Annotated in this window: 77 protein-coding genes, 1 tRNA gene and 1 pseudogene; 32 read left to right on the top strand and 47 right to left on the bottom strand. The window is 56.8% G+C overall.

All coding sequences use genetic code 11. From position 1 onward, the window contains the following. The 3 genes and pseudogenes from URZ40_RS15485 to mtnK form a co-directional block, all read right to left on the bottom strand. Positions 1-304, bottom strand: a pseudogene (locus URZ40_RS15485) (hypothetical protein); the annotation flags it as partial. 24 nt (positions 305-328) lie between these two features. Continuing rightward, positions 329-1,315 carry an integrase family protein gene (locus tag URZ40_RS15480; protein WP_320720779.1) on the bottom strand — a complete coding sequence of 329 codons (987 nt, stop codon included), beginning with the start codon at positions 1,313-1,315 and terminating at the stop codon, positions 329-331. A gap of 209 nt (positions 1,316-1,524) precedes the next feature. Then, the gene (mtnK, locus tag URZ40_RS15475) at positions 1,525-2,724 is read right to left on the bottom strand and encodes an S-methyl-5-thioribose kinase (protein ID WP_320720778.1); all 1,200 of its coding nucleotides are present in this window, start codon (positions 2,722-2,724) and stop codon (positions 1,525-1,527) included. 104 nt (positions 2,725-2,828) lie between these two features. Between mtnK and mtnA the strand changes: the two genes are divergently transcribed. Both mtnA and URZ40_RS15465 read left to right on the top strand, forming a co-directional pair. Next, a complete protein-coding gene (gene mtnA / locus URZ40_RS15470; RefSeq protein ID WP_320720777.1) occupies positions 2,829-3,845 on the top strand; it encodes an S-methyl-5-thioribose-1-phosphate isomerase in 1,017 nt (338 codons plus the stop codon). Between the two features lie 42 nt (positions 3,846-3,887). After that, entirely contained in the window at positions 3,888-4,358 is a 471-nt protein-coding gene (locus URZ40_RS15465) for an SRPBCC family protein (RefSeq protein ID WP_316380937.1), read from the top strand. Positions 4,359-4,446: 88 nt separating this feature from the next. Here the strand turns inward: URZ40_RS15465 and uxuA are convergent, their stop codons facing one another. Then, positions 4,447-5,637 (bottom strand): mannonate dehydratase, encoded by a 1,191-nt coding sequence (gene uxuA, locus URZ40_RS15460; protein ID WP_320720776.1) that lies wholly within the window; start codon positions 5,635-5,637, stop codon positions 4,447-4,449. Between the two features lie 205 nt (positions 5,638-5,842). Between uxuA and URZ40_RS15455 the strand changes: the two genes are divergently transcribed. From URZ40_RS15455 to yejF, 9 genes are all read left to right on the top strand, one after another. Then, entirely contained in the window at positions 5,843-7,309 is a 1,467-nt protein-coding gene (locus URZ40_RS15455; protein WP_316379366.1) for a fructuronate reductase, read from the top strand. Between the two features lie 123 nt (positions 7,310-7,432). Continuing rightward, on the top strand, positions 7,433-8,419 hold the full coding sequence (locus URZ40_RS15450; protein ID WP_163330247.1) for a GTP-binding protein: 987 nt from the start codon (positions 7,433-7,435) through the stop codon (positions 8,417-8,419). A 33-nt stretch (positions 8,420-8,452) separates the two neighbouring features. Further along, a complete protein-coding gene (locus URZ40_RS15445) occupies positions 8,453-9,166 on the top strand; it encodes a phosphatase PAP2 family protein (RefSeq protein ID WP_316379365.1) in 714 nt (237 codons plus the stop codon). 414 nt (positions 9,167-9,580) lie between these two features. Continuing rightward, positions 9,581-10,150 (top strand): bifunctional murein DD-endopeptidase/murein LD-carboxypeptidase, encoded by a 570-nt coding sequence (mepS, locus tag URZ40_RS15440; protein WP_116338663.1) that lies wholly within the window; start codon positions 9,581-9,583, stop codon positions 10,148-10,150. Between the two features lie 127 nt (positions 10,151-10,277). Further along, positions 10,278-11,834: a cyclic di-GMP phosphodiesterase gene (locus URZ40_RS15435; protein WP_316379364.1), complete on the top strand. Its 1,557-nt coding sequence runs from the start codon at positions 10,278-10,280 to the stop codon at positions 11,832-11,834. A gap of 74 nt (positions 11,835-11,908) precedes the next feature. Then, the gene (locus URZ40_RS15430) at positions 11,909-13,714 is read left to right on the top strand and encodes an extracellular solute-binding protein (protein ID WP_116338659.1); all 1,806 of its coding nucleotides are present in this window, start codon (positions 11,909-11,911) and stop codon (positions 13,712-13,714) included. A gap of 9 nt (positions 13,715-13,723) precedes the next feature. Beyond that, on the top strand, positions 13,724-14,818 hold the full coding sequence (locus URZ40_RS15425; protein WP_116338657.1) for a microcin C ABC transporter permease YejB: 1,095 nt from the start codon (positions 13,724-13,726) through the stop codon (positions 14,816-14,818). Beyond that, complete coding sequence (locus URZ40_RS15420; RefSeq protein WP_116338655.1) at positions 14,818-15,843, top strand: ABC transporter permease; 1,026 nt, start codon at positions 14,818-14,820, stop codon at positions 15,841-15,843. Before URZ40_RS15425 ends, URZ40_RS15420 begins: the two co-directional genes overlap by 1 nt. A gap of 1 nt (position 15,844) precedes the next feature. Then, complete coding sequence (gene yejF / locus URZ40_RS15415; RefSeq protein WP_320720775.1) at positions 15,845-17,434, top strand: microcin C ABC transporter ATP-binding protein YejF; 1,590 nt, start codon at positions 15,845-15,847, stop codon at positions 17,432-17,434. Between the two features lie 3 nt (positions 17,435-17,437). Here yejF and URZ40_RS15410 read toward each other — a convergent pair whose 3' ends face one another. The 3 genes from URZ40_RS15410 to rsuA all read right to left on the bottom strand — a co-directional run bounded on the left by URZ40_RS15410 (position 17,438) and on the right by rsuA (position 19,980). Continuing rightward, entirely contained in the window at positions 17,438-17,782 is a 345-nt protein-coding gene (locus URZ40_RS15410) for a YejG family protein (protein ID WP_320720774.1), read from the bottom strand. A 278-nt stretch (positions 17,783-18,060) separates the two neighbouring features. Beyond that, complete coding sequence (locus tag URZ40_RS15405; RefSeq protein WP_166711837.1) at positions 18,061-19,257, bottom strand: Bcr/CflA family multidrug efflux MFS transporter; 1,197 nt, start codon at positions 19,255-19,257, stop codon at positions 18,061-18,063. Positions 19,258-19,272: 15 nt separating this feature from the next. After that, complete coding sequence (gene rsuA, locus URZ40_RS15400; RefSeq protein WP_233002572.1) at positions 19,273-19,980, bottom strand: 16S rRNA pseudouridine(516) synthase RsuA; 708 nt, start codon at positions 19,978-19,980, stop codon at positions 19,273-19,275. A 151-nt stretch (positions 19,981-20,131) separates the two neighbouring features. Here rsuA and URZ40_RS15395 point away from each other — a divergent pair, with 151 nt between their 5' ends. Next, positions 20,132-21,892: a DEAD/DEAH box helicase gene (locus URZ40_RS15395; protein WP_320720773.1), complete on the top strand. Its 1,761-nt coding sequence runs from the start codon at positions 20,132-20,134 to the stop codon at positions 21,890-21,892. A gap of 124 nt (positions 21,893-22,016) precedes the next feature. Next, positions 22,017-22,301, top strand: coding sequence for a 50S ribosomal protein L25 (gene rplY, locus URZ40_RS15390; RefSeq protein WP_061097582.1), 285 nt, complete (start codon positions 22,017-22,019; stop codon positions 22,299-22,301). A 52-nt stretch (positions 22,302-22,353) separates the two neighbouring features. Here rplY and yejK read toward each other — a convergent pair whose 3' ends face one another. Then, positions 22,354-23,361 carry a nucleoid-associated protein YejK gene (gene yejK / locus URZ40_RS15385; RefSeq protein WP_116338645.1) on the bottom strand — a complete coding sequence of 336 codons (1,008 nt, stop codon included), beginning with the start codon at positions 23,359-23,361 and terminating at the stop codon, positions 22,354-22,356. Positions 23,362-23,495: 134 nt separating this feature from the next. On the opposite strand from yejK, the gene URZ40_RS15380 reads away from it, so the two are divergent. From URZ40_RS15380 to URZ40_RS15370, 3 genes are all read left to right on the top strand, one after another. After that, a complete protein-coding gene (locus URZ40_RS15380; protein WP_163330254.1) occupies positions 23,496-23,723 on the top strand; it encodes a YejL family protein in 228 nt (75 codons plus the stop codon). Positions 23,724-23,742: 19 nt separating this feature from the next. Further along, on the top strand, positions 23,743-25,503 hold the full coding sequence (yejM, locus tag URZ40_RS15375; protein ID WP_316379360.1) for an LPS biosynthesis-modulating metalloenzyme YejM: 1,761 nt from the start codon (positions 23,743-23,745) through the stop codon (positions 25,501-25,503). A gap of 71 nt (positions 25,504-25,574) precedes the next feature. Beyond that, positions 25,575-25,651 (top strand) — tRNA-Pro (locus URZ40_RS15370). Positions 25,652-25,688: 37 nt separating this feature from the next. Here URZ40_RS15370 and URZ40_RS15365 read toward each other — a convergent pair. Together URZ40_RS15365 and URZ40_RS15360 are read right to left on the bottom strand one after the other, a co-directional pair. Then, positions 25,689-26,876, bottom strand: coding sequence for an MFS transporter (locus tag URZ40_RS15365; RefSeq protein WP_320720772.1), 1,188 nt, complete (start codon positions 26,874-26,876; stop codon positions 25,689-25,691). A gap of 124 nt (positions 26,877-27,000) precedes the next feature. Next, positions 27,001-27,261 (bottom strand): DUF2534 family protein, encoded by a 261-nt coding sequence (locus URZ40_RS15360; RefSeq protein ID WP_010433451.1) that lies wholly within the window; start codon positions 27,259-27,261, stop codon positions 27,001-27,003. Between the two features lie 209 nt (positions 27,262-27,470). Here URZ40_RS15360 and eco point away from each other — a divergent pair, with 209 nt between their 5' ends. Beyond that, positions 27,471-27,974, top strand: coding sequence for a serine protease inhibitor ecotin (eco, locus tag URZ40_RS15355; RefSeq protein ID WP_116338638.1), 504 nt, complete (start codon positions 27,471-27,473; stop codon positions 27,972-27,974). A 101-nt stretch (positions 27,975-28,075) separates the two neighbouring features. On the opposite strand, the gene mqo is transcribed toward eco, so the two are convergent. Continuing rightward, the gene (gene mqo / locus URZ40_RS15350; protein WP_116338636.1) at positions 28,076-29,725 is read right to left on the bottom strand and encodes a malate dehydrogenase (quinone); all 1,650 of its coding nucleotides are present in this window, start codon (positions 29,723-29,725) and stop codon (positions 28,076-28,078) included. A gap of 188 nt (positions 29,726-29,913) precedes the next feature. Here mqo and URZ40_RS15345 point away from each other — a divergent pair, with 188 nt between their 5' ends. Further along, positions 29,914-31,203 carry a SulP family inorganic anion transporter gene (locus tag URZ40_RS15345; protein ID WP_192983204.1) on the top strand — a complete coding sequence of 430 codons (1,290 nt, stop codon included), beginning with the start codon at positions 29,914-29,916 and terminating at the stop codon, positions 31,201-31,203. Here the strand turns inward: URZ40_RS15345 and mgtE are convergent. From mgtE to URZ40_RS15315, 6 genes are all read right to left on the bottom strand, one after another. Next, entirely contained in the window at positions 31,166-32,602 is a 1,437-nt protein-coding gene (gene mgtE, locus URZ40_RS15340) for a magnesium transporter (protein WP_116338632.1), read from the bottom strand. The genes URZ40_RS15345 and mgtE overlap by 38 nt on opposite strands. Positions 32,603-32,750: 148 nt before the next feature. Next, positions 32,751-34,394, bottom strand: coding sequence for a multidrug ABC transporter permease/ATP-binding protein (locus URZ40_RS15335; protein WP_320720771.1), 1,644 nt, complete (start codon positions 34,392-34,394; stop codon positions 32,751-32,753). Positions 34,395-34,463: 69 nt separating this feature from the next. Beyond that, positions 34,464-35,120, bottom strand: a complete 657-nt coding sequence (alkB, locus tag URZ40_RS15330) for a DNA oxidative demethylase AlkB (protein ID WP_163330256.1) — start codon at positions 35,118-35,120, stop codon at positions 34,464-34,466. Beyond that, on the bottom strand, positions 35,120-36,178 hold the full coding sequence (gene ada / locus URZ40_RS15325) for a bifunctional DNA-binding transcriptional regulator/O6-methylguanine-DNA methyltransferase Ada (RefSeq protein WP_320720780.1): 1,059 nt from the start codon (positions 36,176-36,178) through the stop codon (positions 35,120-35,122). The genes alkB and ada overlap by 1 nt, the downstream gene beginning before the upstream one ends. Before the next feature lie 72 nt (positions 36,179-36,250). Beyond that, the gene (gene apbE, locus URZ40_RS15320) at positions 36,251-37,306 is read right to left on the bottom strand and encodes an FAD:protein FMN transferase ApbE (RefSeq protein ID WP_116338626.1); all 1,056 of its coding nucleotides are present in this window, start codon (positions 37,304-37,306) and stop codon (positions 36,251-36,253) included. 115 nt (positions 37,307-37,421) lie between these two features. Then, positions 37,422-38,534 carry a porin OmpC gene (locus URZ40_RS15315; RefSeq protein WP_080328581.1) on the bottom strand — a complete coding sequence of 371 codons (1,113 nt, stop codon included), beginning with the start codon at positions 38,532-38,534 and terminating at the stop codon, positions 37,422-37,424. 743 nt (positions 38,535-39,277) lie between these two features. Here URZ40_RS15315 and rcsD point away from each other — a divergent pair. Together rcsD and rcsB are read left to right on the top strand one after the other, a co-directional pair. Further along, the gene (gene rcsD, locus URZ40_RS15310) at positions 39,278-41,950 is read left to right on the top strand and encodes a phosphotransferase RcsD (protein ID WP_116338622.1); all 2,673 of its coding nucleotides are present in this window, start codon (positions 39,278-39,280) and stop codon (positions 41,948-41,950) included. A gap of 16 nt (positions 41,951-41,966) precedes the next feature. Next, a complete protein-coding gene (gene rcsB, locus URZ40_RS15305) occupies positions 41,967-42,617 on the top strand; it encodes a response regulator transcription factor RcsB (protein WP_006176468.1) in 651 nt (216 codons plus the stop codon). 90 nt (positions 42,618-42,707) lie between these two features. Here rcsB and rcsC read toward each other — a convergent pair whose 3' ends face one another. Both rcsC and gyrA read right to left on the bottom strand, forming a co-directional pair. After that, positions 42,708-45,554 carry a two-component system sensor histidine kinase RcsC gene (gene rcsC, locus URZ40_RS15300; RefSeq protein ID WP_320720770.1) on the bottom strand — a complete coding sequence of 949 codons (2,847 nt, stop codon included), beginning with the start codon at positions 45,552-45,554 and terminating at the stop codon, positions 42,708-42,710. A 134-nt stretch (positions 45,555-45,688) separates the two neighbouring features. Beyond that, on the bottom strand, positions 45,689-48,325 hold the full coding sequence (gyrA, locus tag URZ40_RS15295) for a DNA topoisomerase (ATP-hydrolyzing) subunit A (RefSeq protein ID WP_116338618.1): 2,637 nt from the start codon (positions 48,323-48,325) through the stop codon (positions 45,689-45,691). A 146-nt stretch (positions 48,326-48,471) separates the two neighbouring features. Between gyrA and ubiG the strand changes: the two genes are divergently transcribed. From ubiG to yfaE, 4 genes are all read left to right on the top strand, one after another. Then, positions 48,472-49,200: a bifunctional 2-polyprenyl-6-hydroxyphenol methylase/3-demethylubiquinol 3-O-methyltransferase UbiG gene (ubiG, locus tag URZ40_RS15290; protein WP_116338616.1), complete on the top strand. Its 729-nt coding sequence runs from the start codon at positions 48,472-48,474 to the stop codon at positions 49,198-49,200. A 347-nt stretch (positions 49,201-49,547) separates the two neighbouring features. Continuing rightward, entirely contained in the window at positions 49,548-51,833 is a 2,286-nt protein-coding gene (nrdA, locus tag URZ40_RS15285) for a class 1a ribonucleoside-diphosphate reductase subunit alpha (protein WP_116338614.1), read from the top strand. Between the two features lie 49 nt (positions 51,834-51,882). Beyond that, positions 51,883-53,013, top strand: a complete 1,131-nt coding sequence (gene nrdB, locus URZ40_RS15280) for a class Ia ribonucleoside-diphosphate reductase subunit beta (protein ID WP_045327964.1) — start codon at positions 51,883-51,885, stop codon at positions 53,011-53,013. After that, positions 53,013-53,267 carry a class I ribonucleotide reductase maintenance protein YfaE gene (gene yfaE / locus URZ40_RS15275; protein ID WP_003859419.1) on the top strand — a complete coding sequence of 85 codons (255 nt, stop codon included), beginning with the start codon at positions 53,013-53,015 and terminating at the stop codon, positions 53,265-53,267. The genes nrdB and yfaE overlap by 1 nt, the downstream gene beginning before the upstream one ends. 23 nt (positions 53,268-53,290) lie before the next feature. Here the strand turns inward: yfaE and glpQ are convergent, their stop codons facing one another. Together glpQ and glpT are read right to left on the bottom strand one after the other, a co-directional pair. After that, complete coding sequence (gene glpQ, locus URZ40_RS15270; RefSeq protein ID WP_320720769.1) at positions 53,291-54,343, bottom strand: glycerophosphodiester phosphodiesterase; 1,053 nt, start codon at positions 54,341-54,343, stop codon at positions 53,291-53,293. Between the two features lie 11 nt (positions 54,344-54,354). Next, positions 54,355-55,707, bottom strand: a complete 1,353-nt coding sequence (glpT, locus tag URZ40_RS15265; protein WP_320720768.1) for a glycerol-3-phosphate transporter — start codon at positions 55,705-55,707, stop codon at positions 54,355-54,357. A gap of 250 nt (positions 55,708-55,957) precedes the next feature. Between glpT and glpA the strand changes: the two genes are divergently transcribed. Genes glpA through glpC form a run of 3 tightly spaced genes read left to right on the top strand, consistent with a single transcriptional unit; the run spans position 55,958 to position 59,980 of the window. Then, positions 55,958-57,586: an anaerobic glycerol-3-phosphate dehydrogenase subunit A gene (glpA, locus tag URZ40_RS15260; RefSeq protein WP_320720767.1), complete on the top strand. Its 1,629-nt coding sequence runs from the start codon at positions 55,958-55,960 to the stop codon at positions 57,584-57,586. Continuing rightward, the gene (glpB, locus tag URZ40_RS15255) at positions 57,576-58,793 is read left to right on the top strand and encodes a glycerol-3-phosphate dehydrogenase subunit GlpB (protein ID WP_320720766.1); all 1,218 of its coding nucleotides are present in this window, start codon (positions 57,576-57,578) and stop codon (positions 58,791-58,793) included. Before glpA ends, glpB begins: the two co-directional genes overlap by 11 nt. Then, complete coding sequence (gene glpC / locus URZ40_RS15250) at positions 58,790-59,980, top strand: anaerobic glycerol-3-phosphate dehydrogenase subunit GlpC (protein ID WP_192983167.1); 1,191 nt, start codon at positions 58,790-58,792, stop codon at positions 59,978-59,980. The genes glpB and glpC overlap by 4 nt, the downstream gene beginning before the upstream one ends. Positions 59,981-60,013: 33 nt before the next feature. On the opposite strand, the gene URZ40_RS15245 is transcribed toward glpC, so the two are convergent. The 4 genes from URZ40_RS15245 to tctD form a co-directional block, all read right to left on the bottom strand. Further along, positions 60,014-61,213: a nicotinamide mononucleotide deamidase-related protein YfaY gene (locus URZ40_RS15245; RefSeq protein WP_320720765.1), complete on the bottom strand. Its 1,200-nt coding sequence runs from the start codon at positions 61,211-61,213 to the stop codon at positions 60,014-60,016. Positions 61,214-61,306: 93 nt separating this feature from the next. Continuing rightward, entirely contained in the window at positions 61,307-61,846 is a 540-nt protein-coding gene (locus URZ40_RS15240) for a YfaZ family outer membrane protein (protein ID WP_116338600.1), read from the bottom strand. Between the two features lie 130 nt (positions 61,847-61,976). After that, positions 61,977-63,386 carry a sensor histidine kinase gene (locus URZ40_RS15235; RefSeq protein ID WP_320720764.1) on the bottom strand — a complete coding sequence of 470 codons (1,410 nt, stop codon included), beginning with the start codon at positions 63,384-63,386 and terminating at the stop codon, positions 61,977-61,979. After that, positions 63,373-64,047, bottom strand: coding sequence for a transcriptional regulator TctD (gene tctD / locus URZ40_RS15230; RefSeq protein ID WP_116338597.1), 675 nt, complete (start codon positions 64,045-64,047; stop codon positions 63,373-63,375). Before tctD ends, URZ40_RS15235 begins: the two co-directional genes overlap by 14 nt. A 141-nt stretch (positions 64,048-64,188) precedes the next feature. On the opposite strand from tctD, the gene URZ40_RS15225 reads away from it, so the two are divergent. Genes URZ40_RS15225 through URZ40_RS15215 form a run of 3 tightly spaced genes read left to right on the top strand, consistent with a single transcriptional unit; the run spans position 64,189 to position 67,138 of the window. Beyond that, a complete protein-coding gene (locus URZ40_RS15225) occupies positions 64,189-65,169 on the top strand; it encodes a tripartite tricarboxylate transporter substrate binding protein (protein ID WP_047363034.1) in 981 nt (326 codons plus the stop codon). A gap of 11 nt (positions 65,170-65,180) precedes the next feature. Further along, positions 65,181-65,612, top strand: coding sequence for a tripartite tricarboxylate transporter TctB family protein (locus URZ40_RS15220; RefSeq protein WP_014884622.1), 432 nt, complete (start codon positions 65,181-65,183; stop codon positions 65,610-65,612). A gap of 11 nt (positions 65,613-65,623) precedes the next feature. After that, the gene (locus URZ40_RS15215) at positions 65,624-67,138 is read left to right on the top strand and encodes a tripartite tricarboxylate transporter permease (protein WP_320720763.1); all 1,515 of its coding nucleotides are present in this window, start codon (positions 65,624-65,626) and stop codon (positions 67,136-67,138) included. Here the strand turns inward: URZ40_RS15215 and menE are convergent, their stop codons facing one another. From menE to URZ40_RS15175, 8 genes are all read right to left on the bottom strand, one after another. Continuing rightward, a complete protein-coding gene (menE, locus tag URZ40_RS15210; RefSeq protein WP_320720762.1) occupies positions 67,139-68,500 on the bottom strand; it encodes an o-succinylbenzoate--CoA ligase in 1,362 nt (453 codons plus the stop codon). It abuts the gene before it with no gap. Next, positions 68,497-69,462 carry an o-succinylbenzoate synthase gene (gene menC / locus URZ40_RS15205; RefSeq protein ID WP_320720761.1) on the bottom strand — a complete coding sequence of 322 codons (966 nt, stop codon included), beginning with the start codon at positions 69,460-69,462 and terminating at the stop codon, positions 68,497-68,499. The genes menE and menC overlap by 4 nt, the downstream gene beginning before the upstream one ends. Then, positions 69,462-70,319 carry a 1,4-dihydroxy-2-naphthoyl-CoA synthase gene (gene menB / locus URZ40_RS15200; RefSeq protein ID WP_061097555.1) on the bottom strand — a complete coding sequence of 286 codons (858 nt, stop codon included), beginning with the start codon at positions 70,317-70,319 and terminating at the stop codon, positions 69,462-69,464. Before menB ends, menC begins: the two co-directional genes overlap by 1 nt. After that, complete coding sequence (menH, locus tag URZ40_RS15195) at positions 70,316-71,092, bottom strand: 2-succinyl-6-hydroxy-2,4-cyclohexadiene-1-carboxylate synthase (RefSeq protein WP_320720760.1); 777 nt, start codon at positions 71,090-71,092, stop codon at positions 70,316-70,318. The genes menB and menH overlap by 4 nt, the downstream gene beginning before the upstream one ends. Then, positions 71,089-72,759, bottom strand: a complete 1,671-nt coding sequence (menD, locus tag URZ40_RS15190) for a 2-succinyl-5-enolpyruvyl-6-hydroxy-3-cyclohexene-1-carboxylic-acid synthase (RefSeq protein WP_320720759.1) — start codon at positions 72,757-72,759, stop codon at positions 71,089-71,091. Before menD ends, menH begins: the two co-directional genes overlap by 4 nt. Before the next feature lie 88 nt (positions 72,760-72,847). Next, entirely contained in the window at positions 72,848-74,143 is a 1,296-nt protein-coding gene (menF, locus tag URZ40_RS15185; RefSeq protein ID WP_192983192.1) for an isochorismate synthase MenF, read from the bottom strand. A gap of 85 nt (positions 74,144-74,228) precedes the next feature. Beyond that, positions 74,229-74,534 (bottom strand): stress response protein ElaB, encoded by a 306-nt coding sequence (gene elaB / locus URZ40_RS15180; protein ID WP_028013924.1) that lies wholly within the window; start codon positions 74,532-74,534, stop codon positions 74,229-74,231. A 53-nt stretch (positions 74,535-74,587) separates the two neighbouring features. Then, entirely contained in the window at positions 74,588-75,049 is a 462-nt protein-coding gene (locus URZ40_RS15175; protein WP_320720758.1) for a GNAT family N-acetyltransferase, read from the bottom strand. A gap of 71 nt (positions 75,050-75,120) precedes the next feature. Here URZ40_RS15175 and rbn point away from each other — a divergent pair, with 71 nt between their 5' ends. Next, complete coding sequence (gene rbn / locus URZ40_RS15170; protein ID WP_166711866.1) at positions 75,121-76,038, top strand: ribonuclease BN; 918 nt, start codon at positions 75,121-75,123, stop codon at positions 76,036-76,038. Positions 76,039-76,102: 64 nt separating this feature from the next. Continuing rightward, positions 76,103-77,107 (top strand): chemotaxis protein, encoded by a 1,005-nt coding sequence (locus URZ40_RS15165; RefSeq protein WP_116338576.1) that lies wholly within the window; start codon positions 76,103-76,105, stop codon positions 77,105-77,107. 91 nt (positions 77,108-77,198) lie between these two features. On the opposite strand, the gene nuoN is transcribed toward URZ40_RS15165, so the two are convergent. From nuoN to lrhA, 14 genes are all read right to left on the bottom strand, one after another. Further along, positions 77,199-78,656, bottom strand: a complete 1,458-nt coding sequence (nuoN, locus tag URZ40_RS15160; RefSeq protein WP_320720757.1) for an NADH-quinone oxidoreductase subunit NuoN — start codon at positions 78,654-78,656, stop codon at positions 77,199-77,201. 6 nt (positions 78,657-78,662) lie between these two features. Continuing rightward, a complete protein-coding gene (gene nuoM, locus URZ40_RS15155) occupies positions 78,663-80,192 on the bottom strand; it encodes an NADH-quinone oxidoreductase subunit M (RefSeq protein ID WP_023312532.1) in 1,530 nt (509 codons plus the stop codon). A 76-nt stretch (positions 80,193-80,268) separates the two neighbouring features. Next, entirely contained in the window at positions 80,269-82,110 is a 1,842-nt protein-coding gene (gene nuoL, locus URZ40_RS15150) for an NADH-quinone oxidoreductase subunit L (protein WP_061097545.1), read from the bottom strand. Further along, positions 82,107-82,409: an NADH-quinone oxidoreductase subunit NuoK gene (gene nuoK / locus URZ40_RS15145; RefSeq protein WP_003861496.1), complete on the bottom strand. Its 303-nt coding sequence runs from the start codon at positions 82,407-82,409 to the stop codon at positions 82,107-82,109. The genes nuoL and nuoK overlap by 4 nt, the downstream gene beginning before the upstream one ends. After that, a complete protein-coding gene (gene nuoJ / locus URZ40_RS15140) occupies positions 82,406-82,960 on the bottom strand; it encodes an NADH-quinone oxidoreductase subunit J (RefSeq protein WP_008500212.1) in 555 nt (184 codons plus the stop codon). Before nuoJ ends, nuoK begins: the two co-directional genes overlap by 4 nt. Positions 82,961-82,970: 10 nt before the next feature. Beyond that, the gene (gene nuoI / locus URZ40_RS15135) at positions 82,971-83,513 is read right to left on the bottom strand and encodes an NADH-quinone oxidoreductase subunit NuoI (RefSeq protein ID WP_003861491.1); all 543 of its coding nucleotides are present in this window, start codon (positions 83,511-83,513) and stop codon (positions 82,971-82,973) included. A gap of 13 nt (positions 83,514-83,526) precedes the next feature. Beyond that, positions 83,527-84,504 (bottom strand): NADH-quinone oxidoreductase subunit NuoH, encoded by a 978-nt coding sequence (gene nuoH / locus URZ40_RS15130; protein ID WP_008500211.1) that lies wholly within the window; start codon positions 84,502-84,504, stop codon positions 83,527-83,529. Then, positions 84,501-87,224, bottom strand: coding sequence for an NADH-quinone oxidoreductase subunit NuoG (gene nuoG, locus URZ40_RS15125; protein ID WP_163330272.1), 2,724 nt, complete (start codon positions 87,222-87,224; stop codon positions 84,501-84,503). Before nuoG ends, nuoH begins: the two co-directional genes overlap by 4 nt. Positions 87,225-87,279: 55 nt before the next feature. Further along, a complete protein-coding gene (nuoF, locus tag URZ40_RS15120) occupies positions 87,280-88,617 on the bottom strand; it encodes an NADH-quinone oxidoreductase subunit NuoF (RefSeq protein WP_006811381.1) in 1,338 nt (445 codons plus the stop codon). Next, the gene (gene nuoE, locus URZ40_RS15115; RefSeq protein WP_008500208.1) at positions 88,614-89,114 is read right to left on the bottom strand and encodes an NADH-quinone oxidoreductase subunit NuoE; all 501 of its coding nucleotides are present in this window, start codon (positions 89,112-89,114) and stop codon (positions 88,614-88,616) included. The genes nuoF and nuoE overlap by 4 nt, the downstream gene beginning before the upstream one ends. Positions 89,115-89,116: 2 nt before the next feature. Next, the gene (gene nuoC, locus URZ40_RS15110; RefSeq protein ID WP_028013933.1) at positions 89,117-90,919 is read right to left on the bottom strand and encodes an NADH-quinone oxidoreductase subunit C/D; all 1,803 of its coding nucleotides are present in this window, start codon (positions 90,917-90,919) and stop codon (positions 89,117-89,119) included. Between the two features lie 89 nt (positions 90,920-91,008). Continuing rightward, positions 91,009-91,683, bottom strand: coding sequence for an NADH-quinone oxidoreductase subunit NuoB (gene nuoB / locus URZ40_RS15105; RefSeq protein ID WP_003861482.1), 675 nt, complete (start codon positions 91,681-91,683; stop codon positions 91,009-91,011). A 15-nt stretch (positions 91,684-91,698) separates the two neighbouring features. Continuing rightward, complete coding sequence (nuoA, locus tag URZ40_RS15100; protein WP_014171000.1) at positions 91,699-92,139, bottom strand: NADH-quinone oxidoreductase subunit NuoA; 441 nt, start codon at positions 92,137-92,139, stop codon at positions 91,699-91,701. A 630-nt stretch (positions 92,140-92,769) separates the two neighbouring features. Then, positions 92,770-93,708 carry a transcriptional regulator LrhA gene (lrhA, locus tag URZ40_RS15095; RefSeq protein WP_116338570.1) on the bottom strand — a complete coding sequence of 313 codons (939 nt, stop codon included), beginning with the start codon at positions 93,706-93,708 and terminating at the stop codon, positions 92,770-92,772. Between the last annotated feature and the right edge of the window lie 457 nt (positions 93,709-94,165).

Here is a 94,165-nt window from a genome sequence, read left to right as displayed (position 1 = left end):
TTTCTATATTTTGTAACCCATCCTTTGATAACAAAATTCCAAGCGCTTTATCCCATTTTAAAGTTGTTTCACGCTTCTCTACGAAATAATCATATTTATCATAATGTTTTTTACTAATGGTTTTATTTACGTGCTGGTTGACTATATCACGCTCATTTTCAGTGAAGTGTAACATTCCTCCAAGTGTTTTGAATGTACGACGAATGTCGCGCATTGTGAACGACTGATCGAAATGTTTTTTTGTGAATTCGTTCATATGCTTTTTCCATGCATCACTATTAAGCCCTTTAGTGGGCTTTTCCATTTTAGTAACTGGATTCATTTTTATTTATTTATTATACTTTTTTAATTGTTCATCAAAGTTGACATTGGGGAAAAAGAAATCACTGTCAGGATATCTTTCAGCCTGTTTTGCCAGAACTACTTTCGCCTTTTCAGAAAGATATATTACAAATTCTATCCCTGTTTTCGAAAACTCTTTAGCAAGTATGATTTTGTTATTTTCAGGAACATATCTACTTTTCTGTAAATGACACAATTCAAAGGGGCGTTGACCGCATGTATAAAATCCCAACTCTATTAAAGAGTGAACGTCAGGAGGGAGTATGTTTTTTTCGTTATTGAGTAGCGTTAATAGATATCGTAACTCTTTAAAATCTAGATAACGTTCTCCGGGGGTTCCTGCGTCAAAGTTCTGAACGTTACGAACAGGATTATTTGAAATCTGAAACTGCACACCGCTTGAGTTTGAATCACTCATTGGATCATTATCAGCTACAGCGCCGTATTCGTACAGCGCATGTAGCTTCTTTCGGACTTCTTTAGCCCTTGACATATAACCTTGCTTTGTCCAGTGCTGGATACAGCGCGTAATCTGCACATATGTAATCTCATTTGCTATTTCATCGCCTGTAAATAGCTTTAATTTGATCACCTGTTCCGAGAGTGCGCCGTACTGACTGATTGTACTGCGATGTCCTGAACGCGATTTAAACGCTATGAATGCTGCAAACAGTTCGCGCAATGTTCCGGTACGCATTTTTTTACCCATCGCGTCAGAACGCTCCTGGTGCGCCATACCTGCCAATTCAGCATAACGTTGCGTTGCCTGTTCGAGCGTGAAACGAGGCCAGTCTCCCAACGTTTTAAACTTGCGCTTGCCCCCGACCTGAAAGCGATAGACGAACGATTTACGGCCTGAAGGAAAAATTTTTATACCTAACCGCCCGGTTCCCCTCGTACCGTCGTCCCGGAAAACATAGTAAGCTGACTCTTTTGCGCGTAGTCCGCCGATCACACTATCATTTAACCGCATTGTTGCTTTCTCCTTTTTGCATAAGCGGTGCATACAATTTGCATAACAGCGGGTGTTGTTGCGGGTGCTGTTACACTGAAATCGTATGCATCCGAATAGGATTGCACAACTGTTAAATAGACTTGTTAATCAGTGAGTTACAACAAGTCTGCGATTAAATTATAGTCAATGATTGTGAATGTTCCTCTCTCTGTGGGAGAGGGGAAAAATCAGCTGTACTGCCGCACTCGTGCTACCAGCTCTTCCGCGCTGTCGATGCGGTCGGCAATGACAATCAGCGCTTTACCGAGCGTTATCGCGTGGCGCAGGCATTCGTGGCGCATGGCTTCATCCTGGATGGTGTCGATATCCGCCACGTGGGAAAGCCCGACGCTGCGGCGAATTAATTCGGTGCCGCAGAACCCGATGGCATCATGCCAGACTTTTTTCAGGAACGCGGAGGCATAGCCCGGCGCGCCGAGCGCGGCGTCGCGGGCTTTCTCGTTTGCCAGTGCCTGGAAGCGTTCCGCGAAGGTGTTCCACAGCTCCTGAATATCGGTCAGGCGCTGCTCGCGCGCGGCGGCAGCATCGCGAATGCCCAGATGCCCCGGCAGGCCGCAGAAGTTCAGCAGCAGGTTGCCGATGGCGGTACCGACGTCAAACCCAATCGGCCCGAAATAGCCAAACTCGGCGTCGATGGCCTTCAGGCTGCCGTCGGCCACAAAAATTGAGCCGCTGTGGATGTCCCCGTGCAGCAGCGCTTCGGCATGCGAGAAGAAGCGGTGCTTCAGGGAGGCTACGGCAACTTTAAGTTGGGCGTCGTCGCGCAGGGCGGCCACGTCGTGTTCCAGCTCGGCCGGGTAGCTGTTGCGCTCGTGGAGCTGGTACGGATCGTTGAAGAACAGATCTTCGGTGATCTCGCACATCTCCGGGTTGATGAACTTCGCCACCTGCGCTTTTTTCTCGTGCGGGTGCAGGTAGAAATCGCTGGTGTGGAACAGCGCGTGCGCGAGATATTCGCCCAGCTGCTGCGCCGCCTGCGGGTAGTAAATGTTGTTGATCAGCTCGCCGCGCCAGATGCGATGGCTGGAGAGATCTTCCATCACCATTACCGCCAGTTCCGGGTCAAAGTGGTGGATTTTCACGGTGTGCTGCGGGCTGTGCCGGTAGTGCTCGACCAGCGTTTGCGCCTCAAGACGGGCGCGGTCCAGCGTCAGCGGCCAGGACTCCCCGACGCAGCGCACGTAGGGCAGCGCCTGCTTGACGATGATGCGGCTCACGCCCGCGCTGTCGAAAATTTTGAATACCAGATTGAGGTTGCCGTCGCCTACCTCCTGCGCCTCTACCAGCGATGATGGGTCATCAAGGCCGCCAAACTGCCTGGCATACTCCACGGCGTCCTGAGCGGTAAAGGTACGGTATTGCGACATGGCCTGCTCCTCACGAGTTTGCTAATAAAGACATGTAGACGTCTATACATCTGGATTTCATCCTGACACAATGTGCTACAACAACGCAACAGGGAATTAACGACATGCAGACATTACAGACGACCAGCCTGCGGGTGGCGAATAATCAGCTCTTTATTCTCGACCAACAGGCGCTTCCGCAGGAGAAACGCTGGCTGGATGCTTCGACGGTCGAGGCGCTGGTTGGGCACATTCATGCCCTGCGGGTGCGCGGCGCGCCGCTGATTGGTCTCTCTGCAAGCCTGCTGCTGGCGCTGCTGGCGGAAAACGGTAAAAGCCGCGACGAGCTGGCGGCGGCGCTGGAAACCCTGCGCGCATCCCGTCCGACGGCGGTGAACCTGATGAACAACCTCGACCGCATGAAGATTGCGCTGTGGCAGGAAGATTTCGTTCCGGCGCTGGTGGCCGAGGCGCTGCGCCTGATTGACGAAGACAAACGGCTTTGCGACGCGATTGCGAAAGCCGGCAGCGCGCTGGTGAAGCCCGGCAGCCGCCTGCTGACCCACTGCAACACCGGCGGGCTGGCAACGGCGGGCGTCGGCACCGCGCTGGGCGTGATTGCCCGCGCGCACCAGGACGGTAACGTCAGCAACGTCTGGGTGGATGAAACCCGTCCGCTGCTGCAGGGCGGTAGATTGACCGCGTGGGAGCTTGGCGAGTTGGGCGTGCCGTACCAGCTGATTACCGACTCCATGGCCGCCAGCCTGATGGCGAAAGGGCAGGTAGACGCTGTGTGGGTGGGCGCAGACCGCATTGCCGCCAACGGCGACGTGGCGAACAAGATCGGCACCTATTCTCTGGCGGTGCTGGCGAAATTCCACGGCATTCCGTTCTACGTTGCTGCCCCGCAAACGACCCTCGACCCGGACTGCCCGAACGGTGACGCGATCCCGATTGAGCAGCGCGCCGCCAGCGAGGTGATGGGCGTAGCCGGAAGCTTTGGCGCAGTGCAGTGGGCGCCGGAAGACGCGCAGGTCTATAACCCGGCGTTTGACGTTACACCTGCCTCGCTGATTAGCGGCTGGGTGCTGGATACGGGCGTGGTCACACCGGAAGAGGTGGCAAACGGGAAATTTGCCTGAGTCCGGCTATCCTTTAAGGGGTTCCCTTACGAGGACAATATCGTGACGCTCGATCCTGAAACTGACTTAAAACTGGAGCGTGTGGTAGACGCACCGCGCGACCTGCTGTGGCTCTGCTGGACCACGCCGGAACACATCAAAAACTTCTTCATTCCTGCTCCCCATAAGGTGACCGAATGCGACCTTGACCTGCGGGTGGGCGGGCGGTTCAACACCGTGTTTGAAGTGGACAGGCAGCGAATGGATAACCGGGGCGTATTTCTTGAAATCGACCCGGGTAAAAAGCTGGTCTTTACCGACGGCTATACTGAAGGCTGGAAGCCGGCTGAAAAGCCATTTATGACGGCGATCCTGCTGCTGGAGGATGTGGGCGAGGGCAAAACCCGCTACACGGCGATTGCGCGCCACCCGACGAAGGAAATTCGTGAGCAGCATGAACAGATGGGCTTCCACGAAGGGTGGGGGATTGTGCTGGATCAGCTGGTGGGATATGTGAAGGGACTGGAGCGTTGAAGCTCGAGCGGCCTGATGGCCCCACCCCCCCCCCCCCCCCCCCCCCGGCGGGGGCGGGGGCCCCCCCCCCCCCCCCCCCCAATTCCGGTTACAGAAGCTCCGGATACTTCGTCATCTTCAGCGCCAGCTCGACCCCGCGCACTTCCGCCATCCCCTTCAGGCGGCCAATCGCCGAATAGCCCGGGTTGGTTTTCTTACGCAGATCGTCCAGCATTTGATGCCCGTGATCCGGGCGGAACGGAATAGGACGTACATCGCCCGCCTGCTTGCGACGCGCCTCTTCCGCCAGGATAGCGTCGACCACCGCCACCATATTCACGTCGCCGCCCAGGTGCGCCGCCTCGTGGAAGGTCTTTGGATTCTCCTCACGGCAGGTCGCACGCAGGTGCGTGAAGTGGATACGATCCCCGAAGGTTTCAATCATCCGCACCAGGTCGTTATCCGCGCGCACCCCGTAGGAGCCGGTACACATGGTAAAGCCGTTATAGATGCTGTTTACCGTCTCTTTCAGCCACTGCATATCTTCAATGGTAGAAACAATGCGCGGCAGGCCGAGAATAGGACGCGGCGGATCGTCCGGGTGCACCGCCAGACGCACGCCGGCCTCTTCCGCTACCGGCACGATAGCGCGCAGGAAATACGCCATGTTTTCACGCAGCTGCTGCTTATCAATATCGCCGTATTCCGCCAGACGCGCGCGGAACTGATCCAGCGTGTAGCCCTCTTCAGCCCCCGGCAGGCCCGCAATAATATTACGGATCAGCTTTTCGATGTCTGCGTCACTGGCAGCGTTAAACCACGCGAGCGCCTGCTGCTGCTCTTCAGCGGTGTAATCCGCGTCGGCACCGGGACGTTTCAGAATATGCAGCTCGAATGCCGCAAAGGCAATCTGGTCGAAACGCAGCGCTTTCGAGCCGTCCGGCATCTGATATTCAAGGTCGGTACGCGTCCAGTCCAGAATTGGCATGAAGTTATAGCAAACCGTATCAATGCCGCAGGCCGCCAGGTTGCGAATGCTCTGCTGATAGTTCGCAATCCAGGTCTGGTATTCACCGGAATGGGTTTTGATATCTTCGTGAACCGGAATGCTCTCTACCACAGACCAGGTTAATCCTTTCTCCGCCAGCAGCGCCTGACGCTGCTGAATTTCCTCAACCGGCCAGACCTGGCCGTTAGGAATGTGATGCAGCGCCGTAACGACACCCGTTGCGCCAGCCTGACGCACATCATCAAGAGAAACCGGATCGTTCGGCCCGTACCAACGCCAGGTTTGTTCCATTGCCTCTTCCTCTCAAGTTGTTATACCAATATGGGGTACTGCAATGACGACTACCATACATGTTTACCGTAAAGGGTCAACATACCGCCACACATTGATTGATCAAACTCACAGAACGGGGATATTTACGGCTCACCAATTTTATTTGCTGTCATATAACTTTACACTGACATTGTTAATTAATGGTTAATCAGGTGTGTATCTCATGAAGACAATTGCCTCCACCGCCCTTCCCGCCCAGGTTCAGCAACCGCGCTACGATCGTCAGCAACTGCGCTCCCGCATCGTCCATTTTGGCTTCGGTGCGTTTCACCGCGCGCACCAGGCATTGTTAACAAACCGGGTACTGAATGAAAAAGGCGGCGACTGGGGGATTTGTGAGATTAGCCTGTTCAGCGGCGATGTGCTGATGAGCCAGCTGCGCGCCCAGGATCACCTGTTTACCGTGCTGGAGAAAGGCGCGGAAGGAAATCAGCCGATTGTTGTCGGGGCCGTACATGAATGTCTGAACGCAAAGCTGGACTCTCTTCCCGCTATTATTGAGAAATTCTGTGAGCCGCAGGTGGCGATTGTGTCACTCACCATTACGGAGAAAGGCTACTGCATCGATCCCGCGACCGGTAAGCTGGATCTGCAAAACGCCCGGATCCTTCACGACCTCGAAAACCCCGCTGAACCGCATTCCGCGCCGGGGATCCTGGTCGAAGCCCTCAATCGCCGCCGCGAGCGCGGCTTGCCTGCGTTTACCGTGCTTTCCTGTGACAATATCCCGGACAACGGCCACGTAGTGAAAAACGCGGTGCTCGGCATGGCGCAAAAGCGTTCTTCCGCGCTGGCGGAGTGGATCGAAGGCCACGTGAGTTTTCCGGGAACGATGGTCGACAGAATTGTTCCCGCCGCGACGGAGGCCTCGCTCAGGGAAATCGCCGACGCGCTCGGGGTTGACGATCCGTGCGCCATCAGCTGCGAACCGTTCATTCAGTGGGTAGTGGAAGATAATTTCGTCGCCGGACGTCCTGAGTGGGAAGCCGCAGGCGTTCAGATGGTGCAGGACGTTCTGCCATGGGAGCAGATGAAATTACGCATGCTTAACGGCAGCCACTCCTTCCTGGCGTATCTGGGGTATCTCGCCGGGTACGCGCATATTAATGAGTGTATGGAAGACACCACCTTTCGCGAAGCCGCCCGGCGGTTAATGCTGGATGAGCAGGCACCCACGCTGCGCATAAAGGATGTCGACCTGAAGGCTTACGCCGACAGTCTGATTGAGCGTTTTGCTAACCCGGCGCTACAGCACCGTACGTGGCAAATCGCGATGGACGGCAGCCAGAAGCTGCCGCAGCGGATGCTGGATGGGATCCGCGTCCACCTTGAGCGTAAAACAGCATGGCCGCTACTGGCGCTGGGCGTCGCCGGCTGGATGCGCTACGTCAGCGGGTTCGACGAACGCGGCAACGCGATTGACGTTCGCGATCCCCTCAGCGATAAAATTCGCGCGATTGTCGACGCCAGCAGCGATACCGATCGCGTCCACGCGCTGCTGGGGCTAAGTGAGGTATTTGGTCACGATCTCGCGCAGAATAGCGTCTTTGTAGAGGCTGTCAGCCAGGCCTACCAGCGCATCGCCCGCCGTGGCGCACGTCAGGCAGTTATAGAAACGTTAAATCTTTAGCGATTATTGCGCTTAATGCGAACGGATATCGCCTCCGTTCGCCCTCCCCCTTCTCATTGCGCCCGTTTTTCGCCAGGATAAGAGCATAGTGTTATAGCATCACAATTCTCTTGCGGAGCGCACGTGACCAAAACCAACCTCATCACCGGTTTTCTCGGCAGCGGTAAAACCACCTCAATCCTTCATCTGCTGGCAAATAAAGATCCCGCAGAGAAATGGGCCGTGCTGGTCAATGAATTCGGCGAGGTGGGCATTGATGGCGCGTTGCTTTCATCCAGCGGCGCGATGATTAAAGAGATCCCCGGCGGATGCATGTGCTGCGTAAACGGCCTGCCGATGCAGGTGGGTCTCAATACGCTGCTGCGTCAGGGTAAACCGGACCGCCTGCTGATTGAACCCACCGGTCTGGGCCACCCGAAGCAGATCCTCGATTTACTGACCGCCCCGGTTTACGAGCCGTGGATCGATCTGCGCGCCACGCTGTGCCTGCTCGATCCGCGTCAGCTTCTGGATGAAAAAGCGGTGGCCAATGAAAACTTCCGCGATCAGCTTGCCTCAGCAGACGTTATCGTCGCCAACAAAGAAGATCGCGCCACGCCGGAAAGCCAGGCCGCGCTGGACGCGTGGTGGCAACATTTCGGCGGCAATCGAACGCGGGTGCAGACCACCCAGGGGAACATTGACAGCGCCCTGCTGGATCTTCCTCGCCTGAACCTGACGGAACTTCCGGCCAGCGCGGAGCATGCGCATCACCATCCTGCAAAACAGGGCCTGGCCGCGCTTAGCCTGCCGGAACATCAGCGCTGGCGTCGTAATCTGAACAGCGGTCAGGGGTATCAGGCCTGCGGATGGATTTTCGATGCCGATACCGTTTTCGATACCATTGGCATCCTTGAGTGGGCCAGGCTTGCGCCGGTCGACCGCGTGAAAGGGATTATGCGCACGCCAGACGGGCTGGTAAGGATCAACCGCCAGGGCGACGATTTCTTTATCGAAACGCAAAACGTCGCGCCGCCTGACAGCCGAATAGAGTTAATTAGTGCGGTTAACGCCGACTGGAATGCCCTGCAGTCCAGCCTGTTGAAGCTTCGTTTAAGTTCGGGCGGCTAACGTTGCCCCAGTTTTCACTCTATGCAGAACGTTATGACGACTCGAATTCCCCTGATATTACTGCTTAATGTCGCCGGTCTGGCGCTTTTCTTCTCCTGGTATATCCCGGTGAATCACGGTTTCTGGTTCCCGCTGGATTCATCCCTGTTTCATTTCTTCAACCAGGGGCTGGTGAAGAGCGACGCCTTCCTGTGGCTGGTGGCGATCACCAACAACCGCGCCTTTGACGGCTTTTCCCTGCTGGCCATGGGCTGCCTGATGCTCTCTTTCTGGCTCAAAGAGGATTATTCAGGGCGTCGGCGTATCCTGATTATCGGACTGGTGATGCTTCTGACCGCGGTGATCGTTAATCAGCTGGCGCAACATCTGATGCCGGTAAAACGCGCAAGCCCTTCGCTCTCTTTCCCGAATATTTATCGCGTGAGTGAATTGCTGCATATTCCAACAAAAGATGCGTCGAAAGACAGTTTCCCGGGCGATCACGGCATGATGCTGCTTATTTTCTCTGGGTTCATGCTGCGCTATTTCGGCAAGAAAGCGTTCGCTATTGCCCTGCTTATTGTGGTGATATTTGCCTTTCCGCGCGTAATGATCGGCGCTCACTGGCTAACTGATATTGTTGTGGGTTCCCTTTCCGCGGTGCTGATTGGTCTGCCGTGGGTTTTGATGACGCCGTTGAGCGATCGCCTGATCGCTGTTTTCGATCGCCACCTCCCGCGCAGAAAGAAACAAGTATTAAACAAATAATCAACGTTTTTTAACGTTAACGCTCGGGGATCATAGCGATCCCTGATAGAGCGCTTCCCACGATCCTTCCTCGCTGTCATATTCTCGTCATCGTATTCATGATAAAAATGAAGCAATTGCGCGATTACGCTATGGATCTGCCGCTATTTTGAGCATTTACGGATTTTTACTTTCTGTATCACAATTTCTTATAAAAAAAGGCTTTTTTTACTCGCAATACCCCAGGCAATCGGTTAATCTCGAACTCGTTTTGCCCCATAGGGATAATTATTTCCATGGTGAATAATTTTGTGCGCTGCGCCACAAATGTCGCCAGAAACAATTGTCTCATTGTGAACAGATAATTAGTCTCGTCACGTTTGGCATTTTTATAACGATATTTGTCGTTAAGGACTTCAAGGGAAAATAAACAAAATGGTCAAATCTCAACCGTTTCTGAGATATATCTTACGGGGGATCCCGGCGATAGCAGTCGCGGTACTGTTATCTGCATGTAGTACATCGAACACCGCAAAGAATATGCATCCTGAGACGCGTGTTGTGGGAATGGAAGACGCCTCTTCACTGCAAGCCTCTCAGGATGAATTTGAAAATATGGTACGTAATCTGGACGTGAAGTCCCGCATTATGGACCAGTATGCTGACTGGAAAGGCGTGCGTTACCGTCTTGGCGGCAGTACCAAAAAAGGCATTGATTGTTCCAGTTTTGTACAGCGTACGTTCCGTGAACAATTTGGGTTAGACCTTCCGCGTTCGACCTACGAACAGCAGGAGATGGGCAAGTCGATTTCACGTTCCAAACTGCGCACCGGCGATTTAGTTCTGTTCCGTGCGGGTTCGACAGGTCGACACGTGGGTATCTACATTGGTAACGACCAGTTTGTACATGCCTCCACCAGCAGCGGTGTGACTATTTCCAGCATGAATGAACCGTACTGGAAGAAGCGCTACAACGAAGCGCGACGCGTACTGACCCGCAGTTAATATGATGATTGTATCGTTGGTTATCCCTTGGCTGGCGATACAATAAAAAAAAGCACTGCTTCGGCGGTGTTTTTTTTTGCCCGTTACAATGAATACTATCAGCGGCAATTCAGGAACCACGACGTTTATGCTCACCCGCTACTTTTCCAGTCATCGAAAGATACTGATCCTCAGTATCATTACCGGCCTGATTGCCGCCCTGCTCCTGGGTTCGTTGCAATTTCTCTGGAGCTACCACAAGCGGGAAATTCGATTCGATACGCTAATCAAGGATGTGAGCATCTACATGGATAGCTATTTTGACGAGCTAAAAGCCTCGATCGACGTGCTCCAGCCGCTCACGCTCAATAATTGCCAGGACGTTAACGCGGAGCTGACCTCGCGCGCAGCCTTCAGCCTCAACGTGCGTGCCTTCCTGCTGGTCAGAGACAAAATGGCGTTCTGCTCGTCAGCCACAGGTCCAATGAATGCCCCGATGGAGGAGCTGATCCCCGAGCTGCACATCAACAAGCAGGTTGATGTCGCGCTGCTCCCCGGCACCCCCATGCTGCCCAATAAGCCCGCGATTGCCATCTGGTATCGTAACCCGCTCGTGAAAGACGGCGGCGTATTCACCTCAGTGAATCTTAACCTGACGCCGTACCTGCTTTATACCGCGCGTCAGGACGAGTTTGCAGGTATCGCGATTATCATCGGCGACAATGCGTTATCCACCAGATCGAGCACCCTCGTCAGGGCGCAGGATTTACACGAGACGCCCGCGCGCACCGCGACGCTCAAAGACGTTCCTCTGACCATCAACCTGTACGCCGAGGAATGGACGAGCGATGAGATACTTTACGCCCTGTTCTTCGGGCTGGTATGCGGGATTGCGGCAGGGTCGCTGAACTTCTACATCCTTACCACGCGCCTCAACCCGGGCAAAGAAATTCTGAGCGCCATCAAGCGCGGCCAGTTCTATGTGGTTTATCAGCCCGTTGTCGATGCCAAATCGCTCAGGATGACCGGGCTTGAAGTCCTGATGCGCTGGAAGCACCCGACCATGGGTGAGATCCCGCCGGACGCCTTTATCAATTTTGCCGAAGCGCAGAAGCTGATTGTCCCGCTGACGCTGCATCTTTTTGACCTGATTATTCACGATGCGCCAGTGTTACAGACCGTGCTGCCGCCGGGTGCGAAAGTGGGCATTAATATCGCGCCGGGGCATCTGCATGCGGAAAGCTTCAAAGACGATATGCGCACCTTCAAAGCCCTGCTGCCGCCTGATTACTTCCAGATCGTACTGGAAATTACCGAGCGCGACATGCTTAATCATCGGGAAGCTAACAGCCTCTTCGAATGGCTGCATAACGAAGGGTTTGAAATTGCCATCGACGATTTCGGCACCGGCCACAGCGCGTTGATTTATCTTGAACATTTCACCATGGACTACCTGAAAATCGACCGTGGTTTCGTCAACGCCATTGGCACAGAAACCGTGACCTCCCCGGTGCTGGATGCCGTACTGACGCTGGCAAGACGACTGAATATGTCGACCGTTGCGGAAGGGGTGGAAACGCCGGAACAGGCGGCCTGGCTGCGCGAGCATGGGGTTAATTACCTGCAGGGGTACTGGATTAGCCGCCCGATGCCGCTGGAGCAGTTCCGCACGTGGCAAAATACGCTGTCGCCTGACGGTGAATAATTTCACATTGCCGGTGGCGTCACTTATTATTCAGCTTTACTGAGCCGGTCTGTAAAAGAGGGAGCCGCCGCGAGATGTTTATGCGCTTTATGTTGCTTTGGTTGGCAGTAGTGAGCCTGTCCAGCCAGGCGCAAACCATCAAAGAGAACATCGCGTTCGCCGTGATTGGCGAGCCCAAATACGCGGTCAATTTTACGCACTTCGATTACGTCAATCCTGCCGCCCCTAAGGGTGGAAAGGTCACGCTCTCGGCGACGGGAACGTTCGACAACTTTAACCGCTTCGCCCTGCGCGGGGTGGCCGCGGCGCGAACAGAATCGCTCTACGACACGCTTTTTGTGACGTCTGATGATGAGCCCGGCAGCTACTACCCGCTGATTGCCGATAACGTGCGCTACGCGGATAACTTCGCCTGGGCCGAAATTACCCTAAACCCCCGGGCCCGCTTTCACGACGGCACGCCGGTCAGGGCCAGCGACGTGGCCTTTACGTTTCATAAATTTATGACCGAAGGCGTTCCCCAGTTCCGCATTGTGTATAAAGGCACAACGGTGCGCGCCATTGCGCCGCTCACCGTACGCATCGAGCTGAGCGAACCGAACAAAGAGAATATGCTCAGCCTGTTCTCGCTGCCGGTTATGCCTGAATCGTTCTGGAAAAGCCATAAGTTAAGCGACCCGCTCTCCACGCCACCGCTGGCCGGCGGCCCTTACCGCATTACCGACTGGCGCATGGGGCAGTACGTGGTCTATTCCCGCGTGAAAGACTACTGGGCGGCTAACCTGCCGGTAAACCGCGGGCGCTGGAATTTCGACACCCTTCGCTATGACTACTACCTCGACGATAACGTGGCGTTTGAAGCCTTCAAGGCCGGCGCATTCGATTTACGCGTGGAGAGCAGCGCCAAAAACTGGGCGACCCGCTATATCGGCAAAAACTTCACGAAAGGCTACATCGTGAAAGACGAGCATAAAAACGAATCCGCCCAGGACACGCGCTGGCTGGCATTTAATATTCAGCGCCCGGTATTTACAGACCGCCGCGTTCGGGAAGCGATTTCCCTGGCCTTTGATTTTGAATGGATGAACAAAGCGCTTTTTTACGGGGCGTACAGCCGTGCGAACAGCTATTTCCAGAACACCGAATATGCCGCGCGGGATTACCCGAAAGCCGACGAACTGGTCCTGCTGGCGCCGCTGAAAGCGGACGTGCCGCCGGAGGTATTTACCACGGTGTTTCAGCCGCCCGCTTCAAAAGGGGACGGGTACGACCGCGACAATCTGCTGAAGGCCAGCAAGCTGCTGGATGAGGCAGGCTGGCAGCTGAAGAATCAGAAGCGCGTCGATGCGAAAACCGGCAAGCCTTTAAGCTTTGAACTGCTGCTCTCCTCCGGCGGCAACGATCAGTGGGTGCTGCCGTTTAAACACAACCTTGCGCGGCTGGGGATCACCATGAATATTCGTCAGGTTGATAACGCGCAGATCACCAACCGCATGCGCAGCCGTGATTACGACATGATGCAGCGCCTGTGGCCCGCGCAGCCGTGGCCCAGCTCGGACCTGCAAATCTCCTGGGCCTCCAGCTACATCGACTCGTCCTACAATGCGCCCGGGGTAAAAAGCCCGGCGATTGATGCCCTGATTGCGAAAATTGTGGCGGCGCAGGGCGATAAAGAAAAACTTCTGCCGCTCGGTCGCGCCCTCGACAGGGTCTTAACCTGGAACTACTACATGCTACCGATGTGGTATATGGGCGAAGACCGGCTTGCACGCTGGGACAAGTTCTCCGTGCCTGCCGTGCGCCCTGTCTATTCGCTGGGCTTTGACACCTGGTGGTATGACGTAAATAAAGCCGCCAGACTGCCCGCCGAGCGGCGATAAGGAATTATCATGGGTGCCTATTTAATACGCCGTCTTCTGCTGGTCATTCCCACGCTGTGGGCCATTATCACCATTAACTTTTTTATCGTGCAAATAGCTCCCGGCGGCCCGGTCGATCAGGCTATTGCCGCCATTGAGTTTGGCAACAGCGGCGGCATGCCCGGCGGCGGCGGAGAAGGTATGGGCGCGAGCCATGCGCGCACCGGCGTGGGGAATATCAGTGAAAGCCACTACCGCGGCGGGCGCGGGCTGGATCCTGAGGTGATCGCCGAGATCACCCATCGCTACGGCTTTGATAAGCCAATTCACGAGCGCTATTTCAAGATGCTCTGGGATTATATCCGCTTTGATTTTGGCGATAGCCTGTTCCGCAGTGCGTCCGTGTTAACGTTGATCAAGCAAAGCCTGCCGGTTTCGGTCACGCTGGGGCTGTGGGGGACGCTGATTATCTATCTGGTCTCTATACCGCTTGGGATCCGTAAAGCGGTGCATAACGGCAGCCGCTTCGATATCTGGAGCAGCACCTTTATCATCATCGGCTATGCTATTCCGGCGTTTCTGTTTGCCGTCCTGCTGATCGTCTTTTTTGCCGGGGGCAGCTACTTCGACATCTTCCCGCTGCGGGGGCTGGTCTCCGCCGATTTCAGCACGCTGCCGTGGTACCAGAAAATCACCGACTATCTCTGGCATATCACGCTGCCGGTTCTGGCAACGGTGATCGGCGGGTTTGCCGCTCTGACCATGTTGACCAAAAACGCGTTTCTCGATGAAATTCGCAAGCAGTATGTCGTGACCGCCCGCGCCAAAGGGGTCAGCGAGAAGCAAATTATGTGGAAACACGTCTTCCGCAACGCCATGCTGCTGGTGATTGCCGGGTTTCCGGCCACGTTCATCAGCATGTTTTTTACCGGCTCGCTGCTGATTGAGGTGATGTTCTCACTTAACGGTCTCGGCCTGCTGGGCTACGAAGCCACCGTGTCGCGCGATTATCCGGTAATGTTTGGCACGCTCTATATTTTCACCCTGATTGGCCTGCTGCTGAATATCGTCAGTGATATCAGCTATACGCTGGTCGATCCCCGAATTGATTTTGAGGGCCGCTGATGCCGCGTTTAAGCCCCGTTAACCAGGCCCGCTGGGCCCGTTTTCGCCATAACCGCCGCGGCTACTGGTCGCTGTGGATTTTTGCTGTCCTGTTTGTCCTGAGCATGTGTTCAGAGCTGATCGCCAACGACAAACCGTTGCTGGTGCACTTTAACGACCGCTGGTATGTGCCGGTACTGGCTAACTACAGTGAAAGTGACTTCGGCGGCCCGTTTGCGACGCCGGCGGAGTATCAGGATCCGTGGCTGCGCCAGCAGATCGAACAGCACGGCTGGGCCCTTTGGGCGCCGGTGCGCTTTGGTGCCAACAGCATTAACTTCGCGACCACGACCCCCTTCCCTTCTCCGCCCTCTGCGCAAAACTGGCTGGGGACGGACGCTAACGGCGGCGACGTGCTGGCGCGCATTCTCTACGGTACGCGGATTTCTATTCTCTTTGGGCTGATGCTGACGATCTTCTCCAGCGTAATGGGCGTGGTGGCCGGTGCCGTTCAGGGCTACTACGGCGGGAAAATTGACCTGTGGGGTCAGCGTATCATCGAAGTCTGGTCTGGTATGCCAACGCTGTTTCTGATTATCCTGCTTTCCAGCGTGGTGCAGCCGAGCTTCTGGTGGCTGCTGGGCATCACCGTTCTGTTTGGCTGGATGGCGCTGGTAGGCGTGGTGCGGGCAGAGTTTCTGCGCACCCGTAATTTCGACTATATCCGCGCCGCGCAGGCGCTTGGAGTGAGCGACCGGGGAATCATCTTCCGCCATATGCTGCCTAACGCCGTGGTAGCAACGCTCACCTTCCTGCCGTTTATTCTGTGCAGCTCCATCACCACCCTCACCTCGCTGGACTTTCTGGGCTTCGGCCTGCCGCTGGGGTCGCCGTCGCTCGGCGAACTGCTGTTGCAGGGCAAGAACAACCTGCAGGCTCCGTGGCTGGGCATCACCGCCTTTCTTTCCGTGGCCGTGCTGCTTTCGCTGCTGATTTTTATCGGCGAAGCCGTACGCGATGCCTTCGATCCCAACAAGGCGGTATAAGATGACGCAGCCTCTTCTCAGTATTGATAACCTGTCGATTGCCTTCTCAAAGCAGGGCGAGACGCGGACCGTAGTCACTGACCTGTCGCTGCAGATCCAGCGCGGTGAAACGCTGGCGCTGGTGGGTGAATCCGGCTCAGGCAAGAGCGTTTCGGCGCTCTCCATCCTGCGTCTGCTGCCTTCTCCGCCGGTGAGCTACCCGCAAGGGGATATTCTGTTTCACGGCACTTCGCTGCTGCACGCGGATGAGCAAACCCTGCGCGGGATCCGCGGCAATAAAATCGCCATGATCTTCCAGGAGCCGATGGTCTCTCTCAACCCGCTGCATACCCTGGAAAAACAGCTCTATGAAGTGCTCTCTCTGCACCGGGGCATGCGCAAAGAGGCCGCACGGGGCGAAATTCTGGATTGTCTGGAACGGACAGGCATACGCAACGCGGCCAAACGGCTGAATGATTTTCCGCACCAGCTCTCCGGCGGCGAACGCCAGCGGGTGATGATCGCCATGGCCCTGCTCACCCGGCCAGAGCTGCTGATTGCCGACGAGCCGACGACGGCGCTGGACGTAACGGTGCAGGCGCAAATTCTGACGCTGCTGCGGGAGCTGCGTGACGAGCTGAACATGAGCCTGCTGTTTATCACGCACAACCTGAGCATCGTGAAAAAGCTGGCCGACAGCGTTGCGGTAATGCAAAACGGACGCTGCGTTGAACAGAATATCGCATCCACGCTGCTGAACGCCCCGCAGCACCCCTATACGCAGCGCCTGCTCGACAGCGAGCCTTCCGGCGACCCGGTGCCACTCGCGGCAGACAGCACACCGCTGCTGCGCGTTGATGATTTATCCGTCTCGTTCCCGATCCGCAAAGGCATTCTGCGGCGCATCGTCGACCAGAATCCGGTCCTGAAAAATATCCGCTTCTCGCTGCGTCCGGGTGAATCCCTGGGGCTGGTAGGCGAATCCGGTTCGGGTAAAAGCACTACCGGTCTGGCACTGCTGCGCTTAATTGCCTCAGAGGGCGAGATCCTGTTTGACGATATGCCGCTGCACCGCTGGAACCGCCGCCAGATGCTGCCCGTGCGGCCCCGCATGCAGGTGGTGTTTCAGGATCCCAACTCCTCGCTTAACCCACGCCTCAGCGTATTGCAGATTATCGAAGAGGGCCTGCGCGTTCATCAGCCTCAGCTGAGCGCGCAACAGCGGGAACAGGAGGTGATGCGGGTCATGGCTGAAGTGGGCTTAGATCCCGAGACCCGCCACCGCTACCCTGCGGAATTTTCCGGCGGACAGCGCCAGCGCATCGCCATTGCCCGCGCGCTGATCCTGAAACCGGAGCTGATTATTCTGGATGAACCGACCTCGTCGCTGGACAGAACCGTTCAGGCGCAGATTCTTGCGTTGTTGAAAGGGCTACAGGAAAAGCACCGGCTGGCCTATATTTTTATCAGCCACGATCTGCAGGTGGTTCGGGCGCTGTGCCATCAGGTGATTGTGCTACGACAGGGTGAGGTGGTCGAACAGGGGGATTGCCAGCGCGTATTTACTGCGCCAACGCAGAGCTACACGCGCCAGCTGCTCGCGGCAGACTAGCGCTTAAAACGGATACTGGCCGGAGAAAGGCTCAGCAATTGCAACGCCAAAGTTTTTCAGACGGCAGGTCGCGGCGAATTCGTCCTGGCTTTTCACAAACAGGCACGGCTCCCCTTCGCACTCCAGTACGGAGCTGTCCACTTCGATATCCGTCAAAGCCTGGCTGAGACGCTCCATCACCCGCCACGCATTTTCATCGTTCGGGCTCAGCAGCTTGAGCGCAACCAGGCAATTCTCACAGCCCGCGACGCTTTGCGGAATCGGTTCAACTTTCGAACCTGCAAAACCCGCCGACCAGCGGTAGCTCTGGGGCAAGCGATGGACTATGGAGAGTTGTAATGTATTCACGTTCGTTCCCCGGAAGCAAAATTTACTTCACAATTTATTTACATTTATAGTAACACATCATCGCCAACCTGCACTATTCAGCGCTTTTTTATCGGTTTCGAGGCTCGCGTCGGCGCTATATGTACCCGTTTCTGCGATCTAACTCAACCTTTTTGAATACAATGATGTGACTTTTTACATAAATAGATTTTACATAAAATAAACAAACACGGGATAAACGAACGCGGGTTTGGTTGATGTGTATCAACAAAAAAGGCCCTTCCGGGCCTTCTCTGTGGTTAGCGAGCCGCTTTTCGCGGCCGACTGGCGTAAAGACAGAAGAGGACGGAGCTGGTTGCGCAAAATGCCATCGCCCACAGCATCGGCCATGCCGTCGTAAAGGTGGCCATTGAAAGCAACGCGCCAACGATAGCGCCGATGCCGAAGCGGAACGTCCCCGCCAGTGACGATGCGGTCCCCGCCATGTGCGGGAACTCATCGAGGATCACCGCCATCGCATTGGACGAGATCATCGACACGCAGCCGACAAACGCCGCAACGCCGATCACCAGCGCCCAGAACCCCACGCCCAGGAACGCGCTTACCACCAGCCAGACCGCCATCACAAACTGGATCCACAGCCCGGCGCGGAACATGTTCAGCGCGCCCACCCGCCGGACAAAGCGGCTGTTAATGATGGTCAGGACAAACAGGAAGACGATATTGAGCGCAAAATAATAGCCAAAGTGCTGTGGCGAAACGTGGTTCAGTTCGATATAGACAAACGGCCCGGCGCTCAGGAAGGAGAACATTCCGGCAAAGCTGAACCCGCTCGCCAGCATGTAGCTCAGCACCCGCTTGTGGCGAAACAGCGAGGCAAAGTTACCTATCGTGGTTCGAATATGAAATTTCTGGCGGCGCTCGACGGGCAGCGTTTCATCAATAAAGAAGAAAATCATCGCCGAAGCCAGCAGTGCGGCCAGGGCCAGGATCCAGAAAATCGCATGCCAGCTAAACCACACCAGCACCGCACCACCGGCCATCGGGGCCACCAGCGGCGCAATCGTCGTCACCAGCATGACAAACGACATCATGCGGGAGAACTCTTCCTTCGGGTAGATATCGCGCATCAGGGCGTTGATCACCACGCTCGCAGCGGCAGCGGCCAGCCCGTGCAGGAAGCGCATGGCGATCAGCTGATCGATACTCTGCGCCAGCGCACAGGCGACCGCAGCGGCCGCAAAGACCAGCGTCCCGCCCAGAATCACCGGTTTGCGCCCAAGGCTGTCGGCCATTGGGCCGTATAAAAGCTGTCCGAGAGCGAAACCGAGAATATAGGTGCTGAGCGTCATCTGAGCGCTGCCTGCCGGTACGCCAAACTGCGCGGAAATCACCGGCAGCGCAGGCAGATACATGTCGATAGACAGCGGCATCAGCATCGCCAGCAGGCCAAGAATGAAGACAATTTTGAACGACGAGTGTGGCCTGGTGGTCACAGAGTTCTCCTGAAATTAATGCGAAGGCAGACCGACGCTGGCAATCTCTTCTTCCGTTAACGGACGGTATTCGCCTGGCGCAAGGTCGGGATCGAGCGCGATCGCACCAATCCGTTCGCGATGCAGGCCAACAACGTGGTTCCCCACCGCGGCAAACATACGTTTAACCTGATGGTAACGCCCTTCGCTGATGGTCAGACGGACCTCCGTCGGGGTGATGACTTCAAGCACCGCCGGTTTAGTTAGATCTTTTTCATTATGCAGCTGCACGCCTTTCGCGAATTGCTCTGCCGTGTCATCAGCAACCGGCGACTCCAGCGTGACCAGATAGGTTTTCTCACAGTGGTGACGCGGGGAAGTAATGCGATGCGACCACTGCCCGTCGTCGGTCATCAGCACCAGACCGGTGGTGTCGATATCGAGGCGACCCGCAGCGTGCAGCTTGTGCGCCACCGGTTCGTCGAGGAAATAGAGCACCGTCGGATGATCCGGATCGTCCGTTGAGCAGACGTAGCCTTCCGGCTTGTTGAGCATGAAATAGCGCGGACCGTGCTGCTGGGTCAGCGGATTGCCGTCGTACTCCACCTGATGGTCAGGTTGCAGTTTGAACGCGCTGTCTCTCACAATGTCGCCATCCACGGTAACACGGCTGGCGCGTATCTCGCGCCCGGCAATAGCGCGGCTTACGCCGAGTTGCTGAGCGATAAACTTATCAAGTCGCATGAAATCTTTTTAGCCTTAATGGTGCTGGAAGTCGGACCGTGCGTCCGAAAAAGAAGCAGTCTGGAACGGTTCAGTATAATGGTCTGGTTGCGCCACTCAAGGGAAAAAGTTTCGTGGCATACTATATGCGGATTAACGAAACCGAGACCCCATGACTTTTACACTTCGTCCCTATCAGCAGGAAGCCGTTGACGCGACCCTCACCTGGTTCCGTAAACACCGGGAACCGGCGGCCATTGTCCTCCCGACAGGTGCAGGCAAGAGCCTGGTCATTGCCGAGCTGGCCCGCCTGGCGCGCGGTCGCGTGCTGGTGCTGGCGCACGTCAAAGAGCTGGTTGCGCAAAACCATGCTAAGTATTGTGCGCTGGGGCTGGAAGCCGATATTTTCGCAGCCGGTCTAAAGCGCAAAGAGAGCCACGGCAAAGTGGTTTTTGGCAGCGTACAGTCCGTGGCCCGCAACCTGGATCTGTTCCGCAGCGAGTTTTCGCTGCTGATTGTCGACGAATGTCACCGAATCAGCGATGACGACGACAGCCAGTATCAGCAAATCCTCACTCACCTGAAAGAGGTGAACCCTCACTTACGCCTGCTCGGCCTGACGGCAACCCCGTTTCGCCTGGGCAAAGGCTGGATCTATCGCTTTCATTATCACGGCATGGTGCGCGGCGACGAGAAAGCGCTGTTCAGCGACTGTATCTATGAACTTCCGCTACGCTACATGATTAAGCACGGCTACCTGACACCGCCCGAGCGGCTGGATATGCCGGTGGTGCAGTATGATTTCAGCCGGTTACAGGCGCAGAGCAACGGCTTGTTCAGCGAAGCTGACCTCAATCAGGAGCTGAAAAAGCAGAAGCGCATAACTCCGCATATCATTAGCCAGATCGAAGAATTTGCGCAGACGCGCAAAGGGGTAATGATTTTCGCCGCCACCGTTGAGCACGCGCGCGAAATTACCGGATTGCTGCCTGCAAACGACGCGGCGCTGATCACCGGCGAAACGCCCGGTCCGGAGCGCGACAGGCTGATTGAAGCCTTCAAAGCGCAGCAGTTCCGCTATCTGGTCAACGTCTCTGTCTTGACTACCGGTTTCGATGCACCGCACGTCGATCTAATCGCCATTCTGCGCCCAACCGAATCCGTCAGCCTGTATCAGCAGATTGTCGGCCGTGGCCTGCGCCTGGCGCCGGGCAAAACCGACTGTCTGATCCTCGATTACGCGGGTAACCCGCACGATCTCTACTCCCCCGAAGTGGGCACGCCGAAAGGCAAAAGCGACAACGTGCCGGTGCAGGTGTTTTGCCCGGCCTGCGGCTTTGCCAATACATTCTGGGGAAAAACCACCGCCGACGGCACGCTGATTGAACACTTTGGCCGCCGCTGTCAGGGCTGGTTTGAAGATGATGAGGGACATCGCGAGCAGTGCGATTTCCGCTTCCGCTTCAAAAACTGCCCGCAGTGCAACGCCGAAAATGACATCGCCGCCCGCCGCTGCCGCGAGTGCGACACGGTGCTGGTCGACCCGGACGACATGCTGAAAGCGGCGCTGAAGCTGAAAGATGCGCTGGTGCTGCGCTGCTCCGGCATGGCGCTGCAGCCCGGCGCGGATGAAAAAGGCGAATGGCTGAAAATCACCTATTACGACGAGGATGGCGCTGACGTCAGCGAACGGTTCAGGGTTCAGACGCCTGCCCAGCGCACGGCATTTGAGCAGCTGTTTATCCGCCCGCATACCCGTACGCCTGGCGTGCCGCTGCGCTGGATAACCGTAGCGGATATCGTTCATCAGCAGGTGCTGCTGCGCCACCCCGACTTCGTAGTCGCCCGCAAGAAAGGCCAGTTCTGGCAGGTTCGCGAGAAGATCTTTGACTATGAAGGCCGCTATCGTCGGGCAAATGAATTGCGCGGTTAGCGGACTTTTCATTGATGTGAGCGGCATTTGAGTATAAAATGCCGCCCGCTTCACATCCGTGGAGCAGAACACTCACCTGCTGCTGGGTCGCCTGTAGTAGGGTTTTAAATACAGAGAGAAATCAATGTTCACTATCGAAGCAGAAGTACGTAACGTGCAGGGTAAGGGTGCGAGCCGCCGCCTGCGTACCGCTAACAAGTTCCCGGCTATCGTTTACGGTGGCGAAGCTGCTCCAGTTGCTATCGAACTGGATCACGACAAAGTATGGAACATGCAGAACAAAGCTGAGTTCTACAGCGAAGTTCTGACCATCGTTGTTGGCGGTAAAGAAGAAAAAGTGAAAGTTCAGGCTGTTCAGCGTCACGCGTTCAAGCCAAAACTGACTCACATCGACTTCGTTCGCGCGTAATCGCAAACCAGTCGAAAAAAAACCCCGCAGCTGCGGGGTTTTTTTATGCCTGTTATTTACCGCCAGAGGTGCGGCGCTGAAGCTGATCGCGCAGGTTCGGCGGCGTGCCTTTGATGGTCAGGGTGTCGGTGGCCGGATCCCAGAAAATGCGTTCACCTAACAGCATGGCGTCAAAGTTGAGGGTTAACCCACCGCCGCTGCCGGCAAATTTGGTTAACTGGCGCAGCGTGCTGCGATCCGCCGGGAAGCTCTCCTCAAGCTCATAGCCTTTCTCAGCGGTGAATTCCTGGAAGCTCACTTCGCTGACGCCAGCCAGCTCTTTTGACAGGGACTCCAGCTCAATCTCTTCCCCCGCCTGCAACTGCTCGTTGCAGTAGCTGTAAACCTGCTGACGTACGGTCTGGCGTTCAGATTTATCGAGCTGCGCTTCAGCAGTGAAGTCATCAACAGCCTGCAGCAGCCCTTTGTTCTGCGCTTTGGCGTTCAGGCCTTCACTGGCACCGAGGAAGTCCATAAAGAAATCCGCCACTTTACGTCCCACGCGCCCCTTCAGGAAGGTCAGGTAGCGGGTCGACTCCGGGTTGGTTTCCCACTCGGTCAAATCAATACGCGCCACAATATCCGCATGGTTGATATCCAGATAGTGCGTTGAGCTGATGTCCAGTTGCTCGTTCACGCGCATGCTGCTTAAGTTATTCAGCACGCTGACCAGCAGGTATTCGACCGCCAGATAACGATAGTGGCAGAACAGGACGATGCCGCCGTCGGCAAACGGATATTTCGCCAGCTCGTCGCGCAGACGCCCGGTTGCGGCGCGGCTAAACGCCAGGAAATCCTCTTCGCCCTGACGCTGCAGACGCAGGCTATCGGCCAGCTCACTCTCTTCGCTGAACAGACCATAGGCTTTATTTTTGGCGCTGTAAACGCGATGCAGCTCTGCCATCATTTCCACAACGGTTGCCGTGGGTTCCAGTAACGAATCGCGTAGCACCACTTCAAGGGTTTGCTCATCACGCTTGATAAGCTGGTGCAAGGCAATCTGGTTGATTTCCAGACTCATGATAAACTCTCCTTTTAGACCGGGCGGTATTCAACCACCACCAGGACATGTGTGCAACAACAGATAAAAAAGGGGAAAAAAAGCTGTTGCTACGGTAATATGTTGCCCTTTCATCAACAAACTGATTTTGATTTATGCCACAACATTCCCGCTACAGTGATGAACACGTTGAACAACTGCTCAGTGAGCTGGTCAACGTACTGGAAAAACATAAAACGCCGACCGATCTCTCCCTGATGGTTTTGGGAAATATGGTCACCAACCTTATCAACACCAGCGTTGCTCCGGCTCAGCGTCAGGCGATCGCCAACTCTTTCGCCCAGGCATTACAGTCATCCGTCAGCAACGACCAGGCCCATTAAGGGAAACGAACAACAGTTTATGGTGACGAATCGTCAGCGCTACCGTGAAAAAGTCTCCCAGATGGTCAGCTGGGGACACTGGTTTGCCCTGTTCAACATTCTGCTAGCGACGGTAATTGGCTGTCGTTATCTGTTTGTCGCAGACTGGCCTACAACGCTAACCGGGCGTGTCTACTCCTGGATAAGCGTTGTCGGCCACTTTAGCTTTTTGGTATTCGCCACCTATCTGCTGATCCTGTTTCCTCTGACGTTTATCGTCATGTCGCAGCGCCTGATGCGGTTCTTGTCCGCCATCCTTGCGACAGTGGGGATGACGCTGCTGCTGATTGACAGTGAAGTGTTCACCCGTTTCCACCTGCATCTCAACCCTATCGTCTGGGAACTGGTGATAAACCCGGACCAGAACGAAACGGCCCGCGACTGGCAGCTGATGTTCATCAGCGTCCCGGTGATCCTGTTGATTGAGATGCTGTTTGCCACCTGGAGCTGGCAAAAGCTCCGCAGCCTGACCCGACGCCGCCATTACGCGAAGCCTGTGGCCGCGCTCTTTTTCGTCTCATTTATCAGTTCGCACATCATGTATATCTGGGCGGATGCGAATTTCTATCGCCCTATTACCATGCAGCGCGCTAACCTGCCGCTCTCTTATCCAATGACGGCCCGTCGTTTCCTTGAGAAGCATGGCCTGCTCGATGCCCAGGAGTATCAGCGCCGTCTGGTCGAACAAGGTAATCCGGAAGCGGTTAGCGTGCAGTATCCGCTGAGCGATCTGCGCTATCGCGATATGGGTCGCGGGCAAAACGTCCTGCTGATCACCGTTGATGGCCTGAACTATTCCCGTTACGAGAAGCAGATGCCTGCGCTGGCCGATTTCGCGAGTCAAAACGTGTCGTTTACCCAGCATATGAGTTCCGGTAACTCAACCGATGCGGGTATCTTTGGCCTGTTCTATGGCATTTCTGCCGGATATATGGACGGCGTGCTGTCTGCGCGCATTCCTGCGGCGCTAATCACCGGGCTTAATCAGCAGGGTTATCAGTTAGGACTGTTCTCATCGGACGGCTTCAACAGTTCACTGTACCGCCAGGCGCTGCTCTCTGATTTCTCCCTGCCTGCCGCGCAGAGCCAGTCTGATGCCCAGACCGCAAACCAGTGGATAAACTGGCTGCAGCGCTACGCGCAGGAAGATAACCGCTGGTTCTCGTGGGTGGCCTTTAACGGCACAACGCTTAACGACAGCAACCAGGCAGGCTTTGCGCGCCGCTACGGCCGTGCGGCCGGCGATGTTGACGCACAGATTGGCCGCGTGCTTGACGCGCTACGTGAATCAGGAAAGCTTGATAACACCGTCGTGATTGTGACCGCGGGGCATGGGGTACCGTTAGGCGACGAGACGAAGAGCATGAGCTGGTCACGTCCGAACCTGCACGTTCCGCTGGTGATCCACTGGCCGGGAACGCCGGCGCAGCGCATCAATATGCTCACAGAACATAAAGACGTCATGACGACCCTGATGCAGCGCCTGCTGCACGTCAGCACGCCAGCAAACGAGTATTCTCAGGGGCAGGATCTCTTCAGCGCGGTACGACGTCATAACTGGGTGACGGCAGCAGACCGTAACACGCTGGTGGTGACCACGCCGAAGCTGACGCTGGTGCTGAACAGCAACGGGAACTATCAGACCTATAATCTGCAGGGTGAACGGCTGAAGGACCAGAAGCCGCAGCTGAGTCTGCTGCTGCAGGTTCTGACGGATGAGAAGCGTTTTATCGCTAACTGATTAATTATAAACCAGTTAGCGACAGATTCCCTTGCATTCGAAACGGAATCGAGTAGTATCTTTTTATGCGTCGGCACGTAGCGCAGCCTGGTAGCGCACCGTCATGGGGTGTCGGGGGTCGGAGGTTCAAATCCTCTCGTGCCGACCAAAAACATATTGAAAACCAGCCACTTATGGCTGGTTTTTTATTTCGCCTCGTCCGGTGTTTTACCCAGATAGATCAGAGTCGCCAGACAAATCACCGCTCCGGCGCAAAACGTATACGGTGCTCCAAAGGTTTCCCAGATTGCCCCGGCTCCCAGGCTGGCGACTAATAACCCCACGCCGCTGACCAGACTAAAAATACCGTAGGCGGTACCGCGCAGATCCGCAGGAGCCGTTTTCGCAACCATTGCCGCCAGTAGCCCCTGCGTCATCCCCATATGAACGCCCCACAGCGCGACGCCTAACACAATGCCCGTCCAGTGGGTGCTCAGCGCCAGCACAATGTCTGCCCCAATCAGAACCACCAGCCCCCACTGCAGCAGCCGGGTGTGGCTCATCGTGTCGGACAACTTGCCAAACGGATATGCCGAGAGAAAATAAAGCAGATTCATGGCCACCATCACCAGCGGGATCAGCGCCAGCGGCACCCCCGTCTGCTGTGCGCGAAGCACGAGAAATGCTTCACTGAAACGCGCGAGCGTGAAGATGGCACCCAGGCCAATAACCCACCAGCAGCCTTTCCCGAGGCGTCTGAGGTTCTCTTTTTTGATGGGATTTGTTCGCTTATGTTCGACAGGGGTTTTCGGCTCATGCAGACCGAAAAAAAGCAGTGCAACGGCGAGGACGCCGGGGATCACCGCCACCCAAAAAATAGTGCGAAAATCATCATTCCACAGCAGCATTAAGCCGACGGCCAGCAGCGGCCCGAGAAATGCGCCGATAGTGTCCATCGACTGACGCAGACCAAAGGCCGCACCACGGAGTTCCGGTGGCGTAACGTCAGCGACCAGCGCATCACGCGGCGCCCCCCGGATCCCCTTCCCTACCCGGTCAATCAAGCGTGCCCCAAGAATCATGCAGGAGGAAGAGGCTATAGCGAACAATGGCTTACTCACCGCGCCAAGACCGTATCCCAGTACCGCCAGCCCTTTACGCTTGCCCAAGTAGTCACTGATTGCCCCGGAAAAAACTTTGATAAACAGCGCGGTGGCTTCAGCCAGGCCTTCAATCAAACCAATAAAAAGCACGCTGGCACCCAGCGTTGTGACCATAAACAACGGGAGCAGACTGTGAATGATCTCAGAGGAGATATCCATCAACATACTGACCCCACCCACAACCCAGACGCCTTTCGGGATCCGGCTGAGCGTTGCAAACCGGGATAACATTGAGCCTCTCCTGCTTTATGGCGAACAAGCTTATGCGGAACAGAATATCCTGGAAAAGAGAATAAAAATTATCAGGCATAAAAAAAGCCAGCCCGCAGGCTGGCTTCTTATAGCAGATAAATGCTTAGTGCTTATCACGTCCGCCCAGGAAGAAAATGCCCAGCGGGATGGCCAGCAGAACGGTGAAGACAAGGCTGTAAACGAAGATCATCGCCGACTGCAGCACATACATGCTGGTAGTCCAGGCGGAGAGAGGAATGTTGTACTGTTCGATGACGCCAACAATGGTGGCCCGCCCGACGCACGCGGCAGCAATCATAAACACGACCAGCAGCGCCAGGAGGAACTTGCGGCCTTCAGGTGTTTTCAGTTTTGCACGAACCATCTCTCTTCCCTTTCACAGATGAATAACATAATAGAGGGTCTAAAATAACACGAACGCCCGCCACACTCCACACCAGTACAAACACCTGCCAAAGCGGATAACACCAGGTTTATTACGCTGCATATAATGAAAATGTAAGTAAATCACACTAATCATTCATACGCATTATGTTAGTCTGTGCAGGACCGTTTTGACATAAAGGAATGACAATGAAAAACGCACCTAAATTTGCCATCGCGCTTCTCGCCGCCGCGTGCGTCAGCACCAGCGCTTTCGCCAGCGACGCCCAAAAAGCGCAGCCGCTGGAAAAAGTTGCCCCCTATCCGCAAGCGGAAAAAGGCATGAAGCGTCAGGTGATTCAGCTGCCGGTTCAGCAGGACGAAGCGAATTACAAAGTGGAACTGTTAATTGGCAAGACGCTGGAAGTAGACTGCAATCAGCACCGTCTTGGCGGTCAGCTGGAAAGCAAAACCCTGGAAGGCTGGGGTTACGACTATTACGTCTTTGATAAAGTCACCTCTCCGGTTTCCACCATGATGGCCTGCCCTGACGGCAAGAAAGAGAAGAAATTTGTGACGGCCTATCTGGGCGACAACAGCCTGCTGCGCTACAACAGCAAGTTGCCGATCGTGGTGTATACGCCTGAAAACGTGGAAGTGAAATATCGCGTCTGGAAGGCAGATGAGACTGTCGGTCAAGCCGTAGTACGTTGAATATAAGTCGGGTGGCGGCTTCGCCTTACCCGACCCCTCTCCCACCGGGAGAGGGAGAAAACACTAAAAACGGTAACGAATGTTACCGTTTTGCTTTTACCTTACAGCGCGATATCCGCAACCGGTTTGTTTTCCGGCTGAGGCTTCAGCTCCGCTTTTGGCGCAGCATCCGCAGCCTGCGGCTTCACGTACTGCAACTGCAATACGCGGCTGGTGTATTCCAGCTCCTGCTCCGTCGCATCCACGTTACCGTTCAGCTTCGTGCCGTACGATGGAATAATGGTTTTCAGCTTCGCCTGCCATTCCGGGCTGGCAACTTTGTCTTTAAACACTTTTTCCATCAGGTGCAGCATGATTGGCGCAGCGGTAGACGCACCCGGTGACGCGCCCAGCAGCGCGGCAATCGTGCCATCCTTATCGCTCACCACTTCGGTACCCAGACGCAGTACGCCGCCCTCTTTCGGATCGCGCTTGATGATCTGGACACGCTGACCCGCCTGCCACAGACGCCAGTCTTCTTTCTTCGCCTGCGGATAGTACTCTTTCAGCGCCTCGAAGCGTTCGTCGTCAGAGAGCATCACCTGGCTGATCAGGTATTTTACCAGGTCGAAGTTATCCAGACCCACGTCCATCATCGGCTTGACGTTAGAGGTGGTGGTTGCGCTCAGCAGATCCCACAGGGAGCCGTTTTTCAGGAACTTGGTGGAGAAGGTCGCGAACGGTCCGAACAGCACCACGCGTTTACCGTCCAGCATACGGGTGTCAATGTGCGGTACGGACATCGGTGGCGCACCTACGGAAGCCTGACCGTACACTTTTGCCAGATGACGATTCACCACTTCCGGGTTCTCGGATACCAGGAACTGGCCGCCGACCGGGAAGCCCGCGTAATCGTCAGCTTCAGGAATACCGGATTCCTGCAGCAGCTTCAGCGCCGCGCCGCCCGCACCGATGAAGACAAATTTGGCCTTAATGACGTGCTCGGCTTCATTGTTTTTCAGATCGGCAACCGTCACGCTCCAGCTGTTGTCCGCATTGCGCTTAAAGCCGCGCACTTCGGTGCTGAGCTGCAGGTTGAAGTTCTCTTTTTTCTTCAGGGACGCCACCAGCTGACGGGTAATTTCACCGTAGTTCACGTCGGTCCCGATTTCGGTACGGGTCGCCGCCACTTTTTGGTTTGGATCGCGACCTTCCATCACCAGCGGGGCCCACTCTTTGATCTGCGCATGGTCTTCGGAGTATTTCATCCCGCGGAACAGGGTGCTCTGCTGCAGCGCAGCGTAACGCGCGCGCAGGAAATTCACGTTCTGCTCGCCCCACACAAAGCTCATGTGCGGTACGGTGTTGATGAAGGAGTGCGGGTCGTGCATCACGCCGCTGTTGACCTGGTGAGACCAGAACTGACGCGAGATCTGGAATGCTTCATTGATCTCTACCGCCTTCTCGATACTAATGGAACCGTCCTTTTTCTGCGGCGTATAGTTCAGTTCCATGAGTGCCGAATGCCCGGTACCGGCGTTATTCCAGCCGTTCGAACTCTCCTGCGCCACGCCATCGAGGCGCTCGACCATGGTCATGGACCAGTCCGGCTGCAGTTCCTGCAGATAGGTTCCCAGCGTGGCGCTCATGATACCGCCACCAATTAAAAGGACGTCCGTTTCCTGCTCTTTTGGTGCGTCTGCTTTCGCTGCCATCGAGACGGCGCTGAGCCCAACGGCCAGAGAAAAGAGCATGGCAGTCATTTTTTTCATAATTTATGCCTTAGTGTAAAAGTGCTTGATGCGTGGAAAGTGCAGGTGAAAAAAGCTGCGTGGGCACGGTAACAACTTTTAAATATTGTTTAAAGGTTACGAAATTATTGTAATTGTGAAATTTAATGATGGATTGTTTGTAGGGGATTGCTGGGCGCAGCTGGCAATAGGGGGAATTTATGGCTACTATGCTGCACTTTGTGATCGCGCGCACGGAAGCCTGCCCTAACCAGCGAACTGTTATGTCCTTACCCCATTCTGCTGTATCCCCCGAAGACCGCGTAGCCAACGTACTGCGTTCCCCTAAGCAGCTGACGCGTGAAACGCTGGCGGGCGTTATTACCGCCCTGGCCCTGATCCCGGAAGTGATCTCTTTTTCCGTAGTCGCAGGCGTTGACCCAAAAGTCAGCCTGATCGCCTCCGTAGTGCTGTGCCTTGTTCTCTCCGTGTTGGGAGGTCGTCCGGCGATGGTCACGGCAGCCGCCGGTTCCGTAGCGCTGGTCATTGGCCCAATGGTGCATCAGCACGGCGTACAGTACATTCTTCCCGCCGTGCTGATGGCTGGCGTGATACAAATTCTGTTCGGCGTGCTGGGCATGGCAAGACTCATGCGCTTTATTCCCCAGTCGGTCATGACGGGGTTTGTTAACGCCCTGGGGATTCTGATCTTCTTCGCTCAGGTGCCGCATTTCTGGAGCCGAAGCCCGCTGATTGTAGGCCTTTTCGTGCTGACGCTGCTGATCGTGCTGTGGGTGCCGCGCTATATCAAAAGCATCCCTTCCCCGCTGATTGCGATCGTGCTGTTAACCTTGTTCACCGTTTCAACCGGCCAGGTCCTGCCGACCGTGGGCGATGAAGGCTCCATGAGCGGCGGTTTGCCGGGGTTTACCGAGCTGCTGGTACCGCTTAACGTACAGACGCTGAGCATCATCTGGCCGTGCGCCTTGAGTATTGCCTTCGTCGGCCTGCTGGAATCCCTGCTGACGGCAAAGCTGGTGGATGAACTGACCGTAACGCCATCGAGCAAACGCCGCGAGAGCATCGGGCTGGGCGTCGGCAATATTCTGGCCGGTTTTTACGGCGGCATTGCGGGCTGCGCGATGATCGGACAAACCATCGTTAACGTGGAGATGGGGAAAGGGCGAAGCCGTATTTCAACCCTTGCGGCGGGCATCGTGCTGCTGATCCTGGTGACGGCACTCAGTGAAGTCATGGCGAAAATCCCGATGGCGGTGCTGGCGGGGATTATGGCGATCGTCGCCGTCAAAACCTTCAGCTGGCACAGCCTTCAGCCCGCCACGATAAAAAATGCCCCGATTGCCGAAACGGTGGTGATGCTGGTGACCGTTGCCGCAACGGTTTCAACTGGCAACCTGGCGATTGGCGTACTGGGCGGGATTATCGTCATGGCACTGATCCCCGCCCGGATTAAGCGTCGGGTTAAAGCAGAAAAACCGTTGCCAGCCCAAGAAAAATAAAGAAACCGCCGGTATCGGTGATGGCGGTGATCATCACGCTCGACCCCACCGCGGGGTCGCGCCCCAGTTTGGTCATCGTCAGCGGGATAATGACGCCCATCATCGATGCCACCAGTAAATTCAGCACCATCGCCAGCATCATCACCCCGCCTAAGGCCATATCGTCATACAGCCACCAGGTGATGCCGCCCATAATGCCGCCCCACACCAGGCCGTTGATCAGCGCCACGCCCATCTCTCTGAAGATCAGAAAGGCAAAATTACCGGGCTGAATATTTTCCAGCGCCAGCGCGCGGACGATCATGGTGATGGTCTGGTTTCCGGTGTTGCCGCCAATCCCGGCCACAATCGGCATCAGCGAGGCCAGCGCCACCAGCTGCGAAATGGTGTGTTCAAAGCCGTCAATCACGCGGGAGGCGATAAAGGCGGTACACAGGTTAATAGCCAGCCACGCCCAGCGGGTTTTTACCGCCTTGCCGACGGAGGCATGGACGTCATCTTCGGCGCTGATCCCCCCGAGCGCGCGCAGGTCGTTGTCGGTTTCTTCGTAGACCACATCAACGATCTCATCAATGGTCAGACGCCCCATCAGCTTGCCAACGGAGTCTACGACCGCCGCACTCACAAGGTCATCACGTTCAAAGGTACGCGCCGCTTTTTCCGCGTCGTCTTCCGGGGAGAAGACCATCGGCTCGTTTTCCATCACCTCGCTCACCTTCCGCTGGGTGCTGTTGAGCAGGATGGTTTTCAGCTCCAGCTCGCCGAGCAGGGTTTTGTCCCGCGAGGTAACAAACAGTTTATCGGTGTTATCCGGCATCCTGCCCAGGCGGCGCAGGTAGCGCTGCACGGTACCCAGCGTGACGTCCGGACGTACCGTGATAACGCCAAACTCCATAATCGCGCCAACGCTGTTTTTCTCGTAGTGCATCACCTGGCGCACGCGCGCGCGTTCATCGGCGGGCAGAGACGCCAGCAGGCGACCGGTCAGGTTACGCGGCAGGTGCTGTACAAGGTAAATCTGCTCGTCGATATCCAGGGTTTGCAGGGCGTCGAGGATGTCCCGGTCGCTCATCTCGTCGATCAGGTCGTCCCAGACGTTTTCCGAGGCTTCAAGCAGGACCTGGCCGCGCTCGTGATCCTGCACCAGGCGCCAGAGGGCGTGACGCTCTTCCGAAGGAAGCGCTTCCAGGGTATCCGCCAGATCCGGCGGCGGTAAATGAGCAACCAGCGCACCTACCTCAGCAATATCGTCGGCCAGTGTGCCGACATCATATTGCTCAGCCAGGGTCAGTTTGCCTAATAGCGTAGAAGTGACCGCTTTATCGGTCGTGAGAAGCCAGATGAGTCGCGCACGCTCCTGGTCACGCTGCCTGGCGCTGTTTTTCTTTAATACCGACATCAATCATAAATCCATTAAATGAGTTGGGGTTAAGCATAGCGCGGGGATATGTAAATAAGAATAAACAACGGGGCGAGGTGGAGAAAAAAGCGTCATTACAGCCACGATCTATCCCCTCTCCCTGTGGGAGAGGGTTAGGGTGAGGGCATCAGGCCGTACGCGCCACCGCATCACGCGATGCCGCATCGCGCTCTTCACCGGTCAGCTCGCTCAGCTTGCCGTCGCGCATCTCCAGCAGACGGTCGGCATGAATGAAGTAGTGATCGTCGTGGCTGATGGCGAAAATGGTCTTGCCCATCTCCTGCATCAGCGGCAGCAGCACCTGATAAAACTCGCGGCGGAAGTGCGGATCCTGATCCGCCGCCCACTCATCCAGCAGGATGATGTCACGCTCTTCCGCCAGCGCCAGCAGCAGGGCCACGCGCTTCTTCTGCCCCTTGGAGAGCTTGAGGTTGAGGATTTTTCCGTCCTGAAGCTCCAGCTTGTGCGCCATCTGCAGCTGCGTCAGCCATTTTTCAACCAGCTCAGGATTGGCCTGCTGCCCTTCCGGCCCCAGCAGCTGGTCAAACAGCCAGACATCGGTGAACACCGCCGAGAAAAGCTTGCGGTAATCCTCGGGCTTCTCTGCACTCAGCGCCCTACCGTCCAGCAGGATTTCGCCCGACTGCGGCTGGTAAAGTCCGGTGAGCAACATCGCCAGCGTGGATTTTCCGCTGCCGTTGCCGCCGATGAGGAACAGCAGTTCACCGCGGTGAATCGTCAGGTTGACTGGCCCCACGGAGAAGGCGTTGTCCTGATAGCGGAACATCACGTCGCGCAGCTCCAGGGTCTGCCAGTTCGGGAATGCCTGCGGGCGCGGGAATTCAGCTTTGAACGGCGCGAGATCGAATTTTTTGAGCTTATTAAACGCCACCTGCGCGCTGAGTAACGTAGGCAGTGCGCCAACGGCCGAGAGCAGCGGCGTACGTAAAAACAGCAGCGTCAGCGAGTAGGTCGCCGCCACGTTGGTATCCGCCCAGCCCAGGCTGTTCGCCATCCAGAACACCAGGCCAATGGCGCCCAGCATCATAATGTTGGACCAGTTCACGGCGCTCAGGTGGAAGGTATCGGCGCGAATGATGTGGTGCCGGTATTCGCGCGCGTCCGGAATATAAAGATGATTGAAAATATGCTCGGCGCGCTCGCGGTTGAGAGTCAGCTCTTTGCGCCCTTCCAGCACCGTCTGATAATCGTTATAGAGCTTATCTTCCGTTTCGCGCAGAACCGCCATGTGCTTATAGACGCGCGACACCAGCATAAAGCCGCCCCAGATGGTGATGGCAATCCACAGGGCGGTCACCGCCAGCATTTTAGTGGAGAGCCAGGCGAGATAGGCGGCAGAGCCAAAGGTCAGGATGATCCCCTGCACCAGCTCCGGCAGGCGGACAAACGCGATGGTAATGGCGCGCACGTCGCTGGTCAGCCCTGCCAGCAGGGAGGCGCTACCGAGCTGCTCCACGCGCTCAACCTGCGTGTCGAGGATCCGCTTGATGAACTCGCTGCGCAGGCGGAAAACGAAATGGTGCCCAAGCGCGGTCAGCGCCAGCTGAGAACCAAGCGTAACCGCCATCAACAGCAGCAGCAGGCCGAGAAACTCTGGCAGTACCGAGAGTGAGGTATCAACCATTTCGATCAGCCGCACGTTTATAAACGCGATCAGGCCAATACCCAGCGCGGCGCTGGCAAGGCTTAACGCCATTACGGCAATGAAGGGCCAGCGGTACTGACGCCAGACAAGAAGAAGTAGTTGCATGCAGGCAATCCGGACAATAAAAATCAGCCAGCAGTGTAAACTGCCCTGCGCGGACATCAAGAATAATTCTTATTTTTGTTTGCTAAAGCCCGCCTGACGGAAAGTCAGATTATAGCGGTACTCGCCAGTAAGGGGATGAACCCCGGGCTTCAGGGGCTGAATGCCGTGATAGTACAGCCTCGACTCCCTGCCCCATACCACCACGTCACCATGTTCCAGCATGATGCGCTTGAGCGGATCGTTGCGGCGTAGACCGCCAAACTGGAAGACGGCGGGCAGCCCCAGCGATACCGAGACGATAGGCGCACGCAGATCGGGTTCATCTTTGTCCTGATGCAGGGAGAGCTTCGCGCCGATGGCGTAGCGGTTAATCAGGCAAGCATCCGGCCGAAAGTCAGGATAATCCGCTGCAACGGCAGCTTCGTGGCAGAGAGTCTGAAAAACTGCAGGCATCGGCGGCCACGGCTGGCCGGTGGCGGGATCGTTGGGGGCATAGAGATAGCCCCGCGCGTTCGTGGCCCACCCCAGTTCCCCGCAGTTGGCCATGGCCACCGACATGGTGTAGCCGCCCGGCGTTACCATATGGCGAAACGGTGAAACGGCCGTCACCTCTTCTATGCCGGCAAGCAATGCCTGCGCGCGGGAGAGTGCGAAGCGGCGCAGGATCGTCGCTCCCGGCGCAAGCGGCTCCTGCCAGGGTTCAGCATCCGCAAAAAGATCGAGCATTATCCCTCCCGGCGTTTTGCCTCACGTTTCAGTAATAGCGCTTTTCGCGCCGCCCCCCAGCGATAGCCCGACAGCGCGCCGTCGTTACGAACCACGCGATGACAGGGGATCACAATCGCCAGCCTGTTTGCCGCGCAGGCACCGGCGACGGCACGCACCGCATTGGGCTGGCCAATCGCCTGCGCCACCTGCTGATAGCTGGCCGTTTCCCCGCTGGGGATGTTCCGCAGAGCCTGCCATACCCGCTGCTGGAACGCGGTTCCGCGTATATCCAGCGGCAGGGTCAGCGGCACCGCGCGGTTATCAATACTGGCAATGACCTGACGGAGACGCTGAGCGAAGGCATCTTCACGTGGAGCAGGCTCAGCGTTTGGAAACAGCGTCGCCAACTCTTGGGCTAATTCGGTATCGCTGTCGCCCAGCAGTATCGCGCAAATCCCCCGCTCGCTTTCAGCGACCAGACAGCGTCCTAATGAACAGTCGTCGATGGCGTACTGCACCGGTACCTCACCTTTGCGGTACTGTTTCGCCGTCATTCCCAGCGCGTCGTTGGCTTTGCGGTAATAGCTGCTGCTGTCGGGAAAACCTGCCGCCAGCACGGCATCGGTAATTTTGTTTCCCTGCGCAAGCGCCGTGCGCAGACGCTGCCCCCGCGCCGCCTGCTGCCAGGCTTTTGGCGTCATCCCGGTAATGGATTTAAACAGCCGGTGGAAATGGAAAGGACTCATGGCGACCTGCTGCGCCAGACCTTCAAGCGTCAGCGCGGGATCCTGCTCCAAAAGGCGACAGGCATGCTCCACTTTCGCCAGCTTCTGCTGCTGCGGATCGCGTTTGTCCGGCATACAGCGCTTGCACGGACGAAACCCTGCCTGAATGGCATGCTGGACATCAGGATAAAAGCAGACATTTTTACGCAGCGCGTGACGGGCACGGCAGGACGGGCGGCAGAAAATCCCCGTCGTCTGCACGGCAAAAACAAACCGATCGTCAGCGCGCGGATCGCGAGCCAGAACGGCCTGCCAGCGATCCTCATCGTTCATGTAGGTTGGATTTTTCATCATCAGCTCCTCTTACAAGCATACCTTTAGCGTGCCCGAGTGCCAGTGATAAAAAACCCGCAACCTTGCTTTTTAATTTTTGTCGCTCACCAGGAAGCTGTTGAACTGCGGCGAGCTCCAGGTTTTGAATCCGTCGCCTTCTTTAGTGATCATGTAAACTGCAAGCCCTTCCTGACGAACCACCTCTTTAGCTTTTTCCGGGCCGAGAACCATCAGGCCGGTATCCCAGGCATCGGCTTCCAGCGCAGTCGGTGCAATCACGGTCACCGAGACCAGGTTATGCGTGATGGGACGTCCGGTCTGAGGGTCAATCACGTGCGAAATACGCTTCCCGTCGAGTTCGTAATAGTTACGGTAACTCCCTGAAGTACTGATGCCGTGTCCGTTGATATCCACAATGGCCTGTACGGCGTTTTGCCGATCGGTCGGTTTTTGAATCGCCACGCGCCACGGTTTACCGCTGGCGTTCATGCCCCGGCTAACTAACGCGCCGCCCACGGAGACCAGGTAGCGCGAAATCCCTTCCTGCATCATCAGCGCGGCAAGGTGATCCGCCGCGTAGCCTTCCCCTACCGTCGACAGATCGACAAACAGATCGGGAATATCCTTTTGCAGATACTGCTGACCGTACTGGTTGATGACCGTCAGATGCTGTAGCCCTGTCCGGGCGCGGGCATCATCAATAGCCGCATTGTCCGGCGTGGTCACCGGCTGTTTGTTGGGACCAAATCCCCAGAGATTCACCAGGGGACCGACGGTGACGTCCATCGCGCCGTTGGTTTTGTATCCTACGCGCATCGATTCAGTGACGATATCGGCCATCGCTTCGCTCACCGGCCACAGGGAGGTACTGGTGGAGAGATTGAAGCGCATCAGCGCCGAGTCATTTTTATAGGTTGAGAGCAGCTGATCGTCGGCATCCAGCTGAGACTGGATTTTGCCGCGAAGTTCATCAGCGCGCGTTTTGTCCAGGCCCATCACGCTGACGCGCCAGAAGGTGCCCATCGTTTTGCCTTCAAGCACCGTCGCGGCGGGTGCATCGGTTTTCGCCACGGGCGCGGGTTCATCACACGCAGTCAGGAAAAAAAGCATAGCCAGAAAGCTGGCGCGTAAAAAAGTCATGTCCATTCATTATTATCCTCATGCCAGGGCGGCAAGAGTACACCAAAACGGTTGCATTGTGAGGCCCAAAAAAAGCACAAAAAAGGGGCCATCAGGCCCCTTAAGTTACACGATGACGCGATTAGAACTGGTAAACCAGACCCAGCGCGACGATATCATCAGTACCGATGCCGGCCTGACGGGTGAACTCATTTTCATCAACCAAGTTGATTTTGTAATCCACGTAGGTGGACATGTTTTTGTTGAAGTAGTAAGTCGCACCTACATCAACATATTTCAGCAGATCCTGATCGCCGTAACCTTCGATGTCTTTACCTTTGGACTGCAGGTAAGCCACGGATGGACGCAGACCAAAGTCGAACTGGTACTGAGCAACCACTTCGAAGTTCTGCGCTTTGTTAGCAAAGCCGTAAGCGGTAGTCGGGCTGTCGCCGTTAGAGGTACCGAAGCGGGTTGCATTGTAGGTCTGTGAGTACTGCGCTGCCAGGTAGATGTTGTTGGCATCGTATTTCAGGCCGCCAGAATAGACTTCTGCGTGATCGCCGTTACCGTAAACGCCCGGTGCGTTCTGGTCAGCGGTACGTTTGGAGGAGGACATCGCACCACCCACGCTGAAGCCTTCGCCCAGGTTATAGGTTACGGAAGCACCGTAGCCGTCGCCGTTCTGTTTCAGCAGGCTGCGTCCACCGACGTTTTCACCGCTTACGCTGCCGTTTTTACCCTGGTACTGCAGCGCAAAGTTCAGGCCGTCAACCAGACCGAAGAAGTCCTGGTTACGATAGGTCGCCACGCCGTTTGCACGAGACTGCAGGAAGTTGTCTGAGCCGTAGGTATCGCCGCCAAATTCTGGCAGAACGTCAGTCCAGGAAGTTACGTCGTAGATCACGCCGTAGTTACGACCGTAATCGAAAGAACCCGCTTCAGCGAATTTCAGACCGGCAAACGCCACACGCGTCCAGGACTGGTTGTCACTTTCCGTCGTGTTACCCTGGATCTGGTATTCCCACTGGCCGTAACCGGTCAGCTGATCGTTAACCTGAGTTTCGCCTTTGAAGCCAAGACGCATGTAGGTCTGGTCGCCGTCAGCACTCTTGTCGTCAGAGAAATAGTGCAGACCATCAACTTTGCCGTACAGATCTAATTTGTTGCCATCTTTGTTATAAATTTCGGCCGCATTTGCTGCGCCTGCTACCAGCAGTGCTGGTACCAGGAGGGACAGTACTTTAACTTTCATTTTATTAACCCTCTGTTATATGCCTTATAATTGCCACTGCTTACTGGTTAACCCTCATTAACCAGTCGGCAATTTCATTCTCCGCAAAATTACAGAATAATCCAATGCGAATATGATACGAAAACTTTGAAGATGTTTCATTTATCTATCAACATGTTTCAAGATGTAAATGAAAAGGAACTTTTACAAAGCACAAAAAGCTTAGAAATTTAGCACTTATAATCAAAAAGAAAAATCAACCCAACCAAATCAATGAGTTAAAATAAAAAACGTTACCGCACTGAATGACAAAACAAGATCGACTCCAATCTCTAAAATAACTCTCGCTATCATCATTAACTTTATTTATTACCGTCATTCAGCTTTGAATGTCTGTTTATCCCTAATTCAACCGGATGCTTCGCATTCGGTTTTTTTTTACCCTTCTTTACGTAACTTTTCTTTTTTTGTGCTACCGCAGCGAAATTGTAACGACTATTAACTAAATTCTCGCCCACCTCCGCGCAGAATGCGAAAATTTGAACAAAACTTAATTTCTTGTTAATTCGTGCTATTTAATGCGCGAAAGCATTTTGTATTTGTACACGCATCATCGGCTTGTACACATTTAACACACACTTCATCTCCCGTACGGGCCATCGAAAAAGTCGCCTGTTCCAGGACAGTGGCGCTGGAAATTCAGTTATTACCCTTTATACTGCCCTATCGCCACAGAGCACGACCATCACGGGTTAAAGATATCAATGAGTCAGACTGAAACTACCGCCCCGAGCAAATTCTCCCTCCTTCCCGGGAGCATCACCCGTTTCTTTCTTCTTTTGATCGTTGTGCTGTTAGTCACAATGGGCGTGATGGTGCAGAGCGCGGTTAACGCCTGGCTGAAGGATAAGAGCTATCAGGTGGTTGATATTACTCATGCCGTTCACAAGCGCATTGATACCTGGCGCTACGCCACCTGGCAGATTTACGACAACATTGCCGCGGCGCCTGCCAGTTCGTCCGGGGATGGACTTCAGGAAACGCGGCTGAAGCAGGACGTCTACTACCTCGAAAAACCGCAGCGTAAGACTGAAGCGCTTATCTTTGGCTCTCACGACAGCGCGACCCTTGAGATGACGCAGCGTATTTCGACCTACCTGGATACCCTCTGGGGCGCAGAAACAGTACCGTGGTCGATGTACTATCTGAACGGTCAGGACAACAGCATGATCCTGATCTCGACGCTGCCGTTGAAAGATCTCTCTTCCGGATTTAAAGAGACGACGGTCGGCAGCATTGTCGACTCCCGCCGGGCAGAAATGCTGCAGCAGGCCAACGCCCTTGATGAACGTGAGAGCTTCTCATCGCTGCGCCGGCTGGCATGGCAGAATGGTCACTATTTTACCCTGCGTACCACCTTTAACCAGCCGGGACATCTGGCGACAGTCGTGGCCTTTGATTTACCCATTAATGATTTGATCCCGCCGGATATGCCGCTCGACAGCTTCCGTCTGGAGCCCGACAGCAGCACCCAGAACATGCGTGCGGCGTCTGACAAAGAGGCCGCAGAGAGCGTCACAATCTCCTTTAACGGCTCGAAAATTGAAATTGCCTCGTCGCTGAACTCAACAGGCATGCGTCTGGTGTGGCAGGTACCGTTTGGCACGCTGCTGCTCGACACCCTGCAAAATATTCTGCTACCTCTGCTGCTGAATATCGGCCTGCTGGCGCTGGCGCTGTTCGGCTACAGTACCTTCCGCTTCCAGCCTGGGCGCCAGAGCGACGCGTCTGCGGTCTCCGCGGGCAATACCAATGAGCTACGCGTGTTGCGCGCGCTCAATGAAGAGATTGTTTCCGTGCTGCCGCTTGGGGTGTTAGTTCACGATCAGGAAGCGAATCGCACGGTAATGAGCAATAAAATTGCCGACCATCTGCTGCCGCACCTTAACCTGCAAAACATCACCACCATGGCGGATCAGCACCAGGGAGTCATTCAGGCCACCATTAACAATGAACTGTACGAGATCCGTCAGTTCCGCAGCCAGGTAGCCCCGCGCACGCAAATCTTCATCATCCGCGACCAGGATCGCGAAGTGCTGGTGAATAAAAAGCTCAAGCAGGCGCAAAGGCTGTATGAGAAGAACCAGCAGGGGCGCGCAGCATTTATGCAGAACATTGGCGATGCCTTCAAGCAGCCGTTAAAAACGCTGGCGACCCAGGCGGCGGCGTTAAACACGTCTGAAAGCCACCAGCTCGCCTGCCAGGCCGACTCGCTGGTCCGCATGGTGGATGAGATCCAGCTGGCGAACATGCTGGAGAATGATTTCTGGAAAGGCACCCCTTCTCTCTTCTCCATTCAGGATCTGATCGATGAAGTGGTTCCGGAAGTCCTGCCCGTCATTAAGCGCAAAGGGCTGCAGCTACTGATCAACAACCATTTACCCGCCAATGACGAACGTCACGGCGACCGCGAGGCGCTGCGTCGTATTCTGCTGATGATTATTCAGTACGCCGTGACCACCACGCAGATTGGCAAGATAACCCTTGAAGTGAGCACCGACGAGTCGGCGGAAGATCGCCTGACATTCCGTATCCTGGACACCGGGGAAGGCGTCACGGCGAGTGAAATTGATAATCTGCACTTCCCGTTCCTGAATGACACGCAAAGCGATCATTACGGCAAGGCTAACGCCCTGACCTTCTGGCTGTGCGATCAGCTGGCGCGTAAGCTCGGCGGCCATCTGAATATCAAGGCCCGTGAATCACTGGGTACGCGTTACTCTCTGCACGTGAAAATGGCCGCCAATCCGCAGGAAGAAGATGAAGAACGCCTGCTGGATGATGTCGTGGTGATGGTGGATGTGACCTCAAACGAGATCCGCAATATTGTGGTTCGTCAGCTCGAAAACTGGGGCGCGGCCTGCATCACGCCGGATGAAAGGCTGGCAAGTCAAGAATTTGATCTGTTTTTAACTGATAATCCGTCTAATCTTACTGCCTCGGGCTTGCTTTTAAGCGATGATGAGTCAGGCGTGCGGAAAATCGGCCCTGGCCAGCTGCGCGTCAACTTTAATATAAGCAATGCGATGCAGGAAGCTGTACTACAACTAATAGAAGAGCAGCTGGCGCAGGAAGAGATAACGGAATCCCCGTTAGGCGGCAATGAAAATGCCGAGCTTCACGCCAGCGGATACTATTCCCTCTTTGTTGATACAGTACCAGATGATGTGAAGCGGTTGTATACTGAGTCCGCTGCGAATGATTTTGCAGCGCTGGCACAGACAGCACACCGGCTTAAAGGGGTGTTTGCCATGCTTAATCTGGTTCCCGGCAAGCAGTTATGTGAAACGCTGGAACATCTAATTCGTGAGAAAGATGCCTCTGGCATTGAAAAATACATCAGCGACATTGACGCCTACGTCAAAAGCTTGCTGTAGCAAGGTAGCCTTATACATGAACAATATGAACGTAATTATTGCCGATGACCATCCGATTGTACTGTTCGGTATTCGCAAATCACTTGAACAGATCGAGTGGGTGAATGTAGTCGGTGAATTTGAAGACTCTACAGCACTGATCAATAACCTCCCAAAGCTTGATGCACACGTGCTCATTACCGATCTCTCCATGCCTGGGGACAAATACGGAGATGGGATCACGCTCATCAAATATATTAAACGTCACTTCCCGGACATCTCGATCATTGTTCTGACCATGAACAACAACCCGGCGATCCTGAGCGCCGTGCTGGATCTGGACATCGAAGGAATTGTGCTGAAACAAGGCGCTCCGACCGATCTGCCAAAAGCGCTCGCTGCGCTGCAGAAAGGCAAGAAGTTCACGCCTGAGAGCGTCTCTCGTCTGCTGGAAAAAATCAGCGCGGGTGGCTACGGTGACAAACGCCTGTCGCCGAAAGAGAGTGAGGTTCTGCGCCTGTTCGCTGAAGGTTTCCTGGTGACCGAGATTGCCAAGAAGCTGAACCGCAGCATTAAAACCATCAGTAGCCAGAAGAAATCCGCAATGATGAAGCTGGGCGTGGACAACGATATTGCCCTGCTGAACTATCTCTCCTCCGTTACGCTGAGCGCATCGGATAAGGATTGATCCCTGACGGGTGTGCGGCCTGATGCCCTCACCCCAGCCCTCTCCCACAGGGAGAGGGTGAAAAACGTAAAAGGCCCTTGCGGGCCTTTTTTATATTCTGGTTTTTCTCACGCGATCCGCGTAAATCGACAACGTCTGCTTAAGCACGTCCAGCGTGACCGGTTTCGACAGGCAGCTGTCCATGCCGGACTCCAGACAGCGCTGCTTCTCTTCCGCCAGCGCGTTCGCCGTTACGCCCACCACCGGCAGCGTCAGGCCAAGCTGTCGGATGCGCTGCGTCAGCCGGTAGCCGTCCATGTTAGGCATGTTGACGTCGCTCAGCACGATATCAATATGATTTTTACTCAGCACATTCAGCGCATCCACGCCGTCATTGGCGGTTTTGCACTGGTAGCCCAGCGATCCAAGCTGGTCAGCCAGCAGGCGACGGTTAATCGGATGGTCATCCACCACCAGAATCATCATATCGTCATTCACTGACGCCAGACCTTCCGGTGACGGCAGCGCGCCTGCACCGTCGTTCTCTTCCAGCTCGACTTTGTAGATACGGGCCAGCAGGCTCAACAGCTCATGCGGCGTTGCGACGCTGTGAACCCATTCCCCCGGCGCCCGTTCAACCGGTATGCCAATGTGGCGGCGGCAGAAGAGCACCGTTCCTCTCCCCTGCCACGGCTGTTCAGGCACCTCGTCGGTGATGAGCACATCATCCACGTCCGGCATCTGGCCTTCATAGCGGCAGACCCTCACGCCGCTATGGGTGAGCAGCGCCGTCAGATAGTCATTCAGCGAGGCATTATTGACTGCCAGCCAGCAGCGCTTGTCGCTCAGCCCGTCAACTGCGGCTTTTGCCGGATACTGCGCCGAATAGAGCGGAATGCGGATGGTGAACTGACTGCCCATGCCGGGCTCAGTATCCACAGAAATGTCACCGTCCATCATGCTGACGAGCTTCTCGCAAATCGCCAGCCCCAGACCGGTGCCCTGGAAGTTACGCTGCACGCCGGTGCCGACCTGGAAGAACGGGTCGAACAGACGTACCACCTCCTTGGCCGGAATACCCACCCCCGTGTCGCGCACGCGGATGCTCAGGTAATCCCCTGCCCTGCAAACGTGTAGCACTATGCAGCCGATATCGGTGAATTTGATGGCGTTGCTGAGCAGGTTAGAGATGACCTGCTGCAGACGCATCGGATCGCCGTGCAGCGTCAGCGGCACATCCGGTTCGATAAAGCAGTAGAGCCCCAGCTGTTTACGCACCACCAGTGGCAGATAGTTGGCGCTGATGTGGTTCATAACCTCACGCGGCGAAAACTCGCGCGGCTCGATTTTCAGCTGCTCAGACTCAATTTTAGAGAAGTCGAGAATATCGCTGATGATCTTCAGCAGCAGGCTGGAGGAGTTGTTCATCGCCGTTACCAGCCGATCGACGCCTTTCGGCAACTCTTTCGTCTGCAGCAGATCGAGGTTACCGATAATCCCGTACAGCGGCGTACGCAGCTCGTGGCTTACGGTAGCCAGGAACATGGATTTCGACTGGCTGGCCTGCTCCGCGGCCTGCGCCATCTCCTGCAGCGACTCTTCCATCTTCACGCGCGCGGAGACATCCACCAGCACGCAAATCGCTACGTTTTCATTGCGATAGCGGGAATGGACAAAGCTTATCTGCAGGTTGGTGTGGGTGCTGGTGAGCACGTCGACAAAGTTCACCTGCTGCCCGCAGATGATCTGCGTCAGCCTTTGCCGGTCCTCGTGCGTCAGCATATTCAGGTAGTTGTGCGCCAGCTCGTTACTCAGGATGTTGGTCCCGTCCTGGGTACGCAGAATGCAGATCCCCACCGGCGCGGAAGCGACAATTTTGCGGTTGAACTGCTCGTGCTCCTCCAGACGCTGTGCGTCACTTTCGGCGGGAATAAAGATTCTACGCTCATACATGCGCGCCAGCGTGAACAGCGCGCCCCCCACCAGCAGGTTCAGCAGAATCGCATTCATAATAAGAATACGTATCCGCTCGAGCACCATATCCACCGGCAGCGAGTAGACAATGCTCAGCGACGATGGCGGCAGGCTTTTTTTCAGCACCAGCTCGCGGAAGCCGGAGGTGTAGCCAAACCATGAGCGTTCCTGCATCCAGTGCGGATCGACGTTCAAACTCTTATCCGGCCCGGCGAGTGAGATCAGCTGATGCCCATTTTCATCCAGAATAGTCACGCCCATCGGCAGGCTGCCCGGCGTGAAGAAGTTTTCCATGCGAATGGTCTGCTCAATCCCCAGCAGCGCCTGCAGGCGATTGCCCAGATAAACCGGCGTCAGCGCGTAGAAATAGCCCACGCCCATACGCGGCCCCTGGCTAATCCAGAAGATGTTATTCCCGCGCTCGTCCTGCGGGGCATTGCGATATTTGACAATACGCTCGTGCAGGCTTTTCAGCGCATCATCGCGCTCGACGGGCACATCGCGCAGGCCAAAGTCAGCCATGCAGAGATTTTCGCTGCCAATCAGGAATACGCGGTTGAGATCGTAGGCGGCGGAAAAGTTATCGCGCCAGTAGCGCATAAACCAGGCGAGGGATTCCAGCGACCCGCGCCAGGTATTGCTCATGGTGGAGCAATCGGAGTCCGGGAACAGCGGCTGGAAGTCCGGCACTTCGGTTTTGTCATTGCGCCCGCGAAGGGCAAGGATACCGTTTTCCGCCGTCAGCCGATTTTCGGCAATATACTTCAGCTCCTTCATCACGTCCGATGTTCGCTGAATGTAGCGCTGGGCCTGATCGGAGCTTAAATTAAACTCCTGGCGAATCTCCGCTTCTTTCTGGTGCAGCGCATTGACGATGTAAAACACCGACAGCAAGACCACCAGCAGCCAAAGCAGGAGCGCCAGCGCCCGGAACAGATAGCGAGAAACTTTCAGCGTGGTACGAAAGGAGACGAGGTATTTCAAAGGGGCGAGGCTCCGCCGTCGGGGTCAAAAGAATGTGGTTAAGGTAGCGGTAAACGCGGCTTGTCGCAACGTTCACGTATCTGCAACTGCAAAAGAAAAGGGCCGGAATCCGGCCCTTTATGCGTCATGAGACGTTACTCGTCAGCGTCATCCGCTGCGTCATCGTCGGTCTCCGCTTCCGGTGCGATTTCGTCATCACCTTCCGCGACGCTGCCGTCAATAGAGTCGAGCTCTTCGTCGTCCACCGGCTCAGCAACGCGCTGCAGACCCACCACGTTTTCATCTTCCGCCGTACGGATAAGGATAACGCCCTGGGTGTTACGGCCCACCACGCTGATCTCGGACACGCGGGTACGCACCAGCGTACCGGCATCGGTGATCATCATGATCTGGTCGGCATCGTCCACCTGCACCGCGCCTACAACGGACCCGTTGCGTTCGGTGACCTTGATGGAAATAACGCCCTGCGTGCCGCGTGACTTGGTCGGATATTCGCTTTCCGCCGTACGCTTACCGTAGCCGTTCTGGGTGACGGTCAGGATTGCGCCTTCGCCACGTGGAACGATCAGGGAAACAACGGAATCTTCACCCGCCAGTTTAATACCGCGCACGCCAGTCGCCGTACGACCCATTGCGCGCACGGCATTCTCTTTGAAGCGCACCACTTTACCGGCCGCAGAGAACAACATCACTTCATCAGAACCGGAGGTCAGATCCACACCGATCAGCTCGTCGCCTTCGTTCAGGTTCACCGCAATAATACCGGCAGAACGTGGACGGCTGAATTCGGTCAGCGCGGTTTTCTTCACGGTACCGCTGGCGGTCGCCATAAAGACGTTCACGCCCTCTTCGTACTCGCGTACCGGCAGAATAGCGGTGATACGTTCGTTCGCTTCCAGCGGCAGCAGGTTGACGATTGGACGACCACGCGCGCCACGGCTCGCTTCCGGCAGCTGATAGACCTTCATCCAGTACAGACGGCCGCGGCTGGAGAAGCAGAGGATCGTGTCGTGGGTGTTGGCCACCAGCAGGCGGTCAATAAAGTCTTCTTCTTTAATGCGTGCAGCAGATTTGCCCTTACCGCCACGACGCTGTGCTTCGTAGTCGGTCAGCGGCTGATACTTCACATAGCCCTGGTGAGACAGGGTGACCACCACGTCTTCGCGGTTGATCAGATCTTCAATGTTGATATCAGAGCTGTTCGCGGTGATTTCGGTGCGGCGCTCGTCGCCGAACTGATCGCGGACCAGCTCCAGCTCTTCGCGGATCACTTCCATCAGGCGCTCGGCGCTACCCAGGATGTGCAGCAGCTCAGCAATTTGCTCCAGCAGCTCTTTGTACTCGTCGAGCAGTTTTTCGTGCTCAAGGCCGGTCAGCTTCTGCAGGCGCAGATCCAGAATCGCCTGGGCCTGCTGTTCAGTCAGGTAGTACTGACCGTCACGCACGCCGAATTCAGGCTCCAGCCACTCAGGACGCGCGGCGTCATCGCCCGCACGTTCCAGCATCGCCGCCACGTTACCCAAATCCCACGGACGCGCAACCAGCGACGCTTTCGCTTCAGCCGGGGTTGGCGCACGACGGATCAGTTCGATGATCGGGTCGATGTTGGCCAGCGCAACCGCCAGCGCTTCAAGGATGTGTGCACGGTCGCGCGCTTTGCGCAGCTCGAAGATGGTACGACGGGTCACCACTTCACGGCGGTGACGCACGAACGCGCTCAGGATCTCTTTCAGGTTCATGATCTTCGGCTGACCATGGTGCAGCGCAACCATGTTGATACCGAAGGAGACCTGAAGCTGAGTCTGGGAGTAGAGGTTATTCAGCACAACCTCACCCACCGCGTCGCGCTTGATTTCAATCACGATGCGCATACCGTCTTTGTCAGACTCGTCACGCAGCGCGCTGATGCCTTCAACGCGTTTCTCTTTTACCAGCTCGGCGATTTTTTCAATCAGACGCGCTTTGTTCACCTGATACGGGATCTCGTGAACAATGATGGTTTCACGGCCGGTTTTCGCGTCCGCTTCCACTTCAGCACGGGCACGGATGTAAATCTTGCCGCGGCCGGTGCGGTACGCTTCTTCAATGCCGCGACGACCGTTAATGATCGCCGCCGTCGGGAAGTCCGGGCCCGGGATGTGTTCCATCAGCCCTTCAATGCTGATGTCTTCATCGTCGATATAGGCCAGGCAGCCGTTGATCACTTCCGTGATGTTGTGTGGCGGAATGTTGGTTGCCATACCGACGGCGATACCGGACGAGCCGTTCACCAGCAGGTTAGGGATCTTCGTTGGCATAACGTCAGGAATTTTTTCCGTGCCGTCGTAGTTATCAACGAAATCAACCGTCTCTTTTTCCAGGTCGGCCATCAGCTCATGGGCAATCTTCGCCAGACGGATTTCCGTATAACGCATTGCCGCGGCGGAGTCGCCGTCGATAGAACCAAAGTTACCCTGACCATCTACCAGCATGTAACGCAGCGAGAATGGCTGCGCCATACGGACGATAGTGTCGTACACCGCGGAATCACCATGAGGATGGTATTTACCGATTACGTCACCAACGACACGGGCAGATTTTTTGTAGGCTTTATTCCAGTCATTGCCCAATACGTTCATGGCGTATAGTACGCGACGGTGTACCGGCTTCAGGCCATCGCGGACGTCCGGCAGCGCACGGCCAACAATGACCGACATCGCATAGTCCAGATAGGAGCTCTTCAGCTCTTCCTCGATGTTAACCGGTGTAATTTCTCTCGCAAGGTCGCTCATCTAACCGCTATCCCTCTACTGTATCCCGGATTCAAAGGTCGCAAATTATAACACAGCCGCGGTGATACAGGTAAACCTATACGCTTTATTCACAGGGATTGCCTGATATACTCCCTTGTCTTGCTAAATAAGGAGTAAAAGCGCCCATGAATGCCGAAAAATCCCCGGTGGCACAAAACGTTGACCACGAAGAGATTGCCAAATTTGAAGCGGTGGCGTCCCGCTGGTGGGATCTCGAAGGTGAGTTCAAACCGCTGCATCGCATTAACCCGCTGCGTCTGGGCTATATCGCGGAGCGTTCCGGCGGTCTGTTCGGTAAGAAAGTGCTCGACGTCGGCTGCGGCGGCGGCATCCTGGCGGAGAGCATGGCGCGCGAAGGGGCCACCGTCACCGGCCTGGACATGGGCTTTGAGCCGCTGCAGGTTGCCCGTCTTCATGCGCTGGAGTCCGGTATACAGGTGGAATATGTGCAGGAAACTGTGGAAGCGCACGCGGCAAAACATGCCCACCAGTACGATGTGGTGACCTGCATGGAGATGCTGGAGCACGTTCCGGATCCGCAGTCCGTGGTAAACGCCTGTGCAAAACTGGTGAAACCGGGCGGCCAGGTCTTTTTCTCGACCATCAACCGCAACGGCAAAGCCTGGCTGATGGCCGTTGTCGGCGCGGAGTATGTGCTGCGCATGGTGCCGAAAGGCACGCACGACGTGAAGAAATTCATCAAGCCGGCCGAGTTGTTAAGCTGGGTTGACCAGACGTGGCTCAAAGAGCAGCACATCACCGGCCTGCACTACAATCCGCTGACCGATAAATTCAAGCTCGCACCGGGCGTGGATGTTAACTATATGTTGCACACAACCGCCAAAAACGACTAACGTCATTCGTTATTCTTATAAAGATTGCGCGACATCATGTTGCGCAATTCTGACCTCCCGTTGAAGAAATCAGCACTCGATCAAATTTTGAATTTTTTTTCTTAATTATTGACATGTCTTCCAGGCCTTACGGTACGAGGACTTACGCTTTTTTACCCTTTCACAACCTCAATTTAACGTCAAAATCAACCCTTGTGCTGAAAAGATTCGATACTAGAATACTCACCATATAGCGTTTTTCTTATCGCAAACCCCCTATATGTAGTATTTATCCACAGAGTTAGTCACAAGACGGATCTGTGGATAAGCGGGGGATATTTTTTATTTCACGGACAGGTAAAACCCACATGAATCAGAGTCTGCTGGTGACAAAGCGCGACGGTACTACCGAGCGTATCAATCTGGACAAAATCCATCGAGTTCTCGACTGGGCAGCAGAAGGACTGAACAACGTATCTATATCCCAGGTTGAACTGCGTTCCCACATTCAGTTCTACGACGGCATTAAAACGTCTGATATCCACGAAACGATCATTAAAGCAGCGGCAGACCTCATCTCCCGCGAAGCGCCGGATTATCAGTACCTCGCTGCACGTCTGGCGATTTTCCACCTGCGTAAAAAAGCTTACGGCCAGTTCGAGCCGCCGAAGCTTTACGATCACGTGGTGAAAATGGTCGAGCTGGGCAAATACGACACGCATCTGCTGGAAGACTATACGGAAGAAGAGTTCGAGCAGATGAACGGGTTTATCGATCACTGGCGCGACATGAACTTCTCCTACGCGGCGGTGAAGCAGCTCGAAGGCAAATACCTGGTTCAGAACCGTGTGACCGGCGAGATCTACGAAAGCGCCCAGTTCCTCTATATTCTGGTAGCCGCCTGCCTGTTCTCAAACTACCCGCGTGAGACCCGTCTGGACTACGTGAAGCGTTTCTACGATGCGGTATCCACGTTCAAGATTTCTCTGCCAACGCCAATCATGTCTGGCGTGCGCACCCCTACCCGCCAGTTCAGCTCCTGCGTGCTGATCGAGTGTGGTGACAGCCTGGATTCCATCAACGCCACCTCCAGCGCCATCGTGAAATACGTCTCCCAGCGTGCCGGTATCGGCATCAACGCCGGTCGCATCCGCGCGCTGGGCAGCCCGATTCGCGGCGGTGAAGCGTTCCACACCGGCTGTATCCCGTTCTACAAGCACTTCCAGACGGCAGTAAAATCCTGCTCTCAGGGCGGCGTGCGCGGCGGAGCAGCAACCCTGTTCTACCCAATGTGGCACCTGGAAGTGGAAAGCCTGCTGGTACTGAAAAACAACCGCGGCGTGGAAGGCAACCGCGTGCGCCACATGGACTATGGCGTGCAGATCAACAAGCTGATGTACACCCGCCTGCTGAAAGGCGAAGACATCACCCTGTTCAGCCCGTCCGACGTCCCGGGCCTGTACGATGCGTTCTTCGCCGATCAGGACGAGTTCGAGCGTCTGTACACCAAATATGAAAAAGACGACAGCATCCGCAAACAGCGCCTGAAGGCGGTAGACCTGTTCTCCCTGATGATGCAGGAACGTGCCTCTACCGGCCGTATCTACATCCAGAACGTTGACCACTGCAACACCCACAGCCCGTTTGATCCGGTGGTAGCGCCAGTGCGCCAGTCTAACCTGTGCCTGGAGATCGCCCTGCCGACCAAACCGCTGGAAGACGTGAACGACGAAAATGGCGAAATCGCCCTGTGTACGCTGTCCGCGTTCAACCTGGGTGCGATTAAGAGCCTGGACGAGCTGGAAGAGCTGGCCGTGCTGGCGGTTCGCGCGCTGGATGCCCTGTTGGACTACCAGGATTACCCAATCCCGGCCGCTAAACGCGGTGCGATGGGTCGTCGTACCCTGGGTATCGGCGTGATCAACTTCGCCTACTGGCTGGCGAAAAACGGCAAGCGTTACTCCGACGGCAGCGCCAACAACCTGACGCACCAGACGTTCGAAGCGATTCAGTACTACCTGATGAAAGCCTCTAACGAGCTGGCGAAAGAGCAAGGCGCGTGCCCGTGGTTCAACGAAACCACCTACGCAAAAGGTATTCTGCCGATCGACACCTACAAGAAAGACCTGGATGCGATTGTCAGCGAGCCGCTGCACCTCGACTGGGAAGGCCTGCGCGAATCCATCAAAACGCACGGCCTGCGTAACTCCACGCTCTCTGCCCTGATGCCGTCCGAGACCTCTTCGCAGATCTCCAACGCCACCAACGGTATTGAGCCGCCGCGCGGCCACGTCAGCATTAAAGCGTCGAAAGACGGCGTGCTGCGTCAGGTGGTGCCGGATTACGAAACGCTGGGCAACAACTACGAGCTGCTGTGGGAGATGCCAAACAACGACGGCTACCTGCAGCTGGTGGGTATCATGCAGAAGTTTATCGACCAGTCGATCTCTGCCAACACCAACTACGACCCGACGCGCTTCCCGTCCGGTAAGGTGCCGATGCAGCAGCTGTTGAAAGACCTGTTGACCGCCTATAAATTCGGCGTGAAAACCCTGTACTATCACAACACCCGTGACGGTGCAGAAGACGCCCAGGATGACCTGGTACCGTCAATTCAGGACGATGGCTGCGAAAGCGGCGCATGTAAGATCTAATGAAGGGCGGGGATATCCCCGCCTTTATTTCGTAAGACAGGACACACTCATGGCATATACCACCTTTTCACAGACGAAAAACGACCAGCTCAAAGAGCCGATGTTCTTCGGCCAGCCGGTCAACGTGGCACGCTACGATCAGCAAAAATATGACATCTTCGAAAAGCTGATTGAAAAGCAACTCTCCTTCTTCTGGCGTCCGGAAGAAGTGGACGTTTCCCGCGACCGTATTGATTACCAGTCGCTGCCGGATCACGAAAAGCATATCTTCATCAGCAACCTGAAGTACCAGACGCTGCTGGACTCCATTCAGGGTCGTAGCCCGAACGTGGCGCTGCTGCCGCTGATCTCCATTCCCGAGCTGGAAACCTGGGTGGAAACCTGGGCGTTTTCCGAGACGATCCACTCCCGCTCTTACACCCACATCATCCGCAACATCGTGAACGATCCGGCGGTGGTGTTTGACGATATCGTCACCAACGAGCAGATCCAGAAGCGCGCGGAAGGCATTGCCCACTACTACGACGAACTGATCGAGATGACCAGCTACTGGCATCTGCTGGGTGAAGGCACCCACAGCGTGAACGGTAAAACCATTACCGTGAACCTGCGCGCGCTGAAAAAGCAGCTGTACCTGTGCCTGATGAGCGTCAACGCGCTGGAAGCGATCCGCTTCTACGTGAGCTTCGCCTGCTCCTTCGCCTTTGCCGAGCGCAAGCTGATGGAAGGCAACGCCAAAATCATCCGTCTCATTGCCCGTGATGAAGCCCTGCACCTGACCGGCACCCAGCACATGCTGAACCTGCTGCGCAGCGGTACGGACGACCCGGAGATGGCGGAAATCGCCGAAGAGTGCAAGCAGGAGTGCTATGACCTGTTCGTGCTGGCGGCCCAGCAGGAGAAAGAGTGGGCAGACTACCTGTTCCGCGACGGCTCCATGATTGGCCTGAACAAAGACATCCTGTGCCAGTACGTTGAGTACATCACCAACATCCGCATGCAGGCGGTTGGGCTGGATCTGCCGTTCCAGACACGCTCTAACCCTATCCCGTGGATCAACACCTGGCTGGTGTCCGATAACGTGCAGGTCGCGCCGCAGGAAGTGGAAGTGAGCTCTTATCTGGTCGGTCAGATTGATTCTGAAGTCAACACCGACGACCTGAGTGATTTCCAGCTCTGATGAGCCGCGTAACGCTGAGCCTTTCTGGCACCGAAGTGCTGTGCCAGGAAGAGCATCCTTCCCTGCTGGTGGCGCTTGAAGCGCATCAGGTGGAGGTAGAGTACCAGTGTCGTGAAGGCTATTGCGGTTCCTGCCGCTGCCGTCTGGTCGCAGGCCAGGTGGACTGGCTGACCGAGCCGCTGGCCTTTATCAGTGAAGGAGAAATTTTGCCCTGCTGCTGCCGGGCAAAAGGCGATATTGAGATCGAGATGTAAAAAAGGGCCTTACGGCCCTTTTTCTATTTTAAGAACGTCATCGCTTTATCCGGGAAATCCGTAAACAGTCCGTCCACGTCCGCCTGCTTATACAACACCTCATAGAGCTGATTCACATCCGTGGCGTACGGCGGCAGCTGGTCTGCACGCACCGTGTACGGATGCACCTGCATCTTGCTGGCGTGCGCCTCTTTCACCATCGCCGTCAGCTTCACGTGGCCCGGCGTTGAGCCTTCCGCCACCAGCATGTGGTAATCCGGCCCGATGCCGTCGGCGTACTGGGCAATCTGCTTCATTGCGCCCGGCTTGAACATCCAGTCGTAGCTGTAGTTCACCCACTTCCCGTCCGGCTGCTTCTCCTGGGTTTCGTTCCAGTCGGTATAGGCAATCAGCTGTACCAGATTGAGATCCATCCCCATCTTCGGCTCCAGCTCGGTTTTGATGCGCTTCAGCTCGGCGGCGTCAAAACATTGCAGGTAAACTTTGTCCTTCTTGCTGGTGTAGCCGTACTGTTTCAGCACCTCCAGCGTCTTCGCGGCAATGTCTTTTCCTTCCTGATGATGGAACCACGGCGCTTTGATTTCCGGGTAGATGCCGATATTTTTACCGGTGGAGTGGTTCAGCCCCTGAACAAACTCAATCTCTTCCTGGAAGGTATGGATTCGGAAGTCGGATTTGCCCATCGGGAAACGTCCCGGGTAGACCTGCACCTTCTTGCCGTTTTCAATCTCGAAGCCTTCGGTAAACTTCAGGGAGCGGATCTCTGCCAGGGTGAAATCGATGGCGTAGAAACGGCCATCCTTGCGGGCGCGGTCCGGGAAACGCCCCGCCACGTCCGTCACGCGGTCAAGATAGTGGTCATGCAGGACGACCAGTTGGTCGTCCTTGGTCATCACCAGATCCTGCTCCAGGTAATCCGCGCCCTGCGCATAGGCCATCGCTTTCGCCGGCAGCGTATGCTCCGGCAGATAGCCGCTGGCACCGCGGTGAGCAATAACGATTTTATCCGCCGCCAGCGCGGAGCCTGTCATCAGGCCTGCCAGCAGCAGACCGGTTGCTAGTTGAGTTAATTTCATCGCAATGCTCCTTATTGACGACGCGCCAGCACTTCCGCGTGGTGACGTTTCTCGCCGATCATCACAATAACCAGCAGCAGAACCGCCAGCACGCTACCGCCGATCATCACCATAAAGCCGCCGTTCCAGCCGAAGAAGTCAACGGTATAGCCCACAATGGCGCTCGCCGCGACCGAGCCGCCCAGGTAACCAAACAGACCGGTAAAACCTGCCGCCGTGCCCGCCGCTTTTTTCGGCGCCAGCTCCAGCGCGTGCAGGCCGATCAGCATCACCGGACCGTAAATAAGGAAGCCGATAACGATCATACAGGCCATATCCACGCCCGGATTACCCGGTGGGTTAAGCCAGTACACCACGGTGGCGATGGTCACGAGGGTCATAAAGAACACGCCCGTCGCGCCGCGGTTGCCTTTAAACACTTTGTCCGACATCCAGCCGCAAATCAGCGTGCCCGGGATCCCGGCATATTCATACAGGAAGTAGGCCCAGGAGGATTTATCCAGCGCGAAGTGCTTCACTTCTTTCAGGTAGGTCGGAGACCAGTCCAGAATGCCGTAGCGCAGCAGGTAAACAAACACGTTCGCTACCGCGATGTACCACAGCAGCTTGTTCGGCAGCACGTACTTCATGAAGATCTGTTTTGCGGTCAGCTCTTCTTCGTGCTTCTCGCTGTAATCGTCCGGATAGTCGTTTTTGTACTCTTCAATCGGCGGCAGCCCGCAGGACTGCGGCGTATCGCGCATCAGGGCGAAGGCAATAATCGCCACCAGAATGGCGCCAAAGGCAGGCATATAAAGCGCGGCGTGCCAGTCGTTGAACCAGGCCATCCCCAGCAGGAACAGCAGAGGTGGAAGCCCGCCCCCGACGTTATGCGCGCAGTTCCACACCGATACAATACCGCCACGCTCTTTCTGCGACCACCAGTGGACCATGGTACGCCCGCACGGCGGCCACCCCATCCCCTGGAACCAGCCGCAGATGAACAGCAGGACAAACATAATGGCAATGCTGGACGTCGCCCACGGCACAAAGCCCATGAACAGCATGACCGCTGCCGCCAGGATCAGACCGGCGGGCAGGAACACGCGCGGATTCGAGCGATCCGACACGGAACCCATGATGAATTTAGAAAAACCGTAGGCGATAGAGATCCCCGACAGCGCGAATCCCAGATCGCCGCGTGAAAAGCCCTGCTCCACCAGATACGGCATGGCGAGCGCAAAGTTTTTACGTACAAGGTAGTACGCCGCGTACCCGAAGAAGATCCCCAGGAAAATTTGCCAACGCAGACGACGGTATAGCGGATCAATTTCTGCCTCTGGCAGACGCGCCCGGTGTGGCGCAGGTTTGAAGATACTGAGCATAACAGCCTCCGTGGCCTTTCAAAAAATGACCAGGCATCTCGTGCCCGGTTACAGAGGCGGGGATGTTAAAAAAACATGCGGTTTGTTACTGTGAAACAACGCACAGATTGTTACAGAAATATGACAGAATGCGCAAAAAAGCGCATGAAATCACGTTTCAGTTTCGAATTTCGCGCGTTTATGTTCGAAATCAAACAAACCACACGATCTATGTGGCTAAATGCTAAAAAACGAACATAGAGGAAAGGCAATGACAATTCACGATCCACGCTACAGCGATGTGATTATCATTGGCGGTGGCGCAACCGGCGCCGGCATCGCACGCGATTGCGCCCTTCGCGGCTTAAGCGTCACGCTACTGGAGCGCCACGATATTGCCACGGGCGCAACCGGACGAAACCACGGCCTGCTCCACAGCGGCGCGCGGTATGCGGTTACCGACGGTGAATCCGCGCGCGAATGTATCGCTGAAAACCAGATCCTCAAGCGCATCGCCCGCCACTGCATTGAGCCGACCGACGGCCTCTTTATTACGCTTCCCGAAGATGACCTCGCCTTTCAGTCAACCTTTATAACCGCCTGCACTGCAGCGGGTATTCAGGCCGAGGCCGTCGACCCGGCGCTGGCGCGGCGGCTGGAGCCATCGGTGAACCCGGCGCTTATCGGCGCGGTGAAAGTGCCTGACGGCACCGTCGATCCGTTCCGCCTGACCGCCGCCAACATGCTGGATGCCCGCGAGCATGGCGCGCACATTCTGACCGGACATAAAGTGACCGGGCTTATTCGCGAGGGGCATCGTATCTGCGGCGTGCGGGTGTTTGATACGCAGTACAACGAGCACAGCGAGCTGTATGCCGCCGTGGTGGTCAACGCGGCGGGGATTTGGGGCCAGCGCATTGCGGAGTATGCCGACCTGTCGGTGCGCATGTTCCCGGCGAAAGGCTCGCTGCTGATCCTCGACCACCGCATCAATAACCACGTGATCAACCGCTGTCGCAAGCCGTCTGACGCCGATATCCTCGTGCCAGGCGACACCATTTCGTTAATCGGCACGACCTCCACCCACGTGGACTACAGCGAGATTGACTACAACCGCGTGACCGCCGAAGAGGTCGACATCCTGCTGCGCGAAGGAGAAAAACTGGCCCCGGTGATGGCGCAGACGCGTATTCTCCGCGCCTACGCGGGCGTGCGTCCCCTTGTCGCCAGCGACAACGATCCAAGCGGACGGAACGTCAGCCGGGGCATCGTGCTGCTCGATCACGCCGAGCGCGACGGCATGGACGGTTTTATCACCATCACCGGCGGCAAGCTCATGACCTACCGCCTGATGGCGGAGTGGGCAACCAATGCCGTCTGCCGCAAGCTCGGCAATACCGAGCCGTGCGTCACGGCAGAACAGCCTCTACCGGGATCGCGCCAGTCTACCGAAAAAACGCTGCAAAAAATCATCTCCCTGCCGGCGCCGCTGCGCGGTTCGGCCATCTACCGCCACGGCGACAGAACGCCACAGTGGCTCGGTGAAGGAAGATTGAGCCGCAGTCTGGTGTGCGAGTGCGAAGCCGTTACCGCAGGCGAAGTGCAGTACGCGGTAGAGAACCTGACGGTCAACAGCCTGCTCGATCTCCGCCGCCGCACCCGCGTCGGAATGGGCACCTGCCAGGGCGAGCTGTGCGCCTGCCGTGCGGCCGGGCTGCTGCAGCGTTTTCATACCACCACCGCCACCCAGTCGCTCGATCAGCTCAGCGCGTTTTTGAACGAGCGCTGGAAAGGCATTCAGCCCGTCGCCTGGGGGGATGCCCTGCGCGAAAGCGAATTTACCCGCTGGGTCTATCAGGGGCTTTGCGGCCTGGAGAAGGAGCAACACGATGAAATTTGATACCGTGATTGTCGGCGGCGGGCTGGCAGGCTTGCTTTGTGGCATCAAACTCACGAAGCAGGGGCTGCGCTGCGCCATTATCACCCGCGGCCAGAGCGCCCTGCACTTCTCGTCGGGCTCGCTGGATCTGCTGGACGAAGCGTACCGCGATAAGCTGCCACCGGAGCACCCCTATCACCTGATTGGCGCGCAGCATATTGACCTCCTGGCGCTGGAAGCCGAAGCGCTGCTGGCGGACAGCGGCGCGCGTCTGAAGGGGAGCGCCAGGCAAAACCATCTGCGCGTTACGCCGCTCGGCACCCTGCGCTCCGCGTGGCTCAGCCCGGAGGAGGTTCCCGTTGCCCCCGTCAGCGCGGGACGAGTGCGGGTGGTGGGTATTAGCGGTTTTCTGGATTTTCAGCCCCATCTCGCGGCGGCATCGCTCTGTCGCCAGGGCGTTAACGCCGACACGGCAGAAATAGAGCTGCCCGAGCTTGATGTCCTGCGCGACAACCCGAGCGAGTTTCGCGCGGTGAATATCGCCCGTTTTCTGGATAACGAGGACAAATGGCCGCTGCTGTATGACGCGCTCAGACCGCTCGGCGAAACCTGCGATGCCCTGTTAATGCCCGCCTGCTTTGGTTTAAACGACAACCGCCTGTGGCGCTGGCTTTCCGATCGTCTGCCCTGCTCGCTCGGCCTGCTGCCCACGCTGCCCCCTTCCGTACCCGGCATTCGCCTGCACACCCAGCTTCAGCGCCAGTTTGTGGCGCAGGGCGGCGTGTGGATGGCGGGTGACGAGGTGAAAAAAATCACCCTGACCGACGGTGGGGTGAGCGAAATCTGGACGCGCAACCACGATGATATCCCCCTTCGTGCCCGCTATACGGTGCTGGCGAGCGGCAGCTTCTTCAGCAACGGGCTGCTGAGCAGCCGGGAGGGCATCCGGGAAGCCATTATGGGACTGGATGTCCGGCAGAGCGCCTCCCGCGCGGACTGGTATCAGAGTGATTTCTTCACGCCACAGCCCTGGCAGCAGTTTGGCGTGATTGTCGATAACCGGCTGCACCCGCAGCTTTCCGGTAAGCCCGTCAGCAATCTCTTTGCCATCGGCTCGCTGCTGGGCGGGTACGATCCCATCGCTCAGGGATGCGGTGGCGGGGTCTGCGCCGTCACGGCGCTGTATGTGGCCGGGCAGATTCGCCAGCGCGTGGAGGCTGAACAATGAACGACACCCGTTTTGAAAGCTGCATTAAATGCACGGTGTGTACCACCGTCTGCCCGGTCAGCGGCGTGAATCCGCGCTACCCTGGACCAAAGCAGGCCGGGCCGGACGGTGAACGCCTGCGCCTGAAGGACGGCAAGCTGTACGACGAGGCACTGAAATACTGCATCAACTGTAAACGCTGCGAAGTGGCCTGCCCGTCGGACGTGAAAATCGGCGATATCATCCAGCGCGCCCGGGCGCGCTACAGCACGCAAAAGCCGTCGCTTCGCGATGCCATTCTGAGCCATACCGATCTGATGGGCAGCGTCTCAACGCCTTTTGCCCCGCTGGTGAATGCCGCGACCTCGCTCAAACCGGTGCGCCAGTTGCTGGATGCCACGCTCAGGATTGACCATCACCGAAGCCTGCCGAAATATTCTCACGGCACCTTCCGCCGCTGGTACAAATCCGTTGCGGCGGAACAGGCGCAGTACGCCGACCAGGTGGCTTTTTTCCACGGCTGCTATGTGAATTACAACCACCCGCAGCTGGGTAAAGACCTGCTGAAGGTGCTTAACGCCATGGGAACCGGCGTACAGCTCCTCAGCAAGGAGAAGTGCTGCGGCGTCCCGCTGATTGCCAACGGGTTCACCGATAAAGCGCGCAAGCAGGCCAAAAGCAATGTCACCTCCCTGCGTGAAGCCATCGTCGACAAAGGCATGCCGGTGTTGGCGACCTCGTCCACCTGTACCTTCACCCTGCGCGATGAGTATCCGCACCTGCTGGACGTGGATAACGCCGGACTGCGCGAGCACATCGAGCTGGCGACGCGCTTCCTGTGGCGCAAGCTGGACGGCGGGCAGACGTTGCCGCTGGGGACATTGCCACTGAAAGTGGTCTATCACACGCCGTGTCATATGGAGAAAATGGGCTGGTCGCTCTATACGCTTGAGCTGCTGCGGCTTATTCCGGGCCTGGAGCTGACGGTGCTGGATTCGCGCTGCTGCGGCATCGCGGGAACCTACGGCTTTAAGCGTGAAAACTACGAAACCTCGCAGGCGATTGGCGCCCCGCTGTTCCGCCAGATTGAAGAGAGCGGCGCGGATATCGTGGTGACGGACTGCGAAACCTGTAAATGGCAAATTGAGATGTCCACCAGCAAGCGCTGCGAACATCCGATTAGCCTGCTGGCGAAAGCGCTGGGCTGAACGTAGCCGGGGCGAAAGGCCCCGGCACAGGCGTTACTCAACGAACAAAGACTCGACAACGTTAATCCAGCCGTGCTCGCTGGCAACCTCTTTGCCGTTGAGCCAGCGGCGCAGCATGTTCAGCGCCATCATGGCGCACACCTCCTGACGCACCACCAGGCTGTGGCGGGTGATGCTCATTTTCACCCGCAGCGCCCAGGTGCCTTCCGGCGTCGCCAGCGCGAAGTTGAGGTATTCCTCATCCAGCCCGCCGACAAACAGCGCCAGACCGGCAAAATGCTTCACCCTTCTCTCGGAAGCCCAGCGGGCGGTTTGCGCCAGGGTCTCCTGCTGGAACGGCACCACTTCGCTGGCGAGCAGCGGCGCGTTGACGCGCGACAGCTGCAGCGCCAGCAGGCCACCGGTGAACTGCTCGCTTAGGGTCACGCTGAGCTGGCGAGTCTGGAGATGTTTTGCAATCTGAACGGGTAACCCTTCCGTCCCTTCAAAAACCAGGCTTTCGCCCGCCACGCGCTGCACCTCGGGCCACAGGGCCAGCATCGCCTCTTTCTGCGCAGCAGGTCCTGTTAATTTGAGTTCAATGATCGGCATAGAGGAGCGATAGCCCATGGACACGCCCGGCGGCAGCGGGAGGCGATCGAGGCTCTGGGCCAGATCGCTTTCCGAGCGGCCAAAGGTCGTCAGGCGCAGGCACAGCGGAGGTTCTGGCAGGGTAAAACGAGCGCGAAGCCGCGGCAGGATCTGCTGTTCGACCATCACCTTAAATTCGGAAGGTACGCCCGGCGTGAAGAACATCAGGCAGCGGTTCAGCTGCATGGCGAACCCGCATGCGGTACCGACCGGGTTATCAACCAGCTCGGCGCTGGCGGGAATTTCAGCCTGTTTGCGGTTGCTGGGGGCCATGACGCGGCCACGTTCGGAGAAGAAGCGCTCCATCTGCGAAAGCCACGCCTCGTGCAGCACCAGCCCTTCGCCTTTTGCGGTCGCGGCGGCCAGCGCGCTGAGATCGTCACCGGTGGGGCCAAGCCCGCCGTTCACGATCAGCACGTCGCACTGTTCGCTGCGCTCGCGCAGAATAGCGACCAGCGACTCAAGATTGTCGCCCACGGTATTGCGGCGCGTTAACGGTAATCCTTGCTCAAAGAAAAGATCGGCAAGCCAGGCAGCATTGGTATCGATAATCTGTCCATGCAGCACTTCGTCGCCGGTGGATAACATCTCCACGTTAATCATTGTGTTCTCCCGCTTATTTGGTCAAAACACTATAGCGCAAACGTGGGAGGGAGATGAGAGAAACTGGCGCGACGGAACGCCGCGCCGGAACGATTAGAAGCCTGCGCTCACGCCCACATACGGGCCATCAGCCAGCGCGTTATCGCGGTTACCGTCTTTACCGGCCAGGTTCAGATAACGATAGCCCGCTTCGAGGGTAATCGGACGCATGATGGTCCAGCGCGCGCCGGCGTTGGCTTCTTCATAGCTGTCGATGCCGCTGGAGAGAGAGTCAGGAGAGTAGTAGTACTCACCAAACAGGCCAAAGCTGTCGCCAATTTTCCACTGCAGGCCGCCGCCCACAGCCGCCGCATACCCTTCATCACCGTCGTTCGGGTTGGTATAGATACCTTTACCCCCCACGGTGGCCAGGAATGGGCCAAGAGGAATGTTCAGACCGAGGCCGAGGCTGGCCGCATCGCCGTCGTCGTCGTTGTGGGTCCAGCCGCCGGTCATCGCCAGACCGGAGGTTTCAGTACCCATGCCAAAACCGAGGTGGGTATAGTCCTGACCCGCCGAACCATTAACACTAATGGCGTTAGCCGCCGCAGATACAACCATCAGGCCGAGGCCCAGTAATGCCACTTTTTTCATTGTCGCGATCCCGCATAATTATTATAGAGAAGTCCCAAAACCGCGAGATTTTAACCTGAGTCTCCCGGGGATCAAGCACTCTGCGTGCGGCGGACAGGAAGATTGTAACGATTTGAAACCTGCGGCTTTTTTACGTAAGCAGCAGAAAGCGCATTTTGACGCACAGGCCGCCCAGCGTTCCGCTGCGGGTCAGCTGCAAATGGCTGCGGTGAAGACGGGCGATGTCCCCCGCCAGCGCCAGTCCAATCCCGGAACCAGAGGCGTCCCCGACGTTGTCCAGCCGGTGGAACGGCAGCATCGCCTGGTAGATCTGATCCTCTTCGATGCCGGGTCCGCTATCCTCAACGCTCAGCTCAACGGCACCGCCGTCCACGCGCAGGAAAACGGTCACGGTCCCGCCTGCAGGCGTATATTTAATCGCGTTCTCCAGCAGGTTGGCGCACAGCTCACCCAGCAGAACGTCATCGCCTTCGATCATCACCGGCTGCTGTACGCCGTCATACCCTAAATCGATCGCCTTGCTCCGCGCCTGCGCCAGCCGGGAGAAGCAGCAGTTCTGCACCACCTGAACCAGATCCACGGGCGTGAACTGACGATCCCCCTGCTCTTTGCCCTTCACCGCTGAAAGCTGCAACAGCCGCTCGGTGAGCACGATAGTGTCGTCCAGGGTGGCATTCATTGCCCGCAGGCTCTCCTGCCACAGAGCGGGATCCTGGCGAGTGAGGGCGACGGAGACCTGCGTTTTAAGCACCGCCAGCGGGGTTTTGAGCTGGTGCGACGCATCCGCGTTAAAGCGTTCCTGCCGCGAAAGCACGCCGCGCAACCTGTCGATATAGCGGTTAAAGGCAACAATCAGCAGCCGGGTCTCCGACCAGGGCAGCAGCTCAGGCAGGGGCGCGAGCAGGCCCGGCTCGCGACGCACCATCAGAGACGAAAGCTGGCGCATTGGGCGCAGCACGCGGCGCAGCAGCCACGCGGTCAGCACCAGCGTCAGCAACACCAGCAGCCCCTGCGAGACCCAGGATGAAAAGAGCAGCTGGCTGGCGAGATAGCGGCGGGACTGGAGCGTCTCCGCGACGTAAATCTCCGCCATGCCAAAAATATTATCTTCAGTTACGGGCTGCAGCAGACGCGCCACCCGAATCGCCTGGCCACGATATTCAGTGTGGTAAAACCAGGCCAGCGCCGGGTAAAGGGTGGTGCGCGACGTCGCAGGCGGCATCTTCGGCAGATCGTCATAGCCGGAGATCACCCGGCCGTCGGGGTCGACAACCTTATAGTAGAGCCGGTCGTTCATGTTGAGCTCAAAGCTGTCGAGCACCACCCAGGGCACGTCCACCGCCAGCCTGCCGTTGTGCACCTCCAGCCGCTCTGAGATGGTGCGGGCAGAAGATAACAGCGTGCGGTCGTAAGCCTGCGTGGCCGCCTGCAGCGCGCTGACGTAGCTGTTAAAGGCCGACAATCCCCACAGCAGCAGCAGCGGCAGGCCAAGGAAAAGCAGCAGCTGCAGGTAGAGCGACTGCGGCTTAACCCACCTCATCGCCGCACTCCAGCACGTACCCAAGCCCCCGCAGGGTGGTGATCCGCACGCCGCTGCCGGCCAGTTTCTTACGCAGGCGGTGAATATAGAGATCGATGCTTTCAGGGCTGACGTCGTCGTTAAGGCTGAACACCTGGTCGAAAAGCTGCTGACGTGAAACCGGACGGGTCCGGCGGTGCATCAGCACTTTCAGCAGGGAGAGCTCGCGCGGCGTCAGGGAAAGCGGTTCATCGCGCAGCAGGAAAAAGCCCTCGTCGTCATACTCCAGCTCCCCAAGGCGCTGGCGCTCCTGCGTCCGCCCCTCGCTTCGGCGCAACAGGGCGCGCAGACGTGCGTCAAGCTCCTCCAACTCAAACGGTTTTGGCAGATAGTCGTCTGCCCCGGCGTTCAGTCCCTTCACCCGATCCGCCACGTTGCTTCGGGCGGTAAGAAACAGCACCGGCAGCGTCTGCCCCCGTTTTCTGAGGCGATGGACCACTTCGAGACCGTCAAAACCGGGCATGCCGATGTCCAGAATAGCAACCGCGTAATTTTCACCCTGCAGCAGATGGTCGGCGGCGCGCCCGTCGGAGACGCAGTCCACGGCAAAGCCTTCCTGCACCAGCGCTTTCTCCAGCCAGTGAGCCAGCTCACGATTATCTTCTGCCAGTAAGAGACGCATGTCACATCCTGTAAAGTTGGTTCCCCATTGAAAGGGAAATGAAAGGTTATTGTTTTAACAATCACGCAACGGAACCGCTACAAGGTGGTTCACATAATCAGAAAAAAGACCCATACCCGTACCCCGGCGTGAGGATAAACGATGAAAAAACAATTACTTTCTACCCTTGCTGCAAGCGTATTGCTGTTGAGTACCTCTGTCGTTCAGGCCCAGGACGCTCCGTCCCGTACCGAATGTATCGCCCCGGCCAAGCCGGGCGGCGGCTTCGATCTCACCTGCAAACTGATTCAGGTTAGCCTGCTGGAGACGAAGGCCATCGAGAAACCGATGCGCGTCACCTACATGCCCGGCGGCGTGGGCGCGGTGGCCTATAACGCCATCGTCGCACAACGACCCGCAGAAGCGGGAACGGTGGTGGCCTTCTCCGGCGGCTCGCTGCTGAACCTGTCGCAGGGCAAGTTTGGCCGCTACGGCGTGGACGACGTGCGCTGGCTGGCGACCGTCGGCACCGACTACGGGATGATTGCCGTACGTGCCGATTCCCCGTGGAAATCCCTGAAAGATCTGCTGACCGCCATGGAAAAAGATCCGAACAGCGTGGTGATTGGCGCAGGGGCGTCTATCGGGAGCCAGGACTGGATGAAAGCGGCCCTTCTCGCCCAGCAGGCAAAGGTTGACCCGCACAAGATGCGCTACGTGGCCTTTGAAGGCGGCGGCGAACCGGTCACGGCGCTGATGGGCAACCACGTTCAGGCCGTTTCCGGCGATCTCAGCGAGATGGTGCCGTACCTGAGCGGGGATAAAATCCGCGTGCTGGCGGTCTTCTCAGAAAACCGACTGCCGGGGCAGCTGGCGAACGTCCCGACCGCCAAAGAGCAGGGTTATAACCTGGTCTGGCCAATCATCCGCGGGTTCTTCGTCGGGCCAAAAGTGACCGATGCCGAGTACCAGTGGTGGGTCGACGCGTTCAACAAACTTCAGCAGACCGAAGAGTTTAAGAAACAGCGCGATCTGCGCGGGCTGTTTGAGTTTAACCTGACCGGTAAGCCGCTTGATGAGTACGTTAAAAAACAGGTGAATGACTACCGCGAGCAGGCGAAAGCCTTTGGCCTGGCGAAATAAGCGGAGGCGCTATGAGCGATCGTATTTTTGCCGGGATATGGCTGCTGCTCTGCGTTGGCGGGATGTTTGTCGCCTGGCAGATCCACAGCGAGTACAGCTATGAACCCGTGGGGCCCCGCCCCTTCCCGATGGGCATCGTCGGCCTGATGCTGCTCTGCTCGGTGGCGCTGCTACTTCGCCACCCGGATACCGTCGAGTGGCCGCCGCGTCGCATTCTGCAGCGTCTGCTGGTGATGGTGATCGTGCTGCTGATGTATGCCTGGGGCTTTGAATGGCTCGGCTTCCCGGTGGCAACCGCTATCCTGACGATGGTCATCGGCATGCTGTTTAACGCCACCCTCCCCGCTGCGGGGATCTCTGGCGTGGTGATGGGGATTTTACTGTGGTACGCCTTTGACCGCCTGCTGGACGTGACCTTACCGCTCGGCGCCTGGCTTAATTAACGGAGCACGCTATGGATACCTGGATTTACCTCTCGCAGGGGTTCGCCGTGGCGATGACCCCGGAAAACCTGGTGATCGCCCTGATAGGCTGTTTCGTGGGGACGATTGTCGGCCTGCTGCCGGGCCTTGGGCCGATCAACGGCGTGGCGATTTTACTCCCGCTGGCGTTTGCCCTGCATCTGCCTGCGGAGTCGGCGCTGATCCTGCTGGCAACGGTCTATATCGGCTGTGAATATGGCGGACGCATTTCGTCAATCCTGCTTAACGTGCCGGGGGATGCGGCGGCGATCATGACCGCGCTGGACGGCTACCCGATGGCGCGGCAGGGACGCGGCGGCGTGGCGCTCTCCATCTCTGCGGTCAGTTCATTCTTTGGCTCAATGATTGCCATTGGCGGCATCATTCTGTTTGCGCCTGCGCTGGCCCAGTGGTCGCTGGCATTTGGTCCGGCAGAATATTTTGCCCTCATGGTGTTCGCCATTGCCTGCCTCGGCAGCATGATGGCGCAAAATCCGCTGAAGTCGTTTTTGTCCGCGCTGATTGGCTTAGGGTTAGCCACCGTCGGCGTGGATGCCAACACCGGGGTTTATCGCTTTACCTTCGACAGCGTTCACCTGTCCGACGGCGTGCAGTTCATCGTGGTCGTGATCGGCCTGTTCTCTGTCTCTGAGATCTTACTGATGCTGGAGCATACCAGCAGCGGGCAGACGCTGGTGCGCAAAACCGGCCGGATGCTCTTTAGCGCTAAAGAGGGCGCGCAGTGCATCGGCGCCACGCTGCGCTCGTCGGTGATTGGCTTCTTCGTCGGCATCCTGCCGGGCGCCGGGGCCACTATCGCCAGTGCCATCACCTACATGACCGAGAAGAAGCTCAGCGGCAACAGCGACAGCTTTGGTAAAGGCGATATTCGCGGCGTCGCCGCGCCTGAGGCGGCTAATAACGCCTCGGCCTGCGGCTCGTTTATCCCGATGCTGACCCTGGGCGTGCCGGGTTCCGGCCCCACGGCGGTGATGATGGGCGCGCTGACGCTCTATAACATCACGCCCGGCCCGGCGATGTTTACCGAGCAGCCCGATATTGTCTGGGGGCTGATTGCCGCGCTGCTGATCGCTAACGTGATGCTGCTGGTAATGAATATCCCGCTGATTGGGCTGTTCACCCGCATGCTAACCATTCCCCTGTGGTTCCTGGTGCCCGCCATTGCCGCCGTCTCTGCGGTGGGGGTGTACGCGGTGCACAGCACCACGTTTGACCTGGTGCTGATGGTGGTCCTGGGCGTGTTCGGCTACATCTTGCGAAAAATGCACTTCCCGATGTCACCACTGATTTTGGGCTTTGTGCTGGGTGAGATGCTGGAGCAGAACCTGCGCCGCGCCCTGTCCATCAGCAATGGCAATGTGTCGATACTTTGGGACAGCAGCGTCGCGAAGGTTCTGTTAGCGCTGGCAGTAATGGTGATTGTGGTGCCGCCGGTGTTGCGCCTGCTGCGTCGTCGCCAGCGCAAACCGGAGCCGGATATCGGCTAACTACACGGACAGCTGGGCATTCACCCACTGTTTTAACGCCTGGCGGGAGATCTTAATCCCGCCATTTTTTAGCTCAGCCGGCAGCACCAGCCAGTGAACAGGCTGCTCAAAGCGTGCCAGCCTGCCCTGTACCCAGGCCGGGAGACGGGTGATATCCGTTCCCGGCTCGCACTCCACCACCGCTACCGGGCGCTGTCCAAACTCGGCGTCATCCAGCGGGACGATAAACACCTGGTTAATCTGCGGGTGCGCGGCGATAACGCGCTCCAGCGATTCCGGCTGGATCCCCTCTCCTCCGCTGAAAAAGAGGTTGTCCATTCGGCCTAAAATCGTCAGACGGTCGCCATGCCATTCCCCGCGATCGCGGGTGGCGAACCAGCCCTGCGCGTTGGTCAGCGGAATTAGCGCGCCGTCCCGCCAGTAGCCGGAAGCCATGCTTTGCGCTTTGATCCAGACTTCACCGTTAACGACCTGCACCTCTCTGCCCGGCAGCACACAGCCCACATCCGGATCGCCGTCAGCCTCTTTTGCGCAAACGGTAGAGGCAAACTCGGTCAGGCCGTAGCCGCAGTACGTCCGAATCCCCTGCTCCCGGGCCTTTTTCGTCAGCGTCACGGGAATGGCCGCCCCGCCAAGCAAAACCGCTTCCAATGCGATGTGGCTTTCGCTATTCAGCAGACGCCAGAGCTGGGTCGGCACCAGCGAGGCGTGGGTGCAGCCGCGCAGCGCCTGCTCCAGCGGCTGCTTCTCGCGCACGGTTAAGCGCGCACCGGCCTGAAGCCAGCGCCATAAAATCCCCTGGCCGGAAACGTGAAACAGCGGCAGCGAAAGCAGCCAGTCGTCGTTATCTCCGTAAGGCATCAGCGACAGCACGCCGCGAGCGCTGGCAAGATGGGCGTCGCAGGTATGCACCGCCGCCTTCGGCAGCCCGGTGGATCCGGAAGTCAGCGTCATGGAGGCCAGCCGCGTCGGTTGCCACGCAGCGCAGTACGTATCCGCTGGCTCGCGCATGCTCAGGGCATGAAGACCGTCGTAGCGGCCGTCCAGCACCAGCGCAAAGCGCAACGTCATCTGCGGGATCAGCACGTCAAGCAGCGGACGCGGCAGCTGCGGATTAACGGGAAGAATACGCGCCCCGCACTGCAGCAGCGCCAGCCATGCCAGCAGCGTTTGCGGGTGGTTATAGGCCAGCAACAGTACGCCGTCGCCCTCCTCCACCCCCTGCTGATGAAAGCCTGCCGCAAGGCGGTCGACGCGCGCGCACAACTGGCGCCAGGAGAGCGCTTCGTCATTCAGCCTCAGGGCCGGTTTATCGGCAAAACGCGCGCACCAGTGCCGCCAGGGCCAGTCGGTAAAGCTCATAGCAACGGCTCCAGCGCCTCTGCGTCGAGGCACGGCAGCGCGCTGTCCGGCCACGTGCGGATAAGCTGCGCCTGCATCAGATTAAGCGTGTCGAGGCCAGGAACCGTGTCCGGCGTTAGCCAGGCGGCAATGCGCGCCAGCTGACTCAGCCCAAGGCTGGACTCAATCGACGAGCTGATCACCGCCGTCAGCCCCAGCGCGTGCGCCGCCGCGACCTGCTCGCGCACCTTCGCAAGGCTACCGGTCAACGTTGGCTTAATCACCACCGCGCTGACGCCGGGCTCGGCGACAAATTCAAAATCGTCTTCGCGCAGGCTTTCATCCCAGGCGATAGCAATCCCCGTGTCGCGGGCAAAGGCGCGCGAATCATCGCGGGTTTTGCACGGTTCTTCGAGGAAGGCAATGCGGCTGCGGTACGCCGGGGTGACGTACTTCGCGAACTGCTGCGCCTTAAGCGGCGTCCAGGCGCGGTTGGCATCCAGACGCAGGTGCAGATCGGGGATTGCTTCCAGCAGCAGGTTAGCGACCATTCCGTCGCGCACCGCTTCGTAGAGACCGACTTTAATTTTCGCCACTTTCTCGCCCGGCATGGCGGAGAGCTGCGCGAACAGCTCGTCCGGATCTCCCGTGCAGAGCGGTGCCGCGCGGTAATTAGCCTCTTTCGGCAGGCTGCCGTCCAGCTCCGCCAGCGCGCAGCTGATACCAAACGCCGCAGAAGGCGCGTCCGGCAACGCCGGGTTTGCGCCCTCACGCCACGCCTTTGCCCACGCCAGCAGCGCAGCCTGCGCGTCATCCAGCGACTCCAGGCTAAAGCCCGGCAGAGGCGAAATCTCGCCCCAGCCTTCCCGCTCGTCCTGCTGCAGATGAACGAAGAAGCCGTCACGGGTTTTTAACCGCCGTTCACGCAGCACCACGCCCGCGTCCATCGGTATCTGCCAGCGATAAACCTGCGCGCGACGCATTACGGGTTCCGTTTGTATTTGCTGAAGTCCGGCTGGCGTTTTTCGTTAAACGCGTTGCGTCCTTCCTGACCCTCTTCGGTCATGTAGAACAGCATGGTGGCGTTGCCCGCCAGCTCCTGCAGGCCCGCCTGACCGTCACAGTCGGCGTTGAGCGCGGCCTTCAGGCAGCGCAGCGCCATCGGGCTGTTTTGCAGCATTTCGCGGCACCAGCGCACGGTCTCTTTTTCGAGATCGGCAATCGGTACCACGGTATTGACCAGGCCCATATCCAGCGCTTCCTGAGCGTTGTACTGACGGCACAGGAACCAGATTTCGCGGGCTTTTTTCTGCCCGACGATGCGCGCCATATAGGACGCGCCCCAGCCGCCGTCGAAAGAGCCTACTTTCGGGCCGGTCTGGCCGAAGATGGCGTTTTCCGCGGCGATAGTCAGGTCGCACATCATGTGCAGCACGTGGCCGCCGCCTATGGAGTAACCCGCCACCATCGCCACCACCGGTTTCGGACAGGTGCGGATCTGGCGCTGGAAATCGAGCACGTTCAGGTGGTGCGTACCCGCATCGTCCTGATATCCGCCGTAGTCGCCACGCACTTTCTGATCGCCACCGGAGCAGAAGGCTTTCTCACCTTCGCCGGTCAGCACAATCACGCCGATGCTGTCGTCGTAGCGCGCATCCGCCAGGGCCTGAATCATCTCTTTGACGGTCAGCGGACGGAAGGCGTTACGCACCTGCGGACGGTTGATGGTGATTTTGGCAATGCCGTCGGTGGATTTGTGGTAACGAATGTCGGTGTAGCCTTCGGAGCAGTCCTGCCATTCAACCGGCGCATAAAGCATATGTTCATCAGGATAGATCATAGAGTGTCCTTTATTCGAAGACGCAGTATCTGAGCCAGACTCGCGGCAACCGCGTCGGGGTTTTCCCGGTGGGCGTTGTGTCCGGCGTTGGGAATCGCATGGTGAACGGCGTCCAGCTCAGCGGCCAGGGCCGCGAACTTCTCATCCCGTTCACCATAGAGATAGTCAAAAGGGAAATTGCATACGCTAATCGCGGCACGCAAATCGGGCTGCACGGCCAGCGATGTTGCGTCGAGCATCTTCGCCAGCGTCGAGCCGTTGTTCTGGCTGCGCAGGGTAACAAGCGCCTTGCGCTGGTCGTCCGTGAGGGAGGCAAACACGGGCTGTTGATACCAGTCGGTAAAAACCGTTTCCAGCGGTTCGGTGCGAAAACGCGTTGCCCAGCGATGGTCGGATAACCGCCGCGCAGTGCGCTCGTTCTGATCCTGCAGACCCGGATGCCCACCTTCAACAATCACCCCATGCAGCCCCTTCGGCTGCTGGCAGGCATGAAACATCGCAATGCGGCCGCCGAGGGAGTACCCCACCAGCCAGAAGTTTAGTATGTTGTAACTAAGAAGGGTTCGGGTGAGCAAATGACTCATCTCGTCGAACCCCGTCACGGTTATCTCCCCTGACTCACCGTGGCCCGGCAGGTCAAGATAGAGCCGGGGATACTCGCTGAGCGTCTTCCCGACATCCTGCCACTCGCGGCAGTCGCCGGAAAAACCGTGCAAAAAGACCAGCCAGGGATAGCCTGGCTTTCCGGCCTGCTGCACGCCCGAGAGGATCACAGCTGGCTCACCTGCGCCAGCAGGCTTTGCAGGGTCTGCGCGCCGTCGGCCTCGTTCACCACCAGCTCAATCAGCGTCGCGCCCGGCTGCTTCCAGGCGGTGCTTAACGCCGCATCCAGCTGTTCCCAGCTTTCCGGACGATGGTATTTCAGGCTAAACATCGCCGCGGCGTGTTCAAACTGCACGTTCTGCGGCATCAGATAGAAGCGCTCGCGCTCGCTCTGGGGCGTCGGTAACAGGGAGAAGATCTGCCCGCCGTTATTATTGACTACAATCAGCACAAACGGTGCAGATGCCTGACGCAGCAGCGCCAGCGCGTTGAGATCGTAGAGCGCGGAAAGATCGCCCACGATCGCCAGCGTCGATTTCGCGCTGGCGCGCTGCACGCCTGCCGCCGTCGAGATCAGCCCGTCGATGCCGCTGGCGCCACGGTTGCTGTAAACCGGATAGCCCGCCGGCAGCTTCGAAAAGGCGTCAATCAGCCGCACGACGAGGCTGTTGCCGACAAACAACTGGCCCTGTTCAGGCAGGTACTGGCGAATACGGTGCGCCAGCCCGGCTTCGCTGAATGCCTCACAGCGCGCTTTGGTGATTTCCCACGCCTGACGCGACAGCTCCGGGATCGCCACCGCCCAGGGCTGACGTTTTTCCGCCGGGTGCAGTTCCAGCCAGCTGTCAATTTCGCTCACCAGACGACGGCCGCGATGGTGCGCCGGGTCGAGCCGCCCTTCCAGCGCGTCCACCACCCAGTACTCTTCAGGCGTGCAGGTCGCCTGCCACTGCAGCAGACGTTTGCCGGTAAGGCTTGCGCCGATCTGGACCACAATCTGCGCCTGTGAAAGCTCAGTAACCGCTTTCGCGTTACCCAGCCAGAGATCGGCGCACGGCAGCGGCTGACCGGTCTGGGAAAGCACGTCGCCAATCAGCGGCCAGCCAAGGGTTTGCGCCCATTCGGCGACCCGCCTGCCTTCGGCGGCGCTCATGCGCCCGGCGATAACCACGCCGCGCTTCTGCCGCCAGAAGAACCAGTCGCGCTGCTTCGCGCTCTCAAGATGCGTCTGCTCGCGCAGCCACGGCTTTTCACTCTGCCACCAGTCGCCGAGTGACTGCAGCCAGTCAATACCGGTATCGTCCAGCTCCCCGTAAAGCGGTTCGGCAAACGGGCAATTGATATGCAGCGCCCCGCTGCGCAATGTTGCCATGGCGTGATCGACGGTGGAGACCAGCCAGCTTGCCGGAATATCCTGGGTAGGACGCGGTAACGAAACCGTCTGTGAGGGATGCGAAGAAAACAGTCCCGGCTGGCGTATGGCCTGATTGGCGCCACAGTCGATTAGCTCAGGCGGGCGGTCGGCCGTCAGCAGGATCAGCTTTTCACCGGTTAACCCGGCTTCAATCAGTGCCGGATAGAGGTTCGCCACGGCGGTACCGGAGGTGACGATCACCGCCACGGGTTCTTTGCTAACCTTCGCCAGCCCGAGCGCGAGATGGCCAAGGCCGCGTTCGTCAAAATGGGTGTGGTGAATCAACGCCCGGTTTTCAGCGGCTGCCAGCGTCAGCGGCGTTGAACGAGAACCCGGTGCAATACACACGTGCCTGACGCCATGGCGCGTCAGGGCTTCAAGGATCACCGCCGCCCAGCGTCGGTTAAAAGAACTTACTGACATGAGATTGTCCGGTATCAAGAATGCGACACAGTATAAATAATAGAAAAAATTGGAATTTTGATATGAATCGGGATTGCGCGAATCTGTATTAATCCCTTAGGAGCAGAGAGCGCAATCCGGCAGCTTTGTTTTCAATCTCCTGCCACTCCTGCTCCGGGTCAGACCCGCTGACAATGCCCGCCCCGGCGTAGAGCCGCAGGGCGTCTTCCCGGACGCGCGCAGAGCGCAGCGCCACGCAGAACTCGCTTTGCTCGGGGGATAAATACCCGGCTGAGCCGGCGTACCACTCGCGGTTGAAGGGTTCTACGTGCTGTATAAACTCACGCGCAGGCTGTCGCGGTAGCCCGGCTACCGCCGCCGTCGGCTGGAGCACGTGCAGGCACAGCTCATCGTCGGCCTGCTTAAGCTCGGTCCAGATACAGCGGCGTAAATGCTGCACTTTACGCAGGCGGACGACCTGAGCCGGCAACACCTCCAGCGTCTGCGTATGGTGCTGAAGACGCTGGCATATATCCTCCACCACCAGCATATTTTCGCGCTGGTTTTTATCGTCATTCAGCAGCCACTCGCCGAGACGCTGCGCCTGCTTATCGTCAGTATGGCTGGCAACGGTGCCCGCCAGCGCTTCGGTGCGCAGCAGCTTGCCGCGCCGCCGCCAGAGACGCTCTGGCGTGGAGCCGAGAAACGCATTGCTGGCGTCGAATATCATGCAAAAATGATAGCAGTTTAAATTCAGGGCGCGGCTGGCGGCCATCAGCGCGACGGGGTTAACGCGCTGTTTACACTGCAAATCGGTTGCGCGGGCGAGAACCACCTTTTCGAAATCACCGCGTGCAATCGTCTCTGTCGCTTTGCCGATAAGGCTAAGCCATTGCGGTTTTTCCGGATGATGGGTTTCGCGCTCAACCTGCACGGAGAGCGGACGGATGGGTTTTGCGGGAAGGAGTTGCTGTAAGAGCGCACGCGCGGTGTCGGCATCGTCCTCAAGCGAGCTGTCGCTCCACAGCTGCAGGCGCAACGTGGCGTGGCCAGCGGTACGACGCCACAGCAGACGCGGTAAAAAGAGGCTGCCCTGCTCCGGGTTAAACGCGTTCAGGCCGCAGATACGGGTATCTTCAGGCGCGTGTTGCGCGCGCAAAAACTGCGAGGCTAACGCCAGAGAGGAGAATTGGGTAACCGCTCCCAGCGCGGCCAGCTCTTCATCGCCGTTACGCTGTTGCCAGTAAAACTGCGGATAGCACTGCTGCTCGCCCAGCCAGGCGAGGGGATCGAAGGCATCGTTTAACGGGAAAGAGACGTCGAATTGACGCAGACCGGATGTTGCAGGTAACGCTTGCGCAAGCTGGGTACGCAGGTGCTCCAGCGCGAGGAAAATCGAATTCACGCGAACCTCTCCCTGTTAAAACCTCATATTATACGGGGTACCATAAGAAATATCAGTACCCACGTATAGGGAGTGGTTAAGCGCCTTAACGACGGGCCAGCAGCAGCCCCAGCACCAGCCCTACGGCTGCCCCCACCCCAATGCCCTGCCACGGTTTTTCATGGACGTAGTCATCGGCACGATAAACCGCTTTTTTGGCGCGGTAGTAATACGTATCAGACGCATGGCTGACGCGGTTTTTAACGTCGTGGAGCGCCTGCTCTGCACGGGCTTTCAGCTCGATATATTTCTGATCGGCAGGGTCGCCTGAGGAACGTAACACCTCTTCCAGCGTTTCGCTCAGTAAGGTCAGGTCGTCGTCGATACGGGTATCCCAGGATTGAAATGACATATTTTTCTCCATGTTAGTACACCAGTCCGCTAACTATAGACAACGACGCGCCATTACGCCTGTTTCGCTTCGCGCGCCATGCCGATGTGCGGAATACCGTCTTCGTCGTAGATGTCGGTGACCGGCATAAAACCGAAATGACCGTAGAAGGATTGCAGGTGTGCCTGCGCGCCCAGGTATAACGCCTTGTCCGGCCACTGTTTTTGGCACGCCTCCAGCGTTTTTTCCATCAGCCGATAGCCCAGCTTTTCACCGCGCGCGTTACCGCTGACGATAACCCGACCTATCGCGACGGGCTCGACATCGTCCTCGCTTTTCAGAATCCTCGCATACGCCACCAGTTCGTCATCCTTCCAGCCAAGGATATGGCGGTTTTCGCCAACGAGGTCATCGCCGTCGATGTCCTGATACGGGCAGGTCTGTTCAACCACAAACACTTCGCAGCGCAGTTTAAGCAGCGCGTAGAGCGAATGAACGGTGAGCTCACTATGATGTAAATCTTGCCACTGGATCATCTCTTTCTCCTTCCTGGGGTTCATCACGTTATACTAAACCCCTCCCCGTTCAGCAAAGGGCTGATTGCGTTATGGAACTGATTTTTCTGGGTACGTCCGCTGGCGTGCCAACCCGCTCACGAAACGTGACGGCAATTCTGCTGGATCTTAAGCATCCCACCCGCGGCGGGCTGTGGCTGTTTGACTGCGGTGAGGGGACGCAGCATCAGCTGTTACATACCTCGTATCACCCCGGCAAGCTGGACAAAATTTTTATTACTCATCTTCATGGCGACCATCTGTTTGGCCTTCCCGGCCTGCTGTGCAGCCGCTCTATGGCCGGTAACGCCAACCCGCTGACGATTTACGGACCTGCGGGTATTCGTGAATTTGTTGAAACCACGCTGCGCCTGAGCGGGTCGTGGACCGATTATCCGCTGGAGGTGGTTGAGATTACCGAAGGCCAGGTATTCGATGACGGAGATTATCGGGTTAGTGCTCAACCGCTCAATCATCCTGTGGAATGCTATGGCTACCGTGTTGAAGCGCATGACAAACCCGGCGCGCTGGATGCCGCCGCGCTGATGGCCGACGGCGTAAAACCCGGTCCGCTGTTCCAGCGACTCAAACAGGGCGAGACCGTCACGCTGGAGGACGGACGCGCCATCAACGGCCAGGATTATCTCTCCGCACCGCAGCCAGGCAAAAAACTGGCGATTTTTGGCGATACGGCCCCCTGCCCGACGGCGCTCACGCTTGCCCGGGGCGTGGACGTGATGGTGCACGAAGCCACGCTGGAGACGGCGATGGAAGAGAAAGCCAACGGCCGCGGCCACAGCTCAACGCGTCAGGCGGCGCAGCTTGCCCGTGATGCGGGTGTAGGGAGACTGATCGTCACTCATGTTAGCTCCCGCTACGACGCGCGGGGGTGCGCAAGCCTGCTGGCAGAGTGCCTGGCGGTGTTCCCGGCGTGCGAGCTGGCCGAAGATTTCGCTAAGGTCAGCGTTTAACCCTTCATTTTTCTCTCAGAATGCCGATAACGATTAAAAGGTCAGCATTTCTCTCGAGGGTAGAATGGATAATTTCCAGAAAGATATTGATGACAGGGCGAATCTCACCCTGTCGAACCGTTTTGAACTGTTGCTGTTCCGTCTTGGCACCTCTCTGAACGAAAATAAATCCGAGCTGTTTGGCATTAACGTTTTTAAGCTGCGTGAAATTGTGCCGATGCCGGAATTCACAAAACCCGCCGGGATGAAATCACCGCTGATGGGGATGGTAAATATACGCGATCAGGTGATCCCGGTGATCGACCTGGCCGCCGTGGCGGGCTGTAAGCCCACCACCGGGCTGAACATCCTGCTGATCACCGAATACGCCCGCAGCGTGCAGGCCTTTGCCGTGGAATCGGTTGAGAACATCATGCGTCTGGACTGGAAGCAGGTGCACGCGGCGGAAACCGCCGTCAGTGGCCGCTATATCACCAGCATTGCCTGCCTCGATGAGAAAACGGATACCAACGATCTGGCGATGGTGCTGGACGTTGAGCAGATCCTGTATGACATCACCCCGGCCAATCACGATCTGCACGCGACCAATCTGAAGACTACCAAATTCAACATCAAGCCGGGTTCGGTCGCCATTGTGGCGGAAGATTCCAAAGTAGCGCGTTCGATGCTGGAGAAAGGTCTGCAGGCGATGGAGATCCCGGCGCAGTTGCACATCACCGGCAAAGACGCGTGGGAGAAAATTGGCGTGCTGGCCGCTCAGGCGCAGGCTGAGGGTGTGCCGATCACAGACAAGATCGCCCTGGTGCTGACCGACCTCGAAATGCCGGAGATGGACGGATTTACGCTGACGCGCAAAATCAAAACCGACCCGGTCCTGAAAGATATTCCGGTGGTGATCCACTCGTCCCTTTCCGGCAACGCTAACGAAGATCATATTCGCAAGGTGAAGGCGGACGGGTATGTGGCGAAGTTTGAGCTGAACGAGCTGTCGTCGGTGATTGAAGAGGTGCTGGACCGCTCGATGAAGAAGATTGACGGGCCGTTGATTAGCAGGAAACAGCTGGCTTAAGTCCTGTGCGGGCTGGTGCCCTCACCCCATCCCTCTCCCACAGGGAGAGGGCGCAAACCATAAAAAACCCGCCGAGGCGGGTTTTTTGTTTTTACATTAATGGCATCGCTCGCTGCACAATATCAATCAGCGGCTGCGGATAGATACCGAAGATCAGCACCAGCAGCGCGGAGATGAGTACCACGATACCCCCGGCGCTGTACTGCCAGTTGGATGGCGCATCACGGTTGAGCTGCTGAGGCGCACTCAGATACAGGCTCACCGCCACGCGCAGGTAGTAGTAGAGGCCAATCGCGGAGCCAATCACCACGCTCGCAGTCAGCCACCACAGGTGTGCCTGCACACCAACGGCCAGCACGTAGAACTTACCGATAAAGCCCAGCGTCATTGGGATACCCGCCAGAGAGAGCATCATCACGGTCATCACCGCGGACAGGATCGGACGGTGCCAGAACAGACCACGGTAGGAGAACAGTGAATCGGCATCCGGGCCACGGTACGGGCTGGACATCAGGCTCACCACGCCGAAGGCGCCGAGGCTGCTGAACAGGTAACCTGCCAGATACACGCCCACGGCTTCCATTGACATCTCACCGCTCTGCAGCGCAATCAGCGCCACCAGCAGGTAGCCCAGATGAGAGATGGACGAGTAGCCCAGCAGACGCTTGATGTTGGTCTGGCTCAGCGCCATCAGGTTACCGAAGATGATGGAGACGAACGCGATAATGCCCAGCACCACGCGAACCGCTTCGCTGTCACCGACCGGCGCGTACAGGAACAGACGCATGACCACACCGAAGATAGCGATTTTGCTCGCCGTCGCCAGGAAGGTCGACACCGGCGCCGGAGCGCCCTGGTAGACGTCTGGCGTCCACAGGTGGAACGGAACCAGAGAGAGCTTGAAGCCGAGGCCAACGATCATCATACCCAGACCCGCCAGCAGCAGCGGCTCATGCAGCATGCCATCACCGAGGCTCTTGCCGAGCGCCATGAAGGAGAGGTTACCGGACTGTGCGTACAGCAGCGCAATGCCAAACAGCAGGAACGAGGACGCAGCAGCAGACAGAATGGTGTACTTGATGCTCGCTTCCAGAGAACGCTTCTGGCGGAAGGCGTAACCAATCAGGCCGAACAGCGGCAGAGAGATCAGCTCAATACCGAGGAACAGCGCGGCCAGGTGGTTGGCATTCGCCAGCAGAATGCCGCCCAGCGCGGCAATCAGAACCAGCAGGTAAAACTCTTCTTTGTTGTCGTTGTAGCCTTCAAGCCACGGGTACGCAAAGGTACAGGTCGCCAGGCTCGCCAGCAGTACCAGACCGGTGTAAAGCATGGCATAGCCGTCAACGCGCATCAGCGGGGTGACGTCCATCGCCCCACCCTGGCCAACAAACCAGAGAGAGACTAACGCGGCGTTCAGTCCGATGACCGACAGCGTGGCATTCAGGAAGTGATTGCGTCGCCACGCAATGGAGAGCATCACAACCACCACCGTCAATCCGACGATCAGCAGCGGTAGCAGCGCGATCAGTTGTTGTGGAGTTATTGTCATGGCGAATTACGGCCTTGTAGTAGAAGCAGAATTAACAAACCACTGCTGGATGTTACCCATCGCGCTGTGCGAGGTATCCAGAATCGGCTGCGGGAAGAAGCCCAGCAGCACCAGCAGTACGACCAGCAGCAGGATGATGAACAGCTCGCGCAGCGACATCCCCGGCAGTTCTTGTGCAGCAATTTCGCTCTTCGCTTTACCGAAGTAAGCGCGGTGCAGCATCGCCAGCGAGTACACGGAAGCGAAAACCAGACCAAAGGTGGAGATCACGGTAATCACCGGTACCACTTTGAAGCTGCCGAACAGAATCATAAATTCGCCGACGAAGTTACCAGTACCCGGCATCCCCAGGGTAGCCACCGCGAAGAACATGGACAGCGCTGGCAGCCACTTAATTTTGCTCCACAGGCCGCCCATCATGCGCATGTCGCGGGTATGCAGACGTTCGTACAACTGGCCGCACAGGATGAAGAGGCCAGCTGCGGACAGACCGTGCGCAATCATCTGGATCACCGCGCCCTGGTACGCCAGTTGGCTGCCGGTGTAGATAGCAATCAGCACGAAGCCCATGTGGGAAACGGAGGTGTAGGCAATCAAACGCTTGATGTCGTACTGCGTGAAGGCCATCCACGCGCCGTAGAAGATACCGATTACGCCCAGCCACATGGCGATTGGCGCGAACTCTGCGGAAGCATTCGGGAACAGCGGCAGTGCGAAGCGCAGCAGACCGTAGGCCGCCGTTTTCAGCAAGATGCCCGCCAGGTCAACGGAACCCGCCGTTGGTGCCTGAGAGTGCGCGTCTGGCAGCCAGCCGTGCAGCGGAACCACCGGCATTTTCACCGCGAAGGCGATGAAGAAGCCCAGCATCAGCAGGTATTCAACGCCGTGGGACATTGGTGTCTTCAGCAGATCTTCGTAGTTGAAGGTCCAGGTGCCGGTCGCGTTGTGGTGAACAAACACCAGCGCCAGAATCGCAATCAGCATCACCAGACCACTCGCCTGGGTATAGATGAAGAATTTGGTTGCCGCCGTGATACGCGTTTTACCGTCGGACGCCTTGTGGCCCCACAGCGCGATCAGGAAGTACATCGGCACCAGCATCATCTCCCAGAAGAAGAAGAACAGGAACATGTCGATGGCAAGGAACACGCCGATCACGCCGCCCAGGATCCACATCAGGTTCAGGTGGAAGAAGCCCTGGTATTTTTCGATTTCTCGCCAGGAGCAGAGTACCGCCAGAACGCCGAGCAGACCAGTCAGCACTACCATCAGCAGCGACAGACCGTCAATCGCCAGGTGGATGGTGATACCGAAACGCGGGATCCACGGCAGGATAAACTCAGACTGCCACTGCGGAATGCCCGCAGACTGGGTCAGTGAGTAACCGCCCTGCAACCACAGTTGCAGGCCAAGCGCGAGCGTCAATCCCATGGTGATCAGCGCGATCCAGCGCGGCATCTTCACGCCAAAGCGTTCAGTCTGCCAGCACAGGAAGCCGCCGATGAAGGGAATTAATATTAGCCAGGGTAGTAACATGGCGATTTACATTCCTTTTTAAGGCCCCCAGCAGGGGCCTGATTTTCAACGAATTCGAATAAAATTCACTTAACGATCAACGCAACACCATCAGCAGCGCCAGCACGACAACCGCACCGATGCTCATGGACGCCACATACCAGCGCAGGTAACCGTTCTCGCTGTACAGCAGGCCTTTACCTGCAAAGCGCGAGAGGATCGCCGGGATATTCATCAGGCTGTTCAGCGGGTCGCGCTTCAGCAGCCACGCAATGCCCAGGAACGGCTTAACGAAGATCATGTCGTACAGCCAGTCGAAGCCCCACGCGTTGTACCACCAGGTACCCAGCAGACGGCCCGGCGCGCTGTTGGCAACGGCAGTGACCAGCGTGCGTTTACCCAGCCACAGCCATGCAGCGATCAGGATGCCCGCGATAGCGACCACACCGGAGGTGATTTCAAGCGTCAGAACGCGACCGTGCTCAAGCTCGGTAGTGTCTGGCAGTACGCCCTGCAGCGGAGGCACAATCATCGCGCCAACGAAGGTGGAGAGTACCAGCAGCACAATCAGCGGCAGGTGGTGAGTGATCCCCTTACCTGCGTGAGCGTGAATTTGTTCTTTACCGTGGAATACGATGAAAATCATACGGAAGGTATACAGGGAGGTCATAAACGCACCGACCAGACCCGCAACCATCAGATTGATATGACCATTCGCCATGGCGCCCGCAAGGATTTCGTCCTTACTGAAGAAGCCCGCGGTGATCAGCGGCAGTGCCGCCAGCGCCGCGCCGCCCACCAGGAAGCAAACATACACCAGCGGGATGGACTTACGCAGTCCGCCCATCTTGAAGATGTTCTGTTCGTGATGGCAGGCCAGGATGACGGAACCGGACGAGAGGAACAGCAGCGCTTTAAAGAACGCGTGCGTCATCAGGTGGAAAATGGCCGCGTCCCACGCCTGAACGCCCAGCGCCAGGAACATGTAACCAATCTGGCTCATGGTGGAGTATGCGAGAACACGCTTGATGTCGGTCTGCACCAGCGCAGCAAAGCCCGCCAGCACCAGCGTAACTGCACCGACAATACCCACCAGATGCAGAATTTCCGGGGTCATCAGGAACAGGCCATGGGTACGCGCAATCAGATAAACACCGGCAGTTACCATGGTCGCGGCGTGGATCAGCGCGGAGACAGGGGTTGGACCCGCCATCGCGTCGGCCAGCCAGGTCTGCAACGGCAGCTGTGCGGATTTACCCACGGCACCACCCAGCAGCATCAGCGTTGCCCACCACAGCATGTTGTTGCCTGCTTCGAAGTGCGCCGGCGCCAGTTCCACCATTTCGCGGAAGTTCAGCGTGCCCAGTTCGTTGTAGAGAATGAACAACGCGAACGCGAGGAAGACGTCACCCACGCGGGTCACGACGAACGCTTTCATGGCCGCTGCGCCATTCTTCGGATCGGTATAGTAGAAACCGATCAGCAGGTAAGAACACAGACCCACGCCTTCCCAGCCCAGATACATCAGCAGCAGGTTATCGGCCAACACCAGAACGACCATGCTGGCGATAAACAGGTTGGTGTAGGCGAAGAAGCGGGAGTATCCCTCTTCACCGCGCATGTACCAGGAGGCAAACATGTGGATCAGGAAGCCAACGCCGGTGACCACGGAGAGCATGGTCAGCGAGAGGCCGTCCAACACCAGGTTGAAACCGATGTTGAAATCACCGACCGACATCCACGTCCACAGCGGCACGCTGAAAGGCTGACGCCCGTTGTTAAAGAAGTCGATACCCGCATACGCTGTGACCAGCGCGGCCAGGCCAACAGAGCCCATGCCGACGGTTGCAGACAGATTCTCGGACCAGCGGCCGCGAGAAAACGCCAGCAGCACGAAGCCAATCAGCGGAAAAATAATGGTTAAGGCAAGCATGTTCATCCACGCAACTCACTTACTGAATCGATGTTCAGATTCTGGCGGCGACGATGGAGCTGCAGCAACAGCGCCAGGCCAATACTCGCTTCGGCAGCCGCGAGGCTGATAGCGAGAATGTACATCACCTGACCATCGGTCTGGCCCCAGTAGCTTCCGGCGACCACGAAGGCCAGCGCGGAGGCGTTAATCATGATTTCCAGACCGATCAGCATAAACAGCAGATTGCGGCGGATAACCAGACCGGTCAGACCCAGAACGAATAAAATCGCAGCGAGGATCAGTCCATGTGTTAAGGGGATCATGCGCGCTCCTCCGTTTTTCTTTTCGCGCGGTCGTCAGTGCGGTTGCTCAGCACCTCGCCAGCACGCTCTTCGCGGCCAACGTGGAAAGCTACAACCAGGCCTGCCAGCAACAGCATAGAGGCCAGTTCCACCGCCAGAACGTATGGGCCAAAGAGCGTGATACCCACCTCTTTCGCACCAATCGGCGTGCCGTCGATGCCCTGATCGTTAACACCCAGAATGGCGTAAACGATCACCACCAGCATGATGGCCGACAAAATTGCCGGGCCAATCCACACCTGCGGTTTTAACCACTGACGTTCCTGCTCAATTTCAGAGCCGCCCAGGTTTAGCATCATCACCACGAATACGAACAGCACCATGATGGCCCCGGCGTAGACGATGATTTCCAGCGCACCGGCAAAGTGCGCGCCCAGCGCGAAGAACACCCCGGAAATGGCCAGCAGCGAGATGATTAAGTACAGCAGCGCATGCACCGGATTGGTGTGCGTAATCACTCGCAGCGTGGCCAGGATGGCGATAAGGCCACAGATATAAAAAGCGAATTCCATTGCCCTCTCCTTACGGTAACAGGCTCTTGACGTCGATAGGCTTAGCTTCGTTCTCTGCTTCACCCTTATCTTTGCCGTCGATTGCCATACCCGCCATCCGGTAGAAGTTATATTCCGGGTATTTGCCCGGACCGGAAATCAGCAGATCCTCTTTCTCGTACACCAGGTCCTGACGCTTGTACTCACCCAGCTCAAAGTCCGGAGTCAGCTGAATCGCCGTGGTTGGGCACGCTTCTTCACACAGACCGCAGAAGATGCAGCGTGAGAAGTTGATGCGGAAGAACTCAGGGTACCAGCGGCCGTCTACCGTCTCTGCTTTCTGCAGAGAGATACAGCCGACCGGACACGCTACCGCACACAGGTTACAGGCAACGCAGCGCTCGGAACCGTCCGGGTCGCGCGTCAGCACGATACGGCCACGGTAGCGCGGCGGCAGATATACCGGCTCTTCCGGGTACATCCGGGTTTCGCGTTTGGCAAACGCGTGCAGGCCGATCATCCAGATACTGCGTACCTGGGTACCGAAGCCTACCAGTAATTCTTTTAAGGTCATGGTCTATAGCCCCTTATGGCTGCTGCCAGAGAATGACAGCTGCCGTTACCAACAAGTTGACGAGCGTCAGCGGCAGGCACACTTTCCAGCCGAAGGACATTACCTGGTCATAACGCGGACGCGGTAACGCTGCGCGAATCAAAATGAACATCATCATGAAGAACGCGGTTTTCAGCGCGAACCAGATGAACGGCGGTAAGAACGGGCCATGCCAGCCACCAAAGAACAGCGTTACCATCAACGCGGAAATGGTGACGATACCGATGTACTCGCCCACGAAGAACAGACCGAATTTCATACCGGAATATTCAATGTGGTAACCGTCGGCCAGTTCCTGTTCGGCTTCTGGCTGGTCAAACGGGTGACGGTGACACACGGCCACGCCCGCGATAGCAAAGGTAATAAACCCAAAGAACTGCGGGATAACGTTCCAGATGTCGGCCTGGTTATTGACGATGTCGGTCATGTTGAATGAACCGGCCTGCGCCACCACGCCCATCAGGGAGAGCCCCAGGAACACTTCGTAGCTCAGCGTCTGCGCGGAAGCACGCATCGCACCCAGCAGCGAGTATTTGTTGTTACTGGACCAGCCTGCGAACAGCACCGCGTAAACCGCGAGGCCTGCCATCATCAGGAAGAACAGAATGCCGATGTTCAGGTCAGCGACCACCCAGGTCGGGCTGACCGGAACGATAGCAAACGCCAGCAGCAGCGAGGTGAAGGCGATCATCGGTGCCAGAGTAAAGATCACGCGGTCCGAGAAGCGTGGGATCCAGTCCTCTTTAAAGAACATCTTGATCATGTCCGCGACCAGCTGGAGTGAACCACCCCAGCCCACGCGGTTCGGTCCGTAACGGTTCTGGAACAGACCGAGCAGACGACGTTCACCAAAGCTCATGAACGCGCCGCAGGTGACCACCACCAGCAGGATAACAATCGCTTTCAGAATGCTCAGCAGGATGTCGATAAGATCCGGCGTTAACCAACTCATGCTTTTGCCTCCTGCAGATTATCAAGACGCGCGCCCGCCAGAACCGGCGCGATGCCAGGCATACCCATCGGCAGACCCACCTGCCCTGCTGTCAGACCTTCGGAGATAATCAGCGGCAGGCTGATTGTCTGGCCGTCATAGCTAAAGGCGATGTTCGCGCCCGCGTTAACGCCAAGCTTCGCGGCATCCGCCGGGTTGAGCTTGATGTAAGGCTGCGGCATACGGGTCTGGAAGACCGGTGAACGCTGGGACAGCTCGTCGCTACCGAACAGATGGTAGTACGGCGCAATACGCCACTGACCATCCTGAGCCTGGAAGCTCGCCGGTACGGTCGTGAAGAAATCCAGACCGGTTTCGGAGGCTTCAATCAGACGCACGCCCGGATCGCCGTGGCGCAGGGAGCCACCCACTTCAGCCTGGAACTTGTTCCATGCCTGCGGGGAGTTCCAGCCCGGAGCCCATGCGAACGGGATTTGCGAACGCGGCGCAGACGGCTGGTTGTTCCCTTCCATGGAGAAGGCGAACATGGTGTCTTTATCCTGCGGCTGGCGCGGTTCGTGCACGCTGATGTTGGCGCGCATCGCGGTACGGCCGCTGTAGCGGTGCGGTTCACGCGCCAGTTTCTGGCCACGAATGCGGAAGCTTGCTTCAGGCGCGGCATCTTTAATGCCTGCCAGCTGAGGCAGTTTTTCGACTACCGCGTCGATAACGTGGTCGAGCTGCGTCCAGTCCACTTCACGGCTCTGCACGGTGCTGTGCAGGGAGTGCAGCCAGCGCCAGCTTTCCAGCATCACAGTGTTGCTGTCGTAGTACGCCGGGTCATAAACCTGGAAGAAACGCTGGGCGCGGCCTTCGTTGTTGATAACCGTACCGTCGCTTTCTGCGAAGCTTGCCGCAGAGAGCACCAGGTGTGCTTTGTCCATGATCGCGGTGCGCTGATGGTCAATCACCATTACCAGCGGCGCTTTGGAGAGCGCGGCGTCAACGCGAGCGGCAGACGCATGACGATGCAGGTCGTTTTCCAGCACCACAACGGCGTCAGCGGAACCGGACTCCAGTTCGCTTAATGCTTCTTCCAGCGAACCACCGCCAATCATACCCAGACCGATGCTGTTCACCGCACGGGCAATCATGGTCACGCCAACGTCCGCACCGCGGCCTTTCAGGGCTTTGGCAACGTTTGCTGCCGCCTGAACGATCTCCGCGCTGCCGGCGTTGGTACCGGAAATAATCAGCGGTTTCTTCGCACCCGCCAGGGCCTGAACAATCACGTCGACCTTGTTTTGCAGGTCGCGATCCAGCTCAACGGCTGGGGAGTTGCTGTCCAGCGCGTGGGCAATGGCAAAGCCAAGACGCGCCTGATCTTCAACCGGCGCGCAGTAGGTCCACGCGGCGATATCGTCCAGACGGGTGCTGTCGACGTTGGTCACAAACAGAGGATGCTTCGCGCGCTGGCCAATGTTGAGGATTGCCGCAATCTGCCAGTCGGCCACTTTCTGCGCCGCTGCCATTTCACGCGCTTTGCCCTTCACCGCCTGACGAACCGCCAGAGCCGCGCGTGCGCCGGTCTGCGTCAGGTCTTCACCCAGCACCAGAACCGCATCATAAGATTCGATTTCGCGCAGCGCAGGGGTATGGATACCACCTTCACGCAGCACTTTCAGTACCAGCTGCAGACGTTCCTGCTCGCCCTGGGCGATGCCGGTATAGAAGTTTTCTGCCCCAACCAGCTCACGCAGCGCGAAGTTGCTTTCGATGCTGGCGCGCGGAGAGCCGATACCGATCACTTTCTTCGACTGGCGCAGAATATCTGCCGCGCCCTGCATCGCCTGCTCGGCGTTCAGAGTGATGAAATCGTCGCCACGGCGCTGAACCGGCTGACGCGGACGGTCTTTTAGATTCACATAGCCATAGCCGAAACGACCGCGGTCGCACAGGAAATAGTGGTTAACGGTACCGTTGTAGCGGTTTTCGATACGACGCAGCTCGCCGTAACGCTCACCCGGGCTGGTGTTACAGCCGAGGGAACACTGCTGGCAGATGCTTGGCGCAAACTGCATGTCCCATTTACGGTTGTAACGCTCGGAGTGGGTTTTATCCGTGAATACGCCGGTCGGGCAGATTTCTACCAGGTTACCAGAGAATTCGCTCTCCAGCGTACCGTCTTCAGGACGACCGAAGTAGACGTTGTCATGTGCGCCATACACGCCCAGATCCTGACCGTCTGCATAGTCTTTGTAGTAACGCACGCAGCGGTAGCAGGCGATGCAGCGGTTCATTTCGTGAGAGATGAACGGCCCAAGGTCCTGGTTACGGTGGGTACGCTTGGTAAAGCGATAGCGACGGAAGCTGTGACCGGTCATCACGGTCATATCCTGAAGGTGGCAGTTACCGCCCTCTTCACAAACCGGACAGTCGTGCGGGTGGTTTGTCATCAACCACTCCACCACGCTTTCGCGGAACTGTTTGGCTTCTTCGTCATCAATCGAAATAAAGGTGCCTTCGGTGGCTGGCGTCATACAGGACATCACCAGGCGACCACGCGTGTCTTCCGCGTTTTGATATTGCTTCACCGCACACTGGCGGCAAGCACCGACGCTGCCCAGCGCCGGATGCCAGCAAAAGTACGGAATATCGAGGCCAAGAGACAGACAAGCTTCCAGCAGGTTGTCCGCCCCGTTGACTTCGTATTCTTTGCCGTCTACATGAATCGTAGCCATTAGCATGCTTCCAGTTGGCTCGAATTAGCTTCGAGCGTTAATCAAAATTCTGTTTTTACCAGCGCGCTTTCAGCAGGTTCGGCTGAATACCATTAATTGAATGGGTATTGCTGAACGGCTGCTTAATGCCTGCTTCGAATTCGTCGCGGAAATATTTAATCGCGCTCTGCAGCGGCTCGACGGCACCCGGTGCGTGGGCGCAGAAGGTTTTACCTGGCCCTAAGAATCGACACAGTTGCTCAAGCGTCTCGATATCGCCCGGCTGGCCTTCGCCACGCTCAATGGCGCGCAGGATCTTCACGCTCCACGGCAGACCGTCACGGCACGGTGTACACCAGCCGCAGGACTCGCGGGCAAAGAACTCTTCCAGGTTACGCACCAGCGAGACCATGCCGATCTCGTGGTCGACGGCCATCGCCAGCGCCGTACCCAGACGGCTGCCCGCTTTACCAATGCTTTCGAATTCCATCGGCAGGTCAAGGTGGGCTTCGGTCAGGAAGTCTGTCCCTGCCCCACCCGGCTGCCAGGCTTTAAATTTCAGGCCATCGCGCATGCCGCCGGCGTAGTCTTCAAGAATTTCGCGTGCGGTGGTACCGAACGGCAGTTCCCAGACGCCAGGATTCTTCACGCGACCGGAGAAACCCATCAGCTTGGTACCGGCATCCTTGCTTGAGGAGATGCCCTGATACCACTCCACGCCGTTCGCGAGGATCGCCGGAACGTTACACAGGGTTTCGACGTTGTTGACGCAGGTCGGTTTACCCCACACGCCGGAGCTTGCCGGGAACGGTGGCTTGGAACGCGGATTCGCGCGGCGGCCTTCGAGGGAGTTAATCAGCGCGGTTTCTTCACCGCAGATATAACGCCCGGCACCGGTGTGCACGAACAGTTCGAAGTCAAAGCCGGTACCCAGGATGTTTTTACCCAGCAGACCCGCCTCTGTCGCTTCGGCAATCGCGCGACGCAGGTTTTCTGCCGCTTCGATGTACTCACCGCGCAGGAAGATGTAGCCACGGTACGCTTTCAGCGCGAACGCGGAGATCAGCATGCCTTCCACCAGCAGGTGCGGCAGCTGCTCCATCAGCAGGCGGTCTTTATAGGTGCCCGGCTCCATTTCATCGGCGTTACACAGCAGGTAACGGATGTTCATGGATTCGTCTTTTGGCATCAGGCTCCACTTCAGGCCAGTGGAGAAACCCGCGCCGCCGCGGCCTTTCAGGCCGGAATCTTTTACCGCGTTAACGATGTCGTCCGGCGCCATGCCGCCAAGGGCTTTACGCGCGCCGGCATAGCCGTTTTTGCTCTGGTATTCGTCGAGCCATACCGGCTGTTTGTCATCGCGCAGACGCCAGGTCAGCGGATGCGTCTCAGCAGTACGAATTACAGTTTTCATTTGTACTGCTCCAGCAGGTCAGGAATCGCTTCCGGCGTCAGATGGCTGTGAGTGTCCTCATCAATCATCATGGTCGGCCCCTTGTCGCAGTTACCCAGGCAGCAGGTTGGCAGCAGAGTAAAGCGTCCATCGAACGTGGTCTGGCCCGGCTTGATATTGAGCTTCTTCTCAATCGCAGCCTGAATGCCCTGATAACCGGTGATGTGGCAGACAACGCTGTCACAGTAGCGGATCACATGGCGGCCAACCGGCTGACGGAAGATCTGGCTGTAGAACGTGGCTACGCCTTCTACGTCGCTTGCCGGAATACCCAGCACTTTAGCGATCGCATAGATCGCCCCATCCGGCACCCAACCACGCTGTTTCTGTACGATTTTCAGCGCTTCAATGGACGCCGCACGCGGGTCTTCGTAGTGGTGCATCTCGTGCTCAATGGCGGCACGCTCTGCTTCACTCAGCTCAAAAGCCTCGGTTTGTGGTTGTTGATTCTCGTGCATAATTAGCGGTCCACATCTGACATAACAAAATCGATACTACCCAGATACACAATCAGGTCGGAGACCAGACTGCCGCGGATGGCGGACGGGATCTGCTGCAGGTGCGCAAAGCTCGGCGTACGCACGCGGGTACGGTAGCTCATGGTGCTGCCGTCACTGGTCAGGTAGTAACTGTTAATACCCTTGGTCGCTTCAATCATCTGGAAGGATTCTTGCGCCGGCATGACCGGACCCCAGGAAACCTGCAGGAAGTGGGTGATCAGGGTTTCGATATGCTGCAGCGTGCGCTCTTTCGGTGGCGGCGTCGTCAGCGGGTGATCCGCCTTGAACGGGCCTTCCGGCATGTTGTTGAGGCACTGCTCAAGGATGCGCAGACTCTGGCGCAGCTCTTCCACTTTCAGCATCACGCGGGTGTAGCAGTCGGAAACGCCGCCGCCAACCGGGACTTCAAAGTCGAAGTTTTCGTAACCAGAGTAAGGACGGGCTTTACGCACGTCGAAATCAATACCGGTCGCGCGCAGGCCAGCACCTGTGGTACCCCACTCCAGCGCTTCTTTCGCGCCGTAAGCAGCAACGCCCTGGGAACGGCCTTTCAGGATGGTGTTGCGCAGCGCGGCTTTCTCGTAGGAGGCCAGACGTTTTGGCATCCAGTCGAGGAATTCACGCAGCAGGCGGTCCCAGCCGCGCGGCAGATCGTGTGCCACGCCGCCGATACGGAACCAGGCCGGGTGCATACGGAAACCGGTAATCGCTTCCACCAGATCGTAGATTTTCTGACGATCGGTAAAGGCAAAGAAGACCGGAGTCATCGCGCCGACGTCCTGAATGAAGGTGGAGATGTACAGCAGGTGGCTGTTGATGCGGAACAGTTCTGACAACATCACGCGAATCACGTTAACGCGATCCGGTACGGTGATGCCTGCCAGTTTCTCAACGGCCAGCACGTATGGCATCTCGTTTACGCAGCCGCCGAGGTACTCGATACGGTCGGTATACGGAATGTAGCTGTGCCAGGACTGACGCTCGCCCATCTTCTCAGCACCGCGGTGGTGATAGCCGATGTCAGGCACGCAGTCGACAATCTCTTCGCCATCAAGCTGAAGAATAATACGGAACGCACCGTGCGCAGACGGGTGGTTTGGACCGAGGTTGAGGAACATGAAGTCCTCGTTTTCGGTACCGCGCTTCATGCCCCAGTCTTCCGGCTTGAAGGTCAGTGCTTCCATCTCCAGATCCTGCTTGGCTTTGGTCAGCTCAAACGGATCGAATTCGGTTGCACGTGCCGGGTAGTCTTTACGCAGCGGGTGGCCGGTCCAGGTCTGCGGCATCATGATGCGCGTCAGATGCGGGTGGCCGTCGAAGGTCATGCCGAACATTTCCCAGGTTTCACGCTCGTACCAGTTGGCGTTCGGGAAAAGTTTGGTGATCGTCGGCAGATGCATGTCGTTTTCAGACAATGCCACCTTGAGCATGATATCCGTGTTGCGGTCTATTGAGATCAGGTGGTAGAAAACGGAAAAATCCGCAGCAGGGAGACCCTGGCGGTGCGTACGCAGACGTTCGTCCATGCCGTGTAAGTCAAACAGCATGACGTAAGGTTTTGGCAATTTCTTGAGGAAATCGACAACTTCCAGCAATTGCTCACGCTTCACCCAAACAACGGGTACCCCGGTGCGGGTCGCCTGAACGGTAAAGGCATCCGGCCCAAAACGGTTGCGCAGTTCGCCAATGACGGGGTCATCAAGATGATCCCGGGTCTGCCAGGCGGCTTCTTGCGCGGTTAAGTCGGTCATATTGTTCACCATTGCAAATGGTCCGTGGTGACTGTTAAGCCTGGCTTCGCGCTATTTGAGTAGTGATATGCGAAGGTTTTCTCCAGGCCTACAGGCGCAAATTAAATTTCGTCAGGCGTACGCAGGTTGGTGACGGCAATACGTTCACCACGTTTACGCTCGCGCTCAGACTGCATGTTCGCGCGATAGACACCCTGATCGCCAACAACCCATGAAAGCGGGCGACGTTCTTTACCGATAGACTCCTGCAGCAGCATCAGCGCCTGCATGTAGGCTTCTGGACGCGGCGGACAGCCCGGAATGTAAACATCCACCGGAATGAACTTATCAACGCCCTGCACGACGGAATAAATGTCGTACATACCGCCAGAGTTTGCACATGCGCCCATGGAAATAACCCATTTTGGCTCCAGCATCTGGTCATACAGACGCTGAATAACAGGTGCCATCTTGGTAAAGCAGGTACCGGCTACCACCATCAGGTCAGCCTGACGCGGGGAAGCACGCAGTACCTCGGCCCCAAAACGCGCAACGTCATGCACCGCAGTGAATGACGTCACCATTTCAACGTAGCAGCAAGAAAGACCAAAGTTGTATGGCCAGATAGAGTTCTTACGACCCCAGTTGACCATATCGTGCATGGCATGTTCGAGTTTGCCCATGTACACGCTTTTATTGACTTCTTGCTCCAGGGGGTCGGTTACGATCTCCTGTTTTTGCAGGGGGTAACGGTCATTCTCACCGTTAGGATCTATGCGGGTGAGCGTATAATCCATCTTATTGCCTCGCTGTTACTGCTGACGATTAGAGATACTGTTTTCCGGGTTGATGTGTTCACGACGTGAACGCGCAGGCGTCCAGTCAAGCGCGCCAATACGCACCAGATAAACCAGACCGGCCAGTAACACTAAAATGAAAATTGCGGCCTCGACAAAGCCCACCCAACCACTTTCGCGAATGGAGGTCGACCATGCGAACAGGTAGAGCGCTTCCACGTCGAAGATGACGAAGAACATCGCTACCAGATAGAACTTGGCAGACAGGCGTAAGCGAGCGGAACCTACTGAATCAATACCTGATTCGAAAGGTGTGTTTTTGTGCCTTGCACGGGCGCGACCGCCCAGGAACCAGCCGCCGACTAACATCAGGCAGCACAGGCCAATGGCTACAATAAGAAAGATTGCGAATGCCCAGTGATGAGCGATGACTTCTGTGGATGTTGACATACTCATTGCTTACTCATCAAAAGTGATACCAACGACACTGCTCTTGCTGGCAGATGGGCATCACATCGATTCATGGGGAGGAACAAATAACCTTACACTAACTGTCTGAAATGAGACGTAGACAGCAAAATGATGGGGTTTTTTACTCCTTTCTATAACCTATTGTCAACTTTAACAAAGGTTTCTTCACATTAAATTACATCGAGCGATTCTCATTAACATTTGGTGCCCTTTAACCCTGGTGGTTACCGGACTTTTCGTCAAATGTGTGTTGTTGAATCGTGTCCGTTTTGGAAGTAAAAAAAATAACCCTCCTATTTTGACAGGATTTGCCAACGATTCCTCCCCCCAAATAGGAGTATTTTCTTGATCTGAGACACGCTTTTGTTAATTCAACCAAAAAACCGGCAACATATTTGCTGCTTTTTTAACATTGAGGGACTATGGACGAAGTTAGAACGCAAAACGAACAATATTTAAGCGGAAGCATTTACCTCTTTGATATGTATGATCTCTTTATGAAAACCTGGTGACGAATGGGGATAATATTGTCAAAAAAAAGCCACTGCGTGCGAAAACGACACGAGTGGCTTTTTTTTACACTTACAATTTGTTACCAGAATTTTGAGCTTTTGATCACTCAAAGTCACCTTCTACGATCAGGGAATCATCCCCCCCTTCGGAGGTAACATGCTCAAACTGCCACGGGTTGTGGTAGTTTTGCATCGCCTCAAACACCACCTTTGCCAACTCGTTGTGACTGGCCGCGTTATGGCAAAGCAGGTACTCGGTATCCGGCAGCGCAGGGAGCCCATCTGATTTACCGAGAACGCGCAGATCGGGGCTCATCATCTCCACCGGACGGGCCGTGACGCCAAGACCGGCTTTCACCGCGGCACGCACCGCGGGCAATGTAGATGCCACATAGGCCAGACGCCACGGAATGTTGGCTTCATTTAACGCCGTTAGCACCATATCGCGGAAGGGACTCGGATCGTCCAGTAAAACCAGCGGTACCGGCTCCCCTTTTTGCAGCACATATTCAGCCGCGCAATACCAGTGCGTTGGCGATGTGCGCAACGTCAGACAATCAAACTGCCCGGGACGATGCGTCGTGACCACCAGGTCGACCTTATTCTCATTTAACATCTCAACCATAAAGGCATTACGTTTTACGCTAACATCCAGCGCAAGCTTCGGATAAACCGAGCTAATTCGATTGAGAAGAAACGGCAAAATAGTATCCGCTGACTCATCAGATGCCCCTAAAGTTAACACCCCCTGAAGGTTGCTAAACATTAATGACATACATGCTTCATCATTAAAGCGAAGAATTTTCCTGGCATAACCCAGTAGCTGAATACCGTGTTCCGTTAAGAGCTTATTACGCCCGTGACGGGCAAAAAGCTCTTTCCCAACCAGTTGCTCCAGCCGCTGCATTTGCTGGCTAACGGCGGACTGAGTTCGGCAGACGGCGGCAGCAGCTGCTGCAAAAGTGTTGAGATCGGCGACCGCAACAAACGTTCTCAGCAGATCGAGGTCGAGATTCATTATCGGACGATTTGCATTTATCATATCTATTCACTTTCAGGTTGCTCGTGCGGAGCTGCCCGGGTTGAAGCTGTGTGTAACAGTTAAGCAATTCCTTCTGAAGGTTTTCCCTCGCATCCCGGCCCGGCAGACTGCCTGACAGATAGTTATTGTGCTGCTTTATATCAACAGTCAGAAAGCACGTTTCATGACGTTATTTTTATTCTCTTAAACGTTCAGGATATTTAGATGTTCGCAGGTTTATGTAAATTACATTAAAGGCGTAACACTTTTTCTGCCATCTTTATCGCAGCGCTGTCAACGTAGCAGGAGATGTTTGACACATTCCAGCCAGAGATAACTCCAACAATAACAATCAATTAAATCAGAAAGCCAGTTTGAGATATACAAAGCTTGTGCATCTTTCTTCTGCTTTCCTTAAAGACATCTTAACCCAAATCCACTTTATTTATAAGTCTTATTGCAATATTCAGGATTAAGG

Origin of the sequence: Enterobacter sp. 296B2, assembly GCF_034106185.1 — a bacterium.
In the GTDB taxonomy this organism is placed as follows: domain Bacteria; phylum Pseudomonadota; class Gammaproteobacteria; order Enterobacterales; family Enterobacteriaceae; genus Enterobacter; species Enterobacter cloacae_N.
The sequence above is the reverse complement of the archived record's forward strand: the minus strand, read 5'-3'. Positions and strand labels throughout refer to the sequence as shown.

Coding starts and splice junctions, on each gene's coding strand:
- mqo (WP_116338636.1), bottom strand. CDS start 29,725: ATGAAAAAAATGACTGCCATGCTCTTTTCTCTGGCCGTTGGGCTCAGC.
- ada (WP_320720780.1), bottom strand. CDS start 36,178: ATGAAAAATCCAACCTACATGAACGATGAGGATCGCTGGCAGGCCGTT.
- uxuA (WP_320720776.1), bottom strand. CDS start 5,637: ATGGAACAAACCTGGCGTTGGTACGGGCCGAACGATCCGGTTTCTCTT.
- eco (WP_116338638.1), top strand. CDS start 27,471: ATGAAAAACGCACCTAAATTTGCCATCGCGCTTCTCGCCGCCGCGTGC.
- nuoB (WP_003861482.1), bottom strand. CDS start 91,683: ATGGATTATACGCTCACCCGCATAGATCCTAACGGTGAGAATGACCGT.
- gyrA (WP_116338618.1), bottom strand. CDS start 48,325: ATGAGCGACCTTGCGAGAGAAATTACACCGGTTAACATCGAGGAAGAG.
- apbE (WP_116338626.1), bottom strand. CDS start 37,306: ATGGACATGACTTTTTTACGCGCCAGCTTTCTGGCTATGCTTTTTTTC.
- menB (WP_061097555.1), bottom strand. CDS start 70,319: ATGATCTATCCTGATGAACATATGCTTTATGCGCCGGTTGAATGGCAG.
- URZ40_RS15445 (WP_316379365.1), top strand. CDS start 8,453: ATGACGACTCGAATTCCCCTGATATTACTGCTTAATGTCGCCGGTCTG.
- yfaE (WP_003859419.1), top strand. CDS start 53,013: ATGAGCCGCGTAACGCTGAGCCTTTCTGGCACCGAAGTGCTGTGCCAG.
- nuoA (WP_014171000.1), bottom strand. CDS start 92,139: ATGAGTATGTCAACATCCACAGAAGTCATCGCTCATCACTGGGCATTC.
- yejK (WP_116338645.1), bottom strand. CDS start 23,361: ATGAGTCTGGAAATCAACCAGATTGCCTTGCACCAGCTTATCAAGCGT.
- URZ40_RS15420 (WP_116338655.1), top strand. CDS start 14,818: ATGCCGCGTTTAAGCCCCGTTAACCAGGCCCGCTGGGCCCGTTTTCGC.
- mtnA (WP_320720777.1), top strand. CDS start 2,829: ATGCAGACATTACAGACGACCAGCCTGCGGGTGGCGAATAATCAGCTC.
- URZ40_RS15165 (WP_116338576.1), top strand. CDS start 76,103: ATGGATAATTTCCAGAAAGATATTGATGACAGGGCGAATCTCACCCTG.
- URZ40_RS15435 (WP_316379364.1), top strand. CDS start 10,278: ATGCTCACCCGCTACTTTTCCAGTCATCGAAAGATACTGATCCTCAGT.
- URZ40_RS15215 (WP_320720763.1), top strand. CDS start 65,624: ATGGATACCTGGATTTACCTCTCGCAGGGGTTCGCCGTGGCGATGACC.
- elaB (WP_028013924.1), bottom strand. CDS start 74,534: ATGTCATTTCAATCCTGGGATACCCGTATCGACGACGACCTGACCTTA.
- rbn (WP_166711866.1), top strand. CDS start 75,121: ATGGAACTGATTTTTCTGGGTACGTCCGCTGGCGTGCCAACCCGCTCA.
- URZ40_RS15480 (WP_320720779.1), bottom strand. CDS start 1,315: ATGCGGTTAAATGATAGTGTGATCGGCGGACTACGCGCAAAAGAGTCA.
- glpB (WP_320720766.1), top strand. CDS start 57,576: ATGAAATTTGATACCGTGATTGTCGGCGGCGGGCTGGCAGGCTTGCTT.
- ubiG (WP_116338616.1), top strand. CDS start 48,472: ATGAATGCCGAAAAATCCCCGGTGGCACAAAACGTTGACCACGAAGAG.
- nrdA (WP_116338614.1), top strand. CDS start 49,548: ATGAATCAGAGTCTGCTGGTGACAAAGCGCGACGGTACTACCGAGCGT.
- glpT (WP_320720768.1), bottom strand. CDS start 55,707: ATGCTCAGTATCTTCAAACCTGCGCCACACCGGGCGCGTCTGCCAGAG.
- URZ40_RS15360 (WP_010433451.1), bottom strand. CDS start 27,261: ATGGTTCGTGCAAAACTGAAAACACCTGAAGGCCGCAAGTTCCTCCTG.
- URZ40_RS15225 (WP_047363034.1), top strand. CDS start 64,189: ATGAAAAAACAATTACTTTCTACCCTTGCTGCAAGCGTATTGCTGTTG.
- nuoH (WP_008500211.1), bottom strand. CDS start 84,504: ATGAGTTGGTTAACGCCGGATCTTATCGACATCCTGCTGAGCATTCTG.
- tctD (WP_116338597.1), bottom strand. CDS start 64,047: ATGCGTCTCTTACTGGCAGAAGATAATCGTGAGCTGGCTCACTGGCTG.
- lrhA (WP_116338570.1), bottom strand. CDS start 93,708: ATGATAAATGCAAATCGTCCGATAATGAATCTCGACCTCGATCTGCTG.
- mtnK (WP_320720778.1), bottom strand. CDS start 2,724: ATGTCGCAATACCGTACCTTTACCGCTCAGGACGCCGTGGAGTATGCC.
- URZ40_RS15235 (WP_320720764.1), bottom strand. CDS start 63,386: ATGAGGTGGGTTAAGCCGCAGTCGCTCTACCTGCAGCTGCTGCTTTTC.
- glpA (WP_320720767.1), top strand. CDS start 55,958: ATGACAATTCACGATCCACGCTACAGCGATGTGATTATCATTGGCGGT.
- glpQ (WP_320720769.1), bottom strand. CDS start 54,343: ATGAAATTAACTCAACTAGCAACCGGTCTGCTGCTGGCAGGCCTGATG.
- yejF (WP_320720775.1), top strand. CDS start 15,845: ATGACGCAGCCTCTTCTCAGTATTGATAACCTGTCGATTGCCTTCTCA.
- nuoE (WP_008500208.1), bottom strand. CDS start 89,114: ATGCACGAGAATCAACAACCACAAACCGAGGCTTTTGAGCTGAGTGAA.
- URZ40_RS15245 (WP_320720765.1), bottom strand. CDS start 61,213: ATGATTAACGTGGAGATGTTATCCACCGGCGACGAAGTGCTGCATGGA.
- URZ40_RS15365 (WP_320720772.1), bottom strand. CDS start 26,876: ATGTTATCCCGGTTTGCAACGCTCAGCCGGATCCCGAAAGGCGTCTGG.
- nuoL (WP_061097545.1), bottom strand. CDS start 82,110: ATGAACATGCTTGCCTTAACCATTATTTTTCCGCTGATTGGCTTCGTG.
- URZ40_RS15430 (WP_116338659.1), top strand. CDS start 11,909: ATGTTTATGCGCTTTATGTTGCTTTGGTTGGCAGTAGTGAGCCTGTCC.
- URZ40_RS15175 (WP_320720758.1), bottom strand. CDS start 75,049: ATGATCCAGTGGCAAGATTTACATCATAGTGAGCTCACCGTTCATTCG.
- mepS (WP_116338663.1), top strand. CDS start 9,581: ATGGTCAAATCTCAACCGTTTCTGAGATATATCTTACGGGGGATCCCG.
- nuoF (WP_006811381.1), bottom strand. CDS start 88,617: ATGAAAACTGTAATTCGTACTGCTGAGACGCATCCGCTGACCTGGCGT.
- URZ40_RS15380 (WP_163330254.1), top strand. CDS start 23,496: ATGCCACAACATTCCCGCTACAGTGATGAACACGTTGAACAACTGCTC.
- URZ40_RS15455 (WP_316379366.1), top strand. CDS start 5,843: ATGAAGACAATTGCCTCCACCGCCCTTCCCGCCCAGGTTCAGCAACCG.
- menE (WP_320720762.1), bottom strand. CDS start 68,500: ATGAGCTTTACCGACTGGCCCTGGCGGCACTGGTGCGCGCGTTTTGCC.
- menC (WP_320720761.1), bottom strand. CDS start 69,462: ATGCGTCGCGCGCAGGTTTATCGCTGGCAGATACCGATGGACGCGGGC.
- nuoN (WP_320720757.1), bottom strand. CDS start 78,656: ATGACAATAACTCCACAACAACTGATCGCGCTGCTACCGCTGCTGATC.
- URZ40_RS15345 (WP_192983204.1), top strand. CDS start 29,914: ATGCTGCACTTTGTGATCGCGCGCACGGAAGCCTGCCCTAACCAGCGA.
- nuoC (WP_028013933.1), bottom strand. CDS start 90,919: ATGGTGAACAATATGACCGACTTAACCGCGCAAGAAGCCGCCTGGCAG.
- URZ40_RS15315 (WP_080328581.1), bottom strand. CDS start 38,534: ATGAAAGTTAAAGTACTGTCCCTCCTGGTACCAGCACTGCTGGTAGCA.
- glpC (WP_192983167.1), top strand. CDS start 58,790: ATGAACGACACCCGTTTTGAAAGCTGCATTAAATGCACGGTGTGTACC.
- URZ40_RS15335 (WP_320720771.1), bottom strand. CDS start 34,394: ATGCAACTACTTCTTCTTGTCTGGCGTCAGTACCGCTGGCCCTTCATT.
- URZ40_RS15395 (WP_320720773.1), top strand. CDS start 20,132: ATGACTTTTACACTTCGTCCCTATCAGCAGGAAGCCGTTGACGCGACC.
- nuoI (WP_003861491.1), bottom strand. CDS start 83,513: ATGACCTTAAAAGAATTACTGGTAGGCTTCGGTACCCAGGTACGCAGT.
- nuoK (WP_003861496.1), bottom strand. CDS start 82,409: ATGATCCCCTTAACACATGGACTGATCCTCGCTGCGATTTTATTCGTT.
- yejM (WP_316379360.1), top strand. CDS start 23,743: ATGGTGACGAATCGTCAGCGCTACCGTGAAAAAGTCTCCCAGATGGTC.
- mgtE (WP_116338632.1), bottom strand. CDS start 32,602: ATGTCGGTATTAAAGAAAAACAGCGCCAGGCAGCGTGACCAGGAGCGT.
- URZ40_RS15425 (WP_116338657.1), top strand. CDS start 13,724: ATGGGTGCCTATTTAATACGCCGTCTTCTGCTGGTCATTCCCACGCTG.
- alkB (WP_163330256.1), bottom strand. CDS start 35,120: ATGCTCGATCTTTTTGCGGATGCTGAACCCTGGCAGGAGCCGCTTGCG.
- rcsB (WP_006176468.1), top strand. CDS start 41,967: ATGAACAATATGAACGTAATTATTGCCGATGACCATCCGATTGTACTG.
- rplY (WP_061097582.1), top strand. CDS start 22,017: ATGTTCACTATCGAAGCAGAAGTACGTAACGTGCAGGGTAAGGGTGCG.
- URZ40_RS15240 (WP_116338600.1), bottom strand. CDS start 61,846: ATGAAAAAAGTGGCATTACTGGGCCTCGGCCTGATGGTTGTATCTGCG.
- nrdB (WP_045327964.1), top strand. CDS start 51,883: ATGGCATATACCACCTTTTCACAGACGAAAAACGACCAGCTCAAAGAG.
- nuoM (WP_023312532.1), bottom strand. CDS start 80,192: ATGTTACTACCCTGGCTAATATTAATTCCCTTCATCGGCGGCTTCCTG.
- URZ40_RS15220 (WP_014884622.1), top strand. CDS start 65,181: ATGAGCGATCGTATTTTTGCCGGGATATGGCTGCTGCTCTGCGTTGGC.
- menD (WP_320720759.1), bottom strand. CDS start 72,759: ATGTCAGTAAGTTCTTTTAACCGACGCTGGGCGGCGGTGATCCTTGAA.
- rcsD (WP_116338622.1), top strand. CDS start 39,278: ATGAGTCAGACTGAAACTACCGCCCCGAGCAAATTCTCCCTCCTTCCC.
- nuoG (WP_163330272.1), bottom strand. CDS start 87,224: ATGGCTACGATTCATGTAGACGGCAAAGAATACGAAGTCAACGGGGCG.
- nuoJ (WP_008500212.1), bottom strand. CDS start 82,960: ATGGAATTCGCTTTTTATATCTGTGGCCTTATCGCCATCCTGGCCACG.
- rsuA (WP_233002572.1), bottom strand. CDS start 19,980: ATGCGACTTGATAAGTTTATCGCTCAGCAACTCGGCGTAAGCCGCGCT.